The 115,343-nt window shown below is 70.3% G+C and carries 95 protein-coding genes, 4 tRNA genes and 2 pseudogenes (1 of these 101 running past the window's edge); 62 read left to right on the top strand and 39 right to left on the bottom strand.

Going from position 1 to position 115,343, the window contains the following annotated elements; genetic code table 11:
- Both ACFQU4_RS26145 and ACFQU4_RS26140 read right to left on the bottom strand, forming a co-directional pair.
- On the bottom strand, nt 1–876 hold the 5' portion of the coding sequence (locus ACFQU4_RS26145) for an ABC transporter permease (RefSeq protein ID WP_377497657.1). The gene continues 150 nt to the left of window position 1, outside the view; only the first 876 of its 1,026 coding nucleotides appear in the window; the start codon lies at nt 874–876; the stop codon falls past the left edge of the window.
- Nucleotides 877–901: 25 nt separating this feature from the next.
- A complete protein-coding gene (locus ACFQU4_RS26140) occupies nt 902–2,587 on the bottom strand; it encodes an extracellular solute-binding protein (RefSeq protein ID WP_377497655.1) in 1,686 nt (561 codons plus the stop codon).
- A gap of 297 nt (nt 2,588–2,884) precedes the next feature.
- Between ACFQU4_RS26140 and ACFQU4_RS26135 the strand changes: the two genes are divergently transcribed.
- Complete coding sequence (locus ACFQU4_RS26135) at nt 2,885–3,925, top strand: LacI family DNA-binding transcriptional regulator (RefSeq protein ID WP_377497653.1); 1,041 nt, start codon at nt 2,885–2,887, stop codon at nt 3,923–3,925.
- Between the two features lie 18 nt (nt 3,926–3,943).
- Here the strand turns inward: ACFQU4_RS26135 and ACFQU4_RS26130 are convergent, their stop codons facing one another.
- Nucleotides 3,944–4,378 carry a MarR family winged helix-turn-helix transcriptional regulator gene (locus ACFQU4_RS26130; protein WP_377497651.1) on the bottom strand — a complete coding sequence of 145 codons (435 nt, stop codon included), beginning with the start codon at nt 4,376–4,378 and terminating at the stop codon, nt 3,944–3,946.
- A gap of 90 nt (nt 4,379–4,468) precedes the next feature.
- On the opposite strand from ACFQU4_RS26130, the gene ACFQU4_RS26125 reads away from it, so the two are divergent.
- Nucleotides 4,469–5,146 (top strand): maleylpyruvate isomerase family mycothiol-dependent enzyme, encoded by a 678-nt coding sequence (locus ACFQU4_RS26125; RefSeq protein ID WP_377497649.1) that lies wholly within the window; start codon nt 4,469–4,471, stop codon nt 5,144–5,146.
- 8 nt (nt 5,147–5,154) lie between these two features.
- Here the strand turns inward: ACFQU4_RS26125 and ACFQU4_RS26120 are convergent, their stop codons facing one another.
- Nucleotides 5,155–7,437, bottom strand: a complete 2,283-nt coding sequence (locus ACFQU4_RS26120) for an ATP-binding cassette domain-containing protein (RefSeq protein ID WP_377497647.1) — start codon at nt 7,435–7,437, stop codon at nt 5,155–5,157.
- Nucleotides 7,438–7,656: 219 nt separating this feature from the next.
- On the opposite strand from ACFQU4_RS26120, the gene ACFQU4_RS26115 reads away from it, so the two are divergent.
- The 6 genes from ACFQU4_RS26115 (at nt 7,657) to dxs (ending at nt 16,978) form a co-directional block, all read left to right on the top strand.
- Entirely contained in the window at nt 7,657–9,003 is a 1,347-nt protein-coding gene (locus tag ACFQU4_RS26115; protein ID WP_377497645.1) for an MFS transporter, read from the top strand.
- 113 nt (nt 9,004–9,116) lie between these two features.
- On the top strand, nt 9,117–9,554 hold the full coding sequence (locus ACFQU4_RS26110) for a MarR family winged helix-turn-helix transcriptional regulator (RefSeq protein ID WP_377497643.1): 438 nt from the start codon (nt 9,117–9,119) through the stop codon (nt 9,552–9,554).
- 34 nt (nt 9,555–9,588) lie between these two features.
- Complete coding sequence (locus tag ACFQU4_RS26105) at nt 9,589–13,440, top strand: ABC transporter ATP-binding protein (protein ID WP_377497641.1); 3,852 nt, start codon at nt 9,589–9,591, stop codon at nt 13,438–13,440.
- Between the two features lie 196 nt (nt 13,441–13,636).
- On the top strand, nt 13,637–14,554 hold the full coding sequence (locus tag ACFQU4_RS26100; protein ID WP_377497639.1) for a heme A synthase: 918 nt from the start codon (nt 13,637–13,639) through the stop codon (nt 14,552–14,554).
- 38 nt (nt 14,555–14,592) lie between these two features.
- Entirely contained in the window at nt 14,593–14,973 is a 381-nt protein-coding gene (locus tag ACFQU4_RS26095) for a hypothetical protein (protein WP_377497637.1), read from the top strand.
- A gap of 73 nt (nt 14,974–15,046) precedes the next feature.
- Nucleotides 15,047–16,978, top strand: coding sequence for a 1-deoxy-D-xylulose-5-phosphate synthase (dxs, locus tag ACFQU4_RS26090; protein WP_377497635.1), 1,932 nt, complete (start codon nt 15,047–15,049; stop codon nt 16,976–16,978).
- Nucleotides 16,979–17,092: 114 nt separating this feature from the next.
- Here dxs and ACFQU4_RS26085 read toward each other — a convergent pair whose 3' ends face one another.
- The 3 genes from ACFQU4_RS26085 to ACFQU4_RS26075 all read right to left on the bottom strand — a co-directional run bounded on the left by ACFQU4_RS26085 (nt 17,093) and on the right by ACFQU4_RS26075 (nt 21,456).
- The gene (locus ACFQU4_RS26085) at nt 17,093–19,222 is read right to left on the bottom strand and encodes a 3-hydroxyacyl-CoA dehydrogenase NAD-binding domain-containing protein (protein WP_377497633.1); all 2,130 of its coding nucleotides are present in this window, start codon (nt 19,220–19,222) and stop codon (nt 17,093–17,095) included.
- Nucleotides 19,219–20,424, bottom strand: a complete 1,206-nt coding sequence (locus ACFQU4_RS26080) for a thiolase family protein (protein ID WP_377497631.1) — start codon at nt 20,422–20,424, stop codon at nt 19,219–19,221. The genes ACFQU4_RS26085 and ACFQU4_RS26080 overlap by 4 nt, the downstream gene beginning before the upstream one ends.
- A 75-nt stretch (nt 20,425–20,499) precedes the next feature.
- Nucleotides 20,500–21,456, bottom strand: coding sequence for a helix-turn-helix transcriptional regulator (locus ACFQU4_RS26075; protein WP_377497629.1), 957 nt, complete (start codon nt 21,454–21,456; stop codon nt 20,500–20,502).
- A gap of 84 nt (nt 21,457–21,540) precedes the next feature.
- On the opposite strand from ACFQU4_RS26075, the gene ACFQU4_RS26070 reads away from it, so the two are divergent.
- Nucleotides 21,541–22,371 (top strand): NAD(P)H-binding protein, encoded by an 831-nt coding sequence (locus tag ACFQU4_RS26070; RefSeq protein WP_377497627.1) that lies wholly within the window; start codon nt 21,541–21,543, stop codon nt 22,369–22,371.
- Nucleotides 22,372–22,407: 36 nt separating this feature from the next.
- Here ACFQU4_RS26070 and ACFQU4_RS26065 read toward each other — a convergent pair whose 3' ends face one another.
- Together ACFQU4_RS26065 and ACFQU4_RS26060 are read right to left on the bottom strand one after the other, a co-directional pair.
- The gene (locus ACFQU4_RS26065) at nt 22,408–23,691 is read right to left on the bottom strand and encodes an HRDC domain-containing protein (protein WP_377497625.1); all 1,284 of its coding nucleotides are present in this window, start codon (nt 23,689–23,691) and stop codon (nt 22,408–22,410) included.
- Nucleotides 23,688–24,299, bottom strand: coding sequence for a DUF3000 domain-containing protein (locus ACFQU4_RS26060; RefSeq protein WP_377497623.1), 612 nt, complete (start codon nt 24,297–24,299; stop codon nt 23,688–23,690). The genes ACFQU4_RS26065 and ACFQU4_RS26060 overlap by 4 nt, the downstream gene beginning before the upstream one ends.
- 107 nt (nt 24,300–24,406) lie before the next feature.
- Here ACFQU4_RS26060 and hemE point away from each other — a divergent pair, with 107 nt between their 5' ends.
- From hemE to ACFQU4_RS26030, 6 genes are read left to right on the top strand one after another with little or no spacing between them, the layout of a single operon-like run.
- Nucleotides 24,407–25,471, top strand: coding sequence for a uroporphyrinogen decarboxylase (hemE, locus tag ACFQU4_RS26055; protein ID WP_377497621.1), 1,065 nt, complete (start codon nt 24,407–24,409; stop codon nt 25,469–25,471).
- A 28-nt stretch (nt 25,472–25,499) separates the two neighbouring features.
- Entirely contained in the window at nt 25,500–26,936 is a 1,437-nt protein-coding gene (hemG, locus tag ACFQU4_RS26050; RefSeq protein WP_377497619.1) for a protoporphyrinogen oxidase, read from the top strand.
- On the top strand, nt 26,933–27,601 hold the full coding sequence (gene hemQ / locus ACFQU4_RS26045; protein WP_377497617.1) for a hydrogen peroxide-dependent heme synthase: 669 nt from the start codon (nt 26,933–26,935) through the stop codon (nt 27,599–27,601). Before hemG ends, hemQ begins: the two co-directional genes overlap by 4 nt.
- Before the next feature lie 7 nt (nt 27,602–27,608).
- A complete protein-coding gene (locus tag ACFQU4_RS26040) occupies nt 27,609–28,991 on the top strand; it encodes a cobyrinate a,c-diamide synthase (protein ID WP_377497615.1) in 1,383 nt (460 codons plus the stop codon).
- 42 nt (nt 28,992–29,033) lie between these two features.
- Nucleotides 29,034–29,564 carry a PH domain-containing protein gene (locus ACFQU4_RS26035; protein ID WP_377497613.1) on the top strand — a complete coding sequence of 177 codons (531 nt, stop codon included), beginning with the start codon at nt 29,034–29,036 and terminating at the stop codon, nt 29,562–29,564.
- Entirely contained in the window at nt 29,561–31,072 is a 1,512-nt protein-coding gene (locus tag ACFQU4_RS26030) for a PH domain-containing protein (RefSeq protein ID WP_377497611.1), read from the top strand. Before ACFQU4_RS26035 ends, ACFQU4_RS26030 begins: the two co-directional genes overlap by 4 nt.
- On the opposite strand, the gene ACFQU4_RS26025 is transcribed toward ACFQU4_RS26030, so the two are convergent.
- Genes ACFQU4_RS26025 through msrB form a run of 4 tightly spaced genes read right to left on the bottom strand, consistent with a single transcriptional unit; the run spans nt 31,062 to nt 33,701 of the window.
- The gene (locus ACFQU4_RS26025) at nt 31,062–31,544 is read right to left on the bottom strand and encodes a 2,4'-dihydroxyacetophenone dioxygenase family protein (protein WP_377497609.1); all 483 of its coding nucleotides are present in this window, start codon (nt 31,542–31,544) and stop codon (nt 31,062–31,064) included. The genes ACFQU4_RS26030 and ACFQU4_RS26025 overlap by 11 nt on opposite strands.
- A 13-nt stretch (nt 31,545–31,557) precedes the next feature.
- Complete coding sequence (locus ACFQU4_RS26020; RefSeq protein WP_377497607.1) at nt 31,558–32,295, bottom strand: SDR family NAD(P)-dependent oxidoreductase; 738 nt, start codon at nt 32,293–32,295, stop codon at nt 31,558–31,560.
- A gap of 3 nt (nt 32,296–32,298) precedes the next feature.
- Nucleotides 32,299–33,243 (bottom strand): TolB family protein, encoded by a 945-nt coding sequence (locus ACFQU4_RS26015; protein WP_377497605.1) that lies wholly within the window; start codon nt 33,241–33,243, stop codon nt 32,299–32,301.
- 23 nt (nt 33,244–33,266) lie between these two features.
- Complete coding sequence (gene msrB, locus ACFQU4_RS26010) at nt 33,267–33,701, bottom strand: peptide-methionine (R)-S-oxide reductase MsrB (protein WP_377497603.1); 435 nt, start codon at nt 33,699–33,701, stop codon at nt 33,267–33,269.
- 118 nt (nt 33,702–33,819) lie between these two features.
- Between msrB and ACFQU4_RS26005 the strand changes: the two genes are divergently transcribed.
- From ACFQU4_RS26005 to ACFQU4_RS25995, 3 genes are all read left to right on the top strand, one after another.
- The gene (locus ACFQU4_RS26005; protein ID WP_377497958.1) at nt 33,820–34,722 is read left to right on the top strand and encodes a phosphotransferase family protein; all 903 of its coding nucleotides are present in this window, start codon (nt 33,820–33,822) and stop codon (nt 34,720–34,722) included.
- A gap of 363 nt (nt 34,723–35,085) precedes the next feature.
- Nucleotides 35,086–36,171: a DNA polymerase domain-containing protein gene (locus ACFQU4_RS26000; RefSeq protein WP_377497601.1), complete on the top strand. Its 1,086-nt coding sequence runs from the start codon at nt 35,086–35,088 to the stop codon at nt 36,169–36,171.
- A gap of 164 nt (nt 36,172–36,335) precedes the next feature.
- Nucleotides 36,336–36,743 carry a VOC family protein gene (locus ACFQU4_RS25995; RefSeq protein WP_377497598.1) on the top strand — a complete coding sequence of 136 codons (408 nt, stop codon included), beginning with the start codon at nt 36,336–36,338 and terminating at the stop codon, nt 36,741–36,743.
- Here ACFQU4_RS25995 and ACFQU4_RS25990 read toward each other — a convergent pair.
- Nucleotides 36,728–37,489: a dihydrofolate reductase family protein gene (locus ACFQU4_RS25990; RefSeq protein WP_377497596.1), complete on the bottom strand. Its 762-nt coding sequence runs from the start codon at nt 37,487–37,489 to the stop codon at nt 36,728–36,730. The two genes, ACFQU4_RS25995 and ACFQU4_RS25990, sit on opposite strands and share 16 nt — an antisense overlap.
- Nucleotides 37,490–37,544: 55 nt before the next feature.
- On the opposite strand from ACFQU4_RS25990, the gene ACFQU4_RS25985 reads away from it, so the two are divergent.
- On the top strand, nt 37,545–38,453 hold the full coding sequence (locus tag ACFQU4_RS25985) for a PPK2 family polyphosphate kinase (RefSeq protein WP_377497594.1): 909 nt from the start codon (nt 37,545–37,547) through the stop codon (nt 38,451–38,453).
- Between the two features lie 12 nt (nt 38,454–38,465).
- Here ACFQU4_RS25985 and ACFQU4_RS25980 read toward each other — a convergent pair whose 3' ends face one another.
- The 10 genes from ACFQU4_RS25980 to ACFQU4_RS25935 all read right to left on the bottom strand — a co-directional run bounded on the left by ACFQU4_RS25980 (nt 38,466) and on the right by ACFQU4_RS25935 (nt 46,454).
- On the bottom strand, nt 38,466–38,861 hold the full coding sequence (locus ACFQU4_RS25980) for a type II toxin-antitoxin system VapC family toxin (RefSeq protein ID WP_377497592.1): 396 nt from the start codon (nt 38,859–38,861) through the stop codon (nt 38,466–38,468).
- Entirely contained in the window at nt 38,858–39,127 is a 270-nt protein-coding gene (locus tag ACFQU4_RS25975) for a hypothetical protein (protein WP_377497590.1), read from the bottom strand. Before ACFQU4_RS25975 ends, ACFQU4_RS25980 begins: the two co-directional genes overlap by 4 nt.
- A gap of 47 nt (nt 39,128–39,174) precedes the next feature.
- Nucleotides 39,175–39,960, bottom strand: coding sequence for a sirohydrochlorin chelatase (locus tag ACFQU4_RS25970; protein WP_377497587.1), 786 nt, complete (start codon nt 39,958–39,960; stop codon nt 39,175–39,177).
- Nucleotides 39,957–41,381 carry a sulfate adenylyltransferase subunit 1 gene (locus tag ACFQU4_RS25965; RefSeq protein WP_377497585.1) on the bottom strand — a complete coding sequence of 475 codons (1,425 nt, stop codon included), beginning with the start codon at nt 41,379–41,381 and terminating at the stop codon, nt 39,957–39,959. The genes ACFQU4_RS25970 and ACFQU4_RS25965 overlap by 4 nt, the downstream gene beginning before the upstream one ends.
- Nucleotides 41,381–42,289, bottom strand: coding sequence for a sulfate adenylyltransferase subunit CysD (cysD, locus tag ACFQU4_RS25960; protein ID WP_377497583.1), 909 nt, complete (start codon nt 42,287–42,289; stop codon nt 41,381–41,383). Before cysD ends, ACFQU4_RS25965 begins: the two co-directional genes overlap by 1 nt.
- Nucleotides 42,286–42,909 (bottom strand): adenylyl-sulfate kinase, encoded by a 624-nt coding sequence (gene cysC, locus ACFQU4_RS25955; RefSeq protein ID WP_377497581.1) that lies wholly within the window; start codon nt 42,907–42,909, stop codon nt 42,286–42,288. The genes cysD and cysC overlap by 4 nt, the downstream gene beginning before the upstream one ends.
- Complete coding sequence (locus tag ACFQU4_RS25950) at nt 42,906–43,604, bottom strand: phosphoadenylyl-sulfate reductase (protein WP_377497579.1); 699 nt, start codon at nt 43,602–43,604, stop codon at nt 42,906–42,908. Before ACFQU4_RS25950 ends, cysC begins: the two co-directional genes overlap by 4 nt.
- On the bottom strand, nt 43,601–43,774 hold the full coding sequence (locus ACFQU4_RS25945; RefSeq protein ID WP_377497577.1) for a hypothetical protein: 174 nt from the start codon (nt 43,772–43,774) through the stop codon (nt 43,601–43,603). The genes ACFQU4_RS25950 and ACFQU4_RS25945 overlap by 4 nt, the downstream gene beginning before the upstream one ends.
- On the bottom strand, nt 43,771–45,504 hold the full coding sequence (locus tag ACFQU4_RS25940; protein ID WP_377497575.1) for a nitrite/sulfite reductase: 1,734 nt from the start codon (nt 45,502–45,504) through the stop codon (nt 43,771–43,773). The genes ACFQU4_RS25945 and ACFQU4_RS25940 overlap by 4 nt, the downstream gene beginning before the upstream one ends.
- A 392-nt stretch (nt 45,505–45,896) precedes the next feature.
- On the bottom strand, nt 45,897–46,454 hold the full coding sequence (locus tag ACFQU4_RS25935; protein WP_377497573.1) for a chloramphenicol phosphotransferase CPT family protein: 558 nt from the start codon (nt 46,452–46,454) through the stop codon (nt 45,897–45,899).
- A 133-nt stretch (nt 46,455–46,587) separates the two neighbouring features.
- On the opposite strand from ACFQU4_RS25935, the gene ACFQU4_RS25930 reads away from it, so the two are divergent.
- Nucleotides 46,588–48,573 carry a serine/threonine-protein kinase gene (locus ACFQU4_RS25930; protein ID WP_377497571.1) on the top strand — a complete coding sequence of 662 codons (1,986 nt, stop codon included), beginning with the start codon at nt 46,588–46,590 and terminating at the stop codon, nt 48,571–48,573.
- On the opposite strand, the gene ACFQU4_RS25925 is transcribed toward ACFQU4_RS25930, so the two are convergent.
- The 3 genes from ACFQU4_RS25925 to ACFQU4_RS25915 all read right to left on the bottom strand — a co-directional run bounded on the left by ACFQU4_RS25925 (nt 48,557) and on the right by ACFQU4_RS25915 (nt 57,331).
- Complete coding sequence (locus ACFQU4_RS25925) at nt 48,557–53,020, bottom strand: FtsK/SpoIIIE domain-containing protein (RefSeq protein WP_377497569.1); 4,464 nt, start codon at nt 53,018–53,020, stop codon at nt 48,557–48,559. The genes ACFQU4_RS25930 and ACFQU4_RS25925 overlap by 17 nt on opposite strands.
- 64 nt (nt 53,021–53,084) lie before the next feature.
- Nucleotides 53,085–54,362 (bottom strand): ABC transporter substrate-binding protein, encoded by a 1,278-nt coding sequence (locus ACFQU4_RS25920; protein ID WP_377497567.1) that lies wholly within the window; start codon nt 54,360–54,362, stop codon nt 53,085–53,087.
- Complete coding sequence (locus ACFQU4_RS25915) at nt 54,359–57,331, bottom strand: hypothetical protein (protein WP_377497565.1); 2,973 nt, start codon at nt 57,329–57,331, stop codon at nt 54,359–54,361. Before ACFQU4_RS25915 ends, ACFQU4_RS25920 begins: the two co-directional genes overlap by 4 nt.
- Nucleotides 57,332–57,613: 282 nt before the next feature.
- Here ACFQU4_RS25915 and ACFQU4_RS25910 point away from each other — a divergent pair, with 282 nt between their 5' ends.
- From ACFQU4_RS25910 to aceB, 15 genes are all read left to right on the top strand, one after another.
- On the top strand, nt 57,614–57,928 hold the full coding sequence (locus ACFQU4_RS25910; RefSeq protein ID WP_377497563.1) for a pyrophosphorylase: 315 nt from the start codon (nt 57,614–57,616) through the stop codon (nt 57,926–57,928).
- A 164-nt stretch (nt 57,929–58,092) separates the two neighbouring features.
- A complete protein-coding gene (locus tag ACFQU4_RS25905) occupies nt 58,093–63,507 on the top strand; it encodes a DUF6531 domain-containing protein (RefSeq protein WP_377497561.1) in 5,415 nt (1,804 codons plus the stop codon).
- 87 nt (nt 63,508–63,594) lie between these two features.
- Complete coding sequence (locus ACFQU4_RS25900; protein WP_377497559.1) at nt 63,595–64,317, top strand: hypothetical protein; 723 nt, start codon at nt 63,595–63,597, stop codon at nt 64,315–64,317.
- A 216-nt stretch (nt 64,318–64,533) separates the two neighbouring features.
- Entirely contained in the window at nt 64,534–64,815 is a 282-nt protein-coding gene (locus tag ACFQU4_RS25895) for a pyrophosphorylase (protein ID WP_377497556.1), read from the top strand.
- Nucleotides 64,816–64,886: 71 nt separating this feature from the next.
- On the top strand, nt 64,887–70,289 hold the full coding sequence (locus tag ACFQU4_RS25890; RefSeq protein WP_377497554.1) for a DUF6531 domain-containing protein: 5,403 nt from the start codon (nt 64,887–64,889) through the stop codon (nt 70,287–70,289).
- Nucleotides 70,286–70,804 carry a hypothetical protein gene (locus tag ACFQU4_RS25885; RefSeq protein WP_377497552.1) on the top strand — a complete coding sequence of 173 codons (519 nt, stop codon included), beginning with the start codon at nt 70,286–70,288 and terminating at the stop codon, nt 70,802–70,804. The genes ACFQU4_RS25890 and ACFQU4_RS25885 overlap by 4 nt, the downstream gene beginning before the upstream one ends.
- Nucleotides 70,804–71,352 (top strand): hypothetical protein, encoded by a 549-nt coding sequence (locus ACFQU4_RS25880; protein WP_377497550.1) that lies wholly within the window; start codon nt 70,804–70,806, stop codon nt 71,350–71,352. Before ACFQU4_RS25885 ends, ACFQU4_RS25880 begins: the two co-directional genes overlap by 1 nt.
- 110 nt (nt 71,353–71,462) lie before the next feature.
- Nucleotides 71,463–71,744 (top strand): pyrophosphorylase, encoded by a 282-nt coding sequence (locus tag ACFQU4_RS25875; protein WP_377497548.1) that lies wholly within the window; start codon nt 71,463–71,465, stop codon nt 71,742–71,744.
- Nucleotides 71,745–71,867: 123 nt separating this feature from the next.
- The gene (locus tag ACFQU4_RS25870) at nt 71,868–77,624 is read left to right on the top strand and encodes a polymorphic toxin-type HINT domain-containing protein (protein ID WP_377497546.1); all 5,757 of its coding nucleotides are present in this window, start codon (nt 71,868–71,870) and stop codon (nt 77,622–77,624) included.
- Nucleotides 77,625–77,731: 107 nt separating this feature from the next.
- On the top strand, nt 77,732–77,992 hold the full coding sequence (locus ACFQU4_RS25865) for a hypothetical protein (RefSeq protein WP_377497544.1): 261 nt from the start codon (nt 77,732–77,734) through the stop codon (nt 77,990–77,992).
- Complete coding sequence (locus ACFQU4_RS25860; RefSeq protein WP_377497542.1) at nt 77,967–78,236, top strand: hypothetical protein; 270 nt, start codon at nt 77,967–77,969, stop codon at nt 78,234–78,236. The genes ACFQU4_RS25865 and ACFQU4_RS25860 overlap by 26 nt, the downstream gene beginning before the upstream one ends.
- A 144-nt stretch (nt 78,237–78,380) precedes the next feature.
- Entirely contained in the window at nt 78,381–80,336 is a 1,956-nt protein-coding gene (locus tag ACFQU4_RS25855; protein WP_377497540.1) for a hypothetical protein, read from the top strand.
- Nucleotides 80,337–80,419: 83 nt separating this feature from the next.
- A complete protein-coding gene (locus ACFQU4_RS25850) occupies nt 80,420–81,181 on the top strand; it encodes an IclR family transcriptional regulator (protein ID WP_377497538.1) in 762 nt (253 codons plus the stop codon).
- Nucleotides 81,182–81,302: 121 nt separating this feature from the next.
- On the top strand, nt 81,303–82,685 hold the full coding sequence (locus tag ACFQU4_RS25845) for an NAD-dependent malic enzyme (RefSeq protein ID WP_377497536.1): 1,383 nt from the start codon (nt 81,303–81,305) through the stop codon (nt 82,683–82,685).
- Nucleotides 82,686–82,713: 28 nt separating this feature from the next.
- Nucleotides 82,714–84,312 carry a malate synthase A gene (gene aceB, locus ACFQU4_RS25840; RefSeq protein WP_377497534.1) on the top strand — a complete coding sequence of 533 codons (1,599 nt, stop codon included), beginning with the start codon at nt 82,714–82,716 and terminating at the stop codon, nt 84,310–84,312.
- Nucleotides 84,313–84,396: 84 nt separating this feature from the next.
- Here the strand turns inward: aceB and ACFQU4_RS25835 are convergent, their stop codons facing one another.
- A complete protein-coding gene (locus ACFQU4_RS25835; RefSeq protein ID WP_377497532.1) occupies nt 84,397–85,149 on the bottom strand; it encodes an SDR family oxidoreductase in 753 nt (250 codons plus the stop codon).
- A gap of 134 nt (nt 85,150–85,283) precedes the next feature.
- Between ACFQU4_RS25835 and ACFQU4_RS25830 the strand changes: the two genes are divergently transcribed.
- The 3 genes from ACFQU4_RS25830 (at nt 85,284) to ACFQU4_RS25820 (ending at nt 92,066) form a co-directional block, all read left to right on the top strand.
- Nucleotides 85,284–91,100, top strand: coding sequence for a polymorphic toxin-type HINT domain-containing protein (locus ACFQU4_RS25830; protein ID WP_377497530.1), 5,817 nt, complete (start codon nt 85,284–85,286; stop codon nt 91,098–91,100).
- Nucleotides 91,097–91,501 (top strand): hypothetical protein, encoded by a 405-nt coding sequence (locus ACFQU4_RS25825; protein WP_377497528.1) that lies wholly within the window; start codon nt 91,097–91,099, stop codon nt 91,499–91,501. Before ACFQU4_RS25830 ends, ACFQU4_RS25825 begins: the two co-directional genes overlap by 4 nt.
- Nucleotides 91,502–91,592: 91 nt before the next feature.
- The gene (locus ACFQU4_RS25820) at nt 91,593–92,066 is read left to right on the top strand and encodes a hypothetical protein (RefSeq protein WP_377497965.1); all 474 of its coding nucleotides are present in this window, start codon (nt 91,593–91,595) and stop codon (nt 92,064–92,066) included.
- Between the two features lie 146 nt (nt 92,067–92,212).
- On the opposite strand, the pseudogene ACFQU4_RS25815 reads toward ACFQU4_RS25820, so the two are convergent.
- A pseudogene (locus tag ACFQU4_RS25815) lies at nt 92,213–92,329 on the bottom strand (hypothetical protein); the annotation flags it as partial.
- Nucleotides 92,330–92,410: 81 nt separating this feature from the next.
- On the opposite strand from ACFQU4_RS25815, the gene ACFQU4_RS25810 reads away from it, so the two are divergent.
- Genes ACFQU4_RS25810 through ACFQU4_RS25795 form a run of 4 tightly spaced genes read left to right on the top strand, consistent with a single transcriptional unit; the run spans nt 92,411 to nt 95,571 of the window.
- Entirely contained in the window at nt 92,411–92,881 is a 471-nt protein-coding gene (locus ACFQU4_RS25810) for a nucleoside deaminase (protein ID WP_377497526.1), read from the top strand.
- Nucleotides 92,882–92,908: 27 nt separating this feature from the next.
- Nucleotides 92,909–93,622 carry a type 1 glutamine amidotransferase gene (locus tag ACFQU4_RS25805; RefSeq protein ID WP_377497524.1) on the top strand — a complete coding sequence of 238 codons (714 nt, stop codon included), beginning with the start codon at nt 92,909–92,911 and terminating at the stop codon, nt 93,620–93,622.
- 54 nt (nt 93,623–93,676) lie between these two features.
- Nucleotides 93,677–94,663, top strand: coding sequence for a phosphotransferase (locus tag ACFQU4_RS25800; protein WP_377497521.1), 987 nt, complete (start codon nt 93,677–93,679; stop codon nt 94,661–94,663).
- Nucleotides 94,664–94,665: 2 nt separating this feature from the next.
- The gene (locus tag ACFQU4_RS25795) at nt 94,666–95,571 is read left to right on the top strand and encodes a GNAT family N-acetyltransferase (protein ID WP_377497518.1); all 906 of its coding nucleotides are present in this window, start codon (nt 94,666–94,668) and stop codon (nt 95,569–95,571) included.
- On the opposite strand, the gene ACFQU4_RS25790 is transcribed toward ACFQU4_RS25795, so the two are convergent.
- Nucleotides 95,568–95,747, bottom strand: coding sequence for a hypothetical protein (locus ACFQU4_RS25790; RefSeq protein ID WP_377497516.1), 180 nt, complete (start codon nt 95,745–95,747; stop codon nt 95,568–95,570). The genes ACFQU4_RS25795 and ACFQU4_RS25790 overlap by 4 nt on opposite strands.
- 21 nt (nt 95,748–95,768) lie before the next feature.
- Nucleotides 95,769–96,593 (bottom strand): sigma-70 family RNA polymerase sigma factor, encoded by an 825-nt coding sequence (locus ACFQU4_RS25785; protein WP_377497514.1) that lies wholly within the window; start codon nt 96,591–96,593, stop codon nt 95,769–95,771.
- Between the two features lie 202 nt (nt 96,594–96,795).
- Between ACFQU4_RS25785 and ACFQU4_RS25780 the strand changes: the two genes are divergently transcribed.
- From ACFQU4_RS25780 to ACFQU4_RS25760, 5 genes are all read left to right on the top strand, one after another.
- Nucleotides 96,796–97,122, top strand: a complete 327-nt coding sequence (locus ACFQU4_RS25780; RefSeq protein WP_377497512.1) for a plasmid stabilization protein — start codon at nt 96,796–96,798, stop codon at nt 97,120–97,122.
- A 76-nt stretch (nt 97,123–97,198) separates the two neighbouring features.
- A complete protein-coding gene (locus ACFQU4_RS25775) occupies nt 97,199–97,678 on the top strand; it encodes a DUF6328 family protein (protein ID WP_377497510.1) in 480 nt (159 codons plus the stop codon).
- Nucleotides 97,679–97,746: 68 nt separating this feature from the next.
- Nucleotides 97,747–97,950, top strand: coding sequence for a hypothetical protein (locus tag ACFQU4_RS25770; protein ID WP_377497508.1), 204 nt, complete (start codon nt 97,747–97,749; stop codon nt 97,948–97,950).
- A gap of 7 nt (nt 97,951–97,957) precedes the next feature.
- Nucleotides 97,958–98,602, top strand: coding sequence for an alpha/beta fold hydrolase (locus tag ACFQU4_RS25765; protein WP_377497506.1), 645 nt, complete (start codon nt 97,958–97,960; stop codon nt 98,600–98,602).
- A complete protein-coding gene (locus ACFQU4_RS25760) occupies nt 98,599–99,981 on the top strand; it encodes a hypothetical protein (protein ID WP_377497504.1) in 1,383 nt (460 codons plus the stop codon). The genes ACFQU4_RS25765 and ACFQU4_RS25760 overlap by 4 nt, the downstream gene beginning before the upstream one ends.
- Here ACFQU4_RS25760 and ACFQU4_RS25755 read toward each other — a convergent pair.
- Complete coding sequence (locus tag ACFQU4_RS25755; RefSeq protein WP_377497502.1) at nt 99,914–100,456, bottom strand: hypothetical protein; 543 nt, start codon at nt 100,454–100,456, stop codon at nt 99,914–99,916. The genes ACFQU4_RS25760 and ACFQU4_RS25755 overlap by 68 nt on opposite strands.
- 163 nt (nt 100,457–100,619) lie before the next feature.
- Between ACFQU4_RS25755 and ACFQU4_RS25750 the strand changes: the two genes are divergently transcribed.
- The 9 genes from ACFQU4_RS25750 (at nt 100,620) to ACFQU4_RS25710 (ending at nt 107,830) form a co-directional block, all read left to right on the top strand.
- Nucleotides 100,620–101,099 (top strand): fluoride efflux transporter FluC, encoded by a 480-nt coding sequence (locus tag ACFQU4_RS25750; RefSeq protein WP_377497500.1) that lies wholly within the window; start codon nt 100,620–100,622, stop codon nt 101,097–101,099.
- On the top strand, nt 101,096–101,479 hold the full coding sequence (crcB, locus tag ACFQU4_RS25745) for a fluoride efflux transporter CrcB (protein WP_377497498.1): 384 nt from the start codon (nt 101,096–101,098) through the stop codon (nt 101,477–101,479). The genes ACFQU4_RS25750 and crcB overlap by 4 nt, the downstream gene beginning before the upstream one ends.
- Before the next feature lie 139 nt (nt 101,480–101,618).
- On the top strand, nt 101,619–101,978 hold the full coding sequence (locus ACFQU4_RS25740; RefSeq protein ID WP_377497496.1) for an SPW repeat protein: 360 nt from the start codon (nt 101,619–101,621) through the stop codon (nt 101,976–101,978).
- Between the two features lie 99 nt (nt 101,979–102,077).
- Nucleotides 102,078–102,641: a TetR/AcrR family transcriptional regulator gene (locus ACFQU4_RS25735; protein ID WP_377497494.1), complete on the top strand. Its 564-nt coding sequence runs from the start codon at nt 102,078–102,080 to the stop codon at nt 102,639–102,641.
- 21 nt (nt 102,642–102,662) lie between these two features.
- Nucleotides 102,663–103,259 (top strand): dihydrofolate reductase family protein, encoded by a 597-nt coding sequence (locus ACFQU4_RS25730; protein ID WP_377497492.1) that lies wholly within the window; start codon nt 102,663–102,665, stop codon nt 103,257–103,259.
- Nucleotides 103,260–103,365: 106 nt separating this feature from the next.
- A complete protein-coding gene (locus ACFQU4_RS25725) occupies nt 103,366–104,532 on the top strand; it encodes an ABC transporter substrate-binding protein (protein WP_377497489.1) in 1,167 nt (388 codons plus the stop codon).
- 10 nt (nt 104,533–104,542) lie between these two features.
- Entirely contained in the window at nt 104,543–105,418 is an 876-nt protein-coding gene (locus ACFQU4_RS25720) for a branched-chain amino acid ABC transporter permease (RefSeq protein WP_377497487.1), read from the top strand.
- An 8-nt stretch (nt 105,419–105,426) separates the two neighbouring features.
- Entirely contained in the window at nt 105,427–107,109 is a 1,683-nt protein-coding gene (locus ACFQU4_RS25715) for an ATP-binding cassette domain-containing protein (protein ID WP_377497485.1), read from the top strand.
- The gene (locus tag ACFQU4_RS25710) at nt 107,102–107,830 is read left to right on the top strand and encodes an ABC transporter ATP-binding protein (RefSeq protein WP_377497956.1); all 729 of its coding nucleotides are present in this window, start codon (nt 107,102–107,104) and stop codon (nt 107,828–107,830) included. Before ACFQU4_RS25715 ends, ACFQU4_RS25710 begins: the two co-directional genes overlap by 8 nt.
- 1 nt (nt 107,831) lies before the next feature.
- Here the strand turns inward: ACFQU4_RS25710 and ACFQU4_RS25705 are convergent, their stop codons facing one another.
- The 3 genes from ACFQU4_RS25705 to ACFQU4_RS25695 form a co-directional block, all read right to left on the bottom strand.
- Entirely contained in the window at nt 107,832–108,680 is an 849-nt protein-coding gene (locus ACFQU4_RS25705; RefSeq protein ID WP_377497483.1) for a class I SAM-dependent methyltransferase, read from the bottom strand.
- 15 nt (nt 108,681–108,695) lie between these two features.
- A complete protein-coding gene (locus ACFQU4_RS25700) occupies nt 108,696–109,373 on the bottom strand; it encodes a Type 1 glutamine amidotransferase-like domain-containing protein (RefSeq protein ID WP_377497481.1) in 678 nt (225 codons plus the stop codon).
- Nucleotides 109,374–109,556: 183 nt separating this feature from the next.
- Nucleotides 109,557–109,628, bottom strand: a tRNA-Val gene (locus ACFQU4_RS25695).
- A 164-nt stretch (nt 109,629–109,792) separates the two neighbouring features.
- Between ACFQU4_RS25695 and ACFQU4_RS25690 the strand changes: the two genes are divergently transcribed.
- Entirely contained in the window at nt 109,793–110,701 is a 909-nt protein-coding gene (locus ACFQU4_RS25690; protein ID WP_377497479.1) for a DMT family transporter, read from the top strand.
- Here the strand turns inward: ACFQU4_RS25690 and ACFQU4_RS25685 are convergent.
- Nucleotides 110,698–111,564 carry an aminotransferase class IV gene (locus tag ACFQU4_RS25685; RefSeq protein WP_377497477.1) on the bottom strand — a complete coding sequence of 289 codons (867 nt, stop codon included), beginning with the start codon at nt 111,562–111,564 and terminating at the stop codon, nt 110,698–110,700. The two genes, ACFQU4_RS25690 and ACFQU4_RS25685, sit on opposite strands and share 4 nt — an antisense overlap.
- A 105-nt stretch (nt 111,565–111,669) precedes the next feature.
- Between ACFQU4_RS25685 and ACFQU4_RS25680 the strand changes: the two genes are divergently transcribed.
- The 4 genes from ACFQU4_RS25680 (at nt 111,670) to ACFQU4_RS25665 (ending at nt 112,571) form a co-directional block, all read left to right on the top strand.
- A tRNA-Gly gene (locus tag ACFQU4_RS25680) sits at nt 111,670–111,741 on the top strand.
- 45 nt (nt 111,742–111,786) lie between these two features.
- Nucleotides 111,787–111,857 (top strand) — tRNA-Cys (locus ACFQU4_RS25675).
- Nucleotide 111,858: 1 nt separating this feature from the next.
- Nucleotides 111,859–111,930 (top strand) — tRNA-Val (locus tag ACFQU4_RS25670).
- A gap of 356 nt (nt 111,931–112,286) precedes the next feature.
- The gene (locus ACFQU4_RS25665) at nt 112,287–112,571 is read left to right on the top strand and encodes an RtcB family protein (protein ID WP_377497475.1); all 285 of its coding nucleotides are present in this window, start codon (nt 112,287–112,289) and stop codon (nt 112,569–112,571) included.
- Between the two features lie 230 nt (nt 112,572–112,801).
- On the opposite strand, the gene ACFQU4_RS25660 is transcribed toward ACFQU4_RS25665, so the two are convergent.
- Both ACFQU4_RS25660 and ACFQU4_RS25655 read right to left on the bottom strand, forming a co-directional pair.
- Entirely contained in the window at nt 112,802–113,353 is a 552-nt protein-coding gene (locus tag ACFQU4_RS25660) for a hypothetical protein (protein ID WP_377497473.1), read from the bottom strand.
- A 274-nt stretch (nt 113,354–113,627) separates the two neighbouring features.
- Entirely contained in the window at nt 113,628–113,873 is a 246-nt protein-coding gene (locus ACFQU4_RS25655) for a type II toxin-antitoxin system Phd/YefM family antitoxin (protein WP_377497471.1), read from the bottom strand.
- 463 nt (nt 113,874–114,336) lie between these two features.
- Here ACFQU4_RS25655 and ACFQU4_RS25650 point away from each other — a divergent pair, with 463 nt between their 5' ends.
- Nucleotides 114,337–114,978, top strand: a complete 642-nt coding sequence (locus tag ACFQU4_RS25650) for a hypothetical protein (protein WP_377497469.1) — start codon at nt 114,337–114,339, stop codon at nt 114,976–114,978.
- Nucleotides 114,979–115,205: 227 nt separating this feature from the next.
- Here the strand turns inward: ACFQU4_RS25650 and ACFQU4_RS25645 are convergent.
- Nucleotides 115,206–115,343: pseudogene (locus tag ACFQU4_RS25645) on the bottom strand (IS110 family transposase); the annotation flags it as partial.

Genomic DNA, 115,343 nt, shown 5'->3' with positions numbered 1-115,343 from the left:
GACGTCCGCCGTCGAGTACGTCAACGGGTTGTAGAGCAACAGCACCTTCTCGAACCCGACGTTGAGGAAGGTCCCGATGTTCAAGATCAACAGCGTGATCATCACCGGACGCAGGCCGGGCAGCGTCACGTGCCAGGTCTGCCGGAGCCGGCCGGCGCCGTCGATCTTGGCCGCCTCGTAGAGCGCCTCGTCGATCGAGGTCAGCGCGGCGAGATAGAGGATGGTGCCCCAGCCGAGCGTCTGCCACAGTTCGGAGCCGACATAGATCGTCCGGAACCACTCGGGCCGCTGGATGAACGCGACCTGGTCGCCGCCGAACGCCCCGATCACCTGGTTGACGGTGCCCTGCAACGACAACAGCTGCAGGACCATGCCGGCCACGATCACGATCGAGAGGAAGTGCGGCAGATAGGTGATCGACTGGATCACCTTCTTGAACGCCTTCTTCCTGACCTCGTTGAGCATCAGGGCCAGCACGATCGGCAGCGGGAAGCAGATGATCAAGGTCGTGCCGCCCAGAATCGCGGTGTTCGCAAACACCTTCCAGAACGACGGGTCCCCGATGAACATCTCGATGTAGCGCAGTCCCACCCACTGCTCGCCGAAGATGCTGCCGCCGGGCCGGAAGCGGCGGAAGGCGATCACGTTGCCGAGCATCGGCCCGTACTTGAAGATCAGGAAGAAGATCAACGGCAGCAGGGCCAGTGCGTACAGCTGCCAGTCGCGGCGTACCGCCTGCCGCCAGCTTCGCCGCCGGCGCCCGGTGGTCGCCGGGGGCCCGAGCAGCTCCGGTCCGGATCCGGTTCCGGCCGGACGGTCGGCCAGCGCCTCGCCCGGCCCGGACCCGGGCCCGGTTTCTGTTCGTGTGGTCACCATGGCTCGCCCCGTGTCCGCCGGCGGCTCAGCCGTTCTGCTCGACGAAACGCTTCCGCGCCCCGTTGAGCAGTTCGACGTAGTTCGGCAGGCCCTGGGCCTCCAGCTCCGCGACGTAGGCGTCCCACTCCTCGAGGTCGCGCTCGCCGAGGATGAACTTGAGCGTGTTGGTGTCGACGGTGTCCTTGAGCGGGGTCGCCATCAGCGAGGCCTGTTCGAGTTCGGTCTCGTTCAGCGGAGCCGGCGGGTACGGATCCCGCGGCTTGCGCGAGGTCAGGACGGAGTCGAGGTAGTCGACGAAGGCCGGCGCGTTGTACGACTCCTTGAGCGCCCGCGACTCGGTCGAATCCGCGAACACGTTGTTCGACCAGCCGAGATCCTTCTGCAGGTCGGTCTTGGCCTTGGTGTTGAGGTTGTAGCCGTCGAGCGAATACTCGGGCTTCAACGTGATCTTGCCGTCGGCGGCCTTGGTGTACGTCTCGCCCTCGACGCCCCAGCGCAGCAGCTCCCGCGCCTGCGGGTTGTAGTAGAGCCAGTCGAGGAACTGGAGCGTGGCCAGGAAGTACTCGGAGTCCTTCAGCTCGGAGTTGATCATGAAGCCGTTCCAGAAGTTGCGCGGTTCGACGACCTGACCGGCCGGCCCGCCGGGTGGCGCGATCTGCAGCACTTCGAACCGGCCCTTGCCGAGGGTCTCCTCCAGGGCCTGCGCGAACTCGATCGCGGTGCCGGCCGAGCCGGACGCCGCGAAGACCGTCTCGTTGGCGAACTTCTCCACCACGCTCCCGCCGCCGCTGCCGTCGTTCGACGCGGTCAGCGACTCGGTGTCGACCAGCCCGTCCGCCACCAGGCCGCGGAAGTACTCCACCAGCTGCCGGTACTCCGGCGCCGCCGCCGTGTACTTCAGGCCGCCCGCACCGTCGTCGACCATGCCGTCGCCGAACCCCCAGCCGGCCCGGGTGCCCCAGGCGTGGGAGGCGTAGTTGAGCAGCGACTGGGCCTCGAACCCGTCGGCGAGGGGCTTCGAGTCGGGGTACTTCTGCTTGATCTTCAGGAGCGCGGCCCGCATGTCGTCCCAGGTCTGCGGCACCCCGGCGCCGACCGCGTCGAAGACGTCCTTGCGGATGATCAAGGTGAAGACCGGGACCGACACCTCCTGCAGGCCGGGCAGCATGTAGGACTTGCCGTCGGACTGCTTGAGCCTGTCGATCATGCCCGACAGGTCCCATTCCTTGACGTACTTGGCGAAGTTGGGCAGGTGCTGGACGTAATCGCTCATCGGCAGGATCGCTCCGGAGGAGACGAAGGACTCCTCGTCGCCGGTGTACACCAGCGGGATCACGCTCGGCGCGTCACCGGCGCTGATCAACAGGCTCCGCTTCTCCGTCGCGTCGCTGAACGGGATGTGGGTGAGTTCCAGCTTGACCCCGGTGCGCTTCTCGAGCTCGGTGAAGAAGGTCCACGAGTCCTTGACCGGCACCTCGGGCCAGTCGGTCCACAGGACCGACAGGGTGAACGGCTCGGTCGCCTTGAACGGCGTGTCCGCGGCGAACCCCTCCATCGCCCCCTTGGACTTGCTCGCGAGATCGTCCTCGGGGCTTCCGGTGTCCTCGGTGCTGCAGCCGGCCGCGAGCGCGAGGCCCGCCGCCGCGACCGAGTATCCGAGGACCTGACGGCGGCTGGCCCGCAGCGGCCGCAATCCGAACGCGTCTGACATGGCTCTCCTCATTGAGATGGATGGCTTTCGCCGATCAGTGAGCGGCAAAGGAAAGTTTCGGTGAAGAAGCGATACTTTCATCGAGATTAGGAGTCGTCCTCGACCAGTGTCAAGGTCGTGGCGGCGCCTCAGAGATCTCAATTTGAGGCGCATAGCCGCAGCCGTTCGACTCCAGGTAGGTCAACGAAAGTTTCGGGCCGGGATCGGGGGATCGACTGGAACTCCTCGAAAGTTTCGGTACGATCCCGGAGGGCGGACCAGCCCGCGAGCGAAGCATCCGGAATGTCGAGGAGGACCATGGCCGGCAAGCGCCCCCGCATCACCATCGCCACCATCGCGGACCAGGCAGGCGTGTCGATCCCGACCGTGTCGAAGGTGCTCAACGGGCGGGGCGATGTCGCGCCGGCGACCCGGGAACTCGTCGAGGCGCAGTTGCGCGAGTCGGGCTACCAGCGCCGCCGCGCCGCGGCACCGAGTCCGGTGCCGATGATCGATCTGGTCTTCCACGACCTCGGCAACCCGTGGGCCGTCGAGGTGATCCGCGGCGTCGAGGAGGCCGCACGGGACGCGAACGTCGAGGTCGTCCTGTCCGAGTGCGGGGCCAGTCGGCGGCCGCGCCAGGAATGGATCAACTCCGTGCTGATCCGCCGGCCGGCGGGCGTGATCATGGTTTTCTCCGACCTCGCCCCGGACCAGCGGGCACAGCTCGATGCCCGCCAGATCCCTTATGTGGTGGTGGATCCGATCGGCGAGGAGGACGAGTCGGTCGCGTCGATCGGCTCGAACAACTGGAGCGGCGGCCGAGCGGCCACCCGGCACCTGATCGAGTTGGGGCACCGCCGGATCGGCGCCATCAGCGGGCCGACCGACACGATCTGTGCCCGGGCCCGGATGGACGGGTACGTCGACGCGCTGCGTCGGGCCGGGCTGCCCGATGCGCCGGAACTGGTCCGGGTCGGCGACTTCAGCGTCGAGGGCGGCTACCGGTGCGCGCGCGACCTGCTGGCGCTGCGGGACCGTCCGACGGCGATCTTCGCCGGCAGCGATATGCAGGCCCTCGGGGTGCTCCGGGCGGCCCGGGAGCTCGGCTGGGACGTGCCGCGGGACCTGTCGGTCGTCGGGTACGACGACCTCCCGTTGGCGTCCTGGGTCTGGCCCCAGCTGACCACCGTCGCGCAGCCGCTGCTCGAGATGGCCGGCCAGGCCACCCGGCTGGTGCTCGCGATGGCGCGCGGCGAACAGCCGTCCGTCCGCAAGATGGACCTGGCGGTCCGGCTGGTCGAGCGGGAGAGCACGGCGGCCTGGGTCGAACCGGCGCCGGTCGAGGGACGGTCCTGAGCCGGGTGCTCGTGATGATCACTGGTACGGATCGACGATCGGGCGGAGCTCGGCCAGCGTCGCCTTGAGCTGAGCCATCCGGCGGGAGCCGAGGTGCCGGGTCCATTCGGCGTCGATCTCGGCCTCGACCCGGCGGGCGATCGCCACCACCTTGCGGCCCTTGCGGGAGATCCGGACCAGCCGGGCCCGGGCGTCGGACGGGTCGACCACCCGCTCGACGTACCCTGCGGCCTCGAGCCGATCCACCAGCGCGGTCGCGGTCTGCTTGGCGACCTGCGCCTGCTCGGCCAGCTCGCTGAGCCTGGTCCCGTGGGGTCCGATCCGCGCTGCGATGCGGCCCTGCGCCACGGTCAGGTCGGAATAGCCGGCCGCCTGCACCGCTTCGATGACCCGGGTCTCGACGGCGCGGGAGGCCACGAACATCAAGACTCCGACGTGCGGTTGATCAACCACGTTCGCCCCTTGTGATAGTCCCACGATCGAACTAAATTAGTCCCATTATCGTACTAGTTGCTGCGGTCCGGGTGGGAGTGGGTGACGGTCGTGGACGAGAAGGACGAGCTGTGGGCGATGATCGACGCGCAGCGGGAGGTGACCGCGACGCTGCTCGATCAGCTGACCGAAAAGGAGTGGTCGCGGCCGTCGCTGTGCGCCGGCTGGACGGTACGCGATGTCGCCGCGCATCTGACCCTGCAGCAGGTCGGCTTCGGTGAACTGGTCGGGAGCCTGATCCGGCACCCCGGAGTTCTCGGCGGGATGAACCACATGATCAACGGCATCGCCCGGATCAAGGCTGCGGCCGAACCGACAGGCAGCTTGATCAGGGAGATCCGGGGGATGATCGGATCACGCCGCCACAACGTGGGCGTCACGGCAGAGGAGACCTTGATCGACATCGCCGTGCACGGTCAGGACATCGCCGTACCGCTGGACCGCGAGCTGGACCTGCCACCGGCGACCGCCGCCCGGGCCGCCTCACGGGCCTGGTCCTACGGTGCCCGCGGCAAGGCGGCGGTCTTTGCCAGGATTCCAGTCTCCGGCTACCGCCTGGTGGCGACGGACACCGAGTGGGAGCGCGGCGACGGCCCGGAGATCCGCGGACCGATCGCCGCCCTGCTGCTCCTGATCACCGGGCGCCGGGCCGGACTCACCCGGCTGGTCGGCCCCGGCGCCGACCGGCTCCGGGCCGCCACCGGCGGACCGTCGCGACTGGCCAACTGAAGCTGGGCCTACCGGGCGGCGGCCCCGACATAGTCGGCGAGGTGCTGCCCGGTGAGCGTGGATCGGTCGACGATCAGTTCGGCCGGCGTGCCCTCGAAGACGACGCTGCCGCCGTCGTGGCCGGCACCGGGACCAAGATCGATGATCCAGTCGGCGTGCGCCATCACGGCCTGGTGGTGTTCGATCACGATCACCGACTTGCCGTCGTCGACCAGCCGGTCCAGCAGCCCCAGGAGCTGCTCGACGTCGGCCAGGTGCAGGCCGGTGGTGGGCTCGTCCAGGACATAGGTGCCGCCCTTCTCGGCCATCCGGATCGCCAGCTTGAGCCGCTGCCGTTCGCCGCCGGACAGGGTGGTCAGCGGCTGGCCGAGGGTCAGGTAGCCGAGCCCGACGTCGGACATCCGGGACAGGATGGCGTGCGCGGCCCGCGTCTTCGCCTCGCCCGCGGCGAAGAACACGTCCGCGTCCGCGACCGACATCGCCAGCACCTCGCTGATGTTCTTCCCACCCAGCTGGTACTCCAGCACCTCGGCCTGGAACCTCTTGCCGCCGCACTCCTCACAGATCGTCGCGACCCCGGCCATGATCGCCAGGTCGGTGTAGATCACGCCGTTGCCGTTGCAGTTCGGACAGGCACCCGACGAATTCGCGGAGAACAGGCCGGGCTTGACTCCGTTGGCCTTGGCGAACGCGGCCCGGATCGGGTCCAGCAGGCCGGTGTAGGTGGCCGGGTTGCTCCGCCGCGAACCGCGGATCGCCGTCTGGTCGACCGACACCACCCCCGCGTTCTTCGGGATCGAGCCGTGGATCAGGGAGCTCTTGCCGGAGCCCGCGACGCCGGTGACCACCACCAGGACACCGAGCGGGATGTCGACGTCGACGTTGCGCAGGTTGTGCCGGTCGGCGCCGCGGATCGGCAGCGTCCCGGTCGGCTTCCGGGTGGTCTCCTTGAGCCGGGCCCGGTCGTCCAGGTGCCTCCCGGTGAGGGTGTCGCTGGCGCGCAGCGCGTCGACCGTACCCTCGAAGCAGATCGTGCCGCCCGACCCGCCGGCGCCCGGACCAAGATCAACGACATGGTCGGCGATCCGGATCGTCTCCGGCTTGTGCTCGACGACGAGGACCGTGTTTCCCTTGTCCCGCAGGCGAAGCAGCAGATCGTTCATCCGCTGGATGTCGTGCGGGTGCAGCCCGATGGTCGGCTCGTCGAAGATGTACGAGACGTCGGTCAGGCTGGAACCGAGGTGCCTGATCATCTTCGTCCGCTGCGCCTCACCGCCGGACAACGAGCCGGACGGCCGGTCCAGGCTGAGGTAGCCGAGCCCGATCTCGACGAACGAGTCGAGGGTCTGCTGCAGGGTCTTGAGCAGGGGAGCGACGGCGGGATCGGCCAGCTTGCGGACCCACTGGGCCAGATCGCTGATCTGCATCGCGCACGCCTCGGCGATGTTGATCCCGTCGATCCGGGACTCGAGTGCGGCCTGGTTGAGCCGGGTGCCGTGGCACTCCGGGCAGGCGGCGAACGTGACCGCTCGCTCGACGAACGTGCGCAGGTGCGGTTGCAGCGCGTCCTTGTCCTTCTGCAGGAACGACTTCCGCACCCGGGGGACCAGGCCCTCGTAGGTGAGGTTCATGTCGCCGACCTTGACCTTGCACTGGTCCTTGTGGAGGAAGTCGGCCAGCTCCTGCTCCGTGTAGTCGCGGATCGGCTTGTCCGGATCGAGGAACCCGGACTCGGTGTAGATCCGCACCTGCCAGCCGTCGACGTTGTAACCGGGGATGGTCAGCGCACCCTCGCGTAGCGACTTGGTCCGGTCGAACAGCTCGTCCAGGTCGATCTCCGTCGCCCTACCCAGGCCTTCGCAGCGCGGGCAGGCGCCCGCCGGGAGGTTGAAGCTGTAGTGGAAGGACGGGCCCGCGCTCGGCCGGCCGAGCCGGCTGAAGACGATCCGCAGCATCGCGTTCGCGTCGGTCGCGGTGCCGACGGTCGACCGGGAGTTGGCACCCATCCGCTCCTGGTCGACGATGATCGCCGTCGTCAGGCCCTCCATCAGATCGGTGTCGGGCCGGTCCAGGCTCGGCATGAAGCCCTGGACGAAGGTGCTGTAGGTCTCGTTGATCAAGCGCTGCGACTCGGCCGCGATGGTGCCGAAGACGAGCGAGCTCTTGCCGGAACCGGACACGCCGGTGAACACGGTCAGCCGTCGCTTGGGGATGGCGACCGAGACGTCCTTGAGGTTGTTCTCGCGGGCGCCGTGGACGTGGATCAGGTCATGGGAATCCGCCGGATGCATGGAGCAGACCGTAGCCGCGACCACCGACAATTCCGGTTCCAGGCGGGCGTGCCGCCGGCCGCCGGCGGCGTGTCGTCGGGCTTCCGGAAAATCCAAGCCGACTGTCGGAGGGTCGGGGTAGGTTCGGGCTCGCATCGGGAACCGCTGCGCTTCCTTGACCTTGACCACACTTGAAGTTCTACGGTGCCATTCCGCACCGATTCTTTTGACGAGGAGACCATGACCGAGACCGAGGTCGTCGCCGTTCCGGCCAACTGGCGACGCAACCTTGCCCTCTTCCTGTCCGGCCAGACCGTTTCCCTGTTCGGCTCGATGATCGTGCAGTACGTCGTGATGTGGTACGTCACGCTGGAGACCCAGTCCGGGATCGCCGTCGCGCTCTACGCGGTGGCGGCCTTCGCGCCGCAGGGGATCGTGTCGATCTTCGGCGGGGTGCTCGCGGACCGGATGAACCGGAAGGTGCTGGCCATGTCGGCCGACATCGGGATCGCCGCGTCGACCCTGGTGCTGGCGTTGCTGATGATGAACGGGGTCACCGACCTGTGGATCATCCTGCTGGCCGTCGGCGTCCGCTCGTTCGGCGCCGGCGTGCAGACGCCGACCGTCCAGGCGATGATCCCGCAGCTCGTCCCCGGTGATCAGCTGATGCGGGTGAACGGGATGTTCCAGACCATCCAGTCGGTCATGTCCTTGCTCGCCCCGGCCGTGGCCGGGGCGATCTACGCGTTCGCCGGGATCGTGCCGGTGTTCTTCCTCGACGTGGTGACCGCGGTGATCGGCGTCGTGCTGCTCGGCCTGGTGACGGTGCCGACGCTGGCCCGGGTGACCGAGTCGACGACGACGTACCGGCAGGATCTGGTGGAGGGGATGCGCTACATCGTCGGCCATCGGATCGTCCGCTGGTTGCTCGGGGTGTTCGCGATCTTGTTTCTGCTCACCGTCGCGCCGTCGTTCCTGACCCCGCTGATGGTGGCGCGCAGCTTCGGCGACGAGAAGTGGATGCTGGCGGTGCTGGAGATCGTCTTCAGCGTCGGCATGATGCTGGGCGGCGTCCTGGTGTCGACGATCCTGGCCAAGAAGAACCCGATGCGGTTGATCTTGATCGCGACGTACGGGTTCGCGCTGTTCACCATCCTGCAGGGGCTGGCGCCGAACCTCTGGGTGTTCTACGGCTTCATGTTCGCGTTCGGGCTGATGGTGCCGCCGTTCTCGTCACCGTTCATGACCCTGTTCCAGCGCACCGTCGAGCCGGAGAAGCACGGCCGCGTGTTCAGCTACGTCGGGATCGTGATGGCACTCGCGACACCGATCGGGATGGTGGCCTTCGGGCCGCTGGCCGACGTGATCAGTGTGCAGCTGCTGCTGATCATCGCGGGCACCCTGACCATGATCGTGATCACCATCGCGATCATGCTCCCGTCCGGCCGGGCAGCGCTCTCCGCCGCCCGGGAATCGAACCCCGACGAGGATTCCGGCGCTCCCGCGGACCCGGATCCGTCCGCCTCCGATCCGTCCCGCTCCGATTCCGATACGCCGGAGCCGGAGACCCCCGCGACAGTTCGCTGACCGGCCTGCCGTCCGGCGTCCGCGGCCGGCGGCTCCAATTTCCTGCCCACTTCGTGGACCCACCAGAACAGTTAGTTCAGCAGATTAACTATAATGTGGCTCCGGGAGGTGCCATGGGGAAGCGGCAGAGCCGGCGTGACGCGGTGCGGACACTGCTCCGGGCCGGGCGGATGTTGGACCGGGTGAACACCGGCCTGACGCCACCGCAGTACCGGCTGCTTTCGCTGCTCGCCGACGGCACCGAACGCTCGACGGCGCTGGCGCAGCGCCTGACGGTGTCCAAACCGGCGATCAGCGCCGCGGTCGAGTCCTTGACCGCGGCCGGGTTCGTCCGGCGGCGCAGCGACGAGTCGGACCGGCGGATCACCTGGCTGGAGATCACGACGGACGGCGAGACGGCGCTGGCCGTGGCCGACGACGCACTGGTGCGGCGCCTGGACGAGGTCCTCGAAGGGCTGGACGACGCCTCGGCGGTGTTGACCGCGTTGGCAGCCCTGGACGAGGCGATGGAGAAAAATCGGGAGGAACGACGGCGTGCTCGACAGGCGTGAACAACCCAACTCGGAGCCGAATCCACCGCAGGACGTGACCACGGGCGAGGCACCGCCGGGTTGGATCAAGCGGCTCGCCCGCTACTGCCTCCGGCATCCGGTGTTGTTCACGGTCGCCTTCGGCGGTGCCCTGGTCGGCATGGCCGCGAACGCGATCTCGCCGCTGATCGTGCGCGAGGTCGTCGACGACGTGATCTTGACCCAGGCGCAGCCGATGCTGCCGTGGATCATCGCGTTGATCGCCGTCGGTCTGGCCAACTTCGGCGCCGGTTTCATGCGGCGATTCCTCGGTGGCCGGCTCTCGATCGACGTCCAACATGATCTTCGCCGCGAAGTGTTCGCCTCGCTGGAACGGATGGACGGCCGCAGCCAGGACGAACTGCCGCCGGGCCAGATCGTCAGCCGGTCAATCTCCGATCTCAACCTGGTCCAGGGCCTGCTCGGCATGATGCCGGTCATGATCAGCAACGTGCTGCTGTTCATCGGCTCGGTGATCATCATGTTCACCCTGTCGGCGCCACTGACCCTGGTCGCCCTGTTGGTCGGGCCGGCGCTGTGGTGGATCGCGATCCGCGGCCGGCGCACCCTCTTCCCGGCGAACTGGGACGCCCAGCAACGAGTCGGCGAGGTCGCCGGCGTGGTCGAGTCGGCGGTCACCGGGGTCCGGGTGGTCAAGGGCTTCGGCCAGGAGGAACAGGAACTCTCCCGGCTCGACGACACCGCGCAGGGTCTGTTCGGCTCCAGGACCCGCACCATCAAGCTGAACAGCTTCTACAACCCGCTGATGCAGGCGATCCCGGCACTGGGCCAGGTCGGCATCCTCGGCGTCGGTGGCTGGATGGCGCTGCACCAGCAGATCACCCTCGGCACCTTCCTCGCGTTCTCCACCTACCTCGCCTCGATGGTGGCCCCGGTCCGGATGCTGTCCGGCCTACTGACCATCGGGCAGCAGGCGAAGGCCGGGGTGCTGCGGGTCTTCGAGGTGATCGACGCGAAGCCGGACATCGTCGACGCGCCGGACGCGACGACCCTGCCGGACCGCCCTCTCGACGTGACCTTCGACCGGGTCAGCTTCGGCTACACCGAGGACCAGCCGGTGCTCGACGAGGTCAGCTTCACCGTGCAGCCGGGGGAGACGCTGGCCCTGGTCGGCACCGCCGGTTCGGGCAAGTCGACCGTGTCCCTGCTACTGCCGCGCTTCTACGAGGTCGGCAGCGGTGCGGTCCGGATCGGTGGCCAGGACATCCGCGACGTCACGCTGGAGTCGCTGCGCGGCTCGATCGGGATGGTCTTCGAGGACAGCTTCCTGTTCTCCACCACGGTCCGGGAGAACCTGGCGTACGGGCGCCCGGACGCGACCCAGGACGAGATCGAGGCGGCCGCCCGGGCCGCCGAGGCGCACGACTTCATCATGCAGTTGCCCAAGGGCTACGACACCGTCGTCGGCGAACAGGGCCTCACCCTGTCCGGCGGCCAGCGGCAGCGCGTCGCGCTCGCCCGGGCGCTGCTGACCGACCCGCAGGTGCTGTTGCTGGACGATGCGACGTCGGCGATCGACGCCCGGATCGAGGCCGAGATTCACACGACGCTCCGGCGGGTGATGGCCGGCCGGACCACCCTTCTGGTCGCGCACCGGCGCAGCACCCTCGATCTGGCCGACCGGATCGGGGTGCTGGACCGCGGCCGGCTGGTCGACATCGGCACCCACGAGGAACTCGAGCGCCGCTGCCCGCTCTACACGATCCTGCTCACCGGCCCGGAGGACCTGGACCGGCTCGACGAGGACGAGGTGAACGCCGAGGTCGAGGGGCGGGCACCGGCCGCGGCGGAGCCGGAACCCGAACCGGAACCGCAGGTGGACGGCATCACCCCGTCGGCCTGGCGCGAGCCCGACCTGACCCCGGAGGAACAGGCGCTGGAGCGCGCCTACGGCCTGGTCGAACGCAGCGGCGGCGCGATGGCCGGCGGCGGAGCTCCCGGCGGGATGGGGATGCGGGCCGGCGGCGGCGGTCGCGGCATGGGTCCGATGGGCTCGATGGTGGCCGCGTTGCCACCCTCGCCGGAACTGCTGGAGCAGGTGGCGAAGTTGCCGCCGGTCACCGACCGGCCCGAGGTCGATCCACGCCACTACCGGCAGCCCGATCCGGCGTTCCGGTTCGTCCGGTTGCTGCGGGTGTTCCGGGCGCCGCTGCTGATCGGCCTGATCCTGGTCGCGGCGGACGCCGTGGCTCAGTTGATCTTGCCGGCCGCGGTCCGGCTGGGCGTCGACCAGGGCGTCACCGAGGACCGCGGCGACGTGATCATCATCGCCGCCGTGCTCGCCTTCGTCGTCACCGTCGGTGACTGGCTGGTCCAGCGGGCCCAGATCCAGGTGACCGGTAAGAACGGCGAACGGATCCTCTACCTGCTGCGGATGAAGCTGTTCGCGCACCTGCAGCGGCTCGGGCTCGACTTCTACGAGCGCGAGATGGGTGGCCGGATCATGACCCGGATGACCACCGACGTCGACGCGCTCTCCACCTTCGTGCAGACCGGGCTCGCGACGGCCGTCGTCAGCCTGTTGTCCTTCTTCGGCGTGCTGGTGGCGATCATCGTGATCAACCCGTCGCTGGCCCTGGTCGTGCTGGCCGTCCTGCCGTTGGTGATCATCGCGACGTTGATCTTCCGGGCCAGGTCGTCGAAGGCGTACCAGATCTCGCGGGAGCGGATCAGCATCGTCAACGCCGACCTGCAGGAGAACGTGGCCGGCGTCCGGGTGGCCCAGGCCTTCCGGCGCGAGGCGCGCAACGCGGACACGTTCGGGAAGCTCTCCGAGAGCTACCGGGTCGCCCGGGTGCGCAGTCAGCGCTACATCGCCACCTTCTTCCCGTTCATCGCGTTCGTGTCCGACCTGGCCACGGCCCTGGTGCTGCTGTTCGGGGCCGGGCAGGTGCACAGCGGCGCCCTGACCGCCGGCGGTCTGATCGCCTTCATGCTGTACGTGACGATGTTCTTCTCGCCCGTCCAGCAGCTGTCCCAGGTCTTCGACGGCTACCAGCAGGCGGCCGTCGGCCTGCGCCGGATCTCCGAACTGCTCCGCACCCAACCGTCGACGCCCGAACCGGCGGACCCGGTCCCGGTGCCGAAGCGGATCGCCGGCGAACTGGAGTTCGACGACGTCGTGTTCAGCTACGGCGGCGCCGACGAGCCGGCCCTGCGCGGGATCTCGTTCCGGGTGCCGTCCGGGCAGCGGGTCGCCGTGGTGGGGGAGACCGGTGCCGGCAAGTCGACCGTGATGAAGCTGCTGGCCCGCTTCTACGATCCCGGCGACGGGTCCGTCCGGGTCGACGACGTCGATCTGCGGTCCTACGACCTGGCCGGCTACCGGCATCGGCTCGGCTACGTCCCGCAGGAGGCCTACCTCTTCTCCGGGACCATCGCCGACGCGATCCGGTACGGCCGCCCCACCGCGACTCCGGCCGAGATCGAGTCGGCCGCTCGAGCGGTCGGCGCGCACGACATGATCCGGGAGCTACGGCACGGCTATCACCACCAGGTCGGTGACCGGGGCCGCAACCTCAGCGCGGGGCAGCGGCAGCTGATCGCCCTGGCCCGGGCCGAGTGCGTGCAGCCGGATCTGTTGCTGCTCGACGAGGCCACGGCGGCGCTCGACCTGGCCAGCGAGGCCGCGGTGACCCGGGCAGCGGACCGGCTGGCGCAGCGGCGGACCACGGTCGTGATCGCACACCGGCTGACCACGGCGGCCCGCGCCGACCGGGTGCTGGTGCTCGATCACGGCAAGGTGGTCGAGGACGGCACGCATGCCGAGCTGTTGGAAGCCGACGGCACCTATCGCCGGCTCTGGCAGGCGTTCGCCGGCGACCTGGTGGACACTCCGTCCCGCTGATCCGGCACGGAGCCGGACCGGTCGCCGGCTGGTCGCCGGACCCGGCGGTGCAGCACCGGTGGGTGCCCGGAAGGCAGCTCGGTCGCACGCCCGTCAGGCAGCCTTGGCCGCGTGCCGGAACGCTGGGCCGCGCCGGGTATCGTGCCGTTGGCACAACACCTGCGAGGCCGCGTTCTGCACTCGCGAAGGGAGATCGGTGAGCGACCAATCTGCGACCCTGTCCGGACCCTGGGCGGGGTTGGTTCGGCGATGGCGGGCCGTGACCGCGCCCGAGGTGCTGCCAAGGTGGGCGGTCGCCGCCCTGGTGGCCAACATCGGGATCGTGCTCACCGGCGGCCTGGTGCGGCTGACCGACTCCGGGCTCGGCTGCCCGACCTGGCCGCGGTGCACCGCCGACTCGTACGTGCCGCATCCCGCCCTCGGCATGCACGGCGTGATCGAGTTCGGCAACCGCCTGCTCACCTTCGTGCTGGCCGCGGTCATGATCATGACGTTCCTCACGGCACTCCGGGTCGCCGACCGGAACGCCCGGCCGCGGGTCTGGCTGATCGCGTTCCTGCTCGGCCTCGGCATCCCGGCCCAGGGCGTGGTCGGCGGGTTCACCGTGCTGAGCCAGCTGAACCCGTTCGTGGTGGCGTTCCACTTCCTGGTGTCGATGGCGTTGATCGCGCTGAGCGTGCTGCTCGTGCACCGCGCCTTCGGCATCACCGGCACCGCCGTCGGCTCGGTCGCCAGCCGCGCGGTGGTGATCGCCACCTTCGTGGTGGTCTGGATCGCCCTGTGGCTGGGCACCGTGGTCACGGGCTCCGGGCCGCACTCGGGCGACATCAACGCGAAGCGGACCGGCTTCGACCCGACCGTCGTCACGCACCTGCACGCGGGCGCCGTCTATCTGCTGGTCGCGCTGACCGTCCTCGGCGTCGTCTGGTTCCGCAGCCGCGCAGTGCTGATGCTGCTGGCCGCCGAACTGTTCCAGGGCCTGGTGGGCGTGATCCAGTTCAACACCGGGCTGCCGATCCTGCTGGTGCTGCTGCACCTCGTCGGGGCCGCCCTGACCGTGGCCGCGGCCACCCACTACCTGCTGAGTCACCGGAGCCCCGTCGCCTCGGAATGAGCATTGCGATTCGAACACGTGTTCGATAGTATCGGTTCATGGCAGGGGATGGAAGTAGGTATGTGCCGCCGGGCTGGCCGCCGATGGTCAGGCCGCCGGGAGCCGTCGACTGGGAGATGACCGCGTCCGCGTTTCTGCTCGACTGCTGCCCGCCGGACTTCCGGCTCTACCCGGTGCTGCGCCGGCATCCGGTCGTGCTGGCGCGGTTCGCGGCCAGGTCGCTGGAAGGTCAGGCCAAGGCGGTCGAGACCGGGGTGGCGGAGGTGCGGACCGAGCTGGGCCGGTTCGTTGCGCCGGAGGTGGTCGAGCAGGCGATCGAGGCCTGGCAGCGGTTCGGTGCGCTGCTGCCGCGGACCCGGCGAGCGGTCGACCTGGTCGAGCGGGCCCTCCGCGGAGAGGAGTTCGTGCCGACGTTGTGATGATGCCGACAGTCCGGGGGAGCCTGGGCCGAGAGCCGGGTTCGGCGCTTGGTGAGGTCGTAAACTCGGGGCCATGCCATCCGCATCTGTCCCGGCCAACTCGCCGCTGCTCGCGACGATCCGGCGCCCGAGCGACCTGCGGTCGTTGAGTCAGGATCAGCTCCGGCAGTTGAGCTCGGAGATCAGGTCCTTCCTGATCGAAGAGGTGAGCCGGACCGGCGGGCACCTGGGGCCGAACCTCGGGGTGGTGGAGCTCACGCTGGCGGCCCACCGGGCGTTCGATTCGCCGGCCGAGCCGATCGTCTTCGACACCGGCCACCAGGGGTACGTGCACAAGATCGTGACCGGGCGTGCGGACCGGTTTCACACCCTCAAGCAGCGGGGCGGGTTGTCGGGCTACCCGAGCCGGGCCGAGTCCGAGCACGACTGGGTGGAGAACTCGCACGCGTCCACCTCGCTGTCGTACGCGGCGGGGCTGGCGAAGGCGAAGCTGGTCCGCGGCGAGCGCGGTTCCGTGCTCGCGGTGATCGGGGACGGCGCTCTCACCGGAGGCATGGCCTGGGAGGCGCTGAACAACATCGCTGCCGACGACAAGCTGCCGTTGGTGATCTTGGTCAACGACAACGGCCGGTCCTACACGCCGACCGTGGGCGGGCTCGCGGTGCACCTGGCCGGGCTGCGCACCAACCCGCGCTACGAGCAGATCCTCGAGGTGATCCGGCGCAACCTGGTCCGGGTGCCGGGCGTGGGCGGCGCGGCGTACGACCTGTTGCACGGGATCAAGATCGGGTTGAAGGACGTGCTGGCTCCGCAGGGCATGTTCTCCGACCTGGGGCTGAAGTACGTCGGCCCGATCGACGGCCACGACGTGGCGGCGGTGGAGACGGCGCTGCAGCAGGCCAAGCAGTTCGGCGGACCGGTGTTGGTGCACTGCCTGACCCAGAAGGGGCGCGGATTCCCGGCTGCGGAGAACAACGAGGAGGACCAGTTCCACCAGGTCGGCAAGATCGACTCGACCACCGGTGAGCCGCTCTCGACCGGCGGGCCGGACAGCTGGACCGACGTGTTCTCCCGGGAGATCGTGAAGCTGGCCGCGACGGACCAGCGGATCGTCGGGATCACGGCGGCGATGCTGTATCCGACGGGCTTGCACCGGTTCGCGAAGGCGTTCCCGGACCGGGTGTTCGACGTCGGGATCGCCGAGCAGCACGCGGTGACCTCGGCGGCCGGATTGGCGATGGGCGGGCTGCACCCGGTGTTCGCGGTCTACTCGACGTTCCTGAACCGTGCCTTCGACCAGGTGCTGCTGGACGTGGCGCTGCACCGGTGCGGGGTGACCTTCGTGCTCGACCGGTCCGGCGTCACCGGCACCGACGGCCCGAGCCACAACGGCATGTGGGACATGTCGATCCTGCAGGTCGTTCCGGGCCTGCAGTTGGCGGCGCCGCGGGACGCGACCCGGCTCCGCGAGGCGCTGGAGCATGCCGTGACGGTGGATGACGCGCCGACGGTGATCAGGTACTCGAAGGAGAAGGTCCCGGCGGACCTGCCGGCGGTCGACCAGGTCGACGGCGTCGACATCCTGCGGCGCACCGAGTCACCGCGCGTCCTGATCCTCGGGTACGGAGACTTCGCCGGCCTGGCCCTCAAGGCCGCCGACCTGCTGGCGGCCCAGGGCATCGGCGTGACCGTGGCCGACCCGGTCTGGGCCCTGCCGGTCAATCCGGCCCTGATCGACCTAGCCCGTGATCATGAACTGGTGATCACGGTCGAGGACAACGGCGTGGTCGGCGGCTGTGGCTCCCGGCTGGCCCAGGAACTGCGCCAGCGCGAGGTGTACACGCCGCTGCGCGAGTTCGGCGTCGAGCAGCGCTTCCTCGATCACGGCAGCCGGGCCGAGGTGCTCGAGGAGGTCGGCCTGACCCCGCAGCGGATCGCCCGCTTCGCCGTCGAGGCCATCGCCCGGGCCGACCAGAACGCGGCGCAGCCCAGCAACATCCATTGACCTCACCCTGCACCGACCTCACTCTGCACCGACCTCGCGGAAACGACAGACCCGAGCGGCCGTTCGGCCGCTCGGGTCTCGTCGTGTCCGGGGATCGCCTCCTGGGGCGATCGCCTACTGGGGCAGGCTTGCCGCTCCCGCCGGCAGCAGCCGGCGCCCGAGCACCTTCTCGCTGATCCCTTCCCGGTCCAGGTAGGGGACGACGCCGCCGAGATGGAACGGCCAGCCGGCCCCGAGGATCAGGCAGAGGTCGATGTCCATCGGTGCGGCGACGACCTGCTCGGAGAGCATCAGCCCGATCTCCTCGGCCAGCGCGGCCAGCACCCGCTCCCGGAGTTGATCTTCGGTGCTCGGCCGGTCGCCGACGGTGAACAGGGCCCGGGTCGTCTCCGCGACGTACGGCTTCCCGTCGGCGGTCCAGTCGTAGACGCCCGGCCGCTTGGCGGCGACCAGCGCGCGCAGGTTCTCCGAGACCGGGAACCGGTCGCCGAAACGATCATGGAGCGACTGGTTCACGTGCAGGACGACGGCCGGCCCGACCAGCTGGGCCAGCACGAACGGTGACATCGGCAGCCCGAGCGGGCGCAGCGCCCGATCGGCGACCTCGAGCGGCGTCCCCTCGTCCACGGCGGCGTCGATCACCGACATCAGCCGCAGCAGCAGCCGGTTGACCACGAAGGCGGTCTCGTCGGCGACCAGGACCGCGTTCTTCTTCAGTGTCTTCGCGACCGCGAGCGCGGTGGCCAGGGTGGCGTCGTCAGTCTTCTCGGCCTTGGCGACCTCGAGCAGCGGCAGGACGGCGACCGGGTTGAAGAAGTGGAAGCCGACCACCCGCTCGGGATGAGCAAGGTCGGCGGCCATCTCGGAGACCGACAGCGACGAGGTGTTGGTGGCCAGCAGGCAGGTCTCGGAGACGTGCTGCTCAAGCTCGCCGAACACCTGCTTCTTGACCTCGAGCTCTTCGAAGACCGCCTCGATCACGAAGTCGCAGTCGGCGAAGTCGGACCGCTCGGTGGTGCCGGTGATCAAGGCCTTGAGCCGGTTCGTCTCGTCCGGCGACAGTCGGCCGCGGCCGGCCAGCTTGTCGATCTCCGCGGTGACGTAGCCGAGCCCGCGGTCCACCCGCTCCTGGTCGAGGTCCGTGATCACCACCGGGACCTGGAGCCGGCGCAGGAACAGCAGCGCCAGCTGGCTCGCCATCAGCCCGGCACCGACGATGCCGACCTTGGTGACCGGCCGGGCCAGTTCCTTGTCGGGCGCGCCGGCCGGCTTCTTGGCCCGCTTCTGGACCAGGTCGAAGGCGTACAGGCTGGACCGCAGCTCCTCGCTCATGATCAGATCGGCCAGCGCCTCGTTCTCGGCCGTGTAGGCGGCCTCGCGGTCGGCGGTCTTGGCCGCGGCGATCAACTCCAGGGCACGGTACGGAGCCGGCGCCGCACCCGAGGTCTTCAGGTCGGCGATCGCCTTGCCGCGCGCGACGGCGGCGTCCCAGGCCTCGCCGCGGTCCGGCTCCGGCCGGTCCACGGTGATCGTCCCGGCCACCACCTGACCGGCCCAGTCCAGCGACCGCTCGAGGAAGTCGGCGCCCTCGAAGATCGCGTCGGCGATGCCGAGCTGGAACGCCTGCGGGCCCTTGAGCATCCGGTTCTGGTTCAGCGCGTTCTCGATGATCACCGTGACGGCGCGGTCGGCGCCGATCAGGTTCGGCAGCAGGTAGGCGCCGCCCCAGCCGGGCAACAGGCCGAGGAAGCACTCGGGCAGCGCGATCGCCGGCGCGGCCGCCGACACGGTGCGGTACTGGCAGTGCAGCGGCAGTTCCAGCCCGCCGCCGAGGGCGAGCCCGTTGATCAGGCCGAAGGTCGGCACCTTCGAGGTGTGCAGCTTGTCGTAGACCGCGTGACCGATCTCGGCGATCGCCACCGCCTGATCCCGGTTCGCCAGGGCACCGAGCTGGGACAGGTCGGCGCCGGCGGCCAGGATGAACGGCTTGCCGGTGACCGCGATCGCGGCGACGTCGTCACGGGCGAGCGCGGCATCGATGGCGGCGTTGAGTTCGCCGAGGCTGCGCGGTCCGAGCGTGTTCGGCCGGGTGTGATCACGACCGTTGTCGAGCGTGATCAACACGCCCGTCCGGCCGGCGTGCGGGAGCACGAAATCGCGGCTGTACGCGTGGGTGACGACCTCGCCCTCGGTCAGCGCCGACGCCGTCTCGATCAGTTCGTTGAGCCGTTCCGGGGTGGTCACTGTCCGGCCTCCTGGGCGCTGTGGTTCGGGTTCTCCCAGATCACGGTGCCGCCCATGCCGAGGCCGACACACATGGTGGTGATCCCGTACCGGATCTCGGGATGATCATGGAACGTGCGGGCGAGCTGGGTCATCAGGCGCACCCCGGAACTGGCCAGCGGGTGGCCGAAGGCGATCGCGCCGCCGTACGGGTTCACCCGCGGATCGTCGTCGTCGATCCCGAAATGATCAAGGAAGGCGAGCACCTGGACGGCGAAGGCCTCGTTGATCTCGAACGCCCCGATGTCGGAGATGGACAACCCGGAGGAACGCAGTGCCTTCTCGGTGGCGGGCACCGGTCCGACGCCCATCACCTCGGGATCGACCCCGGCGAACCCGTACGAGACCAGGCGCATCGCGACCGGCAGGCCGAGCTCGGAGGCGACCTCCTCGGCGGCGACCAGGCAGGCAGTGGCGCCGTCGTTGAGGCCAGCGGCGTTGCCGGCGGTGACCCGGCCGTGCGGCCGGAACGGCGTCTTCAGCGCGGCCAGGCCCTCCAGCGTGGTGTCCGGGCGGGGCGGCTCGTCGGCGGTGGCCAGGCCCCAGCCGAGTTCGCTGCTGCGCGCCGCGACCGGGACCAGCATCGGCTGGATCACCCCGTCGGCGTACGCCTTCGCGGCCCGCTGCTGGCTGGCCACGGCGAACGCATCGGCCCGCTGCTTGGTGATCCCCGGGAAACGATCATGGAGGTTCTCCGCCGTCGAGCCCATGATCAACGCGGACGGGTCGACCAGCTTCTCCGCGACGATCCGCGGGTTCGGGTCGATACCGGAGCCCATCGGGTGGTGGCCCATGTGCTCGACGCCGCCGGCGATTGCGACGTCGTAGGCGCCGAAGGCGATCCCGGAGGACACCGTCGTCACCGCGGTCATCGCGCCGGCGCACATCCGGTCGATCGCGAAGCCGGGCACCGACCGGGGCAGCCCGGCGAGCAGGGCGGCGGTGCGGCCGATGGTGAGACCCTGGTCACCGGTCTGGGTCGTGGCCGCGATCGCCACGTCGTCGATCCGGTCGGCCGGGAGTTCCGGGTGCCGGCGCATGAGTTCGCGGATGCAGTTGATCACCAGGTCGTCGGCACGCGTCTCGGCGTACATCGACCCGGCCTTACCGAAGGGGGTACGGACGCCGTCGACGAAGACGACCTCGCGGAGAGAACGGGGCATGGGCCTATATTACTCACGAGTAACAACGGCCTGGCAAGCATCTCCGACGACGGGTCGTCCGGGTCGACGACGGCTTCAGGGTTTCACGGTAGCGTCGAGCAGTCGATGCCCCATCGCGCGGACGTACTCCGCGAACTCGGGCGGCTCCTCGACCCGGAACGGCACCCCGATCAGCCCGATGCTGATCGCCGCGAGTTCGTACGAGTCGGAGGCGGTCCGGAACCGGCAGTGCCGGTCGTCGATCGCCGTGACCTCGCCCCATTCGGGCCGCAGCCAATCGACCACCTCGGCGGCCGGCACCTCGAGCGTCACGGTGACCTGGACCCTTCGGGCCCGTTCGCCGAACACCCGGTCCAGATAGGCGGCCGCGTCGCCGTCCGGATCCGGTCGGGGCCGGAACCGCGGGCCGCCGGGTGTCCGCAGCCGGATCCGGTCCAGCCGGAACGTGCGCCAGTCCGCCCGGTCGGTGTCGTACCCCACGAGATACCAGCGGCGATGGTGCACCAGCCGCTGTGGATCGACGTGGCGCAGCGCGGTCACGCCCTCGCCGGTCGTGTAGTCGAACCGCAGTCCCTCGTGGTCCCGGCAGGCGTTGGCGATCGCGGTGATCATCGCTGGATCGATTCGTGAGTCGGCCCGCCGGACCGTCGCGGTGCTGTCCCGGATCGCGGCGGCCCTGGTCCGCAGCCGGGGCGGCAGGATCCGCTCCAGCTTCGTCAGCGCCCGGACGGAACTCTCCTCGATCCCGGTCACCGAGCCGTCGGCGACGCCGACCAGGCCGAGGGTGATCGCCACCGCCTCGTCGTCGTCCAGCAGCAGCGGCGGCAGCACGGCCCCGGCCCCGAGCCGGTAGCCGCCGCCGACCCCCGAGACCGCGTCCACCGGATAGCCGAGGTCCCGCAGTCGCTCGACGTCGGTACGGACGGTGCGGGTGGTCACGCCGAGTCGTTCCGCCAGCTCGGGCCCACTCCAGGTACGGGCGGCCTCGAGCAGTCCGAGCAGGGTCAGCAGCCGGGCCGAGGTCGACGTCATGAATCCGGAATCCGATTCCTATCGCGGAAGAAAACGTTCCGCGATCGATCCTAGGCTCGACGGACACCCGACGAAAGGATTCCGATGACGATTCTCGTGGCCGGAGCGACCGGGACCGTCGGCCGCAGCCTGGTCCGTGCCCTGGTGAACCGCGGCCAGCAGGTCCGGGCGCTGACCCGAGCCCCGGCGACCGCCGACCTGCCGCCCGGCGTGGAACCGGTCGCCGGCGACCTGGCCGACCCGACCACGCTGGCCGACGCCCTCGACGGCGTGACCGCCGTACACCTGATCGGCTTCGACGGTCCGCGCGGCGCCGGCGGTGGTGCTGCGCTGGACACCGGACCGGAGCTGCTCCGGCTGGCCGAGCGGGCCGGCGTGGCCCGGGTGACCCTGTTGCAGAACGGCCATTCCGGTCCGATGGAGGACGCGGTCCAGACCGGCCCGCTGCCGTGGACGGTCATCGCGCCGGTCGGCTTCATGGCCAACGCCCGGCAGTGGGCGCCGGCCGTCCGGGCCGGGGAGCCGATCCGCGAGGCGTTCGGCGAGACCGCGAGCGCGCTCATCCACGAGGACGACATCGCCGACGTTGCGGCGGTCGCGTTGGTCGAGGACGGGCATGCCGCGCAGACGTACGTGCTCAGCGGGCCGGAGGCGCTGACGGTGCCCGATCAGGTCCGGCAGCTGGGCGAGGCGCTGGGCCGCACCGTCGGGTACGTCGAGCTGACGGAAGAGGAGGCGATCGCGGACTGGCGCGGCCAGGGATTCGACCAGGAGTCGATCGACTTCTTCCTGGAGATGGGCCGGACCACACCGTGGATCGGCCGGACGCCGCTGCCCACGGTCGAGCGGGTCACCGGGCGGCCGGCGCGGACGTTCGGGCAGTGGGCCCGGGAGCACGCGCCCGAGTTCGCCTGATCAGGGTTCGGCTGATCAGAATTCGGCTGAGCCGGGTCAGGGCTCCAGCAGGGGAGTGATCAACGGCACGGTCAGCTCCCGCTGCCAGGCCCGGGCGCCGTTGCCGGCCAGCGCGGCGTCGACGGCCTCCTCGGTGATCAGCTCGGGCGGGCGCCAGGCCAGCCGGCGGACGTACTCGGGAGTGAGCAGGTTCTCGGCCGGCAGTTCGAGGGCGGTCGCGCGCTTGCCCAGCGCCTCGCGGACCCTGGCCAGCCGCTTCGCCGCGACCGGATCCCGGCTCGCCCACAGCCGGGCCTGCGGCGGCCCGTCGGAGGTGATGTGCATCGGCGGCAGGTCGGCTTCGGAGAGCGCCAGCGCCTCGGCGATGGCGTCGGACCAGTCCGCCTCGTACTGCCGGGCGACCCGGCGCCGGAACCCGCCGATCCCGCGGAAGGAACGCGGCGTCAGGGACTGGTCGCCGGCGGCCTCGGCGATGGAGAGGTCGGTGAGCACCTTGCCCGGCGCCCGGTCCAGGTCGGCCGCGATCGCGTCCCGGGCCTGCCAGAGCGCCCGGACGACGGCCAGTCCGCGACGGCTGCGGACCTTGTGGATCCCGGAGGTACGGCGCCAGGGATCGGGCCGGGCCTCCGCCGGCACCGACGCACCGGCGATCAGCGCATCGAACTCCTGCCGGGCCCACTCGCTCTTGCCCGCGTCCTCCAGCTGCTCGGCCAGCCGGTCCCGCAGCCCAACCAGCAGCTCGACGTCCAGCGCCGCGTAGGTGACCCAGTCGGCGGGCAGCGGCCGGGTCGACCAGTCCGCCGCCGAGTGCTCCTTGAGTAGCCGGATCGAGAACAGTTCCTCCAGCATGGTGCCGAGGGCGACCCGCGGATAGCCGAGCAGTCGACCGGCCAGCTCGGTGTCGAACAGCTGCCGCGGCAGCATCCGGACTTCGTTCAGGCAGGGCAGGTCCTGGCTGGCGGCGTGGATGACCCACTCGGCGTCGGTGATCGCGTCGGCGACCGGCGAGAGGTCGGCCGGGTCACCGAACGGAATCGGGTCGATCAGCCAGGTGCCGGAACCCTCGCGGCGAAGCTGGATCAGGTAGGCCCGCTGGCTGTAGCGGAAGCCGTTGGCCCGTTCCGCATCGACGGCCACCGGTCCCGTTCCGGCTCGCAGCGCCTCGATCGCGGCCTCGAGCCGGTCCGGCGTCGCGACGATCGGTGGGGCACCCTCCGCAGGGCGGGTGAGTACGGTGACGTCGGGCGAGTCCGTCGGATCGCCGTCCTGGTCCGATACAGGTCGGGCCGGGCCGGCTGCGCCGGGTGTCGTGGTCGTCACCGTCTCCGTAAGGGTCGATTCTGCGGCTTGCGCCGGGACGGGATCGGCACCACACCGGCGGGCAAGGGCGGCAGCCCCGCCGTCGTACAGAGTAGTTCACTCCACGCAGCCAGATGTCTGGACAGGCCTGCGCCGTCGTCCAGCTGCGGCGTCCAGGAGGCGCGGATCTCGACCTCGGCGCGGGCCGGCTCGTCCTCCATCCCGCCGAACGACTCGCTGTGCACCGAGGTGACCGTGCCGCTCGGGGCGCCGAACTCCGCCTGATGCGCCTGCAGGGCGTCGATCAGCCAGGACCAGCCGACCTTGGCCAGCAGTGGATCGGTGACCATCTCCGGGTCGACGTCGGCCCGGGCGAAGGTGACGCAGCGGAACGTGCCGTCCCAGGCCGGATTGCCGGCCGGGTCGTGCAGCAGCACCAGCCGGCCGCTGCCGACCTCCTCACCACCGCTCAGCACATCGGCCGTGATCGCCACCGCGAACGGTGCGATACGCTGCGGGGCACCGATCTCGGTGACGACGAGTTCCGGGCGCCACGAAGCCGCTCTGAGGTCCTGCACCGCGCGGCCGAAAGGGGCCGGCAACGAGGCGGGTTCCGTCTTTGCTCCCACGGGTGTGACCCTATGTCAGCGCACCCCTGTGTTCGGTTTTCGACGCGCCGTAAGGTCGGCCCGGACGCGGTCGCAAGCGGTCTTCGGGGGCGTGACAAGATGCCAGCGTGTCCCCGACGGAATCCGAATTCCTGGCGGCGTGCCGCCGGCGGCAGACCGGCGTACCGGTCTGGTTCATGCGGCAGGCCGGTCGAGCGTTGCCCGAGTACCACAAGGCCCGGGCGGGCATCGGCATGCTGGAGAGCTGCGAGCGGCCTGACCTGGTCACCGAGATCACCCTGCAACCGGTGCGGCGGTACGGGGTCGACGCCGCCGTCTATTACTCGGACATCATGGTGCCGCTGCGGGCGATCGGGATCGACCTGGAGATCGTCAGCGGCACCGGACCGGTGATCGCCGAGCCGATCCGGAGCCGGGCCGACCTGGACCGGCTGCGGCCGCTCGAGCCTGGCGACATCTCGTACGTCACCGAGGCGGTCACCCAGTTGGTCGGCGAACTCGGCCGCACCCCGCTGATCGGCTTCGCCGGCGCCCCGTTCACCATGGCCAGCTACCTGATCGAGGGCGGGCCGAGCAAGGACTACGCCAAGACCAAGTCGCTGATGGTCGCCGAGCCGGCGTTGTGGGACGTGCTGTGCACCCGGCTGGCCGACCTGTCGGCGATGTTCCTCCGGGTCCAGATCGAGGCGGGCGCGTCGGTGGTCCAGCTGTTCGACTCCTGGGCCGGCAGTCTGTCCGCCGCCGACTACGAGCGTTCGGTGCTGCCGCACTCGGCGCGGGTGTTTGCTCAGCTGGCCGAGTTCGACGTGCCGCGGATCCACTTCGGCGTCGGGACCGGTGAGCTGCTCCGCCTGTTCGGCGCGGCCGGCGCCGATGTCGTCGGGGTGGACTGGCGGCTGCCGCTGGCCGAGGCGAGCCGACGGCTGGGGCCGGACTATGCGGTGCAGGGCAACCTGGACCCCGCGCTGCTGTCGGCGCCCTGGCCGGTGCTCGCCGACCGGGTGCGCTCGGTGATCACCTCCGGTGCCGCCGCGCCGGGTCACATCTTCAACCTCGGGCACGGCGTTCCGCCGACCGCGGACCCGGACGTGCTGGCCCGGATCGTCGACCTGGTCCACGGCGAGGGCCCCGCGCTGCGGGCCACCGCGCCGGCCCTGGCCGGCGCGAACTGATCATGTTGTGGCGAATCGATCACGGGGCATGACGGACCGGGTCGTGGTCGTCGGCGGCGGTGTCGCCGGGCTGACGGCCGCCCGGACACTGGCCCGGGCCGGTCGCCAGGTGCTGGTCCTGGAGGCCTCGCCGCGGCTGGGCGGCAAGATCATCTCCGTGACGCCGGGCGGAGTGCCGCTGGACGGCGGCCCGGAGTCGTTGCTGGCCCGGCGCCCGGAGGCGGTCCGGTTGGTCGAGGAACTGGGCCTGCCGATCGTCCACCCGACCGGCGCCTCCTCGAAGTTGTTGATCAAGGGACGGCTGCATCCGCTGCCGCGGCAGGCGATGGGGATCCCGGCCGACCTCGACGAGCTGACCGAGCTGCTGGACCCTGATGATCTTGACCGGGCGCGCCGGGAACCGGACCTGCCCGCACCGGCACTGTCCGGCGACCTCGGGATCGGGGAGTACGTCGACGCCCGGTTCGGTCCGGCGGTGACCGACCGGCTGTTGGAGCCGATGCTCGGCGGGGTGTACGCGGGCCGGGCCCGGGAGCTGTCCTTCGAGGCGGTGAACCGTGCCCTGTACGAGCGGGCTCGCGGCGGCGGGTCGCTGTTGGACCATGCCGCGGACCTGGTCGCGGCCGGCCGTAACGGTGCCGGCGGTCCGGTGTTCGCGGGCCTGCCCGGCGGCGTCTCCCGGCTGTTGCCGGCGCTGGCCGATGATCTTGAGCAGTACGGGGTCGAGGTGCGGACCGGCGTGACCGTACGCGAGCTGGAACGGGCCGGCGCCGGCTATCGGCTCACCCTCGGGGCGGCCACCAGCAGCCCGCTGACCGTTCCGGGCCGCACGGCCCGGGAGACCGTCGAGGCGGATTCCGTCGTGCTCGCGGTGCCCGCCGCGCCGCTGAGCCGGCTGCTCGGCGACCTGGCCGGGCCGGTGGTCGAAGAGGTCGCCCGGGTGCCGTACGCCTCGATGGCGGTGGTCACCCTCGTGGTCCGCGGCTTCACCGGCGACGGGTCGGGTGCGCTGGTGCCGCCGGGGGAGTTGCCGACGATCAAGGCCTTCACCCACTCGTCCGTCAAGTGGGGCTGGGTGGCGGACGCGGCCCGCGCGGCCTGGGGCCCGGACGTCGCCGTGATCCGGGCCAGCGTCGGCCGGATCGGCGAGGAGGGCCTGCTGCAGTTGGACGACGAACGGCTGGTCACCCGGACGTTCGCCGAGGCGCGGGACCGGGTGCCGGGCTGGCCGGGCACGGAGTTGATCACGCACGCGGTGGCCCGGTTCGGCGGCGGGCTGCCGCAGTACCTGGTCGGGCACGTCGACCTGGTCCGGCGGTTGCGGGAGGCGGTCGGTGCGCACCCGGGGCTGGCCGTGTGCGGTGCGTTGCTGGACGGCGTCGGCATCGCTGCCTGCATCGGCAGCGGGCTGACCGCCGCGGAAACGATCATGAACGATCGATCATCGACAGGGACGAGGGCATGAAGGCACGGGAGATCAACGACACGATCCGCTACACGATGTGGTCGGTGTTCCGCCGGCCGAGCGAACCGGTGGGGCCGGCGCGGGCCGTCGACGTCGAGCAACAGGTGGCCGCGGCCGTCGGCGACCGGGATCTCGAGATCCGCGGCTGGTACGACGTCGCCGGGCTGCGCGCCGACGCCGACCTGATGGTGTGGTGGCACGCGCCGGAGATCGAGACCGTCCAGGACGCGTACCACGCGCTGCGCCGGTCGGACCTGGGCCTGGTCCCGGTCTGGTCCCAGGTGGCGCTGCACCGTCCGGCCGAGTTCAACAAGGGGCACGTGCCGGCGTTCATGTCCGGTGAGGACCCGAAGTCGTACCTCTGCGTCTATCCGTTCGTCCGTTCCTACGACTGGTACGTGCTGCCGGACGAGGAGCGCCGGGCGATGCTCGTCGAGCACGGCCAACAGGCCCGCGGCTACCCGGACGTACGGGCCAACACCGTGGCCGCGTTCGCGCTCGGCGACTACGAGTGGATCCTGGCCTTCGAGGCCGACGAGCTGCACCGGATCGTCGATCTGATGCGGGACCTGCGCAAGTCGAAGGCCCGGCTGCACGTCCGCGAGGAGATCCCCTTCTTCACCGGCCGGCGGCGTGAGCTGACCGAGATCGTCTCCGCCTGGTGAGTTGATCATGAACCCGCCGGCGGCCGGAGTGCTGGTCGCGGGCAGTCACAGCGGCGCGGGCAAGACCACGGTCACCGCGGTACTGCTCGCCGCGGCGCGCCGGCGTGGACTGGACGTCCGGCCGTTCAAGCTCGGGCCGGACTTCATCGACCCCGGCTACCACGCCGCGGCGACCGGCCGGGAGTCGATCAACCTGGACCGCTGGATGATGGGCGAGGCCGGGATCAAGACGGCGTACCAGCGCTGGGCCGACGGCGGCGAGCTCGCCGTGATCGAGGCGATGGGAGCGCTGTACGACGGCGAGGACGGCTCCGGCCGGGGCAGCGCGGCCGAACTGGCCAAGCTGCTCGGGGTACCGGTGATCATCGTCCTCGACGTCTGGGGGATGACCAGGACCACCGCGGCGGTCCTGGACGGCCTGATCGGCTTCGACGCCGAGCTGCCGGTGGCCGGCTGGATCCTGAACCGGGTCGGCAGCGCGGGCCACGCGAAGATGATCATGGACGCGCTGCCGGACCGGCTGCGGGACGGAGTGCTCGGCTGGATCCGGCACGACGATGATCTTGGGGTGCCGGAACGCCATCTCGGGCTGGTCACGACGGCGGAGCTGGCCGTACCGGCGGAGCGCCGGGAACGTGCGTTGATCAACGCCGCCGAGCACCTGGACCTTGATCGACTGATCGGCGACCGGCCGCTCTCCAGCGGGGGACCGGCGGCTCCGCACGAGCCTACGTCGAAGGGATCGGGCGGCGGGCTGCGGCTGGCCGTGGCCTGGGACGACGCGTTCTGCTTCCGGTACCCCGAGAACCTGCGGTTGCTCCGCGAGGCCGGGTTCGAGCCGGTGCCGTTCCGGCCGACCGTGGACCCCGCGCTGCCGCCGGACGTCGCGGTGATCTACCTCTGCGGTGGCTATCCGGAGAGCTTCGCGGCCCAGCTGGCCGGCAACACCTCACTGGCGGCGGAGCTCCGGGACCGGGCCGCTGCCGGGACACCGATCCTGGCCGAGTGCGGCGGACTGATCTACCTGGCCCGCACGCTGACCGACTTCGACGGCCGGACGTACCCGATGTGCGGAGTGCTGCCGCTGGACGTGATCATGGACCGGGACCACCTCGCGATCAGGTACGTCGAGGCACGGACGCTGCACCCGTCGCCGCTGGGGCCGGCCGGCACCACGGTCCGCGGCCAGGAGTTCCACCAGTCCCGGATCCTGGCAAGCGACCTGGAACCGAACCTGTTCGAGACGGTGACCAGCGCCGGGGGCACCGGCCGGGACGGCTACCTCCGGGACAACGTGCTGGCCTGCTACAGCCATCTTTACCTCGGCTCGAATCCCGCCATCGCCGAGGCGTTGGCGAGCGCGGCCCGCGGCGTGCGCCGGCCCGGCTGACCGGTCGGTCGGCGGCCCCGGCCGCGACGGTAACCTCGGCGCATGGCTGATCTGCGGGAGCCCTCAACGACAACCGAAGGTCCACGCCCACCGCGGGAGGCGGTCGATCCGCGCTGCCGCCAGTGGTGGCTGACCCAGTGGCTGGTCGCGATCGTGATCATCGTCGTGCCGCTGGTGGTGCTGGGGGTCCTGATCCCGCCCGCCCGGCTGTGGCTGCTGCTGCCCGCGGTGATCATCGCGGTCGCCGGTCTGGTGGCGGCGCTGCTGCAGCCGCGGCTGAGCTATCGCATCCACCGCTGGGAGGTGACCGACGACGCCGTCTACTCGCGGACCGGCTGGCTGTGGCAGGAGTGGCGGGCGGCGCCGCTGTCCCGGGTCCAGACGGTCGACCTGGTGCGTGGTCCGCTGCAGCAGCGGTTCGGCCTGGCGACGGTCACGGTCACCACGGCGTCGGCGAAGGGCGCGGTCAAGCTCGAGGCGCTCGACGCCGACCAAGCCGACGAACTGGTCCAGCGGCTGACCGTGCTCACCGAGGCCGGGTCCGAGGGGCGAACCGACCGGGACGCGACGTGACCGGCGCTGCGGCGGAGCCGGAGTGGCAGCGGCTGCACCCGCTGACCACGATCGCCGGCACAGTGCTGACCGCCGGCGTCCTGATCGGGGCGGCGGTACCGATCGCGATCGGCATGCTGCTGGGCGGCGTGGCACCTGGCTGGGTCGCGCTCTGGGTCGGCGGCGGCATCGTCGTGCTGACCGCGGCGGCCACGGTGATCGAATTCCTCCGGGTCCGGGCCAGCCGGTACCGGATCGGCGCCGACCGGCTGGAGCTGCGGTTCAGTCTGATCGGCTCGAGCGTGCGGTCGCTGCCGCTGCGCCGGATCCGTACCGTCGACATCACCGCCGATCTCGTGCAACGGCGGCTCGGGCTGGCCTCGGTCCGCTTCGGCACCGGTGATCAGAGCGGCAGCCAGTACCGGTTGATCACGGTCGCGCGGGAGACCGCGGAGCAGTTGCGGTCCGCCGTCCTCGGCGAGTCCGCCGGCCACGCCGGGCGGGACCAGACCGGCCGGCTGGCGACCTTCGACCCGGCCTGGATCCGCTACGCACCGGTCAGTCTGGGCACCCCGCTGATCGGCGTCGGCGCCTTCGGCGCGGCGATCCAGGTGGCCGACTGGTTCGGCGCGGTGCCCGTGGTTTGGCGTGCCGTCTCGGGTCTGCTGGCGGCGATCCCGCTGCCGGTGCAGATCTTGATCTTGCTCGCGGTCGCGCTGGTGATCGGCGTGATCGGCTCGATGGCGATCTTCGTCGAGTCCTGGTGGGGCTACCGGCTCGACCGCGACCCGGACGGAACGCTGCACGTGCAGCGCGGCCTGCTGGTCCGCCGATCGAGCTCGTTCCAGGGCGAACGGATCCGCGGCGTCACGCTGGCCGAGCCACTCGGCTACCGCCGGACCGGGGCGGCCATGCTCCGGGTCGTCGCGGTCGGCGCGGACACCTCGCAGCAGGACGAGTCGAAGCACAAGGAAAGCACCGTCGTCGTCCCGCCGTCACCGCGGTCGGTGGCCGTCGCCGCGGGCGAGGCGATCACCGGCACGGCGTTCCCCGATCAGCTGACGACGCATCCACCGGCCGCGGCCCACCGCCGGTACCGCTGGTCGGTGTTGATCTTCGTCGTCGTCCTGGCGCTGCTGGCCGTACCGGCTGCCCTGCTGTCGGCCGAACTGTGGTGGCTGGTCGGCGGCGCGGCCGTGGTCGGGGCGCCGGTGACCTGGTTCCTGGCGCGCGACTCCGCGGCCGGACTGGGGCACCTGATCACCGCCGACCAGGTGATCCTGCGCAGCGGCTCGGTGTTCCGGGACACCCACGTCCTGTCCCGGAAGGGCTTGCTGGGCTGGAATCTCACCCGCTCACCCGCCCAGCGCAGGCTGCGGCTGGCCACGCTGGTCGCGACCTCGGCCGGAAGTCCCGGCCAGTTCCGGTTGCCCGACGTGGCGCCGGAGCAGGCGGCCGAACTGCAGCGCACCGCCGGCCCGGTCTGGGATCGGCTGTGGGTCGAGAGCGAGCAGCCGGCTAGCGGATGAACTGGTCGACGAAGTCGGCGCCGAGTCCGACCTTCGCGTAGTGCGCGCGGCAGAGTTCGATCTTGGTCCAGACGTCCTCGTAGCCGGTCTGCCGGCCCTCGGCGTCGACGTAGATCATCGCGCCGGTGACGTTGAAGAACGTGATCATCTCCGTGCAGTCCTCCGGTACGGCGAGGGTGTGGATCTCACCCGGCGGCTCGTACACGAAATGGCCCTCACGGGCGACCCAGTCGTGCTCGTGGTAGTGCCAGGTGCCCTTGATCACGTACCCGAAGACGGCGGCCGGATGGCGGTGCCGGGACACGATCCCGGACCGGGTCACCTTGAGCAGGTTGCACCACTGGCCGAGCACGGTGTTCAGCATCAGCGGGCGGAAGAACACGTTGGATTCCTGCTCGACCCAGAGCCGGTCGTCGTCCGGGATCGCCGGGATCGCGATGTCGCGCAGATATTGGTTGACGTTGCCTTCCATCGGTCCTCCTTGATCAGGCGACGGAGTAGCCGCCGTCGACGGGCAGTACGGCGCCGGTGATGAACCCGGCGGCCGGCGAGGCGAGGAACGTGACGACCTGCGCCACGTCCCGGGGCGTGCCCCAGCGGGCCTGCGGAGTGCGGTCGAGGATCCGCCGCTCGGCCTCCGGGTCCTGCCGGATCGCCGCCGTCATCTCGGTCCGGATCCAGCCGGGCGCGACGGCGTTCACCCGGACCCCGTCGGTCGCGTACCGGACGGCGAGCGCCTTGGTCAGTTGCGCCACGCCGCCCTTGCTCGCGGTGTAGCCGGGCACCAGCGGGCCGCCGAAGTAGCTCCACATGGACGCCACGTTGACGATGCTGCCGCCGGACGCGGCGAGCAGGGGATGGGCGGCGACGCAGCCGCGCATGGTCCCGGTCAGGTTGACCTCGAGCACCTGGGCGAAGACCTCGGGCCGGTACTCGTCGAGCCTCTTGATCATGCCGGCGGCGTTCACCAGGACGTCCAGCCGGTCCTGTCCGGTGATCAACGTCTCCAGGTCGCCCGGCCGGGTCAGATCAAGATCGACTTCGGTGATCCCGGTGGCGCCCGGCGCCGGATCTGCGGCGGGCAGTCCAGCCGCGACCACCCTGGCGCCGGCTCTGGCGAACTCCTCGGCGACCGCGCCGCCGATCCCGCCGGTGCCGCCGACCACGAGCACGTTCCGGTCCCGGAACAGCTCGGGTCGGAAGGTCTCCTCGGCCGCCGGCACGGGTCAGCCGTCCCGGCGCGGGCCGTCCAGCACTGTCACGGTCCGGGTCGTCGGGTCGTCCTCGAGCGGATAGCTGACGAACGCGAAGCGGTCCCCGGTGGGTGCCCAGCTGTTCACGTTGATCGTGCCCTGCCCGCCGTACAGCGAGAGGTCCATGATCGGAACGGTCCAGTCGCCGGAGCGGACGACGCGCAGCTCGACCGGATGGTCGGCCGGATGGCCCTGGGTGCCGCGCGGGAAGCTCAGGTAGCAGGCAAGATCACCGCGGGGCGCGAGGTGCGGGAACCAGTCCACCCGGTCGCTGGCCAGCAGGCGTTCGAAGCCGCTGCCGTCGGTCCGGATCCGGGCCAGCTGGGCGTGCCCCGGGTCCTCGGTGAACGACTCGGAGTTGATCAGGATCCAGTCGCCGTCCGGCGCGTACTCCGGGCCGTCGCAATGCCCGTCGCCGACATCGATCAGCCGCCGCTCGCCGCCCGCCACCGGCAGCACGGCCAGCCGCCCCGGAACGCCGAACTGTCCGCGCGGCAGTTCCACGTACGCAAGCTCGGAGCCGTCCGGGCTGACGCCGTGCAGGTAGTGGGCCGTGTCCGGATCGTCGGTGATCTTGGTCGCCCGGCCGCCGGCCAGCGGTGCCCGGTAGATCTGTCCGTCGTTGGCCGAGAGCAGGATCGTCGCGCCGTCCGGATGCGGAACATGATCATTGTTGATCGGCGGCAGCCCCTCGAACGGGATCGGGCTCAGCTCACCGGACCCGATGTCGACCGACCAGAGCAGCCCGTCACCGTTCACGACCAACCGGTCGTCGGCGAGCCAGTTCGGCGCCTCGATCAGCAGGTCGGTGTATTCGGCGACGCGCTCCGCCAGGCCCGCTGCCGGTTCGGCGATCCAGAGTTCGGCACGCTGGCCGGGTCGAAGGGTCCGGCCCCGGTGAACCTGATCTTGAGTCACGCGCACCAGGATGTCATGCCCGCTCAGTCGGTGCCGTCGGGCTCCAGGGTGAGGCTGACCGAGTTGATGCAGTAGCGCTGGTCGGTGGGCGTGTTGTAGCCCTCGCCCTCGAACACGTGGCCGAGATGGGAATCGCAGGCCGCGCAGCGCACCTCGACCCGCCGCATCCCGAAGGAGTCGTCCTCGATGTAGCGGACCCGTTCCTCGGCCAGCGGCGCGAAGAAGGAGGGCCAGCCGCAGTGCGACTCGAACTTGGTGTTGCTGCGGAACAGTTCGGCGTCACAGGCTCGGCAGCGGTAGACGCCGGCCGTCTTGGTGTCGGTGTATTCGCCGGTGAACGCCCGCTCGGTGCCGGCTTCGCGGAGCACGTGATATTCGGCGGGGGAGAGCTGGGCCTTCCACTCGGCCTCCGACTTGATCACCTTGCCGACCGTGCTCGCTGGTCCGGATTCCGTCATGTCGCCCTCCTCGCACTCGTGGCTGTCGCACCCGCTCAACCGCGGCCTGCTCCAGGGTATTCCGGCCGTTAACCGGTGGCGTGCGGCGGTCCGGTTTGGCAGCGTGGCCGGGGTGCCGATGCCGTACGACCAGAAGACGCCGGGTGCGCAGCGGGCGCGCGACCTGATCCGGCGGGCGCTCGGCGCCGAGCCGGTCCGGGTCTGGCCGACCGACAGCCCGGACGCGAAGTTCGCCGAGCTTCCCGACGGCCGCCGGGTCGTGGTCAAGTGGCCGGAGTGGCGCAACGACGAGGAATCGATCCGCGCGGAAGCCTGGGCGCACCGGCGTTGCCGCGAGGCCGGCCTCCGGGTGCCCCACCTGGTCGCGACCTCGACCGAGCCGACCTGCCTGATCACCGAGGTGCTGCCGGGCGAGACGCTGGCCGACCGGGACCCGGGGGACCCGGCCCACCGGGCCGGCTGGGCCGCCGCGGGTGCGGAACTGCGCCGGCTGCACGAGATCCGGCTGCCGGGCTTCGGCCCGCTGCGGCTGCGGGACGGTACGGGCCGGGGCGGCTCGGTCGCCTGGTGCCCGTACGTGGAGGACGCCCGGGACCACGGCGTCGCCTGGCTGGTCGACCGCGGCTTCCTGGCCCGCTCGGCCGGAGACCGGTTGGTCGGTGTCCTCGACCGGGCCGTCCCACAGCTGGCCGAGCTGACCGACGGCCGCCTGCTGCACAGCGACCTGTCGGGCGGTCACGTCCTCGTCGACGGCGGCCGGTTCCGCGGGATCATCGACCTCGGCCAGGCCCAGGTCGGCGACCCGCGCTGGGACTTCGCCCGGGTCCTGCTGTGGGACGGTGACCCGGCGCTGGACGCCCTCCTCGACGGCTACGGCCGGGACGTCCTCACGGCCGAGGACCGGCACACCCTGCTGCCCCTCTACCTGTTCGCCTACTGCTGTCACCACGCGGTCGGTCATCCGAGCGACGACTACATCGCCCTGCTGCTCGACCGCTCCCGCTGGCAAGAGCTGCACTGAGGACGGGGAAGATCCGGCCGCGTGTTCGCGGCCGCAATCTCCCCACTCAGCCCCAGGCCAGAAACAGTCCGCCGGCACTGACGATCCCGATGATCGGGTACGCGAGCACGCCGACTACGGCACGGGCGGCCGGACCCCGCTCAGCGAATCTGGAGCGTTCGGGTACGGGTGCGGCACCTGGTGGTGCGGGGGACGCTGGGGCGCCGGGGGACCGACCGGGTTCGGCGGTGGCGGTCGGTTCTCCATCGCGCCAGTTCAATGGATCGCCGCGGCCTCGTCCAGTCCGGACCGGGCGCGTCGCGCCTCCCGTACCGCCTGGTCCGGGTCCGGGCCACTGACGGTGCTGCCTCCTATGCTGTGGCCATGGCCACGCCTGCGACGGAGTTGAGCATCGGTGATCGTACGGTCCGGGTGTCGAGCCCGGACAAGATCTACTTCCCCGAGGTCGGGCTGACCAAGCTCGATGTGGTCAACTACGTGGTCGCGGTCGGCCCCGGGTTCCTGCCCGCGTTGCAGGACCGGCCGGTGACGATGGAGCGGTGGCCGGGCGGGTACAGCCCGGACGCGAAGCTGAGCACCCGGGAGAGCCGGTTCGGCGAGGCGTTCTACCAGAAGCGGGCGCCGGCGAAGGGCATGCCGGACTGGGTGGAGACGGCGGTGATCACCTTCCCGTCCGGCCGGACCGCGACCCAGGTCTGTGTCACCGAACTGGCCACGATCGTCTGGATGGCCCAGCTGGGCACGCTGCGCTGGCACCCGTGGGCGGTCAGCCGGGCCGACACCGAGAAGGTGGACCAGCTGCGGATCGACCTCGACCCGCAGCCAGGCACCGACTTCGCCGACGCGGCGGTCGCTGCGGCCGAGCTGCGGTCCGTGCTCGCCGACGCCGGGCTGACCGGGTTCTGCAAGACCAGCGGCGGCCGCGGCGTGCACGTGTTCGTGCCGATCCGGCCGGACCACGGCTTCATCGAGGCCCGGCACGCGGTGATCGCGATCGGCCGCGAGCTGGCCCGCCGGATGCCGGAGCAGGTCACCGTCGACTGGTGGAAGGAGGAGCGCGGGCAGCGGATCTTCGTCGACTTCAACCAGATGGCGCGGGACCGGACCATCGCGTCGGCGTACTCGATCCGGCCGATGCCGACCGCGCAAATCTCCGCCCCGCTGACCTGGGAGGAACTGCCCGACGCGGCCCCCGAGGACTTCACCGTGTCCACCATGCTGACCCGGTTCGCCGAGCGTGGCGACGTCTGGGAACCCTTCTACGCAACGGATCCGGCCGGCATCGACACCGCCCTGGAGTGGTACGAGCGGGACGAGCGTGATCATGGTCTGGGCGAGCTGCCGTACCCGCCGGACTATCCGAAGATGCCTGGCGAACCGCCGCGGGTGCAGCCGAGCAAGAAGGTCTCCGGGCACTGGGACGAAGAGGGCAACCGGATCGAGAAGTAATTCTCTCGCCCGGCCGGCCGGGCCCGGCTAGAGTGACCCGGAACGTCACGCGGAGCGGAAGGAGGTGCGCCAGTCATGATCACCATCACCGTGCGCAGCCTCGCCGCTTCCTTACCCTGCTGACGATCGGCGGCGGGTTGCGCTCCTGAATCCAGGAGATTCGCATGTCAGTCAAGATCAGAACGATCACGTTCGACGCCGGTCCGGACCACTTTGCCGTCGGCAGGTTCTGGGCCGAACTGCTCGGGTACGGCGACGAACCCGGCAACCCGAACCATCCGGACGACCCGGCGACCCTGATCGTCGGTCCGGACGGTGGCCCGGCGATGCTCTTCCAGCCCGTACCGGAATCGAAGACCGTCAAGAACCGGGTCCACCTCGATCTCGAACCCGAGCACGAGACCCGGGACGAACTGGTCCAGCGGGCCCTCGGGCTCGGCGCGACCCAGGTCGCCGATCACCGGAGGCCCGACGGAAGCGGCTTCGTGCAGCTGGCCGACCCGGCCGGCAACGAGTTCTGCGTCGAGCGGTCGGCTGCCGAGAAGGGCGCGTCGGATCAGCCGGCGACGTAGCTGAGGAACAGCGTCTGGTCGTCGGCGAGCAGGACCTTGTCGGGCCGGAACCCTTGTGCGGGGGCGATCCAGTCCCCGTGCACGGTCCGCGGGGCCTCGCCGCCGACGACCGTCGGCGCCAGCGTGATCGCCAGCTCGTCGACCAGGCCGGCCGCGATCAGCCCGTGGTGCAGCCGCGGGCCGCCCTCGCAGAGGATCCGGCCCGTCCCTTGGCCGGCGAGCCGGTCGACCAGCTCCGCGAGCCGTACCGCACCGTGGCCGAGCTGCCACACGTCGATCCCGGCCTGCCGGAACGGAGCGACCCTCGCCGCGTCATGATCATCGGTGGTCGCGATGATCACCGGCCCGCTCGCCGCGCCGTCCGCCCGGGCGATCACCGGGTCGAGGTCGAGGGTCGCGGTGACGATCACCAGCGTCGGGAACGCCGCCAGCCCGCGGCGTTCCCGGACCTCGCGCTGCCAGGGAGCAAGATCGGCGGCCCGGTAGCCCTCCACCCGGGCGGTGCCGGCGCCGACCAAGATCACGTCGGCCAGGGCGCGTTGCAGGGCGAACAGCTGATGATCACTCTCGGTGTTGATGCTGCCGGAGCGTCCGTCCGGTCCGTAGATCGAACCGTCCAGGGTGGTGACGAAGTTGGTCCGCAGCCAGCGACCCTGTGGCCCGACCGGATGGACGTAGAGCTGTTCCAGCTCCGGTCCGGTGAGGGACTTCGGCGGTCGGCCGGACTCGTCGTACAGGAGGCGCACGCCGCCATCCTTTCACCCGCCCCCGCGACGACCGTGGATCGGGCAGAATGCCCGCATGGCGAAGAGCAAAGGCTCCACGAAGAAGGCCGCGCAGCCCGCGGGTCCGGTCACGCTGCGGGACGGGGAGCGCCTCGCCGACCTGCTCCGGGTGCCGGCCGGTGAGGTCGACCTGGCCGGCTTCGATCCGCGGGCGACGCCGGGATTCGGCGGCGGCAAGGCCGACGCGCCGGCCGAGATCGCCGCGCTGAGCCCGGAGCTGAGCGACCTCCAGGAGCGGTTGTTCGCCGCGGGCCGGACGGAGCCGGAGCGGGCCCGCCGGGTCCTGCTGGTGCTGCAGGGCATGGACACCTCGGGCAAGGGCGGCGTCCTGCGGCACGTGATCGGACAGCTCGACCCGCAGGGGACCTCGATCAAGGCGTTCAAGGCGCCCACCGAGGAGGAGCTGGCGCACCACTTCCTGTGGCGGATCGAGCGGGAGCTGCCGGTGCCGGGCATGATCGGGATCTTCGACCGTTCGCAGTACGAGGACGTCCTGATCGGCCGGGTGAACCAGCTCGTCGCCGAGGACGTGATCACGACCCGCTACGACGAGATCAACGCGTGGGAGGCGGACCTGGTGCAGACCGGGACCGTCGTGATCAAGTGCTTCCTGCAGATCTCCAAGGACGAGCAGAAGGCCCGGCTCTCCGAGCGGCTGACCGACCCGGCGAAGTACTGGAAGTACAACCCGGGCGACCTCGACTCCCGCGCCAAGTGGGATGCCTACACGGACGCGTACGCCGCCGTGCTGACCCGCTGCAATCCCGAGACCGCCCCCTGGTACGTGATCCCGGCCGACCGGAAGTGGTACCGCAACTGGGCGATCACCCGGCTGCTCACCGAACACCTGCGCGACCTCGACCTGGGCTGGCCGGCCGCCGAGTTCGACGTCGAGGAGGAGCAGCGCCGGCTCGCCGAGAGCTGACCAGCACAACGATCAGGGCACCGAGAGCGGGTAGGTCCGCAGTCCGAGTGCCTCCGCCTGCTCGCCCAGCCGCTGGTCGAACGTGGCGATCATGCCCGCGACGTGTTCGGCGGCGAGCAGCACACAGCAATCCGGCATCTTCAGGCCGGTGGCGACCCGCAGCCCGGCCAGGCGCAGCGGCGAGTCGTGCCCGAGTTCGACGGTGCCCACCGGAAGCTGTCCCAACCGGTTCATGATCATCTCGGCCCGGCCGGCCCGGGCCGGGCCGACCAGCACCTCGGCGAGCGTGATCGGGCTGGTGACCAGCACCTCCTCGGCGACCTCGGTCAAGAGCGAGACCGCGCGCTCGTGGTGGCCGTCGCCCTGATCCAGGTAGCCGATCAGGACGCTGGCATCGAGCACGATCACTCGGGCCAGTCCTCGCGCAGCCGATCCAGCTCGTCCGGTTCGTACAACCCGGTGCCCGACCCCGCGTTGGCGCGGATCAGGGACCGACGCTGCTCGATCGCCTTCCGGCCCTCGTCATCCAGCGTCTCCCGGCCGGTCTGGACGAGGCGGAGGAGGAGCCGTGCCGGGCTGGCGGCATCGTCCGGCCAACGGTCGCGGGCTGTCGCGAGGGCGGCCGCGAGTTCGTCGGTCTCGGTGACCATGATCCGGTGTCGCGCGGTGGGCATGACCTCAAGTGTAACACCAGAGGCTCAGTGCTACACCGAGCCAGAATTCAGGCGCCGACCACGGAGAGGTGACGGACCGGCGTCTCGACGACGTCCAGGTCGATCAGGTCCATCGCCGCCACCACGTAGCGGCCCAGGATGATCTCGGCGACCTCGGGCGCGGCACCGATCGGCGCCGCGACGGCGACCGCACGGGCGGACTGGGCCAGGGCGGCCTGCCGGCGGAAGCCCTCGTCGGCGGTCAGGAACCAGCTGCCGACGGCGATGTGCCGGCGTCCCTGGGCTCGCAGCGAGCGGATCGCGTCGGCGACCGAGGGGCCGGAGCCGCCGGTCGCGACGAGGCAGGGGAGCCGGTGCCGGGTGGACCACTGCCGGGCCCGGCGGGCGATCAGGGCGTTGCTGCGGACGTCGGTGGTCGGTTCGGTGGACAGCACCAGGCCGTCCAGCTGGTCGGCGCGGCGGCTGCGCAGGGCATCCCGGAGCCGCTGGTCGACCACGGCGAGCAGTTGCGCCTCCGGACCGACCGGTGCGGCCGCGATCACCCGGAGGCCCGGGTGGGCGGCGCGGATCTGCGCGATCAGGGCCGCCGTCTCGGGCTGCCGCGGGTGCGCGTCGGCCAGGTGCAGCGGAACCACGACGACCTCGGTCACGCCACGCTTGGCGAGCTTCCCGGCGACCTGCAGGCAACGCGGGTAACCCTCGTCCAGGAACGCCACGGCCACGTCGAGTTCCGGACGCAGCGCATGCATCATCGCGCGCAGCTCGTGGCTGACTCCGGCCACCCGGGGATCAGCGCCCCCGGTGCCGAGCAGGATCAGGGAAGGTGCGGTCATGATCGTCCCCTTTCGGGATCGCTACTGCTGGTCGGCGCCGCCGGAGCGGTGCCTGGGTTGGGTCGGTCATCGACCCGGGCGGCTGCGAGCGAGGACGGGCCGGCCATGCCGGCTCCGAGCGTCCAGCCGTCGGCCTCGTCAACGAGGATGAAGGCTCCGGTGGAGCGGTGTTCCCGGTAGTTGTCGATCGGCAGCGGCGAGGCCAGCTTCAGCCGGAGCCGGCCGATGTCGTTGAGGCCGAGCCGGTCCGCGGACACCCAGGTCGGCCGGGTCCCGTCGCCGAGGTCCAGGTCGAGCGCGCCGTCGATGCCGGCCACGATCGCCTTGCTGATCGCCGTACCGTGCTGGACCAGCAGCCGGGCGCCGACGGTCAGAGGCCGCTCGGCGAGCCAGCACACGGTCCCGGTCACCTCGCGGGCCGGAGCCGGCGGCGCATCGGTCGCGGCCACCAGGTCGCCGCGGGACAGGTCGATGTCGGCGTCCAGCCGGATGATCACCGACTGGCCGGCGGCCGCTTCGACGAGCGGGCCGTCCGGGGTGTCGATGCCGACCACGGTGGCGTGGCTGCCGCGCGGCAGCACCACCACCTCCTCGCCGGTACGGATCCGGCCGGCTTCGATCTTGCCCGCGTAGCCGCGATAGTCGCCGTCGACGGCCGGCGTGCTGGCCGCCCAGGGTGCCCGCGGCGCGTGCTGCGGCCGGATCACCTGCTGCACCGGGAACCGGAACTCGGCGCCGACCGCGGTCGGGGTGTCGTCGACCGCCTCGAGGAAGCCGAGCACCGTCGGGCCGTCGTACCACGGGGTCTTGGTGGACCGGGTGACGACGTTGTCGCCCTCCAGCGCCGAGACCGGGATGCAGTGCGTCTCGCCGACGCCGAGCGCCCGGGCGAGCACCGCGAAGTCGGTGGCGATCTTGTTGAAGATCGCCTCGTCGTAGCCGACCAAGTCGATCTTGTTCACGACCAGCAGCACATGCGGTACGCGGAGCAGGGAGGCGACGGCCAGGTGCCGGCGGGTCTGCTCGACCACCCCGGCGCGGGCGTCCACCAGCACGATGATCACGTCGGCGGTGGAGGAGCCGGTCACCGTGTTCCGGGTGTACTGCACGTGGCCGGGGCAGTCGGCCAGGATGAACTTCCGGGCCGGCGTGGTGAAGTAGCGGTACGCCACGTCGATGGTGATGCCCTGCTCCCGCTCGGCCCGCAGGCCGTCGGTCAGCAGAGCGAGGTCGGCCCGTTCCAGCCCGCGCCGCTTGCTCACCTTCTCGACATGATCAAGAGTGTCGCTGAGCACCGAGTTGGTGTCGTAGAGCAGCCGGCCGACCAGGGTCGACTTGCCGTCGTCCACCGAGCCGGCGGTGGCCAGCCGGAGCAGGGTACGGCCGCCGGGCGCGATCGGCTTCGTCAAAGGCGCGGTCATCAGAAGTACCCCTCCCGCTTGCGATCTTCCATGGCCGCCTCGCTGAGCCGGTCGTCGGCGCGGGTGGCGCCACGTTCAGTGATCGTGCTGAGCCCGACCTCGGTGATCACGTCGGCGACGGTGGTCGCGTCGGACAGCACCGCGGCGGTGCAGGACATGTCGCCGACGGTGCGGTAGCGCACCGACTTCAACTCGACCGTCTCGCCGTCGAGGGCGGGCGTGACCCGGGTGACGGCGACCCACATGCCGTCCCGGCTGATCACCTCGCGCTCGTGGGCGTAGTAGATCGACGGCAAGTTGATCTTCTCCGCCGCGATGTAGTCCCAGACGTCCAGCTCGGTCCAGTTCGACAGCGGGAACACCCGGACGTGCTCACCGGGCAGGTGCCGGCCGTTGTAGAGCGACCACAGCTCGGGCCGCTGGTTGCGCGGATCCCACTGTCCGAAGGAATCCCGCAGGCTGAACACCCGCTCCTTGGCCCGGGCCCGCTCCTCGTCGCGGCGGCCGCCGCCGAACACGGCGTCGTGCTTGCCGTCGGTGATCGCGTCCAGCAGCGGCACCGTCTGCAACGGGTTGCGGGTGCCATCCGGGCGCTCGGTCAGCCGGCCGTCGTCGATGTAGTCCTGCACCGAGGCCACCTTGAGCCGCGCGCCGTAGAAGGCGGCCGACTCGTCGCGGAAGGTGATCACCTCGTCGAAGTTGTGCCCGGTGTCGACGTGCAGCACCTCGAACGGCACCGGCGCCGGCCAGAACGCCTTCGCGGCCAGGTGCAGCATCACCACCGAGTCCTTGCCGCCGGAGAACAGCAGCACCGGGTTGGCGAACGTCGCCGCCACCTCCCGGAAGATGTGGATCGACTCCGACTCCAGTGCCTGCAGCTCGGTCAGTGGACGGACGGCCTGGCTCATCGCGGTTCCTCCCCGGTGTCGCGGACGGTGGTCGACGCCACCAGCTCCCGGACCGAACGGACCGAGGCAGCAAGATCAACTTCGGCGGTGTCGATCACCAGTTCGGCATCCGTCGGTGCCTGGTACGGGTCGTCCAGCCCGGTCAGGCCGGTCAGCTCGCCCCGCCGCGCCTTGGCGTAGAGCCCCTTGACGTCCCGGGACTCAGCGACGGCGAGGGAGGTGGCCACGTAGACCTCGGCGTACCGGACCTCGTGTTGATCATGGTCGGCCCGGACCGCCGCACGGGTCTCGGCGTACGGTGCGATCACCGGGACCAGCACGACCACGCCGTGCCCGGCCAGCAGCCGCGCCACGTACCCGATCCTGGTCACGTTGAGATCCCGGTCGGCCTTGCTGAAGCCCAGCTCCGAGGACAGGTACGGCCGCACCTCGTCGCCGTCCAGCACCTGCACCCGGGTCCCGTCGGCCGAGAGGTCGGCGGCCACCGCGTGCGCGATGGTCGACTTGCCGGCCGACGGCAGCCCGGTCAGCCAGATCGTGGCCCCGGCCCGTACCGACGACTCGGCCCGTACCGACGACTCGACGGGGGAGTCGGTGCGCTGTTCCAGATTCGTGGTCACAGGTGGATCCCGCATTCCGTCTTGGCGAGACCGGCCCAGCGGCCGGCCCGGGGGTCGTCGGCCGAGGCTCGCTGGGTGCACGGCGCGCAGCCGATCGACGTGTAGCCGTCGTCCAGCAGGGGATTCACCAGCAGCCCGTTCTCCTCGATGTAGGACGCCACCTCGTCGTCGGTCCAGCGTGCGATCGGGGCCAGCCGGACCAGCTTGCGCCGGTGGTCCCAGGACACGATCGGCGTGTTGGCCCGGGCGGGGGAGTCGGCCCGGCGGATCCCGCTGGCCCACGCCGCGTACCCCTGCAGGGCCTCGTCCAGCGGAGCCACCTTGCGCAGCGCGCAGCACTGGTCCGGGTTCCGGCCGAACAGGTCCTTGCCGTGCTCGGCGTCCTGCTCGGCCACCGTCTGCTTCGGAGTGATCGTGATCAGATTCACGTTGTGTACGGTAGCGACGGCGTCCCGCGTCCCGATGGTTTCGGCGAAGTGGTAGCCCGTGTCGAGGAAGATCACGTCGATCCCCGGCACCACCTGCTCGGCGAGGTGGATCAGCACCGTGTCCGCCATCGACGACGTCAGCACCAGCTTGCTGCCGAATTGATCATGACCCCAGCGCAGCACGTCCAGCGCGTCGGCCTCGGCAAGATCACGATTGGCCGCGGCGACCTGCTCGCGCAGCGCGCGCTCGTCCACGTCGGTGATCATGATCGGCTCGCGCTCTGCTCGGCCGGGCGCAGCCCGAGGAACTTGATCGAGAACGCCCGCCAGCAACTGCGGCACTCCCACGCCCCGCCCTCGATCGGGAAGAGCGTCTCCTCGGCGCAATAGGGGCAGTACATGACCGCCTGCCGGGTGGCCGTGGTTCCCTCACTCATGACAGCAGGCTCTCGTCGGCCCGGCCGGCCCACTGGGCGAACCGCTCGTCGGGCTGCCGATCGGCCAGGTAGGCCTTGGCGACCCGCTCGATGTAGTCCGGCAGCTCGGTCGCGGTGACCTTGTGGCCGCGCAGCTTGCGGCCGAAGCCGGCGTCCAGGCCGAGCCCGCCGCCGAGGTGAACCTGGTAGCCCTCCACCTGGCTGCCGTCCGGGCCGGGCACCAGCTGACCCTTCAGACCGATGTCGGCGGTCTGGATCCGGGCGCACGAATTGGGGCAGCCGTTCAGGTGGACCGTGATCGGGTTGTCCATCGAGCCGAGCCGGGCCTCCAGCTCCGACACCACCCGGGCCGCCTGGGCCTTGGTCTCGACGATGGCCAGCTTGCAGAACTCGATCCCGGTGCAGGCGATCACCGACCGGCGCCAGCTGGTCGGGTCGGCCGAAAGATCGAGTTCCTTGGCCGCGGCGATCAGCGAATCGATCTTGTCCTCGGCCACGTCGAGCACCAGCAGCTTCTGCATCGGCGTCGTCCGGATCCGGTACGAGCCGTGGGCCTCGGCGATCTCGGCCAGCCGGACCAGCGACTGGCCGCCGGTGCGGCCGGCGATGGCGGAGAAGCCGACGAAGTAGTTGCCGTCCTTCTGCCGGTTGATCCCGACATGATCACCGGGCGCGGTCGGCGTCTCCGGTGCCGGCCCGTCGATCAGCTTGCGGTGCAGGTATTCGTCCTCCAGCACCTGGCGGAACTTCTCGGCGCCCCAGTCGGCGACCAGGAACTTGATCCGGGCCCGGCTGCGCAGCCGGCGGTAGCCGTAATCACGGAACACGGCGACCACGCCGGCCCACGCCTCGGCGACCTCGTCGACCGGGATCCAGGCGCCGAGGCGCTGGGTGAACATCGGGTTGGTGGAGAGGCCGCCGCCGACCCAGAGGTCGAAGCCCGGGCCGTGCTCGGGGTGCACCACGCCGACGAACGCGACGTCGTTGATCTCCGGCACCACGTCCTGGGACGGGTGGCCGGTCAGCGCGGTCTTGAACTTGCGCGGCAGGTTGGCGTACTCGGGATCGCCGACGTAGCGGTCCGCAATCTCCCGGATCGCCGGGGTCGGGTCGATGATCTCGTCGGCGGCGATGCCGGCCACCGGCGAACCGAGGATCACCCGCGGGCAGTCGCCGCAGGCCTCGGTGCTGCTCAGCCCTACCGCCTCGAGGCGGCGCCAGATCTCCGGCACGTCCTCGATCCGGATCCAGTGCAGCTGGATGTTCTGCCGGTCGGTCACGTCGGCGGTGTCACGGGCGAACTCGACCGAGATCTGCCCGATCACCCGGAGCTGCTCGGTGGTCAGCGCGCCGCCGTCGACCCGGACCCGCAGCATGAAGTACTCGTCGTCCAGCTCATGCGGCTCCAACGTCGCGGTCTTGCCGCCGTCGATGCCGGGCTTGCGCTGGGTGTACAGCCCGAACCAGCGGAACCGGCCGCGCAGGTCGCCCGGGTCGATGCTGGCGAAGCCGCGGTGCGCGTAGATGTTCTCGATCCGCGCCCGGACGTGCAGCGGGTTGTCGTCCTTCTTGGCCTGCTCGTTGGCGTTCAGGGGCTCGCGGTAGCCGAGTGCCCACTGGCCCTCGCCCTTCTTGCGCTTGGCCGGACGCACGGTCTTGCCCGGGGTACGGGCGGGTCGTCCACTCTCCGAGCGGCGGGCGTCGGGTGCGGGTCGATCGACGGTCGTCATTCGCTGTCCTCGGTCGGGGTCGTCATCCGGACTGACTGCGGGTTCGGGCCCGCAGGGGTGATCGGCACGAGTGGCTGACTCACTCGCAGCGAGGCCGGGCATGCCCGCACAGCAGCGGCCGGGTCGCGCGGTCAGCGACGATGGCAGGAAGGCGGACAGATCATCGACTCGGTTCGTCCATAATCGACGAACCGGCGCTCCGTGAGGCCGAGCGAGGCAGGCTCGCCGGTCAACCGGCGGTAGCTTCGCTGAGTCGGGCGCATGGCTCAACGATCCGTCAGCCCTCCGGAATCCACCAAACAGTTTCTCAATATCCGGTACGGATGCCTGCAATGTGAGACGACACCTCGAATTGACGATCCGAGCGACCTCGTGTCCACATAGTTGAACACTCAAGCCTGGGCGCGCAGCCGGCTGAACGCGTTCGGCTCGCCCATCCCGGGTACGGCGGCGAGGATCTCGGCGGCGCAGTCGGCGGGGGACCGTCGCGTGGTGTCGACGGTGAGGTCGTCGTCGCCGTGGGCGTGGACCAGGTCCAGCTGGGCCGCCGCCGTGCCGGGCTGCCGGTCGCCGCGGGCACGTTCTCGGCGGGCCAGCTCGTCCGGGGCGCAGCGCACGCCGACCAGGAGCACCGGGAACGGCCGGAACAGCTCGAGGCAGTCGGCCAGCCGCCACGGTTCGCTGAGTACGTGGTCCATGATCACGTCGTTGCCGGCGGCGGCCATCCCGGCCACCACCCGGTGGAAGCCGGCCCGGGTCCGGCGCAGCGTTTCGGCCAGGCCCGGCTGGTCCAGGGCCCGCGTCTGGGCCTTGGCCCGCATCGCGTTGAGGTCGTCCACGGCCAGCCGGAACGCCGGTGTCGGCCAGCGCCTGAGCAGCTCCTCGGCGATGCTGGACTTGCCGGACGAGGACGTACCGTTCAGCAGCACGATCCGGCCCGTGTCGGTCATGGCCAGAGTCTGCCGGACCGGCTCCGCCACGCCGATCCGGGGCGACGGGGTTCCGCGCGGGGAGTTGCCCGGTGCGATGGCATGATGGCTGTCGTTGTCGCGACGAGAGGCAAGGGACGGGGAATCGACCGAGATGCAGTTCAGCGAGGCCCTGGGCGCTTCCTACCGTCTCGGTGACCGCATCGGCACCGGCGCGGCCGGCGAGGTCTGGCGAGCGACCGACACCCGTACCGGCGAGACGGTGGCAGCCAAGCTGCTCCGGCCGGAACACGCCGCCGACCTCGCAGTGGTCGAACGGTTCATCCGGGAACGGTCATTGCTGACCGGCCTGCGGCACCCCAACATCGTCGCCGTCCGGGATCTCGTGGTGGAGGGCGACCGGCTCGCCATCGTCATGGACTACCTCGAGGGCGGCTCGCTGCGGGACCTGCTGGCCGACCAGCGGACGCTGGCGCCGACGGTCGCCGTCCACTTCGCCGCGGCGGTGCTGGACGGCCTGGCCGCGGCGCACCAGCGGCAGATCCTGCACCGCGACGTGAAGCCCGACAACGTGCTGCTGGAGGGTGACTGGCGGAGCAGCCGTCCGGACGGGGTGAAGGTCACCGACTTCGGCATCGCCGAGATGATCTCGGAGCAGCCGCGGACCGGCAGCGGCGGGCTGCTCGGCACCCCGGAGTACATGGCGCCCGAGTTGATCAGCACCGGCGAGGCCGGGCCGCCGGCCGACGTGTACGGCGCCGGCATCCTCTTCTACGAGCTGCTGGCCGGGCGGACGCCGTACGCCGGGCCGGGCACCGACTTCACCATCGCCCAGCGGCACGTCACGGCGAAGCTGCCGGCGCTGAAGCTGCCGGCCGAGCTGTGGCGGCTGGTGCGCAGCCTGCTCGACAAGGACCCCCGTTCGCGGCCGACCGCCGCCGAGGCCGCGGCGACCCTGCGCCGGCTCAGCGGTTCGGTGTACGTGGTGCCGCCGCTGGCCCTGGTGCCGCTGCCGCAGACGTTCGAGCGGGCGGACCGGCCGGCGACCGCGGTCCGCGGCGTCACCGAGCCGACCCCCGACGAGCTGGTCCCGCCCCAGGTCAGCCGGAACAACTCCGGGCCGGCGCCGGACCTCGGCACGCCCGGCCAGGCGACCATGCACCGCCCCCTGCCGCAGCGCCCGATCACGCCGGCCGAGCCGGAACGCTCGGCCGAACCCGAGCCGCACCGGCCCTGGTGGAAGACGCCGCGGGTGATCATCATGGCCGCGGGCGCGCTGGTCATCCTGATCGGCGCCGGGGTCGCCGCGATCCTGCTCACCCGGCCCCAGGTCGCGGCGCCGCCGCCGGCCTCGTCGGCGCCGCCGCCACCGGCGATGCAGACCAGCCAGCAGGACCCGCCGACGCCGACCGGGCTCGGGGTCAGCCGCCGGGCCGAGTACGACCCGGCCACCGCGACGATCCGGCTCACGATCACGTACAGCGCCCAGAACGCGGCGCTGCGCGGCCCCTTCCTCGAGGTGCTGCCGGGCCTGGACCCGAAGGCCGCCTGCCCGACCGTGAGCTGGACCGGGACGAAGCAGGAGCAGAACCTGCCCAGCGTCAGCGGGATCAGCCAGCGCTGCGGCTGGAGCGTCGACGGCGTGACGATCCCGGCCCAGGGCACCAAGGAGGTTTCGGTCGCGGTACGTCAGCCGATCGCGGACTCGACCCAGCTGCAGACCTGGTTGGAGACCGCCGCGGAGACCACCGCGGCCGCGGTCCAGGACGACGAGGTGACCGGCACCGCCTACCCGGTGCAGCGACTCCGTGACATCCAGCTGAACGTTCCAGACCGTACGGTCAGCCAGCAGACCCTGCCGATCACCCTGGTCCCAGTCTGGCCCAGTGGCACCGACTCGGTGAACCCGCTCTACAAGAGCCCGTCGGTCGGTGAGCCGTCCGCGATGCTGGTCGCGATCGCCGGCGGCGAGAAGGGGATCCGGTTCAGCGACGGCTGCTCCGGCGCGGTCTCGGTGTCCTCCGACGGCCTCACCGTGACGGCGCTGTCGCAGACCCCGGAATGCACGATCAACGCCAAGGTCGGCAACTTCTCCGACCTGCAGAGCGCACCGTTCGCGATCGTCACCCGAGGCGGCTGAGCCGCACCGGAGACTCCGGCTCGGCCGGCGACGGGCTGGCCGCCTGGACCAGCGCCATCCCGCCCGCGACACAGGCGTAGCCGCGGCCCGCCGTCATCGCCACCGGCGCCCGGCGGGGCAGCGTGACGCCGAGCAGCTCGCCGTCGTAGTCGACGTTCGGCTGCAGCAGCACACCGCACCGGGACTTCCGGACCGTCTTGGTCCAGTGGCTGTACAGGCTGCGCAGGTCGTCCGACCGACCGGCCGCGAAGATGCGCAGGTCCGGCGACGCGGCGTCGAGCAGCCCGCTGATCGCCTGATCGGAGTCGTCGAACCGTTCCGCGTCGTCGATCAGGACGGCGAGCGGGCCGTCGTGCATCCGGGCGGCGGCCAGCAGCGGGGCCAGCTCGTCGGCGCCGGAAGCGGACCGGTCCAGCAGCGGCGATCCGAGCAGCGGCGACCGGCGGTCGCCGACGCCCCAGACCTGGATCCGCGGGCCCGGGTGATCGGCGGTCCGGAGCACCTCGGCGATGGACAGCAGCAGCGTGGACTTGCCGGACCGGGCTGGGCCGGTGACCATCAGGTGCTCGCCCTCGTACAGCTCGAGCAGCTGCGGTTCCAGGTCGACCTCGCGGATCCCGACCGGGATCAGCCACGGCTCGGCGCCGATGGTAGCGCGGGCACCCAGCTCGGCGACCGACACGTGGTCCGGCAGCACGCCGACCACGTCCTGCTTGCGCTGGCTGCCGCTCCACTTGGCCGCGATCTGGGCGACGGCGTCGTCGAGGCCGCAGCCCGGGGTGGCCACGTGGGTCTGCAGCCGGGTCTCGCCCAGGACGCAGCGCCCGGCAACCGCGGCCGGCGCCTCGTGGGGCTTGACCCCGGCGGCGGAGTAGTCGTACTGGTCGGCGAGGCGGAACAGCCACTTCTGGGTGGTCACCTCGTCGATCGCCGGCGGGACCGACTTGGCCCGGGTGGTCGACGCGGCGAAGAACAGGCCCAGGTCCGGCCCGTCGGCGTACGCGCGGTAGAGGCTGTCCAGCAGCGCGATGCCCTCGAAGTCCTGGAACTCCTCGCGCAGCGCGGCCAGGCCGTCGATCAGCACGACGGTACGACGACCGTTGGCGCCATCGGCCTTGCGGCGGTCGAGCTCGGTCCGCAGATAGCGCAGGAACCGGACCTGCTGCTCCCGTGCGCCGCTGCCGGACCCGACGTAGCCGACCGTGTGCGGCAGGGCGGTCAGCGGCCGCAGGTCGCCCGAACCCATGTCGAGCACCAGCAGGTCGAGCTCCTCGGGCGCGATCGAGTCGGCCAGGGTCAGCGCGAGGGTGGACAAGGTGGTGCTGGTGCCGCTGCCCGGGATCCCCATCAACAGCAGGTTGCCGCGCGCGATGTCCCAGCCGGCCGGGATCTGCCGCTGCCGGTCCGGGTCGTCGGAGATCGCAAAGGTGGCTCGCAGGTGCTCGTCGACGCCGCCGACCACTGGCAGCGGGGGAGCGTCCGGGTCGCGGTCGTCGTCCTCGGCCTGGAACCCGGCGAGCTCGACACGTTCGCCGAGCGGCTCCGGCCAGACCGGCCGAGGCGGCGCGATGCCGGCCACATTCGCGGCCTCGACGATCGCGTCGATCATCAGGTCGAGGTCGGCCGGGGCGTCGTCCGAGGTCTGCGGCCGGGGCCCGACCTCGACCCGGCCGAAGTGGACCGGGTGGGCGTCGATCCGGGTCGTCGACTGCTGCTCGGACTGGCCGGTGACCAGGGCCGTCTGGACCGGGGTGATGTCGTCCTGGCCGAGCTTCACGTACGCACGACCCTGCTGGCGGCGGCTGATCGCGGCGGCGTCGGCGACCCCGATCACGTTCGAGGAGTCCTCCCGGCTCTGTACCCGCAGCGCCACCCGGAGGTTGGTGTTGGCCAGGATGTCGTCGTTGACGACGCCGGCCGGACGCTGCGTCGCCAGGATCATGTGCACGCCGAGGGTACGGCCGACGGCGCCGACGCTGACCAGCGACGACAGCACGTCCGGGAACTCCTTGGCGAGCATGGCGAACTCGTCGACCACCAGCAGCAGCCGGGGCATCGGCTCGCTCGGGTTTGTCGCCAGATACGTGTCCAGGTTGTCCACGCCCTCGCCGGCCGCGGCGAACTTGCGCTGCCGGTACTGCATCTCGGCCTCGAGCGCCCGCAGCGCCCGGTTGGCCAGTTGCTCGTCCAGGTTGCTGATCGTGCCGATCGTGTGCGGCAGCCGTTCGCAGGTCTTGAACGCGGCGCCGCCCTTGAAGTCGATCAGGATGAAGGTCAGCTTCGTCGGGTCGTTGCGGGCCGCCAGCCCGGCCACCAGCGAGCGCAGGAACTCGCTCTTGCCGGAGCCGGTGGTGCCGCCGACCAGGCCGTGCGGGCCGTCCCGGACCAGGTCCAGCGAGAAGGCGCCGCCCTCGCCGATGCCGACCGGCGTGGAGACGCCGGTCGGAGCGGACCAGGCCTGCCGGATCGCCTCGGCCGAGATCTCCTCGAAGTCCAGCAGCGGCGGCAGCCGGACCAGCGACGGCAGCGCCGCGCCGGGGACGACCAGGTCGGGGTCGTCGAACCGGGCCAGGTCCATTGCGGCCCGCCGGGCGGTGTCCAGGCTGAACCCGGCCAGCACCACGTCGTCGACCTGCTTCAGGTCGCCCGGCCGGGTGACCGTGCCGGCGGCGTCGGCAGCGACCCGGATCACCACCGTGCAGGCCGCCGGAAGTTGATCTTCCGACGACGCGACGACAATGCCGGAGACCTGGGTCTCCGGCCGCTTGTTGGCGGCGGGCTGGACGCCGCGGCCGTGGCCGAGCAAGGTGCGGGCCGGGGCGTTGCGCCCCTCCGTCAGGACATCGGAGTCGAGCACCAGCAGTACGGCGCGGGTCGGATGATCATGAATGCCGTCGCGGAGGGCGCGGAGCAGTTCGTCGCTGCGGGACCGGTTGTCGGACAGCCAGCGCTCGCCGGCGCCGCCGCCGTGCCGGCGCAGATGCGGCAGCCAGGAGGTCCAGCCCCATTCCTCGTCCCGGCCCTGGTCGCAGAACACGCCCACGGTGACGTCGGCCGGCCCGCTCTGCGTCGAGGCCTGCGCGACCAGGCTGCGGGCCACGGCCAGGGCGCCGGCCCGCTCGCCGACGATCCCGACCACGCCGGCATCGGACAGGTCGACCTCGACCGCGCCGGCCGGCAGCCGACTCTCCTTCATGGCGTCCTTGATCTTCTCGTCAAGGCGGCCGCCGGACCGGTTCTCGATCGGCGGGGTCCAGGGCACGTCGCCGACTCCGGCGTGCAGGTGCAGGAAGTCCTCGGCCGCCGGCCGGCGTTCCCACAGCGTCATGGTGGGAATCGCGGCCCGGCGGATGATCGTCGCCGGGTCCGGCGTCTCCTGGTACGACCTCCGGCCGCCCTCCGCCGCGGCCTCACGAAGCTCGCCGCGGAACGTCTCGATCGCCTCGTCGAACCGCTCCTCCTCGGCCTTGAGGTTCTTCGACCGGCGGTGCTTGCCCTCGATCCAGGTGCCGATGCCGAGCACCGGACTGAGCGCCGACAACAGCGCGAACCTGGGGTCGCCGATCACCAGCACCATCGCGCCGGCCAGCACCAGCGGCGCCAGGATCATCGCGATGCTGAACCGGCTCGCGTCCGGTACGTCCTTGCGGGTCGGCGGCTGGACCGGCTCGGGTTCACCGATCCGGCCGGGCCGCGGCGGCCGGTTGAACGGGGCCGTCCCGGCCGGGGTCAGGTTGTGCAGCGAACCGGGCTTCGGGGCCGGGGTCTCGGCCAGTTGCTTGCGGACCAGGATCGTCACGCCGCCGGCGGTGATCACGGCCTGCTCGGTGATCAGCACGCCTTCCGGCTGCGGTTCGACGGGCTGCTCCCGCCGGGTCTTGCGGCGGATCAGGTCGGCGGCCCGCTGGCGCCGGTTCGGCTTCTCCGCGTCGTCCGCGTCCTCGTCCTCGCCGTCCGGGTCGTCGTCCTCGTCGTCGTCCTCGGCCCGGCCGATCGTGCGGCCGTCGACCAGCGTGCCGTTGGTGGAGCCGGCGTCGCGGATCCGTACCCCGTCGCCCTCGAGGGTCACGGTGGCGTGTTCCCAGGAGGTGCTGGCCGACTCGACGGACAGGTCCGCGTGCGGGGACCGGCCGATCACCAGCGGGCGGTTCGCCGGGATGGCGACCACCCGACCGGCGTCCAGGCCGCCGGACAGGGTCGCGGTCCAGCCCGAGAGCGGCTCCGGCCGCTGCAGCGGGGCGCGCGAGACCGTACTGCCTTCGAGCAGCATCAGGTCGGACAGCAGGGTGTCGGCCGGGTAGGCGGTCTCGTCGACGCAGAGCGTCGTGTCGTCGCTGATCCGCTGCCCGCAGGTCTCTGCGACCAGGTCGGCGAGTGTCGCCGAGTGGGTACTGCGGCTCACCTCGATCTCGTGCGGAGAGCCGTCGAGGTCGATCAGCAGACGCAACGCCGTTCCCTTTCCGAAGCCGTGGACAACCCCCGTTTCACTCTAGTGCCGTGAGTCTCACCGGTCAGGGGGCGAAGAACCAGATCAACCGAGGCGCGTCCGCGGCCGGGCGCAGTCCCAGGTCCTGGCCGGCGGAACGGAGTGCGACCACCGAGTCCTTGGTGAGCGCTGCGCTGCGGGAGAAGTCCAGGGCTGGGCCGGCCAGTCCGTTGCTGTGGTCGAGCCGGAGCGAGGGGATGGCGCCCATCGGGTCGCCGTCCTCCCGGGCCGCCGTCGCCGCCGCCGCGTACGTCAGCGCGACGACCGCGTCATGGCTGCGGGCGTCCGCCGCGGCGGCCACCTTGATGAACGGCTGGTCGCCGAGCAGCGTCTTCTGCTCCGGGTCGGCCGCTCGCAACCGGATCGCGGAGAGGAAGGCCGACATCGCCTTGCCGGTCTCGTCGGAGGCCAGCGCGGCCGGGTCGTCGGAGTCCGTACCGACGGTGCCGAGGCTGGTCGACAGGCTGCCGCCGGCCTTGACCAGCGCGGCGGTGAAGGCGGGGCTGGTCGCGTCGGGGGAGAGGAAGATCGGCAGCGTCACGTCGGCCCCCTGCAGGGCCTGGACCACCGTGGCCTGCTGCGCGGCCGGGCCGGAGATCAGGACGGAGTCGATCTTCTTCTTGCCCTCGGTGCGTTCGACCACCTCGGTGACCAGGTTCTTGATGTCCTCGCCCGGCTTGAAGTGGACCTTGCCGGACACCTTGACCGATTCGGGGCTGCCGCCGCCGACGTCGATCAGCAGGGTCTGCTTCAGCTTGTTCGCGGTGAGCGTCTGCTGCAGCGCTTCGCCGATGGCCGAGTCCATCGGGCCGGTGGACCAGACCAGCTTGCCGAGCACCTCCGGGTCCGTTTCGTACGGCAGCAGCAGGGGCAGCTTGGCCTGCTGGGCGGCCTTGACCGCGCCACGCAGGTGGGTGCCCTGGCTGGCCGAGACGATCCCGCTGACGCCCTCGTCCTTGAGCTGCTCGACGGCGCGCTGGGCGCCTTCGGTCGAGCCCTTGTCGTCGACCGTGACCAGCTTGACGTTGATGCCGCCCATCGACAGCCGCTGCGCCGCCACCTGGGCGCCCTCGGCCGCGTACTTCTGCTCCGAGCCCTCGCCGGGCTTCGACGACAGCGTCACCACGACGCCGAGCTTCACCTCGGCCGGGGCGCCGGGGACCGTGATCGCGACCGGCTGCGCGACGGCCGGCTCGGTCTTCGGGGCGGCCGCCTGGGTCCGCCACCAGACGAACCCGCCGGCCCCGCCGCCGAGGACCAGGATGACGACGGCCCCGAGGATGATCCAGCGCTTCTTGCTCACTGAGCCCCGATTCGGAAGGTGTACACGGTCTGGCTCTCCGCGCCCTCCGGCACCTCGAGCTGGAAGGCGGGCAGTTCGGCGCCGGCGCGCAGTGCGGCCTGCAGCTGGGCCTGCTGGAGCAGGATGCCGTTGATGTCCTGGCCGCGGACGTTGGCGTACGCCTCGGTCTGGCCGGACGCCAGTGCCAGCTGGTAGTCGGCGGTGCCGACCCGGGCCGCACTGGTGGTCATCGAGCCGAGCAGGCCGGAGCCGTTGACCTTGCGGTCGCCGAGGTCGAGCAGCACCTTCTTCAGACTGGCCTGGAGCAGGACGAAGGACGCGTCCATGTCCCGGGTCGACGACGACACCCCGCGGGCGAGGTCACTGAGCGACTCGTCCACCTGTTCCGCGGCAGCCGCAGCGGCCCGCTTCTCCGACTCGCGCAGCTCGCGGCGCTGGCCCTCGACGATCCGGGCACCGTTCCGGTTCAGCGACTCGGACGCGTTGGACAGCCCGGCGGCCGACTCCTCGAACATCTTGCCGACGGCTTCGCTGTCGATCTCGGCCTGCGCGCTGATCTTGCGGATGGCCGGCTCGAGCGCCTCGGCGAGTTCCTTCTTCGCCGTCTCCGAGGCGTTCTTGAACCCGGCCCGGATCTTGCCCGGCAGTTCCAGCTGGTGCTTGTACAGATCCTCCATCGGCTTCTTCATCGCCGAGTACGAAGCGGTGAACTTCGCGATCTCGCCGTCCTCACCGGACAGCTCCTCGATCGCCTTCTCCAGTTCGTCCAGCTCCGGCAGCTCGGTGTCGATCGTGACGTCGTCCGGCCGCTGGTCGCGGATCTTGTTGATGGCGGTCTGCGCGTCGTTGATCCGGCTGTTTGCTGCGGTCAGCTGGGCCCGGGTCGACTCGAGGGCGGCGTACAGGCTGTCGTCGCGGTCCTCGTCGGTCAGGTCGGCGACCTTCTGCCAGGTCGCGGCCTGCTCCAGGGTCCGCTCGAGCAGGGATCCCTTGTCGTTGAAGGGCGGCGGCGGATCCAGTTCCTCGGGCTCCTCCGGCGGGGTCTCCGGGTCGCCGTCGTCCTCGGGCGTGCACCCGAGCGGGACCAGGTAGCTCCGCATCCGCTCGATGTCGCGTTCGCTCGCGCCGTCGCGCGGGAACAGGCCGCCCTGATCGCCCATCTCGCAGGCGTGCTCGGCCGCGGCCAGGATCTGCGCCTCCATCGAGTCGCCCCGCTCGGGATTCTCTCGATCCTCGCTGCGCAGTTCGGCGACCGACTTCTCGGCGTCGTCGTGAATCGTGGCCAAGCCCTCGTCGAGGGTGTCCAGACCCTCCGATGCCTTGGCCAGTTCGGCGGTCAGGTGCTCCAGTTGTTGATAGAGGTCGGCGAGTTGCTGGTCGGTGCCCGCGAGGTCCTTCTCCAACTCCTCCTCGACGTCTTTGAGCCGCTGCTCGGCCGCCTTCTGCCAGGCGTCGGCCGCGCGAGACACCTCGTGGGCCGCGGCGCCGACGCCCTCGACCTCGGGGCCGAGCTCGTCGTACTCCTTCTTCGCCGTGGTCACGATCTCGGGCTGCAGCTTGCCGATCAGGCGCTCGCCGTCGTCGACCAGCTGCTTCATGATCGCGGCGAAGGTCTGCTCGGCGGCCCAGATCGAACACGTGGTGGACTTGTCGTTCTTGCAGAGTTCGGCGTTCGGCTTGGCCGGGCCGACGGAGCGGAGCAGCACCTGCTGGGCCTCGGCCTTGCAGTTCTTGCTCGCGGTCGCGTAGCCCTCCAGCTGCGCGGACACCTGGACCAGGTTCCCGTAAACACTGCCGACGGCCTGCGGGGAGCCGACCACGGTCGAGCAGCCCTTGCCGCTGACCCGCGGCGCGGGCGGATCGCCCGAGGTGTCGCCGAGCAGCTTGTCCATCGCGTCGACGGTCTGGCCCAGCTCCTGCAACACGGCGGACTGGGCGCCGGCGACGGTGCCCTTGATGTCGGAGTTCAGTTGGGTCAGCTGGCCGTCCAGCGCCTTCATCGAGGTGGCGACGCCCTTCGTACTCTCCTGTAGTTCCTTGACCGAACGGGAGCCGAGGGTCTTGGAGGTGGAGTCGAGGTTCTTGCGCACCTTGGAGATGTCCGTGCTGGCCCGGGTCAGGACCTGGTTCACGTCGGTGATCACCTGGATGGTCCGCTGCTCCAGCGCCAGCTGGGACGTCGGGCTCGTGTTGAACGCCGACTCCAGCACCCGGCTCACCGAGGGATCGGTGACCAGTCCGGCCTGGACCGACATGTCGATGGTCGGCACCTTGAAGTCCTTGGCGTCGGCGACCAGGGTCAGCGTCGCGTTCGCGCCCATCTGCGGGGAGGCGAGCAGCGCGGCCCACTGGACCACGGCATCGCCGTTCTCGGACCGGCTGAGCACGCCGTTGGTGGCGGCCGTCGCGCTGGAACCGGACGCCGTGATCACGTCGGTCGGAGCGATGCCGGCCAGCGCCGTCGAGGCGACCACGGTCAGCGGTGCGCCGACCAGGGCGGGCTGGGTCCGTGACGTACCGGCGACGTCGTAGGTGAGGTTCTCCGGCTGCATGGTCAGGTTCTGCACCGTGATGTCGATCTCGATCCGGCCGTTGTGGCCGGCCAGGTCGTTCAGGTCGGTGCCGGTCCGGTCCGCGGTCCGGTACGCCGTCGTGACGCGGACCGGGAGCTTGTCGGCGACCTCCTTCGGCGAGTACTTCACGGTCTCGGTGGTGGCATCGCCGGCGTTCTCCCGTACCGAAACCGTGGTGGCTTCGATGTCGGTCATCGTGCTGTCCGGGGCCATCTTCACGGCCACCGACTGCAGGATCCGCTGCGGCGGCAGGTCAGGTCCTTGGTTCGGGTTGGTACAACCGGCGAGGAGCAGCAGCAGCGCCAAACCGGCGGCTACGGGGCCCCGCGCGGAAGCGAGGGGGAGGCGGGTGTCGGACCTGCCGAGACGGGTCCGGCCGGGCCTGGTGAACGTCATCAGTTCCTTCGTCAGTCGGTGGTCAGGCGGCTGGATGATGCGATCTCGAACGCCCCAGGCGTCGTCATGCTGCGGCAGCGTATCGCAGTCGCGCGTCACGTCGACGGGCACGCCACGCCCGTTCTTTCCTTCGTGAACGGCAGAAGAACAGTCGGTGGCGAGAAGCTCCGGCCGACCCTGGCGGCCTTAAGTTGATCTTGGTTCCAGTCGGGCCGTACGGGCGGGCGGCAGGCCTGCACGTCCGCCCCCGAGCTTGCTGAACCATCACCCAACAGCTAACCGGTGATCGGGCCGGTGTCAAAGGAGGAGGGGCGAATGAGCCGCGTTCTGTCCACGGAAGAAGCGAAGTCCGCGATCCGGCAGATTCAGGCGATCGTGACCGGTGGTCTGACGGATCAGATCTCGCAGTTGGACACGCAGGGTCAGAAGTTGTCGCAGCCGGACATCTGGGACGGGCCGTTGGCGGCGACGTTCCGGAGCTCGACCTGGCCGGAGACGAAGGCTGCGTTGGACAAGGCGAAGCAGGAACTGGATGACCTGCGGGGTCAGCTGGAGAAGATCTCCACCAACATCTTCTCGGCCGGCGGCGGCAGCTGACCTGCTCCTGATCAATACGAGGTACGCGATTCAGGCACGGACGAGTCGCCGCGGCGGTCGGTCGCGGCGACTCGCTGCCTGACGCCAGTCATTCAGTCTTCGGTACGGAGAGCGGGGTTCGGTGCCCCGGCTCTTCTCAGCTGCGTCTCTGGAAGGTTGCGGAAGTGGTAGACATCTCGGATCTGGGCGCCATCGATGAGAAAGTGCCCTTCGACAACGATGTGGCGGACGCCCTGATCGCCGCGTTCGACGGCGCAGCGACGACGATCGAGGATCAGGCGGGGACGCGGTCGACCGCCGTGACGGACGCCAAGGACGATTTCAAGGGCCACTTCTCCGAACTCTTCTCCGGCAATGCCTCGGTGGCGGCCGCTGACGCCACCGAACTGGTCGCCCGGTTGCGCGAGGTCGCGACCGGTGCGCGCACCCTCAAGACCGAGGCCGAGAAGGAGCAGCAGCGCCGGGACAAGGCGCGGCAGTGGAAGCAGGAGCAGGACGACCGGAACGTGTTCGAGGAGTTCGGCGACTGGGTCAGCGGCGGCGAGGACCCGCCGGTCGGCCCGGCAGCGGATCCGGTGTCGATCACGGCCTCGGCGCCGCAGAACGGGACCCGGCAGACGCCGGCACCGGGCACCGGGCCCAGCGGCGGCAGCTCCACCACCACCTCGGCCCGACCGTCCAACCTGCGCAAGTTCGTCACCGGCTGCCAACCGCTGAACACCGCCCTGGAAGGAAAGCCGGCCGGCCTGCGCGGCCATCTGACGAGCTTCGCCAGCTCCTGCCAGTGGGGCCGGCTGGAGGCCGAAGGGGTGGTGACCGGCTTCGAGAAGTGGCTGACCGCCAACGGCGAGGACGTGCGCTGGGTGACGACGGTCGCGAACGCCTTCCAGGCCGCCGGCGGCGAGGGCAACATCACGTACCTCCTGAACAGCACCCTGTCCGCGGTGCTCGCGGCAGCCGGCGTCGCCGAGACCAGGCAGGACCTGACCATCGTTGCCGCGCAGGCGCACGGGCACCCGCCGACCACCGGCTATGCCGATGACCCGGTGAACACCGCCACCGGCAACTTCGTGGAGACCGAGCTGGACCTCGGCTTCCCGGGTGCCGCAGCGAACCTCGCGTTCACCCGGACCTACAACGCGATCGCCGACCAGAGCGGCGCCTTCGGGCCCGGCTGGTCGTCGCCGATCGATGTGCGGCTGGACCTGACCGACGAGGGCGCGGCGCTGGTGCTGTCCGACGGCCGGAATGTGCTGTTCCCGCGGTTCGGCGACGGCTGGGACCGGGCGCCGGGGGAGTCGCTCTGGCTGGACCGGAGCCGCACGGCCGACGGCACCGTGCTGATCGTGTCGGACAACGACGGTCTGCGCCGCACCTTCACGCCGGGCGGGCTGTGGCTCTCCGACAGCCGCGGCCCCGGCACCACGATCGCCGCGGAACGGGACGGCGACGGCCGGCTGGTCCGGCTGGCCCACGAACGCGGCCGGTGGATCGAGCTGGGTTGGGCCGGGTCCCGGGTCGCCGAGGTCCGGGCCTCCGACGGCCGCCGGGTCACCTATGAGTACGACGACGCGGGCTGGCTGGTCGCCGCGACGGGACCGTTGGGCACCCGGAGCTACCGCTGGAACGAGGCCGGCCTGATCGAGGCGGTCGTCGGCGCTGCCGGTGAGGTCGAGGTCGAGAACACGTACGACGAGCGGCGGCGGGTCACCAGCCAGCGGTCGCCGTTCGGCCGGCAGACCCGCTACGCCTATCTGTCCGGCCGGCTCACCGTCGTGTCCGACCCGGACGGGGAACGTTCGAACACCTGGATCGCCGATCAGCGCGGCCGGTTGGTCGGCGTCGTGGACACCGAGGGCCGGCGGCAGTCGATGAGCTACGACGGCTTCGGCAATCTTGTCTCGGCGACCGAGCGGAACGGTGCGACGACCACGCACGGTTATGACGAGCGCGGCCGCCGGGTGCGGACCCGGACGGCGACCGGAGCGGACCTGACCTTCGGTTACGACGACGCCGACCGCGTCACCACCGTGATCACCGAGGCCGGCGCAGTGACCGAGTACGGCTACACCGGCACCGACCGCAACCCCTCGGTGATCATGGATCCCGAGGGCGGCCGCACCGAGCTCAGCTGGGACGGCACGCTGCTGCTCCAGGTGACCGACCCGGTCGGGGTCCGGCTCCGGTTCGAGTACGACGAGCAGGGCGACCTGATCACCGTGATCGACGCCGCCGGCCACCGGGCCCGGCTCGAGCGCGACACGACCGGCCGGGTGACCGCCGCGATCAGCCCGTCCGGCGCCCGCACCAGCTACCACTACGACGCGGCCGGCCTGCTGGTCTCCCGGCGCGACCCGAACGGGGCCGTGCACCGCTACGAGCACTCGGCCGGCGGCCGGCTGACCGCGATGATCGACCCGCTCGGCGGCCGGACCGAACTCGAGTACGGACCGCACGGCGAGGTCGCGAAGGCGGTCGACCCGCTCGGCCGCGCCGCGACGCGGACCTTCGACGACCTCGGCAACGTGGCCGCCGTCGAGCTGCCGGACGGCAGTAGCTGGCGGTTCGTCCACGACGCACTGTCCCGGCTGCGGGAGACCGTCGACCCGGCGGGCGGCAGCTGGCGGCGCGAGTACGACGCTAACGGCGAACTGCGGTCGTTCACCGACCCCACCGGACTGCTCCGGGAACTGCCGGCGGACCGGACCGGTCGCAGCGCCACCATGATCGAGGGCGACGGTACGACGATCGCCCGGTTCGACCCGCTCGGTCGCCAGGTCGGGACCGAGGAGCCCGACGGCGCTTCCGAGTTGATCACCCACGACCGGTGCGGACGCCCGGTGGAACTGGTCGACGGCGAAGGCGGGCTGACCCTGCTCCGCCGCGATCCGGCCGGCCGGGTGGTGGAGCGGGTCGCACCGTCGGGCGCGACCACCCGGTACGCGTACGACGACTGCGGCCGGCTGGCCGCGGTGACCGATCCGACCGGTGGCCGGGTGGAGCTGGAGTACGACGCCGACGGCCGGGTGGTGCGCGAGGTCTCGTCGACCGGTGAGGTCTCCTGGTTCGAGTACGACGCGATGGGCTGGGTGGTGGCCCGGTTCGTACCGGGCGCAAGACTCACCCGGTACGGCTACGACCTGATGGGCCGGCTGGTCCGGCAGACCGATTCCTGGCACGGCCGGCGCCGGTTCCGCTACGACGCCGCCGGGCAGCTGGTGGAGGCTGTCAACGGGGCCGGCGGGGTGACCCGCTACGACTACGACGGCCTGGGCCGGCTGATCATGATCACCGACCCGCTGGGCGGGGTGACCCGGCGGTCCTATGACGCGATGTCCCGGCTGACCGCCGAGACCGATCCGCTGGGCCGCACCACGTCGGCCGAGTACGACGCCGCCGGCCGGCTGCTGGCCCGGACCGATCCGTGCGGCCGGCGTACCGCATGGTCGTTCCAGGCCGGCGAGGTGTCGTCGCTGCAGGTCGACGGCCGGCTGGTCGCCGAGATCACCCGCGACCTGCGGAACCGGAGCGTCCGGATCGCCGATCGGTCCGACCCGGACCAGCCCACCGAGCACGAACTGACCTGGAACGGTCGGCGGCAGCTGACCTCCCGCCGGCGCGGCGACGATCGCGTCGAGTGGACGTACGACAGCGACGGCCGGCGCACCTCCCGGACCGGCCCGGACGGCCGGCGGACCGACTTCACCTACGACGACAACGGCCGGCTGACGGCGGTGGATCACCCGCTGCTCGGCCGGGCGACCTTCGGCTACGACGGTTCGGGCCGGCTGGTCCGGTCCGGCGCCGGCGACCTGATCCAGTCCTGGACCCACACGGACGGCTTCGTGGTCGAACACACGGTGACCGGCCCCGACGGTTCCACCCAGACCTGGCTGGAGCGCGACGAGTGGGGCCGGATCGCCTCGATCACGGCCGGCTCGGGCCGGCGCACGTTCGGCTACGACGGGTCCGGCCAGCTGGTCGAGGAGCGGGCCGCCGACGGCACCGTCTCGACCTGGCAGTTCGACCGGGCCGGACGACTCGCGGCCGAGGCCGTCGCGGGCAGCCGCCGGGACTACGCCTACGACGCCGCGGGCCAGCTGACCTCGGCGAGCACCGGCGAGACCAGGGTCGGCTACCGCTACGACGAGGCCGGACGGCGGGTCCGCGCCGAAGGGTCCGACGGCCGGATCCGGGAGTTCGGCTGGTCCGAGATCGGCGGGCTGTCCTCGATCATCGATCGCGACGCTGCCGGCGGGACCCGGACGACCCGGCTCTCGGTCGACGCGCTCGGCGAACTGGCACGCGTGGACGGCGCCGCAACCTGGTGGGACACCGCGATGGGCCACGCGCCCGGCCTGATCCAGGCGGGGGACACCCCGGTGCTGCACACGGGCGGCGGCCTGACCGGTGTCGGTGACGCCTGGCATGCGCCGGGCTGGCGTACCGCGCGGGCGGCCTCGCCGGATCCCTGGGCGGTCGATCCGGTCGCGCAGCTCAGCGGCGGGATGTCGGTCGGCGCAACCGGGGAACTGCTGGTCGGCGGGCTGGAATGGATGGGGGCACGGGCCTACGACCCGGCCACCCGGGCCTTCCTCTCGGTCGACCAGCTGGAGCCGGTGCCCGGTTCGGGCTGGGCCGGGAATCCGTACGCCTTCGCGGGGAACGACCCGCTGCACGCGCTCGACCCGGCCGGCCTGAGCCCCGTCACCGACGAGGAACTGAAGGCGTACGCGGCCTCCAACGACGGTGCGGCCAACGCGGTCGGTGAGTGGGTCGGCGACAACTGGGAGTACCTGGCCGGCGGCGCGATGGTGATCGCGGGCGGTGTGATGATGGCGACCGGGGTCGGCGGTCCGGTCGGCATGGCGCTGATCAGCGCGGGCGCGGACACGATCATCCAGAAGGCGACGACCGGGTCCGTGAACTGGGGCCAGGTCGCGGTCTCGGGCGTGATCGGCGGCGTGGGCGGTGGCCTGGCGGGTCTGGCCGCCAAGGCGAGCAAGGGCAGTCTTGCCGCCTTGCGAACCCGGCTCGGCGTCTACGGCACCATCGGCGCGGCGAGCAGCGAGGCGACGTACCTCACCCAGAACTGGAACAACCTGTCCTGGCGCGGCGCGCTCGGGGCCGGCGCCGGCGGCTTCGTGGCCGGCATGTTCTCCGGCGCCCGTGGGCCGGGTGGCGGATCCTTGGCCACCGCGGTCGGACAGAACGCCAAGTCGCTCGCGGCCAGGGGATTCACCGCCGGGCTCGGCTTCGTCGGCGGGTTCTCGGGTTCCGTCACCAACAACGTCGTCGCCGGGAATCCGATCAACTGGCGAGCCGCGTTGGTCTCCGGGGGCATCTCGGCCGGAACCTCCCAGATTCCGAAGGTCGTCAACGCGCCCAGCGGAACGTCGAGTACGTTGCCTCAGGTGTCCCAGTACGGCCCTCGATTCAACAACCTGGCGAGCTTCGGCGACCGGGGCACCCTCGCGCTGCACGCGGGCGCGGTCCAGAGCGGCACCCAGAGCTATCTCGCGAACATCGGTGTCGGGCCCTTGCTGGAGGGCACCCAGTATCAGTTCTTCGGTCTCTGAGTGAGCACCACCGGTCCTACCCGAAGGCGCCGCCCCCCGAAGTTCCGGCGGCTGCGTCCGTTGGACCTGTGGTTGCTCCTGATTCCGGTGGCCATGGGCATCGCCCTGCCGGTGTTCTGGCAGGTCCGGCCCGGTTTCATCGTCCTGGTGATCCTGCTCGCGCCCGCACTGGGCTTCGGGGCGGTCCAGCTGCCGACGCCCGCCCGGGACGTGCTGATGTGGGTCGTCGGCTTCGGCGGTGCCCTTCCCTGGGGACTGGTGCATCCGACGCTCGCGGTGAGTTGGCTGGTGCTGTTCCCGTGCGGATTCGCGCTGGGCGGGCACTTCAGGGCGATCCGGTCCGGCGTACCCAAGCCCGGCAGCGTCCCTGTCGTGCCGGCCTCGGACCGGATGGTGTGCGATCCGGGCGAGGACGAAGTGGTGGTGATCGAGCCGTCGGTTGCCGCGGTCTTCGCCGCGATCGACGCCCTGGACGGGATCGATCGGACCGTGATCAGCCTGTTCCGCGGCCCGGCCCGGCTGGACCTGGCCGGCCGGCCCGACGGGCCGATGCTGGTGTACCACTGCGTCGATCAGACAGCCGCCCGTCCGGAGTGGAGCCACCTGACGACGCCCGGTGCGCCGGACGTCGAAGTCACCATCCAGCTCGCCGTCCTGGGCCACTTCCCGCTCTGGCGGACCACCACCCTGGAACCGGCCCGCCGAGCCGCAGCCGAGTTCCTCGACTCCGGACGCCGTGCGCCCGGCCTCTCCTGGCGCACCGACCCTGACGTGGCCGATCTGCGGCCCCCGGGACTGTCCGAGGACTAGCCTCCCCGGCCGAACTCCGGCCTCAGTCCCGCAACCGGTTCGACCCGATTCCGGCCCCCGACTTGCACAAGTCGGGGGCCGAACTTGTCGCATCCTGACCCCGCCACTGTTAACTTTTGGCGAACAGTTCGTGAATCCGTAATGAGGGCTGCGGCAGTCGCCGGTGCCCCCTCGGATCTCGACAGCCGTGGTGTCTCGCGTCAAGGAGGAAGAACGATGAGTCGTGTTCTGTCTACCGAGGAAGCCAAGTCGGCGATCCGGCAGATTCAGGCGATCGTGACCGGTGGTCTGACGGATCAGATCTCGCAGTTGGACACGCAGGGTCAGAAGTTGTCGCAGCCGGACATCTGGGACGGTCCGTTGGCGGCGACGTTCCGGAGCTCGACCTGGCCGGAGACGAAGGCCGCGCTGGACAAGGCGAAGCAGGAACTGGATGACCTGCGGGGTCAGCTGGAGAAGATCTCCACCAACATCTTCTCGGCCGGCGGCGGGAGCTGACCTCGGGCCTGCCTTCGGGCAGGTCCCAGCGGTAGGTCGGTTCTCAGCGGCGTCATCGGGAGGTTGCGGTAGTGGTTGACATCTCGGATCTCGGAGCGATCGATACGGATGTTCCGTTCGACAACGGTACGGCGGACGATCTGATCGCGGCGTTCGACAACGCGGCGACGGCGGTCGACGACCAGGCGTCCTCCCGGGCGTCGTACGTGACGACCGGGTCGAACGACTTCAAGGGTCACTTCTCCGAGCTGTTCACGAGCAACGCGGCGGTGGCGTCGGCGGACGCCACCGAGCTGGCCAGCCGGCTCCGCGAGGTCGCGACGGCCGCGCGCAACCTCAAGGAGGAGGCGCGCAAGGAACAGGAACGCCGCAAGACCGCGCGGGAGTGGAAGCAGCGGCAGGACGACCGGAACGTGTTCGAGGAGTTCGGCGACTGGGTCACCGGTGGCGAGGACCCGCCGGTCGGCCCGCCGGCGGACGAACCGACGATCGCGACGTCGGCGCCGCAGAACGGGAACCGGGAGACGCCGCCGCCGGGCAGCGGCGGCGGCAGTGGCGGTACGTCCTCGGCCCGCCCGTCCAACCTGCGCCAGTTCGCGTCCGGCTCGGCGACGCTGAACGAGGCGCTGCAGAACAAGCCCGGCTCGCTGCGCACCCACCTGACGAACTTCGCCTCGAAGTGCCGTTGGGGCACGCTGAGCGCGGACGGGGTGCCGACCGGCTTCGACAAGTGGCTGACCGCCAACGGCGAGGACGTCCGCTGGGCGAACACGATCGCCGACGCCTTCAAGGCCGCCGGTGGCGAGGGCAACGTCTCCACCCTGTCGAACAGTGCGCTGGCCTCGGCCCTGCAGGCGAAGGGGATCGCGGCGACCCGGCAGGACCTGACGATCGATCCGCCGCAGGCCTACGGGCATCCGCCGACCACCGGCTACTCCGACGACCCGGTGAACACCGCCACCGGCAACTTCGTCGAGACCGAGCTCGATCTCGGGTTCGCCGGCGCGGCCGCAAGCCTGGCGTTCACCAGGACGTACAACGCGATCGACGGCGCGGTCGGCCCGTTCGGGCCGGGCTGGTCGTCGATCGTGGATCAGCGGCTGGAACTCGCCGACGACGGCGCCCGGCTGGTGCTGCCGGACGGCCGGCAGGTGCTCTTCCCGCGCCAGGGCGACGGCTGGGACCGGGCCCCGGGCGAGGCCCTGTGGCTGGACCGGGTCGAGGGCGAGTCCGGCGCCATGCTCGTGGTGACCGGCAACAACGGCACCCGGTGGACGTTCAGCACGGGCGGCCAGTGGTACGCCAGCAGCCGCGGCGCCGGGACCGGGATCGTGGCCGAGCGCGACGACGCCGGGAAGCTGGTCCGGCTGATGCACGAGCGCGGCCGGTGGATCGAGATCGGCTGGGCGGACGGCCGGATCGGCGAGGTCACGGCCTCAGACGGTCGCCGGATGGCGTACGCGTACGACGACGCGGGACAGCTGGTCTCGGCCACGGGACCGAACGGGACGCGGACGTACAGCTGGAACGAGGCCGGCCTGCTCACGGCGGTGACCGGTGCCGACGGCGTGGTCGAGGTCGAGAACACGTACGACGAGCGACGTCGGGTGGCCAGCCAGCTGTCGCCGTACGGCCGGCGGACCCGCTACGCCTACCTGCCGGGGCGGACCACTGCGGTCTCGGATCTCGACGGCGGCCGTTCGAACACCTGGATCGCCGACCAGCGCGGCCGGTTGGTCGGTGTGGTCGACACCGAGGGCCGGCGGCAGTCGATGAGCTACGACGGCTTCGGCAACCTGGTCTCGGCGACCGAGCGGAACGGTGCCACGACCACGCACGGCTACGACGAGCGCGGCCGCAAGGTCCGGACCCGTACGGCATCGGGCGCGGATCTCACCTTCGGCTATGACGACGCCGACCGGGTCACCACGGTGGTCACCGAGTCCGGCGCGGTCACCGAATACGACTACGCGGGCGACGGCCGGAACCCGTCGACGATGAACGATGCCGAGGGCGGCCGGACCGAACTGCGCTGGGAAGGCGGCCTGCTGCGGCAGATCACCGACCCGACCGGAGTGCGGGTCAACTTCGGGTACGACGACCACGGCGACCTGCTGACGGTGACGAACGCCGCGGGCAACGAGGCCAGGCTGGAGCGTGACGCGGCTGGCCGGGTGACCGTCGCGATCAGCCCGTCCGGCGCCCGCACCAGCTACCACTACGACGCGGCCGGCCTGCTGCTTTCGCGGCGGGAGCCGAACGGCGCGACCTGGCGCTACGAATACACGCCCGGTGGGAAGCCGACCGCGGTGATCGATCCGTACGGCGCCCGGACCGAGCTGGAATACGGCCCGCACGGCCAGGTGACGAAGACGATCGATGCGCTCGGCCGCGCCGTGACCCGGACCTTCGACGACCTGGGCCAGGTGTCCGGCGTCGAGCTGCCGGACGGCGCCGGCTGGCGCTTCGTCCACGACGCGATGTCCCGGCTCCGCGAGACGATCGACCCGACCGGCGGCAGCTGGCGTCGCGAGTACGACGCCAACGGCGACCTGGTCGCGGTCACCGACCCGACCGGGGTCCGGCGCGAGGCGTCGACCGATCCGGCCGGGCAGTCCGCGACGCTGACCGAGGCGGACGGCACCTTCGGGCTGCGGGCCGACCAGCTGGGCCGCCCGATCGCCGCCGAGAAGGCGGACGGATCGGCCGAGTTGATCAGTTACGACCGCTGCGGCCGGCCGGTGGAACTCGTCGACGGCGAGGGACAGCTCACCCTGCTCCGCCGCGACGCAGCCGGCCGGGTCACCGAACGCGTCGCCCCGTCCGGCGCGACGACCCGCTACACGCACGACCGCTGCGGCCGGCTGGCCGCGGTGACCGACCCACTCGGCGGGCGCACCGAGCTCGAGTACGACGCCGACGGCCGGGTGGTCCGCCGGGTGTCGCCGACCGGCGAGGTCTCCTGGGCCGAGTACAACGCGATGGGCTGGCTGGTCGCGCAGTTCGTGCCCGGCCGCGGCCTGGCCCGGTTCGCCCACGACCTGGTCGGCCGGGTGATCCGGACCACCGATTCCTGGTACGGCCGCCGCCGGTTCCGCTACGACGCGGCCGGGCAGCTGATCGAGACCGTGAACGGCAACGGGGGCGTCACCCGCTACGACTACGACGCCCGCGGCCGCGCGGTCACGATCACCGATCCGCTCGGCGGCGTCACCCGCCGCGAGTACGACGCGATGAACCGGGTGATCGCCGAGACCGACCCGCTCGGCCGCACCACCACCGGCGAGTACGACGCCGCCGGCCGCCGGATCTCCCAGACCGACCCGAGCGGGCACCGGATCGAGTGGACCTACGACGCCGCCGGCCGGGACGCGAACCTGCTGGTCGACGGCCGGCTGATCTCCGCGATCACCCGCGACCTGCGGAACCGGCGGGTCAAGATCGCCGACCATTCCGATCCGGACCGGCCGATCGAGCACGAACTCGGCTGGAACCGGCGCCAGCAGCTGGTCCTCCGGCGCCGCGGCGAGAACCGGCTCGAGTGGACGTACGACAGCGACGCCCGCCGGGCCACGATGACCGGGCCGGACGGCCGGCAGACCCGGTACGAGCGCGACGGCGGCGGCCGCGTGATCGCGGTCGACCACCCGCTGCTGGGGCGGGCGACCTTCTCCTACGACGGGTCCGGACGACTGGTCCGCGCCGGCGCCGGCGACCTGATCCAGACCTGGCGCCGCACCGACGGCTTCGTCGTCGAGCACACCCTGACCCGGCCGGACGGCTCAGAGCGCACCGCGATCGAGCGGGACGAATGGGGCCGGATCGTCGCCGTCGAGGGCGGCACCGGCCGGCGCCGGTTCGGCTACGACGAGGCCGCCCAGCTGATCGAGGAACGGGTCGGCGACGGTGCGGTGTCGACCTGGCAGTACGACCGGTCCGGCCGGCTGACCGCGGAGGCGATCGGCGGCACCCGGCGGGACTACAGCTACGACACCGCCGGCCAGCTGACCTCGACCGTCACCGGCGGGGTGCGGGTGCGCTACGCGTACGACCGTTCCGGGCGGCGGACCCGGGCCGAGGCGTCCGACGGCCGGGTCCGCGAACTCGGCTGGTCCGACACCGGCTGGCTGTCCACGATCACCGACCGCGACGGCGACGAAACGAAGACGACCCGGCTCGGCGTCGACGCGCTCGGCGAACTGAGCCGGGTGGATGACGCCGAGACCTGGTGGGACACGGCGACCGGCTACGCGGCCGGCCTGATCCAGGCGGGAGAGACGCCGGTCGTGCACACGCCCGGCGGCCTGACCGGCATCGGCCAGGACTGGGAAGCGCCCGGCTGGCGTACCGCCCGGACGGCCGGCGCCGATCCCTGGACGGCGGGCACCCCCGCGGCCGGGACCGACGGGTTCGCGATCGGCGCGGCCGGCGAGATGAAGATCGCCGGCCTGGAATGGCTGCACGCCCGGGCCTACGATCCGGCGACCCGCGGCTTCCTGTCCGTCGACCCGCAGGACCCGACCCCCGGGGCGGGCTGGTCCGCGAATCCGTACTCCTATGCCGGGAACGATCCGCTGCACGCCCTCGACCCGGCCGGCCGGCAGCCGGTCACCGACGAGGAACTGAAGGCGTACGCCGCCTCCAACGACGGCGCCGCAGCCGCGGTCGGCGATTGGGTCGGCGACAACTGGGAGTACCTGGCCGGCGGGGCGATGGTGATCGCCGGCGGTGTGCTGATGGCGACCGGCGTCGGCGGCCCGGCCGGGATGATGTTGATCAGTGCCGGCGCGGACACGATCATCCAGAAGGCGACCACGGGCTCGGTGAACTGGGGCCAGGTCGCGATCTCCGGTGCGTTCGGGGCCTGGGGCGGTGCCGGCGCCGCGGCGAAACTCGGGGCCCGGACGCTGCTACAGAAGACCGTCGTCGGCGGAATGATCTCCGGTACGGCGAGCGGCGCCACCGGTGGTGCATACAGCTATCTCACCGGCCCGGGACCGCACACGGTCAGCGGCTTCATGAAGACGACCGCGCTCAGCGCCGGCGTCGGTGGTGTGACCGGCGGCGCGGCCGGAGGCTTCGGCCACGGCGCGAACGCGCTCGGGCAGCGGCTGCTGCCGCGAACCGCCGTGCCGACACCGCCGCCGACGTTGGCCGACGAGGCCCGCGGGTTGATGGGCAACCCCGGCGACACCGTGGTGCTCGGCCGGCTGGACGACACGGCGGTGGCGGCGGACTGGGAGGATCACGTCGTACTGCAGACCGACAACTGGTCGCCGGAGTTGAACGACGAGTTCATCAACGCCACCATCGATTACCAGCGGCCGGTGTATCTGGCCAGCCCGATCGAGGGGAACATGATCCAGACCCAGGGCCCGTACGCGGGGCAGCCGACGATCTTCCAGCGGGAGCTGGAGATGCTCAACGACGCCGGCTACACGATGGACGGCGACTACATGTATCCACCGCGATGACCGCTGTGGCTTCGCTGCTGGACAGCTGGAGCGAGGATCGTTCGAACCTCTGGCGATCCGACGTCGAGGCATCGCTGGGCGCCGACTCCGAGGCCTGGCTCGCCGCCGTCAGCGCCGGAGCGTTGAACCAGGACCGCTGGTGGCTGGTCCTGTCCTGGGTCGAGCACGCGGCCTCGGCTATCGCCGCGACGGGCCGGCCGGAGCTGGTCGAACTCTCCGCCTTCGCGCTGTCGTTGCTGGAGAACGGCCCGGTCGACGGACGCGAGGCGATGCTCGTCGGCGGCCTGGTCCGGCGCGCCGCCAAGCACGCCGGACTGGACTTCCTGCCCCTGGTCGCCGGCGGCTGCGCCCGCGCCGGGGCTCGTGGCGAACAGTGCCTGCGCTGGCTGTCGAAGGCGACGGACCGGCTGCCGCCGACCCACCGCGAGGTCGGCGAGGGCCGGACGTTCCGGTTCGAGCGCAAGCCGAAGACGTTCGACGAACAAGCCTTCATCCGTCGCCTCAAGGGCGAGTGATGAGCGACCGCGGCGGCGCCGGTCCGACCGACCAGCCCGAGACCAAGCCCTGGCCCAAACCGGTCCGCTACACCCTGCTGATCCTGCTCATCTCGCTGGTCGGGGTCGGCGCCGTCTACCTGCTCTATTCGCGCGGGATCCTGCCGATCGCCGGCCCGTTCGTGGCCATGTTCCTCGGCCCGCTGTTCGTCTGGCTGGGCCTGCTCTGGCGGCGGCGCCGGCTGGTTCGGCGCTCCCGCGACCTGGTACCCGACCTGCAGCGGCTCGAGGCGCAGCTCGACCAGGAGCGACAACTGCCGGCGACGGCCCGGTCCAGCGCGGCGTCGGACGTGGCGCTCGAGCAGGCCGCCGAGATCGTACGGCTCTCCGGGCAGCGGCTGGCCTGGGGCCAGGAACTCACGGCCGCCGAAGCTCTCGTCGAGCTCGCTGACCATACCGGCGCGCAGTGGCAGCCCGGCGCCCCGTTGACCGTCGAACTGCGGCGGATCGCCGACCGGGCCCGTCCGCTGATCACCCTCGGCCGCAAGGATCGTGATCCCGGCCACTGAGCGATCACGGCTCGCGCAACTGACCCAGCGTCGTGGTTAAGGTTGCCTCAACGATGTAGGGGCGATTGTCAATCTTGCTGGCTGCGGCCGGCGCCAAGGAGGAGTTGCGGATGACTCGGGTTCTCTCGACCGAGGAAGCGAAGTCGGCGATTCGGCAGATTCAGGCGATTGTGACCGGTGGTCTGACGGATCAGATTTCGCAGCTGGATACGCAGGGTCAGAAGTTGTCGCAGCCGGACATCTGGGACGGGCCGTTGGCGGCGACGTTCCGGAGCTCGACGTGGCCGGAGACGAAGGCTGCGTTGGACAAGGCGAAGCAGGAGTTGGACGACCTGCGTGGACAGCTGGAGAAGATCTCGACGAACATCTTCTCCGCGGGCGGCGGCAGCTGACCCGAGTCGGTCACTTTCTGCGGTTCGGGCCGCCGCGATCTTTCGATCGCGGCGGCCCTTTGTTTCGAATGCGGGTGCGGGGTTGCGCGGTCGGGCGCGGACGAAGGGGTTGAGGTCGCTGTGGTGGACATCGACAAGCTGAAGGGCATGCCGGATGTCACGTACGACTTCGGGGTGTCGAGTGAGGTGAAGTCGGCGTTCCGTACGGCGGCGAACACGCTGTCCGGACAGCGAGGTGATCGGTCGACGTGGCGGAGCACCGGGGCAGAGCAGTTCGACGGCCGGTTCTCGGAGATCTTCAAGACCAACGGCACCACTCAGCTCGGCGATCTCGATGAGGTGGTGACCGCGTTGCGGGCGGTCGCCACCAAGCTCGAGGACGTCGAGGAGGCGGCGCGGGAGGAGAACCAGCGCCGCAAGACCGCCCGGGAGTGGGCCCAGCGGCAGGCGGACCGATCCGGGTTCGAGAAGGGCTGGGACGACTTCTGGGGGACCGGCGAGGATCCGCCGGACGTCAACATCAAGGAGACCGGCCCCGCGCAGCATGTCAGCGCGCCCTCCTCGACGCCCCGCGAGACCCCGGCGCCCGGCAGCGGCGGCGAAGGCGGGGGAGGTACGTCCTCGGCGAAGCCGTCCAACCTGCGCTCCTTCGCCACCAGCACCGACGGCGGCGACGACGCGTTCGACGGGACCGCGACGAACCTCGAAGGCAAGTGCACCGATTTCGCGACCTCCTGCTCCTGGGCGACCCTCGACGCGTCCGGCCCGATCAAGGGCCTCAAGGACTGGCTGCGGCTGAACGGCGAGGATTCGAAGTGGGCGACCACCGTGGCCGACGCCTTTGCTCGGGCCGGTGGCGAGGGCAACGTGTCGACGTTGTCGAACTCGACGATCGAGGCGGCGCTGCGGGCGGCGAATGTTGCGGTGAACCGGCAGGACATCGTCGTGGATCCGCCGACCGCGTACGGTTCCCCGCCGACCACCGGGTATTCCGACGATCCGGTCAACACGGCGACCGGCAACTTCATCGAGAACGAAAATGATCTTGCCTTCACCGGGGCGACCGGCGAGCTCGGCCTGACCCGTACCTACAACTCACTGAACCGGAAGATCGGTGCATTCGGGCTGGGTTGGTCGTCGTGGACCGAAGCAGGGCTGACCCTGACCGACGAGGCGGCGCGGCTCCGGCTTTCCGACGGCCGGGAGGTCGTGTTCCCGCGGCTCGGTGAAGGTTGGGACCGGGCGAACGGCGAGAACCTGTGGCTGGCGCGAGCCGAGGCCGGCTACACGGTGACGAACTCGGGCGGGCTCCGCTGGGACCTCGGCCGGGACGGCCGCCTGCTGGCGACCGCGAACGGTCCGGGCACCAAGATCACGTACGGCTATGACGCCGACGCCCGCATGATCACGATGACCCACGAGTTCGGCCGCTCGGTCGAACTCCGCTGGGACAACGATCGGCTCACCGGTGCGACCGCGTCCGACGGGCGCCAGGTCAACTACCGCTACGACGACCGCGGGCGGTTGGTCACGGCGGAGCCGCCGGCCGGGACGCGCACCTACCGGTGGAACGACGCCGACCTGGTCGACGCAGTGATCGACCCCGACGGGGTCGTCGAGGCCGAGAACACCTACGACGAACGCGGCCGGGTGCTCACCCAGCGGTCTCCGTTCGGCCGCACCACCCGCTTCGTCTACCTCCCCGGCGGTGTCACCGAGGTCTCCGACACCGACGGCACCCGCGCCAACACCTGGATCGCCGACGGCAAGGGCCGCCTGATCGGCGTGATCGACGCCGATGATCATCGCCAGTCGACCAGCTACGACCGGTACGGCAACCCGGTCATGATCACCGACCGCAGCGGTGCCACGGTGATCAACGGCTACGACGACCGCGGCCGCCTGATCCATCGCGAGACCCCGACCGGGGCCAAGATCGACTGGGACCACGATGATCAGGACCGCCCGGTCACGATCACCCTGCACAACGGCACGGTGGACAACGGTGGGGGCACCGCGATCACCCGCTACCGCTACGAAGGCGACGAGCGGAACCCGTCCGAGGTGATCGACGCCGAGGGCGGGCTCACCCGGATGCGGTGGGACCGCGGCCTGCTCAAGGAGATCATCGACCCCGAAGGCGTACGCCTCCGCTTCGATCATGATCAGCACGGCGAACTGATCGCCGCCACCGACGCCGACGACAACACGGCCCGGCTGGAACGCGATGATCTTGGTCGGGTGATCGCCGCCATCACCCCGCTCGGCCACCAGACCACCTACCGCTACCACGCCACCGGTCCGCTCGAATCACGCCGCGATCCGGACGGCGCGATCTGGCGCTACGAACACACCACCGGCGGCCGCCTCTCCGCGATCATCGACCCCACCGGCGGCCGCACCGAGATTGAGCACGGTGATCACGGCGAAGAGTCGCGGACGGTCGACCCGCTGGGCCGCGCCTACGCGACGGACTACGACGAGCTGGGCAATGTCATTCGGGTCACCCTTCCCGACGGTGCCGAATGGGGCTTCGCCCACGATGCCATGTCGCGCCTCGTCGAGACCACCGACGCCGCCGGTGGCCGCTGGCGGGCCGGCTACGACGGCAACGGACACCTGACCGAGACCTTCGATCCGACCGGCGTCCGCCAGTCGGTGCAGCGCGACCGGGCGGGCCGCGCCGTACTCACCGCAGACCGGCTGACCGAAGTCCGTTCCGACTACGACGTGCTGGGCCGCAGGGTCTCCGAGACGGGCCCCGACGGGACGACGCAGCACTACCGGTACGACCGGTGCGGCCGGCTGATCGGGTACACCGACGCCACCGGCGCGGTCACCCGGATCCGGCGGGACCGCGCAGGCCGTCCGGTAGCAGCCACCCACCCGATGGGCAGCATCTACCGCTACGAATACGACGCCTGCGGCCGCCGCATCGCGACCATCGACACGGACGGCTCCCGGTACGGGTTCGGCTACGACGCTGACGGTCGCCTGATCCGAGAGGACTGGCCGACCGGCGAACAGGCCTGGATCAGTTACGACCCGACGGGCCGGCCGCTCCGGCGCTTCGAGCCCGGCTCGGGCGTCAGCACGTACAGGTACGACGCGTTGGGCCGCGTGGTCCGTACCACCGACGGCTGGCACGGCACGCGCCACTACCGCCACGACGCCACCGGCCAGCTGATCTCAGTCCAGAACGCGGCCGGTGGCGTGACCCGGTTCGAGTACGACGCCAACGGCCGCTGCGTCGCCACGATCGACCCGTTGAGCGGCCGCACCGAACGGACCTTCGACGCGGTGGGCCGGATCGTGGCCGAGACCGATCCGCTGGGGCGCACGGCACGCTACGAGTACGACCTCGCCGGGCGACAGACCAAGCGCGTCGACCCGTCCGGGACGAGTCTGACCTGGCGGTTCGACGACACCGGGCGACAGGTCGAGTCGTTCGCCGACGGCGTCCGGCTGTCCCGGATCGAACGTGACTTCGCCGCCCGGACGCTGCGCTTGTTCGAGCCGGGACGGGACGGCGACGAAGTCGTCAACGAGCTGGCGTACGACCCGGAGGGCCGGCTGGTCCGTCGGCTGCGCGGCGGCGTCGGGATGGCCTGGTCCTACGACGGCGACGGCCGTCGGATCTCCTTCACCGGCGTGCACGGTGATCAGACCCGGTACGAGTACGACGCAGCCGGCCGGGTCTGCGCCGTCGAGACTCCGGAACTGGGCCGGGCCGTGATCGATCGGGATGCGATCGGTCGGATCTGTTCGATCACCGCACCCGGCCTGTATGCGGCCTGGACCTGGGCCGGCGGCGCGGTCACCCGGCTCGAGGTGTCCCGCGACGGCCGGACGCAATTCACCGAGATCGAACGCGACGACGCCGGCCGGGTCACCGCCGAAACCACCGACGGGGTGCGGATCTCGTACGGCTTCGACCCGACCGGCCAATTGGTGGAGGCCCGCCGCAGCGACGGCTCCGTCACCGAGTACGGCTACGACGCCGGCGGCCGGTTGACCCGCGAGACCACCGACGGTCGCAGTATCCGGTATCGCTATGACGCCGCCGGGCAACTCCTCGAACGGGAGGGCTCGGACGGCACGACCAGCTACACCTATGACGGCGCGGGCCGGCGATCCGCCGAGGCCGGGCCGAGCGGCGAACGACGGTTCGGCTGGGACCCGCGCGGGTTCCTGGCCTCCATCACGACGATCACGCACGCCGACGACAAGATCACCGCCCGCACCCAGCAACTCCGGGTCGACGGCCTCGGTGAACTCGCCGCCATCGACGACGAGCCGGTCGCCTGGGACACCGCCAACCCGGTCCCGACGCTGGCCCAGGTCGGTGACCTGTCGATCACCGGCTACGGACCGCTCGTCGCGCTGCTGCCGGACCTGACCGACCGAACCGCGAGCGAGTGGATCACACCGGACTGGCGCCCCCGTTCCACCGGCGCCGATCCGTGGGGCGTCGCCGCAGGCTCGGCTCGCACCGAACTGCCCTCCGGGGTGCAGGTCGGTGGGCAGGGCAGCCTGCTGGTCGACGGGATGGAATGGATGCAGGCCCGGGTCTACGATTCCGGCACCCGCGGCTTCCTGTCCACCGACCCGCTCGATCCGGTGTTGGGCACCGGCTGGGCCGGGAATCCGTACTCGTTCGCCGGCAACGACCCGCTCAACCAGTCCGACCCCTGGGGCCTCAAACCCGTTACCGACAAGGAGCTCCAGGCCTATCGCGACTCCAACAACGGCGCCCTCGCCGCGGCCTGGAACGCGACCACGAACTGGGTGGCCAACAACTGGGAGTACATCGCCGCCGGCGCCATGATCGTCGCCGGTGTGGCCTTGATGGCGACCGGAGTCGGCGGCCCGATCGGGCTGGCCCTGGCCGGCGGCGCCCTGTCGATGGGAATGTCGGTCGCGCAGCAGAAGGCGACCAAGGGATCGGTGGACTGGGGCCAGGCCGGCCTCGAAGGCGTCATGGGCATGGTCCCGATCCCCGGTGCCGGTGCCGCCAGCGCGCTGGTCAAGTCCGGCGCGAAGGCGGTGGGACGCACCGCGGTCGGTAACAGTGTGAAGACCTTCGGCCGGAACGCGCTCGGCAGCGTGCGGCAGTACGGCGACAACGCGCTGGCCAAGCTCACCGGCACCGCGAAGGGTGGGTGCTTCGTGGCGGGCACCCAGGTTCTGCTGGCCGATGGCGCGTCGAAACCGATCGAGGAGATCATCGTCGGCGACGAGGTCGTTGCGGCCGACCCGGCGACCGGCGCGGCCCACCTGCGGCGGGTCGTCGAAACCTTCGTCCACGAAGAGGTCGAGACCTTCCTGGTGCAGACCTCAGCGGGATCGGTCACCTCAACGGCTGAGCATCCGTTCTACGTGGAGGGCAGAGGGTGGGTTCCAGTCGCTGAACTCCACCCGGGTGACGTTCTGATCGACTCGAACGGCCAGGCGGTCGAGCTGATCGAGGTCGTCGGAACGGGCGAAACCGCGACCGTCTACAACTTCCACGTCGACGAACTGCACAACTATCATGTCCAGACCGGCAACCGATGGGTCCGGGTCCATAACGACTGCACGCCGTTCGCCATGGGTATCGAGGATCACTTGGACGATTTCGCACGCCAGCACGGGGCGACGACCTGGAAGCAACTCGACGACAAGTTGAATTGGCAGCAGGGCGTGTACGCCAAGCTGAGCGACCCGGACCAGCGCGTGCTCTTCAACCTCGACGGAGTCGATGTCTGGCCTGGTGTCATGCGAGCAGCCTCCGGGCGCGGCGGGGCCACAGATTGGGAACTCATGCAACTGAAGCAGGGCACCTTCCCGAATGTCGAGTTCTGGCAGAACGGCGCCCGAGTCGAAAGCCCGTTCTCATGATCGCGAACTTTCCGGACCGGCGATTCCAACTGTGGGAATACCGGCCTGGCCACGGGTCGCTCCTGATCCGGAGCCCGCGCGGCCCGGAGCAGGAGACCAACGTCGACGTGATCTTCGTCGGCGTCGAGTTCGTCGCCCTGCCTCGCTGGTTGCACGGATTGGACCTGCGCCTGGGCACCGCCGACGAGGCGCAGGTCGTGGCAGCACAGTTCGGGAGGCCGGTGAACGGAACGCTGTACGTGGTTTCCTCCGGCGCATCGACCTACTACGTCGAAGCGCTCGAGGCCACGACCGACGAGAACACGAACGATCTCTTCAGCAGCCCCTTCGATCTCGGTCGCGATGCCCCGGATCATCCTGCCGAGTGACGGCCGGTACGACTGGCTGACGGAGTCGAAGGGTTACCTTCACGACGTCGACGTCGAGCTCGACGACGGCAGCATCGTCAAGATCAACTTCTATGACCCGGCGCGGCTGGCTCAAGACGTCGAAGCCGAGCTACGCCGTGGAACGGCCGGGCTGTCGTGGAAGCGGTTGATCGTCGTCGAGTCGGTGACCCTGGCAGCGATGCAGTCCGCCGTCGACGCGGTGGCGCCCGAGTTCTTCGACTGACCGGGATGTCGTGATTTCCCTTCGCATCGGCCGCCAAGGGCGGCGGCGGTTGCCACGCGGAAACGGCCCGTCAGCAGAGAGATCGCGACATGCCCTCGGGGTGAGCGACCACGCACCGCTGTGACGTACCCCTATCCTGGCGCGGTGCATCGATGGAGCGAGCGTGGCGGGTACGACTGGCAGCTGATCGAGCCGACCGAGCCGTCGCCGGAGGTCGTGCTGGGCGCGACGCTGGCGTACGGGATGTTGGACGAGTCCGTCGCCGACTACGGGACGCTGCAGACGGTCGCCGGAGCGATCCGGGCCGAGCTCGGGCGGCCCATCGAGCTGCCCGAGGGCGGGGTCTCGGTGCCGGAGGGGCTGGTGGAGATCAGCCAGGACACCCTGACCTTCGCGGTACGGGGACGGCCGGAGGCCGTGGTCTCGACCTGGCGCCGGGTGGCCGGCTACTTCAGCGGCACCGTCCCGGCCGACAGCGCGGACCCGCACCCGGTCGACACGTTCGGCTGGACCAGGGACGCCGCCCTGCGCGCCGGCATGAGTTCGTTCGTGCTGTCCCTGCTCGACCTGCCGGCGATCGAGGTGGCGCCGGACAAGGTCGAGGAGTTGCGGCGGCACCTCGACCCGGCCCAGGGCACGGTGCGCTGCGCGTTCTTCACCAACGACGAGTCCTTGATCGCGGTCGACGCGTTCGCCGCGCCGGCCGTCGACCCGCGGCGGCAGTCGACGCCGGCACCCGGGCGGGCCCGCGGGGCGGCGACGCCGGGCAGCCTGGCGGCGCCGCTCGGCCCGGTGCAGTTCACCGCGGTCGTACCCCGGACCCGGGCGGGACTGGCGGCCGGTCTGGCCCTGCGGACCCATTTCGCGGCGGCTCTGTCGGCGGCCGGTGGCGGCGATCCCGGTACCGGGTGCGCGGTGCACGAATTCGGTGCCGACCGCTGGATCACGATCGTCTGCGACGGCGTACCGGCGCCGCAGCACCGGGACCGCGCGATCGCCCGCACCCTGGCCACGCCGATCGCCGACGCGCGGCTGGCCGCGGTGATCACCGAGCTCGAGTCACTGTCCGACAGCCAATGGGCCCGGAACCGCCGGGTCCTGGGACTGCCGGAGGACCTCGAGCCGCTCACCGTGCCCGCTGTCCGGCATGCGCTCGGCGCCGCCCTGAACACGGTGCACGTGACGAGCCTGCTCGGCGAGTCCGACCGCAGCGTCTCCGTCCTGCCCGGCTACCCGGAGCTGATGGCCGACCTGCCCGCCGAACGTGGCGAGAAGTTCAACGCCTGGCTGGCCCAGTCACCGATGGGCGGTGCGACCGCCGGCAGTGCCAGGCTCGGCGCCCGGACCCTGCTGGTCGAGTCCCCGGGCGAGGCCCTGGGTGACCCGGCGGAGCGCGAGATCGTCGACCTCGATGCCGCCGCGGTGATCATCGAGTACAGCGCGACCAACCTGGTGATCTTCGACGACCGACTGCGCGGGGTGGATGTCGACACGGGCCGGTTGCGGCGCGGGCCGAAGCTCCGCGAGCAGCTGGACCGTCGGCTGGCCGACGTGCCCCGGCTCAAGATCATCGACCAGGCCAAGCCCGCCGCCGAGTCACCCCAGGTGCGCTCCACCAAGCGCCGGTACGTCATCGGAGCGATCATCGCGGCCGTCGCGGTCGGCGCCGTGTTCACCGGCGCGATCGTGCAGAACGCGACCCGGGCCAAGCCGGTCACGGAGCGGGTCGCCGAAGGGCAGACGGTCGAGCTCGCCGGCGGCACCACGCTCACGGCCCGGAGCATCGAGGCCCGGGCCGACGGCCGCGACCTGATGGTCAACGCCACCGTACGGATCTGTGCCGGTGGCGACATCAGTGCCCGCGGCACGGATCCGGCCGTGCAGCGCGCCGTCGGCCCGGCCAACTTCGGCCTCTCCTCCCAGGACGGCATGACCGGCGAACGCACCGACGGCGGCGGCCCGCAGCTCGCCGCCACGACCCTGCCCGAGGGCCAGTGCCTCGACGGCGAGCTCGCGTACCGGATCCGGGACACCGGCAGCCCGCTGAGCTTCGCCTACCGCAACCCGTTCGGCGACGACGTCGTCTGGTACGACCAGTAACCACCCGGGATTCTGCATCGCGAAATTCGGCGGCTCACTTTCTGTAGGGTGAGTGCCACTTCACCGAGGCAATGGGAGGTCGGGTGCCGGAGGAAACGGTGCGCGCACGCGGCGGCGTGCAGTCCGTCGAGCGCGTCTTCGAGCTGCTGGAACTGATGGCCGAGGCCGGCGGCGAGATCTCGCTGAGCGACCTGTCGGCCCGGGCCGGCCTCCCGATGCCGACGATCCATCGGCTGCTGCGCACCTGTGTCACGCTCGGCTACGCCCGCCAGCTCCCGTCCCGGCGGTACGCCCTCGGCGCGCGGCTGATCCCGCTCGGCGAACTGGCCGGCCAACAGCTCGGCCGGGTGGCCCAGCCGGAACTGGTCCGGGTGGTGGCCGACCTGGGCGAGACGGCGAACATGGCCCTGCTCGACGGGGACCAGGTGGTCTACGTCGCGCAGCAGCCGTCGCCGCACTCGATGCGCATGTTCACCGAGATCGGCCGCCGGGTGAGCCTGCACGACACCGGGGTCGGAAAGGCGATCCTGGCCGGATTCGGCGACGACGCCGTACGCCGGATCGTGCAGCGGGCCGGACTGCCGACGCCGACGGCCAAGAGCCATGGCACGGTGCAGTCCCTGCTGACGGATCTCGACCAGATCCGTGAACGTGGCTACGCGATCGACGACGAGGAGCAGGAGGTCGGGGTCCGCTGTTACGCGGTCGCCGTGCCGGGCTCGCCGTCGCCGATGGCGATCTCGGTCTCCGGCCCGCTGGCGCGGGTCGACGAGGACTTCGGCCGGCGCGCCGTACCGGTGTTGCGCCGAGCCGCGGCGGCGATCGCCGCCGAACTGGCGCCCTGACCGGCGCCGACCCCTTTCCCAGGCACTGGCGATCCCGAGGCCCGGGCTGTCCCAACGCATCGCGTTGTAATTCCGCAAAGCAGAAGTTAACATCCGTAATGTCGAAGTTCGAGGAGGAATCTTGAACAGCCCCAGCCCCGGCTACTCGATCACCCTGCGGGTCGAGGTCACCGCCACGGCCGGCTCGACCACCGAACTGGCCTCGGCCGTCGCCGAGACCGGCGCCCCGGTGACCGCGCTGGACATCGTCGAGTCCAGCCACGAGAAGATCGTGGTCGACGTCACCTGCAACACCGTCGACGACGGGCACGCCCAGCGCATCGCCGAAGCGCTCAACGCCCGGCCGGACACCCACGTCCGCAAGGTCAGCGACCGCACGTTCCTGCTGCACCTCGGCGGCAAGCTCTCCGTCGAGCCGAAGGTCCCGCTGAAGAACCGGGACGACCTGTCCCGCGCCTACACGCCCGGCGTCGCCCGGGTCTGCCTGGCCATCGCCGCCAACCCCGAGGATGCCCGCCGGCTCACGATCAAGCGCAACACGGTCGCCGTGGTCACCGACGGCACCGCCGTGCTCGGCCTGGGCGACATCGGTCCGGCCGCGGCGCTGCCGGTGATGGAGGGCAAGGCTGCCCTGTTCAAGCAGTTCGCCGGCGTCGACGCCTGGCCGGTCTGCCTGGACACCACCGACACCGAGGAGATCATCTCCATCGTCAAGGCGATGGCTCCGGTGTACGGCGGGATCAACCTGGAGGACATCGCCGCCCCGCGCTGCTTCGAGATCGAGCGCCGGCTCCGCGCCGAGTTGGACATCCCGGTCTTCCACGATGATCAACACGGCACCGCGATCGTCGTACTGGCCGCCTTGATCAACTCGCTCCGGGTGGTCGGTAAGAAGATCACCGACGTCAAGATCGTGATCTCCGGAGTGGGTGCCGCCGGGCACGCGATCATCCAGTTGCTGCAGGCCCAGGGCGCCTCGCACATCGTCGGCTGTTCCCGGACCGGAGCGATCCATCGCGGCGGTACGTACACGGACGAACACCGCCAGTGGATCGCCGAGAACACCAACCCGGACGGCGTTTCCGGCAGTCTGCACGACGCGCTGGTCGGGGCCGATGTGTTCATCGGCGTGTCCGGCCCGAACATCCTCGGCGCCGAACACGTGGCGACCATGGCTGATCGCTCGATCGTGCTGGCGCTGGCCAACCCGGACCCGGAGATCCCGCCGACCGAGGCCGCCAAGCATGCCGCCGTCGTCGCCACCGGGCGCAGCGACTTCCCGAACCAGATCAACAACGTGCTGGCGTTCCCGGGCCTGTTCCGTGGCCTGCTCGACGCCGCCGCGCACAACATCACCACCCCGATGCTGGTGGCCGCCGCCGAGGCGATCGCCGACTGTGTCTCGCCGGACGAACTCAACCCCAGCTACATCGTGCCGAGCGTGTTCGACAGCCGGGTCGCCCCGGCCGTCGCGGCCGCAGTGGCGGGTACGGCCGGCAGCTGACCCGTAAGTCCGACAGGAGGAACGAGAGATGACCATCACGGTGACCGACCGCCGTCCGATCGACCGAGCCGAGGAGATCCTGACCGACGAGGCGCTGGCCTTCGTCGAACGGTTGCACCAACGGTTCGCGGGGCGACGGGACGAACTGCTCGGGGCGCGGGCGACGCGCCGGGCAGCGGCCGCCGAGACGGGCCGGCTCGACTTCCTCCCCGAGACCGCCGAGGTACGGACCGCGGACTGGCAGGTCGCGCCCGCACCGCCGGCTTTGCAGGATCGCCGGGTCGAGATGACCGGCCCGGCGACCCCGGCCAAGATGGCGATCAACGCCCTCAACTCGGGCGCCAAGGTCTGGCTGGCCGACCTGGAGGACGCCAGCTGCCCGACCTGGCCGAACGTGATCGACGCGCTGCTCAACCTGTCCGACGCGGCCGCCGGAACGCTGTCGTACACGCAGCCGGACGGGAAGACGTACGCCCTGCGGACCGACGCGCCGCTCGCCGTGGTCGTGATGCGGCCGCGCGGTTGGCACCTGGACGAGGCGCACGTCGAGGTGGACGGGCGGACCGGGATCGGCGCGCTGGTCGACTTCGGGCTGCACGTGTTCCATCTGGCCCGGCCGCTGCTGGACGGCGGCCGCGGACCGTACTACTACCTGCCCAAAATGGAGAGCCACCTCGAGGCCCGGCTGTGGAACGACGTCTTCACCTTCGCCGAGGCCGAACTCGGACTTGATCATGGAACGATCCGGGCCACGGTGCTGATCGAGACGATCCCGGCCGCGTTCGAGATGGACGAGATCCTGTACGAACTCCGCGATCATGCCTCCGGGCTGAACGCGGGCCGCTGGGACTACCTGTTCAGCATCATCAAGTACTTCCGCGACGCCGGGCCGGAGTTCGTCCTGGTCGACCGGGGTGACATCACGATGACCGCGCCCTTCATGAGGGCGTACACCGAACTGCTGGTCCAGACCTGCCACAAGCGGGGCGCGTTCGCGATGGGCGGCATGGCCGCGTTCATCCCGAGCCGCAAGGACCCGTCGATCAACGCCGCCGCGCTGGAGAAGGTGCGGGCCGACAAGACCCGGGAGGCCGGCAACGGCTTCGACGGCTCCTGGGTGGCGCACCCGGACCTGGTCGAGGTGTGCCGCGAGGTGTTCGACGGCGTGCTGGGGGAGCGGCCGAACCAGATCGACCGGCAGCGCCCCGAGGTCGCGGTGACCCCCGCGCAGCTGCTCGACGTCGCGTCGGCCGACGGCTCCAACACCGAGACCGGCCTGCGGAACAACCTCGAGGTGGCCGTCGCCTACACGGCCGCCTGGCTGGCCGGCAGCGGCGCGGTCGCGATCCACAACCTGATGGAGGACGCGGCGACCGCCGAGATCTCCCGGTCCCAGGTCTGGCAGTTGATCAACAACGCGGCCCGGCTGTCCGATTCCGGCGAGACCGTGACCCGGGAACTGGTGGCCCGGCTGCTGGACGAGGAGACCGAGAAGCTGCGCGGCCAGGTGGACGCCGAACTGTTCGAGCGCTACTACGTACCGGCCAAGAAGTTGATCAGCGACCTGTGCCTGGCCGACGACTTCGTCGACTTCCTCACCCAGCCCGCGTACGACCAGCTGACCTGAGCCACAACGTCCCCTGAGCTTGTCGAAGGGCAAGGCAGATGTGGCTTGGCCCTTCGACAGGCTCAGGGCGAGTGGGTTCGGTGATCATCCCCGCCCGACGAACGGCATGCCGGCGGCGGTGATCACCAGCGAGTTGATCGTCGCCTCCGGCGGCAGCTCCGCCATTGCGAGCACGACCCGGCCGACCTCCGTCACGTCGAAGGTCGGTTCGGGGCGGAGCTCACCGTCGGCCTGCAGGGTGCCCTGAGCCATCCGGCCGGTCATCGCGGTGGCCGCGTTGCCGATGTCGATCTGGCCGCAACTGATCCGGTACGGCCGGCCGTCCAGCTCGATCGACTTCGTCAGTCCGGTGATCGCGTGCTTGGTCGCGGTGTAGGCGACCGACCGTGGCCTCGGTGTGTGGGCGGAGATCGAGCCGTTGTTGATGATCTTGCCGCCGCCCGGCCGCTGCTCCTTCATGATCGACACCGCGGCCGCGGCGCAGAGCATCACACCGGTGAGATTGACCGCGACGCAGGCGTTCCAGTCGTCCACCGAGATCTCGTCCACGCCACCCGCCGGCCCGAACCAGCCCGCGTTGTTGAACAGGACGTCGACCCGGCCGAACTCGGACCGGATCCGGTCGAACCCCGCGGTCACGGCGGCCGGGTCGGTGACGTCCATCGGCACCACCAGGCCGCGGTCATGATCACCGATCGTCTCCGCCAGCGGTTCCGGTCGCCGGCCACAGGCGGCGACGCGATAGCCGGCGCCCAAGAACGCGTGCGCCACCGCCCGGCCGATCCCGCTCCCAGCCCCGGTGATCACTGCGACCTTCGATCCCGTTTCAGCACTCACGCGGCACATCCTCGCACCCCGGTCCCGGCCTGTGATCGACCCCACAGGTGGGTACGGGATCCGATCCGTTCACCCGACCGTCAACTGGGGTTGGATGTGGATCTACGTGCGGGTAAGGGGTTGAGGCAGCTGTGGTGGACATCGACAAACTGAAGGGCACGCCGGATGTCACGTACGACTTCGGGGTCTCGAGTGAGGTGAAGTCGGCGTTCCGGGCGGTGGCGAACACACTGTCGGGTCAGCGGGGCGATCGTTCGACCTGGCGCTCCACCGGCCTGGAGCAGTTCGACGGGCATTTTTCTGAAATCTTCAAGACCAACGGCACCACCCAGCTCGGCGACCTCGACGAAGTGGTCACGGCCTTGCGGGCGGTCGCGACCAAGCTCGAGGACGTGGAGCAGGCGGCGCGGGAGGAGAATCAGCGCCGCAAGACGGCTCGGGAGTGGGCCCAGCGGCAGGCGGACCGTTCGGGCTTTGAGAAGGGTTGGGACGACTTCTGGGGTACGGGCGAGGATCCGCCGGACGTCAACATCAAGGAGACCGGACCGGCCCAGCACGTGAGCGCCCCCGCGTCCAAGCCGCGCGAGACGCCGGCTCCGGGCAGCGGCGGTGGCGGTGGCGGGACGTCGTCGGCGAAGCCGTCGAACCTGCGGTCGTTCGCCACCAGCACGGATGGCGGTGACGGGGCGTTCGATGGGAAGGCGACGAGCCTCGAGGGCAAGTGCACCGAGTTCGCGACCGCCTGTTCGTGGGCGACGCTCGACGCCACGGGCCCGATCCAGGGCCTCAAGGACTGGCTGCGGCTGAACGGTGAGGATGCGAAGTGGGCCACTACGGTGGCCGACGCGTTCGCCCGGGCTGGTGGCGAGGGCAACGTCTCGACGCTGTCGAACTCCACCATCGAGGCCGCGCTGCGGGCGGCGAACGTGGCAGTGAACCGACAGGACATCGTGGTCGACCCGCCGACGGCCTACGGCTCGCCGCCCACGACGGGCTACTCCGATGACCCGGTGAACACGGCGACCGGCAACTTCATCGAGAACGAATGCGATCTCACCTTCCCTGGTGCGACGGCGGAACTGGGCCTGACCCGTACCTACAACTCGCTGAACCAGAAGCTCGGCGCGTTCGGCCGCGGCTGGTCCTCCTGGGCCGAGGCCGGGCTCACGCTGACCGACGAGGCCGCCCGGCTGCGGCTGTCCGATGGCCGCGAGGTCGTCTTCCCACGCCTGGGCGACAGCTGGGACCGGGCCACCGGCGAGAACCTGTGGCTCGCCCGCGAGGAGTCCCGCTACGTGGTGACCAACTCGGCCGGCCTGCGCTGGGACCTCCGCGCCGACGGACGCCTCCTCACGACCAGCACCGGCCCCGGGACCAAGATCACCTACTGGTACGACGACGAGGGCCGACTCGTCTCGCTGGCCCATGAGTTCGGCCGCTCCCTGGATCTGACCTGGGACGATACGACCGGCCGGATCACCGGTGCCACCGCCTCCGACGGCCGGACCGTGAGCTATCACTACGACGACCGTGGCCGGCTGGTCGCGGCCGAGACCCCGGCCGGCACCCGCACGTACCGCTGGAACGACGCCGACCTGATCGACGCCGTCACCGACCCCGACGGCGTCGTCGAGGCGGAGAACACGTACGACGCCCTGGGCCGGGTCACCACCCAGCGGTCGGCCTTCGGCCGGACCAGCCGCTTCGTCTACCTGCCCGGTGGCGTCACCGAGGTGTCCGATGCCGACGGCACGCGTGCCAACACCTGGATCGCCGACGGCAAGGGCCGGCTGATCGGCGTGATCGACGCCGATGATCATCGCCAGTCCACCAGCTACGACCGGTACGGCAACCCGGTCATGATCACCGAACGCAACGGTGCCGTGACCGTCAACGCCTACGACGAGCGCGGCCGGCGGATCGAGCAGTCCATGCCGTCCGGGGCTCGCGCCCGCTGGACGTACGACGAAGCCGACCGGCCGGTCACCGTCGTCGTGACGAACCAGGATGATCAAGGAAACACGATCGAGGCGGTCACCCGCTACAGCTACCACGGCGATTCCCGCGACCCCAGCCAGGTCGTCGACCCCGAAGGCGGGATCACCGTCATGGAGTGGTCCGGCGGGCTGCTGAAGAAGATCGTCGACCCGGTCGGGGTGACGCTCCACTTCGAACATGACGAGCACGGCGACCTGATCGCCAGCACGGATGCCGAGGGCAACACGGCGCGCTTGGTCCGTGATGATCTTGGTCGGATCACCGCCGCGATCACTCCGCTGGGGCACCGGAGGACCTACCGTTACGACAGTGCCGGGGCCCTGGAGTCCCGTCAGGATCCGGACGGCGCAATCTGGCGCTACGAGACCTCGCCCGGCGGACGGGTCACTGCCAGGATCGATCCGCTCGGCGGCCGGACCGAGATCGAGTACGGCGACCACGGTGAACGGTCCCGGATCGTTGATCCGCTGGGCCAGGCCGTCACCGAGAGCTACGACGACCTCGGCAACCAGACCCGGACCGAACTGCCCGACGGCAGCAGCTGGGAGTTCGGCTACGACGCGATGTCGCGGCCGATCTCACGGACGGACGCCTCCGGCGCCCGTTGGCAGCTGGATTACGACGTACAAGGGTTCCTGGCCCGGACGGTCGACCCGACCGGAGTCGAGCACGCCGTGCAGCGGGACCTGGAGGGCCGGCCGACCAAGCTCAGCGACCGCCTGTGGCAGACGACCACCGATTACGACGCGTTGGGCCGGACGGTCGCCGAGACGGGGCCGGACGGAGCCACCACGCGCTACCGCTACAACCGCTGCGGCCAGCTGGTCGAGCACACCGACCCGAACGGGGCGACCACCGCGATCCAGCGGGACGCTGCCGGCAGGCCGGTGGCGATCACCCACCCGATGGGCACCACGTACCGCTATGAGTACGACCGGTGCGGACGCCGCAACGCCACGATCGACACCGACGGCTCCCGCTACCAGTTCGAGTACGACGCCGACGGTCGGCTGGTCCGGGAACACTGGCCGACCGGCGAACAGGCCTGGATCAGGTACGACGCCTGCGGCCGGGTCGTGGAGCGCTATGCACCGGGCAAGGGAACCTCGGGCTTCGGCTACGACAAGGCCGGCCGCGTGATCCGGTTGACCGACGGCTGGTACGGCCGCCGACGGATGCGCTACGACGCGGCCGGGCAACTGGTCGGCGTCACCAACGCCTCCGGCGGCCAGACTGGTTACGAGTACGACGAGACCGGACGCTGCGTTGCGGTGGTGGATCCGCTGGGCGGCCGCACCGAGCGTCGCTACGACGCGCTCGGCCGGATCATCGCGGAAACCGATCCGCTCGGCCGGACGACCCGCTACGGCTATGACGCGGCCGGGCGACCGACCCGCCGGGTCGACCCGACCGGCGTCGAACTCACCTGGAGCTACGACGACACGGGCCGGTTGACCGAGTCCCACGCGGGGGACCGGCTGCTGTCCCGCCTCGAGTACGACCTCGCCGGTCGTACGATCCGGGTCCGTGAGGATGACACGGTCACCGAACTGGTCTGGGACGAGAACAAGCGGCTGATCCGGCGCGCCCGACACCGGGCGGACCATCCGTCCGGCGGAGTCGCCCTGTCCTGGGCCTACGACGGCGACGGGCGACGGACCTCGTTCACCCGCAGCGACGGCTCGCAGACACATTACGAGTACGACCGAGCCGGCCGGGTCGCCGCGGTGACCGAGCCAGGCCTGGGCCGGGCCGTGATCGACCGCGACGCGATCGGCAGGATCGTGGCCATGGCTGCGCCCGGGCTGCACGCGACCTGGGTGTGGGACGGCGGAGGGATCGTCCGGCATCAGGTCACTCGACAGGGGGTCACCGAGACCGTCGAGATCGAACGCGACGCGGCGGGACGGGTGATCGCCCAGGCCAGCAACGGCGTGCGGACGGACTATCACTACGACTCCACCGGGCAGCTCGCGCAAGCGCGCCGCGGCGATGGCTCGGTGACCGGCTATACCTATGATTCCGCCGGCCGGATGATCAAGGAGACCACCGACGGCGCAGTCATCGAGTACGTCTACGACGTGGCCGGCCAGCTGCGTTCTCGCCGTACGCCCGACGGCGTCACCGAGTACGGCTATGACGCCGCCGGCCGTAGGACTCGCGAGCACGGACCGGACGGCGAGCGGCGGTTCGGCTGGGACCCGCGAGGGTTCCTGGCCAGGATCACGACGATCAGCCGGGCCGGCGACAAGATCACAGCCCGATCCCACGACCTGCCGACGGACCAGGAGCCCGCTGAGGTCCGGACGAGCCATGACTTCCGGGTCGACGCGCTCGGCGAACTCGCCGCGCTGGACGGTCAGCAGGTCGCCTGGGACTCGGCCGGACTCCTGCCGATGCTCGCCCAGATCGGCGACGTGTCGATTTCCAGCTACGGACCGCTGACCGCGTTGCTTCCCGACCCCGCCGGCGGCGACGACGGCCGCGGCGAATGGGTGATGCCGGACTGGCGACCTCGGTCCACCGGTACTGACCCCTGGGGTGTGACGCCGGGCGCCGGACGTCCCGAAATGCCGTCCGGGGTGGCCGTGGGTGGCCAGGGCAACCTACTGGTCGACGGCCGCGAATGGATGCAGGCTCGCGTCTACGACCCCGGTACCCGCGGTTTCCTCTCGACGGATCCGCTGGATCCCGTGCTGGGTAGCGGCTGGGCCGGGAACCCGTACTCCTTTGCCGGGAATGACCCGCTGAACCAGTCCGATCCGTGGGGTCTCAGTCCCGTGACGGACGAGGAACTGCAGGCCTACCGCGACTCCAACAACGGCGCTCTCGCCGCGGCCTGGAACGCGACCACGAACTGGGTGGCGAACAACTGGGAGTACATCGCCGCCGGTGCCATGATCGTGGCCGGCGTGGCGCTGATGGCGACGGGTGTCGGCGGTCCGGTCGGCCTGGCGCTGGCCGGCGGCGCCTTGTCCATGGGTATGTCGGTCGCGCAGCAGAAGGCGACCAAGGGTTCGGTGGACTGGGGTCAGGCCGGCCTCGACGGCGTCATGGGCATGGTGCCGGTTCCGGGCGCCGCGTTGCTGAAGTCCGGAGCGAGCGCCCTGGGACGAACCGCCTTGGCGAACGGCGTCAAGACCGTCGGGAGGAACGCCCTGAGCGGGGCCAAGCGTTTCGGCAGCAACGCTCTGTCGAAGCTCACCGGAACGGCCAAGAGCGGCTGCTTCGTTGCGGGGACCCAGGTGCTGATGGCGGATGGCAGCTCGAAGGCGATCGAGGACGTCCGGGTCGGAGACGAAGTCACCGCCGCCGACCCCGACACGGGTAGGACGTACTCGAAGAAGGTCGTGGACACCTACGTCCACGAGGATGTCGAGACATTCCGCGTGGAGACCTCGAGCGGTGAGGTGACCTCGACGGCCGAGCACCCCTTCTACGTTCGCGGGAAGGGCTGGGTCCCGGTGCGCGAGTTGCAGCCAGGTGACGTCCTGGTGGACTCCGACGAGAATGCCGTCGAGCTGGTCAGGGCCATCGCGACCGGGGAATTCCACACCGTCTACAACTTCAACGTCGAGGATCTTCACAACTACCATGTCAGGACCGGCACAGATTGGGTTCGAGTTCACAACGAGTGCGTTCCGAAGTACGTCTATCGAGGCGGATCCGCCACCGATGACGCGCTGACCCCGAAACCCAAGGACGTCGACGGACTCTCGACCTTCGACACGCCCCAGCGGGCTGCGCCCCACGGCGGAAAGGTTCAGAAAATCGATACTGACAAGCTGGAGGATCTGGACGCCGTTCCCAACGGCACAGGCCACGTGTCACTCATTCCGAAGAATCGTGACGAGTTGGGACCCTGGATGGAATCCAGAGGTTCGGGTACTCCACATCCACTCACGCAGGAGATCCAGGGCGCCATCGTCGATACATTCAAGGTGTCGAAATGACGGAGTTGTTCTGGGACGACGAACGGGTCCTCATCGACGATGCCGTGGCAAGCATCCAGCGGGAGTTGGCGACGACCGATCCTGGCCTCAGTTGGCGCACCGGCTACGTCACACCCCAGCCGGTGTTCCCGTTCCGTGCCTACGCGTCGATTGCACTGGACGACCGCGACGACGACATCGACAGCATCGACTTCTCGATCGACTGCAAGCTGGAGAACGGTCGGCTCCGCATCACCAGTGACATCTGCTACTCGGACGGTCAATTCATCGCGGAGGGACCCGTCGCCCATGAACCGGAAGGGATTGATCGAGCAGCCTGGGTTCACGAACGGATTGAGGATGCGCTGGGCTTCTTCCGCGCAAATCTGGGTCGGGTGCGCCAGGCGCTGAGAGCCGAGTGATGCGACGCCTGGACGCGATCGAACACCTACTCCAGGTACCAAGCGATGACGCCTGAGCGGTTGCGTCTGACTCTGGGGTTGGCTCATCGGCTTGGGGGCTCCGCCGGAGCTCAGCCCCGAGGAGTTCCTGAAGCGATTCGGGGAGTCCGACGGGCCGGCCTTGGCCCGGCGGCTCCTCGCCGACGCGGTCGAACATGAGGACGCCGACGATCTGGAGGGCGCCCTGCGGGTGGTCTACACGTTCGGCGTGACGCCCGACATGCTCGATCCGCTCAAGCGGGCGGCAACCGGCGAGTGGCACCAGCGGCACGAGGATGTCGTCTTCCGGCTCCAGGATCTCGGCGATCCGGGAGCGGTCGACGTGTTGTGGGAACTGACCGAACGCGTTCCGGGCTACCTTGACGAACCCGAGGCCACCACCTTGAGCAACAACGCGACCTGGGCCCTGTTCAAGATCGGCGGGCACGCCGCGCGCGACGCGCTCGAGCGGGTTCGGGACTCAAACGCCGAAGAGGATCGTCGCGACCTGGCCGACGATCTGCTGGAGAGAATGCAAGAGGACTGAGCGGTCTCAGCCGGACGGGTCGGCTCCGATCGTCGCGGCGATCGGAGCCGACAACGGGTAGGGCAGTTCCGACGGCAGCCGGTCCGGGGTGGCTTGATCCACGCCATCCGGCGGAGCTTGACCGGCGGCACGAAGGTCTGCGCTGCCACGGCGGGCTCGGCGATCGCCGTCGAGTAGGCCTGATACGCGTTGATCGTCTGGGCGTCGACGAGGCGCGAATCTGGGTCGGGTGCGCCAGGCCCCGAGAACCACCGGGTGATCATGGCGAGGGGCGAGAACCGCTCGAGTGCCTCGCGGCGGCGTTGTCGGCACGGTCGCCGCGCGGCCTCTGGTAGACAGTGCCGGTGAGCAGTGAGGTGACGTATCTGGAGCGGGCGATCGAGCTCGCCGTACGCAGCGTCGCCGACGGCGGGGGACCGTTCGGCGCGGTGATCGTGCGCAACGGAGAGGTGATCGCGACCGGGCAGAACCGGGTCACGAAGGATCACGACCCGAGTGCGCACGCGGAGGTAGTGGCCATCCGCGAGGCCTGCCGACTGCTCGGTACGCATTCGCTGCGGGGCTGCGTCCTGTACGCCTCCTGCGAGCCGTGTCCGATGTGCCTGACCACCTCGCTCTGGGCCCGGCTGGACGAGATCGTCTACGCCGCCGACCGGTACGCCGCGGCCCGCAGCGGGTTCGACGACCTCGCCTTCTACGAACTGCTCGGCCGGGACCGGCGTACCTGGCCGACGCTGATCCGGCACCAGGAACTGCCCGCCGCGGAGGAGCCCTTCGCCGCCTGGAACGAGCTGGATGACAAGATCGACTACTGACCGTCCCCCCTACGCCTAGGGAGCACCATGGCTGAGCCGGCCCGGCCGCGCGTCCTCGTCGTCCAGAATGCCCGCCAGGGAGGCCTCGGGCGGTTCACCGACTGGTGGCAGGAGTCGGGTCTCGCGCTCGACGTCGTGCACGCCTACGACGGCGACCCGATCCCGGACCTCGATGATCACGATGGGCTGGTGCTCCTCGGCGGCGGCCTGATGCCGGACGACGACGCGGCGGCGCCCTGGCTGGCCCGAGAGCGCGACGTCGCCACGAAAGCCTTGCAGAGTGGGATTCCGCAGCTCGGCATCTGCCTCGGCGGCCAATTGCTCGCCCACGTGGCTGGCGGCAGCGTCCGTCCCGAACACGGGCAGCCCGAGGCCGGCAGCACCGTGCTCACCCGACGCCCCGAGGCGGCGCGGGACGCGCTGTTCGGCGACCTGGAGCCGACGTTCCGGGCCATCGAGCACCACGTCGACCAGATCACCGAGCTGCCCCCGGACGCGGTCTGGCTGGCCAGCAGCGAGCGCTGCCCGTACCAGGCCTTCCGGGTCGGTGAGCACTCCTGGGGCGTCCAGTTCCACCCGGAGGTCGACCTGGACCGGATCCGGGCCTGGAACCCCGACAACCTGATCAATCAGGGCTTCGATCCGGAGCAGGTGATCAAGGAGGCGGCCGCCTGGGAGCCGACCAGCGTCGAGGTCTGGCGAGGGTTCGCGGACCGGTTCGCCCGGGTCGTCCGGAGTTGATCAAGGTCCGATAACCGGTGGCCGGGTCGCCCCGTTGATCGGTACGGTCTCGGCATGCGCGACCGACCGGACGGCCTCGACGACACCGACCTGACCCGACTGCTCGGCGAGGGCTGGCGGATCCGCGTGTCGATCATGGACTACGCGCCGGTCGGCTTCGGCGACTACCACTGGATCGCGAGCGGCGACGATGGCCGCCGCTGGTTCGTCACGGCCGCCGATCTTGATCACAAGACTCTGCTCGGGCCGGACCCCGCCGTCGGCCTGGAACAGGCCCTGGCCACCGCGCTCGCGTTGTCCGGCCGGCCCGGACTGGAGTTCGTGACGGCGCCCGTGCCCGCGGTCGACGGACGGGTCACTCGGGCCTGCGGCGACCGCTACGCGGTCAGCGTCTTTCCCTGGCTGGACGCCGAAGTCGGTACGTTCGACCGGCCGCGGGACCGGGCCGAGCGGGCGGCCGTCATCGACCTGCTGGCGTGCCTGCACCAGGCCCGGCCGCCGGCGGGCACGCCCGTGCAGCCGATCGCCCTGACCCAGCGCCGGTCGCTGCTCGACGCGCTGGCCGACGATCCGGAGCCGTGGCCGGAGGCCGGGCCCTACAGCCGCCCGGCTCGGCAGTTGATCATGGATCATCGGGACGCCCTGCTGGCGCGGCTGGCCGAGTTCGACGCGATCGCGGCCACGCTGCCGACCTCGCCCGATGATCTTGTGCTGACCCACGGCGAACCGCATCCGGGCAATCTGCTCCGCGGCCCGGGCGGCCTGCACCTGATCGACTGGGACACCGTCGGGCTCGCCGTACCGGAACGCGACCTGGCCGGCTGCGGTCCCACTGACGAGGACCTCGACCGCTATGCGGCCGCGACCGGCCATCCGGTCGACCGACGGGTGATCCGCGGCTACCACCTGCGCTGGGACCTGGAGGAAACCGGCCTCTACGCCGACGAGTTCCGCCGGCCGCACCGGGACAGCCCGGACAAGCAGACCGCCTGGGACGGCCTGGCCGAGTCGATCGCGCACCTCGCCGTACCGCAGAGTTGATCATGGTCCAGCTGACCGCACCCGGCGACCCGAACCCGGCCGCCGAACTCGCCGCGCTGCGCGCCAGGCACGCTGCGGAGCTCGACCCGTATTCGACCTTGGAGCGACTGCCGACCGAAGCCGAACTCGCCGAAGCACTCGCGGCGGGCCGGCCCGCCGCACTGGCCAGGACCGCCGCCGGCACCACGATCGGGTACGGGATCGTCCGCGGCTGGACCGAGACCGACGGCACCGAACTCCGGCTGCTCGACGTCTGGGCCGCACCAGGTACAAACCGGACCGCCGTAGAAGCGGACCTGTTCCGGTCCCTCGAAACAGCGGTCCTCGAGGCGGCGGGTTCGCCCGCTCCCGTCTTCGGCGCCAACTCCCGGGCCGACCAGCAGGACCGGCTGGACCTGCTGACCAGGCTTGGCTTCCGCTCCGTGTTCGCCATGGTCGAACTGGAACTCGCCGACCGGCCCGCGGCGACCCCAAGGCCCGACGGAGTGCTCTTGCGGGCGGCGGACGCGGCGGACGCCGCCCTGGTCGGCGGGCTATTGGGCCGGATCTGGGCCGGCCGGCCGTACTTCACCGCACCGGATCCGGACGACGTCGGACGATGGCTCCGGGAATCCGCCCCGGACCTCTATCTGATCGCCGAGGACGCGTCCGGACCGATCGGCTTGGCGGCCGGCATTGCCGACGGCCCACGAGCGGTCGTCGACGACCTCGGAGTCGTACCGGCCGCTCGTGGCCGCGGGGTAGGCGCCGCCCTCCTGGAGGAACTCTTGGACCGGCTGGCAGGGCGCGGCGCGGCACCGGTCCGGCTGCACACCGAGGCGCACGACCCGACCGGTGCTCTCCGGCTGTACCGGCGGGCCGGCTTCCGTGAGGTCGCCCGGCACCACCGGCTTCGCAAGCCCGGCTAGTGCTTCTCCTCGACCACGGCCTCCTCCTTCGCGGCGTCAAGGTTGCGTTTCGCCGGGCGGTGCTGCGCCGTTTCCGGCGTGGAGCCCGGCGGCATCTCGAACACCCGCCGGCCTTCTTCCTCCGGCTGTTCGGTGCCCGGCTCGCGGTCGGGCGTGGACGGTGTTTCCGGCATCATGCGAACTCCTCACCTCGGTGATCAGGCGGCCAGCGGCTCCGGTCGGCGATCGGGATCGATCTGGTCCCGGATCACCCCCAGAATCCGCCGCAACGACCGCGAGATCTGCATCTGGCTGACCCCGAGTTCGTCGGCGATCTGTTGCTGGGTTCGCTGTTCGGCGAACCTCAACTCGATGATCCGAAGATCGTCCGGCGGCAGGCTGGCGCACGCCTCGCGCAGGGTCCGGAGCCACTCGACCCGGTCGTAGCCTGAATCGAGGGCGCCGATGCGACTGCCGAGATCGGACGGCGCATCCTGACGGGTGGCCGGCGCGTCCAGCGAGACCGGCGCAAAACAGGCCCCGGCCGCGGCGGCCTCGGCGACCTGCTCGACCGGCTCGCCGAGCCGGCCGGCCAGCTGCCGGAGCGACGGCGTGGCCCCGGTCTCCTGACTCAGCGTGTTCCAGGTGTCGGTGAGCTCGTGCTGGAGCTCCTGGATCCGGCGGGGCGGCCGGACGACCCAGCCGTGGTCCCGGAAGTACCGCTTGAGGCAGCCCCGGATCGTACTGACGGCGAACGGGACGAAATCGCCGCGTTCGGGATCGGCGCGGTCGACGGCCTGGACCAGCGCCAGCCGGGCGACCTGATCAAGGTCCGCGGGATCCAGCCCGCGGCCGTGGTAGCGACGGGCCAGCGCGTCGGCCAGGTCCAGATGCAGCAGGACCACCTGCTGCCGATAGCGCTGTCGTTCGGCCGGATCGGCCGTTCTGGCGGCACGGAGAAGCTCAGTGGTCTCGTCCGTGCGGTCTTCGGTGGAGGCCGAAACGATGGTCGGCCTCGATATCTGGGCGGGACGGGTGGTCATCGGAATGATTCCTTCACCAGCGTCACGAGATGGCCGGTGGCTCGACCAGATCTCCAGGCAAGCACCGGCGACGTCCCGGCGCAAGCCCCGCCGAACATCTGGACAAGATCGTTCACGATCCGGACATGATCAAGAACGTTTGAACCGGTACGGGCCGGGTACCTGCCGGATCACGCACGCTCACCACGAGGAGGGGAGTCCGATGCCCCAGGAAGCCTGGAGCGACAAGCGGGAACGGCAGTACGAGCACATCAAGAAGGGCCTGCGGGAACAGGGCCGCGGCGAGGACACGGCCGAGGAGATCGCGGCCCGTACCGTGAACAAGGAACGGGCCCGGGGCGGCGAGTCCGAGACCGCCAGCCGGACCTCGACGGACGACGTCTCGTCCGGACATCGCGGCGGAAAGCGCTCGCACAGCGGGAGCAAGGGCCGGACCCGGGATCAGCTCTACAACGAGGCCCGGCAGCGCGGCGTCAAGGGCAGGTCGACCATGACCAAGGACGAACTGGCCCGAGCCGTCGGCCGCTGAGGTGCACGCCGTGGCAGGATCTTCTCCGATCACCGCGGTACGAAGCGGCGCGGCCCAGAGCGGAGGAGACCCGGCCATGGACGAAACGGTGTCGGAGCCGGGAACCGATGGTCGCGGCGAGACCGAGAACCAGCGGATGGACCGGAACTGGAACGAACTGCTGCAGGAACTGCGGGTGACCCAGACCGGAACCCAGATCTTGTTCGGATTCCTGCTGGCGGTCGCGTTCCAGCCGCAGTTCGGCCGGCTGGACCAGTTCCAGTTGACCGTCTATCTGATCTTGGTGATTCTGGCCGCACTGACCACCGCGCTGGCCCTCGCCCCGGTCAGCCTGCACCGCGGACTGTTCCGCCGCGGGCTCAAGGCGGAAGTGGTCGGCATGGGCCACCTACTGGTCGTGCTCGCCTTGGTCGGGGTCGGCCTGACCCTGTCCGGAACCACGTTGTTGATCTTCGACGTCACGGTGGGCCGGCCGCAGTCCTGGATCGCCGGCGGCATCATGCTGATCCTGGCGGTCGGCATCGGAGTGCTGCCGCGCGCGCTCGCCCGGCGCTGACAGCCCGTTTGGGCCGGGCCGACGTCGGGTACCGACCGGGCGACAGCCCGAGCCGGAAGGAGGCCCGCATGACGACGGCAACGCGAGACGGATTCGGGCTCGGCTACCGGATCAGGTGGTGGATCGAGTACGGACTGCTGCACGTCCTGGGCCCGGCCCAGCTCGACGAGCGTCGGGATCCGCGGGCGAGGATGCGCCGGGATTACGCCCGCCGCAAGGCGGAACACGAACGACGGCAACGGAACTCGACCGACCGCCCGAATGCGGAGTGAGCGGGCCGTGGCGGGTTCCGTGATGATCATGCCCGGCCTCGCCGTGCGCGGGTACGCCCTCGACACGGCGGCCACGCTGGCGGGCGCCGGGCATCCCACCCGCCTGCTGGATCCGGTGACCTGGCGTTCGGTACCGGACCGGCTCACCGACTACGGCACCCGCGTCGCGGCCGAACTGGACCGCGACGGCGAGGACGTCGACCTGCTGGTCGGCCTCTCGATCGGCACCCAGGCGGCGGCCGTCGCGGCGGCAGCGACCCGCCGGGTGCGTCGGCTGCTGCTGATCAGCCCGACCGTCGACCCGGCGCTGCGCAGCCGCCGGCGGCTGTTCGGCAAATTCCTGTCCGGCGGTGAGCCGCGGGGTCCCGGCCTCGCCGAGCAGATCGCCGACTGGTCCCGCGCCGGCCCGGCCCGGATCGCGCACGGCTTCGACTCGTCGATCCCGCTCAAGCTGGAAGACCTGCTGCCGAGGATCGAGGTACCGACCATGATCGTCCACAGCGAGCACGACTCGCTCGGATCGCACGGCTACGCGGCCGCCCTGGCCGCCGACCACGGCGCGGAACTCCTGATCGTGCCGGGAGCCGGGCACTCCTGGCCGGCCGGCGACTCCGCCGCCTTCCTCCGGCTGGTGACGGAGCTGCTCCGATGAGCGACCTGGCACCGGACCGCAGCGCCGCCTCGTTCGACTCGGCGACCGCTCTGCAGGCCGCGCTCATCGCGGCTCTGAACGGCAGCGGCTTCGCCCACCTCGGCCAGCCCGCGCCGGCGGCCCGCGCCATCCGGGTGGCGGCCCGGCTCCCGTGGCCACTGCTGCGCCAGCTCTACAGCCGGCTCGGCGCCAGCGAGGGAGTCCGGCCCGATGATCTTGGCCGGGTCGACCTGGCCGGTGTCGCGGGGTGGCTGGGGGGGCGGTTGCCTCGGCGGCGGATGCCGGCGGTCATGATCGGATCCAGCAACGGTGCGCTCACGCAGCTGGCTGCGGCGCTGCAGGTGCCCTGGCTGCCCGGCACCGTCCTGGTTCCGGTCCGCCGGACCGGCGATCCGGACCGGCCGGACGACGCGCTCCGCTTCGGAGCACGGTTCGGTCCCGCACTGCTGGAACGGAATCCGGACATCGTGCTGCACCAGATGCATGATCAGGTTCAGGACGAGCTGATGGTCGCCGAGATGGCGTACTTCCGGGTGAAGTGGCAGCGGCTGCCGGAGGCGTACGCCCGCTACCTGACCGAGAACCTCGCCCCGGGTGCGCCGGTGATCATGATCGAGGACGGCTCGGAATGGCCGGTCACCCAGGTGGGGGAGCGGCACCTGTTCCAGGCCGGCGCCCAGGGCGGTCTCGACCCGGCCGGCTACCTGAGCCGGCGGCACACCCCGCGGCCGGACACCGTCGCGGCCGAGGCCGAGTGGGGCGCCGCACCGGCCCTGACCGATGCGGCGGCGGCCTGGTGCGCCGACCATGATCATCCGCTGGTCCGGATCCGCTACCCAGGCCCGCAGACGCCGGCGCACGCCGTCGCCACGATCTTCCGGGACTGGTACCGGCAGCGCGGCGAGCCCGCCGACCGGCTGGTGGTGCCCAGCTTCGTCATCGGCGATCCATGGCGCATGATCAACAGCGGCTCGGTGCCGTACTGGGCGTTCTTCTCGGTCCGGAGCGCCCTGGCCGCACTCGATGATCATCTGGGCCGGACAGATCCGTACCGGGAGGTGGCGGTGTTGCCGTTCCAGCACGGCGTCTGGTCGGCCGGGATCGCCACTCCGGAGGACTGGGTCCGGGTCGGCCGCGCGCACGGCACCGAGGTGACCTTCCCCGGCCTGCGCCACGAGGCCTTCCCGCACGACATCGGCTATCTCGCCCGCTACGGCGACGCCCTACGCCGGCTGCCGCCCGCGTCCGCACCGTGGCGTCCGCTGCCGGTCCGGCAGGCGCTGGCCGGCCTGCGCGACGACCCGGCGATGATCATTCAGCAGCCGCGCCGCCCGGCGGCAGATCGACCGGCGTCAGCAACCACCGGAAGCCGTACTTGACCGGCGACGACCAGTCCACGCTGTCCGGCCCGAAGTACTCCGCGACCAGGGCCTGCAGCCGCTCGGCGAACTCCGCGGCCCGTTCGGGCCGGAGCCGGGCGCCGTGCTCGGCACTGGCCCAGCGCGCCTCGGCGTCGAACATGCCGAACTCGAGATCGACCAGGGCCTGCCGATAGTCCTGAACCGATGCTCCGGGCAGTTCGGTGACCGGTCCGTCCGCGGTTGACCCGTGCTTGCCGACGGCCCGGGAGCCGGCGTCGCTACGGAGCCAGCCGTCCGGGCCCCGCTCGGCCAGCCCGATCCCGGCCAGTGCGTTGAGGTAGCGGGCGATTCGGGTGTCCGTCACCCCGAGGTCCTCGGCGAGATCGTCCAGGGTCCGGGGTCGGTCGAGGCCACCGAGGACGGCCTGGACCAGGCCGGAGCCGACCCAATCCGGACGGGACGCGGCGGCTTCGTCCGCGGGATGCGAGTCCATGGCGACGAGGGTAACGGCGGACGGTGTGGCAGACTGACCGTCGCGCTCGATCCTGCGGCGGGCGCCCAGTGGTGGGGCTCGCTGGACCGAACCGCGACGGTGTCGTCGACAACAGTCCCTATCTCGTGGCCGAGGAATCGGCCTGCCCGGAGATAGGAGCACCATGCACGAATTCGATCAGGATCAGGCGGCCGAGCCCGTCGACCCCGACCTCGGCCCGACCCCTCCGCCCGTGCTCTCGGTCGCCTTGGTCGCCCTCGGTGGCACCCTCGGGACCGCGGCCCGGGCGCTGATCGCGGCTGTGGTGCCGCACGCTGCCGGGATCCCGGTCGGCATCCTGGCGATCAATCTCGCCGGCGCCTACCTGCTCGGGCTGCTGCTCGGCGTGTTGCACCGGCTGGGGCCCGACGTCGGCCGGCGGCGGGCGGTGCGGCTGCTCTGTGGGACCGGGGTGCTGGGCGGCTTCACCACCTATAGCGCGCTGGCCACCGACGGGGGATTGTTGATCATGAGTGGTGACGTCCTGCCGGCCCTCGGCTACGCCGTGATCACCGTGCTGGCCGGTGCCCTGTGCAGCTGGGCCGGGTTGGCCAGCGGCGGCCTGGTCCGGGTGCCGGATCCGGACCCGGGGGAGTCCCGGTGACGCCCGGTCTGCTGCTCCTGGTCGCCCTCGCCGGCGGTGCGGGATCCGCCCTGCGCTACCTGGTCGACACCGCGATCCAGGCCAGGATCGACGGGCCGGGGTCGTACCCGGTGGGCACCACCGTGATCAACCTGACCGGGTCGCTGCTGCTCGGGCTGCTCACCGGGTACGCCGCCGCCCATGCCCCGGGCGCGCCCTGGCTGACCGTCGCGGGGACCGGTCTGCTCGGCGGCTACACCACCTTCAGCACGGCCAGCGTGGAGACCGTACGGCTGCTGCACCGGCGGCGGTACGGGGCCGCCTTGCTGAACGGTTTCGGCCTGCTGGTCGGCTGCCTGCTGGCGGCCTGCGCCGGCTTGATCATCGGCCACAGCGTCTAGCCATCGCCGAGCCCCCATGAGAGCTCGAGTTCCGTACCTCACAACATCTTGACCGGGCGGTCAATCAAGGATCTACACTGGGAGTGAAAGTGATCCGCCGGAGGTCGACGGATCTCCTCATCAGAAGGAGAGATCTCCCATGCGCAAGTGGAATCGATGGCAGGATTGGGCGGCCCTGGTGATCGGGGTCTACGCCTTCCTCTCGCCGATCTGGACACAGACCACGACCATGGCCACCACGGCCATGATCATCCTCGGGGTGCTGTTGGCGGCCAATGCCCTGTGGTCGCTGGCCATGCCGGGCGCCATCGCCTCGGAGTACGTGCACGCCGGGCTCGGACTGTTGATGTTCGTGTCCCCGTGGGTGCTCGGCTTCGCCGGGGTGACCGGAATGGCCTGGACGGCCTGGATCCTCGGCGTGCTCGCCCTGGCCACCGGGATCTGGGCGATCCCGTACAGCACCAGGGCCCACCACGACCGGACAGTGCCGCAGACCTGATCCGGGGCACCGAGCGGGAAAGGAGCAGGGTCGACTTGCGGGCCGGAACCCCCGGCCCGCAAGATCATTCCTACGAACCTGTCGCGGGAGGAGCCCAGCATGGAACCGGACCGGAACGGTGCCCGGGAACGCATCCTCGACGCGGCCGAGGAACTGTTCGCGGGCGGCGGCTTCGACGCGACGCCGACCGCCAAGATCGCCGGCGAGGCGGGCATCCCGAAGGGCCTGCTGTTCTACTACTTCCCGAAGAAGATCGACATCCTGACCACCCTGTTCGCCGAACGGATGCCGACGCAGCCGCTCTGCGACGCGGCCGAGGTGGCCCGGCCCGGTGACGTGGCCGGCTCCCTGCGGCGGCTGGCCGCGCGGCTCGACCTGGGCCGGCACGAGTCGGTGCTGCTGCGGACCGTGCTGATGCGGGAGATCGACACCCACCCGGAGATCCGGGGCCAGCTGCGCGGGCTCACCGACGGACTGATCCGGCTCACCGAGGCTGTCCTGGATGCCGCGGCTCCTGCTGCGCTGGCCGCGCGGCGGCGCCGGGACGCGGCCCGGACCTTCGTCTCGGTGATGCTGTTCGACGCGAACCACCGGCGGTTCGACGGCGGCCAGCCCGACCTCGCCCCGGCCGCGCGGGTCGTCGCGGCGAGCCTGACCGACTGAGCCGGCCGCTATCCTGCCCGGATGGCGAGCATCGTGGTGATCAACTTCATGTCGCTGGACGGGGTCGTCCAGGCTCCGCTGCGGGCCGACGAGGACACCGACGGCGGCTTCGCCCATGGCGGCTGGACCGATCCCTATCAGGACGAGACGGTCGGCGCGTTCATGGGCGGCGCGACGGCTCGGGCGGCCGGCCTGCTGCTCGGCCGGCGGACGTACGAGAACTTCGTCACCGACTGGATGCAGCCGGACGCGACGGATCCGGCGATCGTCGCGATGAACCGGATGCCGAAGTATCTGGTGTCGCGCACCCTGACGGATCCCGTGTGGCACAACACGATCCGGCTCGGGCCGGACCTGCCGGCGGAGGTGCGCCGGCTGCGTGCCGAGGCGGACGGGGAGATCGTGGTCTTCGGCAGCACCGAGCTGGTCCGGGCGCTGCACCGCGACGATCTGGTGGACGAGTACCGGCTGTTGATCTTCCCGGTGCTGCTCGGCGGCGGCAAGCGGATGTTCGACGAGGGCGCCGGCCTGGCGCGGTTCGAGCTTGCCGACAGCGTGATCAGCGACTCGGGCGTGACGATCAACTGCTACCGACGGGACCGATCCGACTCCCGGTGATGTGGGCATTCTCGTTGCCTATGACCTGGACCGGGGCCGGTTGTTGCCGCGCCCCGGGCGGTGGCCCATACTCAGACGGATCGTTCACCTGGACCGGAGGAGTTCCATGCGCAGCCGACTGACCGTCCTTGCCGCCACGGCGGCCGCGGCCCTCGTACTCGCCTCGTGCGGGACGACCGGGCAGACCGGTGGAGGCGGGAAGCTCACCGGCGAGGGCACCGGCGACAGCTGCACCATTGAGGGCCCGGTGAAGATCGGTGCCGCACTCAGCCTGACCGGCGGCGCCGCCAGCTACGGAGCCTCGCAGCAGAAGGGCCTCGAGCTCGCGGCCGAGCACCTGAAGCAGAAGGGCGGCGTCAATTACGAGCTCGCCGTCGAGGACGACGCGACCGATCCTCGGCAGGGGATCACGGTCTTCGAGAAGTTGATCGAGGACCAGGCCAGCGTGATCATCGGCCCGACGCTGTCCAACGGGGCGTTCCAGGCGCAGCCGATCGCGCAGGAGGAGAAGGTGCCGGTGCTGGCGATCTCCAACACGGCCGAGGGGATCACCGCGCAGGGCGACTACATCTTCCGCGACTCGCTGACCGAGGGTCAGGTGATTCCGCAGACGGTCACCACGGCTAAGGAGAAGTACGGGCTGAAGCGCGTGGTCGTGATGTACAGCAACGACGATGCGTTCACCGAGTCCGGCTACAAGGTGTTCGCCAGCTCGCTGGAGAAGGACGGCGTCGAGATCGCTGACACCCTGACGTTCTCCAAGGCGGACACGGACTTCCGGGCGCTGCTGACCGAGGCGAAGGGGCTCAACCCCGACGCGATCGTGGTGTCCGGCCTGATCGAGGCGGCCGTTCCGCTGGTCACCCAGGCCCGGGAACTTGGCCTCGAGGTGCCGATCATCGGCGGCAACGGCTTCAACAACCCGGCGCTGATGAAGCAGGCCGGCGAGGCCGCCGAGGGCGTCGTGGTCGGCGCGGCCTGGAACTCGGCGTCCGACAACCCGGAGAACACCGCGTTCCTGGAGGCCTACCAGGCCAAGAACCAGGCAGCCCCGGACCAGTTCGCCGCCCAGGCGTACGCCGGGATGATGATCATCGACGCCGCCGTACGGTCGGCCTGCAACGGGGAGCGGGACGCGATCAAGGCCGGCTTCGGCACGATCGACGACCTGCCCACCGTGCTCGGCGAGGTCACGCTGAACGATCAGCGCGACGTCGAGCACGAGGCCGTGGTGCAGGTCGTCAAGGGTGGCAAGTTCACCGTGCTCGAGTGACGCGCCGGCCATGCAGCAACTCCTCAACGGCCTGTTCATCGGCTCGATCTATGCGCTGTTCGCGATCGGGTTCACCCTGGTCTTCGGGATCCTGGACCGGCTGAACCTGGCCCACCCCGCGGTCTTCGCGGCGTCGGCGTTCGTCGGCATCGAATTGGTCGAACGCGGCGGGCTGTCGATCTGGCTGGCGTTGCCGCTGGTGTTCGTGATCGGCGGCATCCTCGGGTTGATCATCGAACGGGTGGCGTTCCGGCCGCTGAAGGACAGACCAGACGCCCACTTCGCCGGGCTGATCTCCTCGATCGCCCTGTCCGGCGTCTTCATCGCCCTGCTGCAGGCCAGGTACGGGCCGGACACCCGGCGCTTCCCGGCCGGGTCGTTCCCGGACACCCGGTTCGAGATCCTCGGTGCGCAGGTCACCCTGGTCCAGGTGGTGATCACCGCCGTCTCCGTACTGCTGATGGTCGGGTTGACCTGGCTGGTCTCCCGGTCCCGGCTGGGTCGGGGCATGCGGGCGGTCGCCGAGAATCCCACCGCGGCCCGGGTGCTCGGTCTCAACGTGGACCGGATCACCGCGATCACATTTGCGATCTCCTCGGCGCTCGGTGCCGTGGCCGGCGTGCTGTTCGCGATGAACGTCAACAGTGCGCAGCTCACCATGGGTACCGCGATCGAGCTGAAGGGACTGGCGGTGATCATCGTCGGCGGCATGGGCTCGCTGCCCGGCGCCCTGATCGGCGGGTTGATCCTCGGCCTGACCGAGGTCTTCGCGGTGCAGTACATCGGCTCGTCCTGGCGGGACCTGATCGCCTTCGGTCTGCTGTTCGTGATCTTGCTGGTACGGCCGCAGGGGCTGTTCGGCAAGCGTCGCGCCCGCGAGGTCTGACCGGCGCGATGATCACCGACTCGACACTGGTCTTCATCGCCCTCGGGGCGATCTTCGCGTTCTCGTTCTATGCGGTGCTGGTGGCCGGCCAGCTGTCCCTCGGGCAGGCCGGATTCGCCTCCCTGGCAGCGTTCACCGCGGCCGCGCTGACTCCGGACCCGGACCAGATCGGCGACCTGCCGGCGCTGCTGATCGCGATCGTGATCGGGATGGCTGTCGGGTCCGCGGCGGCGTTGTTGCTCGGCCTGCCGACCATGCACCTGCGTGGGGTGTTCCTGGCGATCGCCACCCTCGGGTTCGCCGAGGCGGTCCGGATCCTGATCTTGAACCAGTCCTGGACCGGCGGTGCGAACGGCATGAACGTGCCGAAGATCCTCACCCCGGGAATCGCCTGGGTGATCCTGATCGTGGTCGCCTACTGGTTCTGGCGGATGGCCCCGTCGCGGTACGGCCGCGCCCTGGTCGCGATCCGCGAGGACGAACTGGCGGCGCGGGCGATGGGCGTCGACGTCGGCCGGCACCGGCTGTCCGCCTTCGTCACCGCCGGTGCGGTGGCCGGCCTCTACGGCGTGCTGTGGGCCTTCTTCGTCCGGCTGATCGCCCCGGAGGACTTCAACTTCGCCGCCGCGATCGACGGCCTGGTCACCGCGGTGGTCGGCGGCTCGACCCTGTTCGTCGGACCGTTGCTGGGCAGCGGCTTCCAGACCCTGCTGCCGGAGGTGCAGCGCTGGCTCGGCATCGAGGCCGGCTGGATCCGGCCGTTCCTGTCCGGCCTGTTGCTGCTGGCGGTGATCATCTTCCTGCCCGGCGGCCTGGCCAGCCTGATCCCGCGCCGGGTCCGGATGCCGGCCGCGGCGGGGGAGGGCGATCCCGGCTTCGTCGGCCGGCGGCATCCCGAACGCGGTGACACAGTCGCGCAACTGACCGGCGTCGCCAAGGAGTACGGCGGCGTGCACGCGGTCCGCGGTGTCGACCTGGAACTGCACAGCGGCGACGTGCTCGGCCTGATCGGCCCGAACGGCGCCGGCAAGACCACCCTGGTGAATCTGATCACCGGGCTGGTGCCGCCGTCCAGCGGAACGATCACCGTGCTCGGGGTGGACGTCGCCCGAACTCCGGTGCACCGGGTGGCCGCGGCCGGCGTGAGCCGCACCTTCCAGCACTCCAAGCTCTTCGGGCGGATGACGGCGTTGGAGAACGTGCTGGTCGGCGCCCACCAGGTGACCCGGCCGACCTTCCTGCGCCGGCTGTTCTGGCTGCCCTCGGCGCGGCGGGACGAGCGGCGCGCACTGCTGCACGCGGCGTCCTGTCTGAACCGGGTCGGCCTGGCGGAGCAGGGGACGACCCGGGCGGCCGCGCTGTCGTACGGGGACCAGCGGCGACTCGAGATCGCCCGCGCGCTGGCCTCGGACCCGACCCTGTTGATCTTGGACGAGCCGGCTGCCGGGATGAACCACGTCGAGGCGGACGCGCTGTCGGAGTTGATCACCGCCCTGGCCTCGGACGGGCTGACCATCCTGTTGATCGAGCACAACGTGGGCATGGTGCTGCGGACCTGCGACCGGATCGTCGTCCTCAACTTCGGCGAGGTGCTGGCGACCGGAACCCCGGCGGAGGTCTCCGGCAACGCCGAGGTGGTCGAGGCCTACCTGGGCCGGCGAGACTCGGACGGGACGGATGATCATGGCTGACCTGATCCTCGAGGTCCGCGAGCTCACGGTCGGCTACGGCCGGGTCGAGGCCGTCCGGAACGTGTCCTTCAGCGTCGAGGAAGGCTCCCTGGTGACGCTGGTCGGGGCCAACGGTGCCGGCAAGTCGTCGATCATCAACGCGGTGTCCGGAGTGCTCCGGCCGCGGTCTGGCAAGATCAACTTCGCCGGCCGTGACATCACCAGGACGCCCGCGCACCGGCTGGTCGGCAGTGGCCTGGTCCAGGTGCCGGAGGGCCGGCAGATCCTGGCCACGTTGACCGTCGAGGAGAACCTGCAGCTGGGCGGCTGGCATCGAGGCCGTACGGCAGCGTCGTCGATCGGCGAGATGTACGGCCGGTTCCCGGTGCTGGCCGAGCGTCGGACGCTGCCCGCCGGAACCCTGTCCGGCGGCGAGCAGCAGATGCTGACCATCGCGCGGGCGCTGGTGGCCCGGCCGAAGCTGCTGTTGATGGACGAGCCGTCGATGGGCCTGGCGCCCAAGATCGTCGACGAGGTGTTCGACGTGATCCACGAGATCCGCGCCTCCGGCACCACCGTGCTGCTGGTCGAACAGAACGCCCGTCGCGCGCTGCGTGCGGCCGACCACGGGTATGTGCTGGCCTCGGGCGAGATCGTCGCCGAGGGGCCCGCCGTCGACCTGCTCGCGGACGACGCGGTGGTCCAGGCCTATCTGGGGATCGAGCGCCCGAACCTGGAGTGACTCAGCAGGTCACGACGTCAGGGTCGGCGACCGCGGTGACGACGTACCACTCCGCCGGCCGGCGCTGGGCGGGCTCGACGCGTTGGGCGGCGAGCTCCAGGGCCTGCCGTTGCTGCTCGTACGGGAGGCCGGGGCAGATGTTGTCGGCGAAGATCGGCACCTCGAGCCAGGCCCGGGTCAGGTCGGGCGGATCGTCGTAGGCGACGGTCTCGGCCGCCTGCTGCCGGAAGCCGGCCCCAGCGAGCTCGTCCCGGATCCCGTCCGGGCTGAACGGCTTCCGGCGGCGCGGCGCCGGCTGCGGCCGATAGCCGAACTCCTCGATCGCCACCTTCCGCATCAGGCGGGCCAGACTGGCGGTCTCGGGCGGCAACTCGGGCGGTTCCTGGCCGGGGACGCGGACGAACTGGGATCCGACGTTGAAGACAAACCGGCCGCCCGGCCGCAGCACCCGGCGTACCGCGGCGAAGGTCGCCGGCAACTCGGTCTGCCAGATCGCCGAGTTGCAGACGACCGCGTCCACAAGCGGTGCGGATTCGCCCCGGCACCGGTCCACCTCCTCGGCGGGGGACTGGATCCAGGTCACCCGCGGGTCGGCCGTCTCGGCCCGGGCGGCGTCGAGCATCGCCGGTGATCCGTCGACCGACCAGACCTCGGCCCGCTCCGGTAGCCGGGACAGCAGGACCCGCGTCGTGACTCCCGTACCGCAGCAGAGATCGAGCACTCCGTCGGCCTCGGTCACCTCGGCCCGTTCGACGACGTCGCGGCTCGTGTCCGCGTACATCGGGAAGCGCCGGGTGAACGCCGCGTAGGCCTCGGCGTTGGACACCTCGTTCCAGCGACTTGCTCTCATGGGATCACTCCTTGATCACGAGACCGGGTCTGCTCGGGGAAGCAGCCGCTGCCCCTCCTCGGTGACGAGCAGGACGTCTCCGTCCCGAAGCAAGATCAGCTTCCGGCCGGCGGCGCGGAGGTCGTTCGCCACGGCCGTGAGCACCTCCGACTCGGGATGCTCGGGGGAGTCGAGGTGCGGCACGACCGTCCCGTCGATGACGCCCAGCCCCTCCGTGATCGGCTCGGCTCCCGGCGCGACCTGGAGCAGATCGGCGATCGGATCACACTCCTCGAGCCCGGCCAGCGACCCACCCAGCACGCACACTCCCGCGCTGTAGCCGCCGACCACGTACCGGTCCGCCGCGAGCCCCTCGATCAGCACCCGCTCAAGCCCCGATTCCGCCAGCCGCTGGCGAAGCACGAAGACATTCCCGCCCCGCATCCACACCACACCAGCACTGTCCAAGGCCACCCGCAGCGCGTCCCCTCGCCCGTGGAAGTCACGCAGATCCACCTCAAACGGCTCGAGCCCAACCTCCCGCAGCAAAGCCAGTTCTTCGGCAACCCGCGATGCTCTGAGCACGGCTGGCAGGTGATCGATCGCGTTGGCGATGACGGCCGTACGCCGGCGGCCACCGGCGAGCTTGATCAAGACCGAGGAATGATCACCGACCCGAAACGACGACAGGTAAAGGCGCACACCCAGCAGCATCGCAGAGCCTCAGCCGGGTCTTGGTCGATTTCACGATTGCAGCCCAGGGACGCAACAACGCAGGAACCCAACCATCCAGGAACGCAGGGGGTTTGGGGGACTCGGTCCCCCAATTGAATCAACCGAACCGACCCAGCGAAGTAGCCCGACAGGGCAGCGAGCAGGGGTCGGCAGAGGTTCGGGTGGGCGATACTGGGTTCGAACCAGTGACCCCTTCGGTGTGAACGAAGTGCGCTACCACTGCGCCAATCGCCCGTTGCGCCCGAATCCAGCGGGTGGATTCCGGTCAACGCGGTGATCAGGATAGCGCATCGATCCCGGGAACGACGACTCGGTTGCTTGGTGCCACGCGGCGTCCCGGCGGAAATGCGGGCCGCTTTGTCGGAGGCCGGTGTTAGCGTCGGCCGGGTGATGCTGCGATGACGCGGCGCGGCTGGATCCTGTTCGCTGCGCTCAGCCTGTTCTGGGGGATTCCGTACCTGTTCATCCGGGTCGCGGTGGCCGAGATCGATCCGCTGCTGCTCGCGTTCGGGCGGACGTTCCTCGGCGCGCTGCTGTTGCTGCCGTTCGCCCTACGACAGGGGGCGCTGCGGCCATTGCTGAAGCACTGGCGCTGGATCCTGCTGCTCACGGTGGTCGAGATCGTCGTGCCGTGGTTCATGCTCGGCACCGCGGAGACCAGACTGAACAGTTCGACGACCGGGCTGTTCATCGCGGTGGTTCCGCTGATCGCGGCGATCCTGCTCCGTATCCTCGGCCATGATCATTTCGACGCCCGCCGGATCGCCGGGCTGCTGCTCGGATTCGCCGGCGCGGCCGTGCTGGTCGGCCTCGACGTGCACATCGACGACCTGCTCGCCGTCGGTGCGCTGGGGCTGGTGACCATCGGGTACGCGATCGGTCCGATCATCATCAGCCGCAAGCTCGATGGGCTGCCGCCGCTCGGCGTGATCACGGCGTCGCTTTCCCTGGCTGCCTTGGTGTACGCGCCGTTCACGCCATTGGTCTGGCCGGACCGGATGGTGTCCGCGCAGGCGATCGTCTCGGTCGTCGTGCTGGCCGTCGTCTGCACGGCCGGCGCGTTCCTGGTGATGTTCGCGTTGATCAAGGAGGTCGGACCGAGCCGGATGACGTTCATCACCTACATCAACCCGGCGATCGCCATCGTCCTCGGCGCGGTGGTCCTGAGTGAGCCGCTGACGATCGGGCTGGCGATCGGCTTCCCGTTGGTGATCATCGGCTCGATCCTCGGCACCTGGAAATCCAAGCCGCCACCGCCCGAGGCCGCGGTCACCGGGCCGGAGCTGACCGAGGAGCGGGGTTCTTAGGGCTCCAGGTCGGCGGCCGAGCGTTCGGCGAAGATCTGGGCCAGTTCGGCGGACCGGGTGGTCGGATACTCCTGGTCGTCCCAGCGGTGCACGCCCTGGACGTCCCGCAGCGACGATGTGATGAACACCTCATCGGCGGCCCGGGCCTCGGCCTCGGTCAGGTCGGCTTCCCGTACGCCGCACCACTCGATCACCAGGCTACGGGTGATTCCGGCCAGCGGACCGGCCTCCAGGGTCGGTGTCACGAGGTCGTCGCCGAACACGAAGAAGATGTTCGAACCGGTGCCCTCGCAGACGTGACCGGCATTGTTGATCAAGATCGCCTCGGTCCCGCCACGCTCCGCAGCGAAGGCCAGCGCCCGTACGTTCTCGGCATACGAGATCGACTTCACACCGGCCAGCGCGCCCCGTTCGTTGCGGGTCCAGGGAGCGGTGACGATCGCCGTGGTCGGCTCCATCGGCTCGACCGAATCGGCCGCGACAACCAGCGTCGGCGGACCGAACGGGGCCTGCGATCCGAGCGGCCCGCGGCCGCCCGTGTAGGTGATCCTGATCTTGCCGAGCCCGTACGTCCGGTCGGCCAGCACAGCGTCGATCGCCTCCCGTGCCTGGTCATGATCGGGATCGGGCAGGGCGAGCAGGCGGGCGGAGCGGGTCAGTCGGTCCAGATGGCGGCCGACGGTGAACGGCCCGTCGGGCAGCACCTTGAGGGTTTCGAAGACGCCGTCGCCGACCACCAGACCGTGGTCCGCAGCCCCGATCGTCGCCGCAGCCGGGTCGTCGTAGAGGGTCCCGTTGACCCAGATCCGCAGGTCGCCGGAGGCCGCTGCCGTTGCTGAGGGGCCGGCGCTCGTGGTCGTCATGCGGCCACGATAGTGCCCCGGAAACGACACCGGTGGAACCCAGTTGGACTCGCGCCTGCGGCTAGGCTAAAGTTCCTGAACGCACCGCCCCTCCGGGAGCGGCGCGCGGACGTGGCTCAGGGGTAGAGCATCACCTTGCCAAGGTGAGGGTCGCGGGTTCGAATCCCGTCGTCCGCTCGGAGCGGGTCTCGCTGTCAAAGGTGGGGTTTCGCAACGCTCCTCGGTGGAGTGGCCGAGAGGCGAGGCAACGGACTGCAAATCCGTGTACACGGGTTCGAATCCCGTCTCCACCTCGGGCGATTGGCGCAGCGGTAGCGCGCTTCCCTGACACGGAAGAGGTCACTGGTTCGAACCCAGTATCGCCCACCCTAGTAAAACGGCAATTCGCCCCGGACCACAGCAGGCCCGGGGCGAAGAGTCCGACAAATGTCCGACATACAGCCTCTAATCGCTCACCTTGAAGCGCTCATCGAACGCCAACGCTCCGGTCTGAACCACCGGCCGGAGCTGGTGCCGATAGATGACCTCGGTGACCTTGCTGCCGCAAGCGTGACCAACCAACATCGCGATCTTGTCCGCGTCCAGGTTGGACCGTCGAGCAGGCGATCGACTGCCACCACAACGACACCGAACGCGAACGGCACTTCGGCAAGAACGCATAGCTGTCCCGCAAGGGCGCCATCAACGCCGCAGAGGGCGCGTGGGTCCTGATTCCCGGATCGATGGGCACACGCTCGTACGTCGTGCAGGGCAAGGACAAACCGGTCGCCCTGAACAGTGCACCGCACGGCGCCAGCCGGAACTACTCGCGCTCGGCCGCCCGCACGGCGTTCACCCCGGACGACCTGCGGGCCGCGATGGCAGGCATCGAGTACGCCGACACTGCCGCGTCATCGGCCGCGTACAAGGACATCGACCAGGTGATGGCGACGCGGTCGACCTCGTCGAAGTTCGGTACGAGTTGCGGCAGATCGTCAACGTCAAGGGCAACTGACCGAGGGGCATGATCACGCCGGCGATGTCCGAGCGGACGTCGGCGTGATCATGTTCCCGCGCGGCCATGATCACAGCGGTCGGCCGGGCGAACGTCGGAGCAATCATGTATTGACGTCCTCGTCGGCGTACGAACGCGCCCACAGGCGACCCGCTGCAAGTAGCGGCGGGGAAGTGCGCCCGAGACCGTTCGGACCGTTGTGGCGCTCGGGCTTCGCGCTATCTCCTGGCAGGTAACGGGTCGTCACTTCTCTGGATCCGGGGGGCGACTCCCTACGGCTGTGCCGGTCCAACCGAACCTTCCGGATCCCCGGCCGATCGATGGAAGTCGCTCATCTGGCGTGAGTTCCCGGCTGACGAAGTCGATGAACTCCGATCGGCCGGCATGGATCTTGGCCTTCACAGAAGTTGAGCCAGCAGTCTCTGGCTCAACGAGCTGCGATAGCCGAGCCTCCTGACTCCGCATGATGTCGCGGACGGCTTGACCGAACAGGACTTCAACGTCGATTCCCGCTCTCCGGATTGCGAGCATCTTGGCATCAAGGGCGCGCGAGTCCTCGTCTGACCAGTTGTGCCCATAGCGACCAGCGATCCGGTACAAGTCGTCCCAAGCGGCGAGGTAGGCGGACGCCGCGTCGTACCGCGCCTTGAACCGATTCTCGGCCTTCGCGTGCTGCAGATCGGCGCGGTGCTTCCGGTATTCCGCTCGGATGCCGAGCAGCGTCGCGAGCACAGCTGTGGCGCCACCGATAAACGCACCTATGAGCGCCGGCAGTGCATCGGTCAGCGATTCCATGATCAGGACTCAGCCGATCCACCTGTTGACGACTGGTCCTGCCACCCGCAGTCCTCGCATTGCCGGAACCGCACCGAACCCAGCGTCTCCACCGATGTGGTTCGGTCGTGCGGACACACTTCCCAGTCCTGCTCCCACTCTCGGCCGGCGGGCGACTGGTCACTCGTTGCAGGCCCGGCTTGCCGCACGCAATCAGTCCCCAGCGCCTCGGCAGCACGGCGCCGGAGTCGGCCCGGTGAGTCGGCATAGACGGTGACCTGCGACAGTCCGGCCATCAATCGCTCCGGGCGGATCGGTTGATGAACTCGGACAGGTCGACCCGCGGTTCGTCGGCCCGTTCCTTGATCGCGGACACGTCCTCGAGATCCTCGATCGGTACGCGGATCTCCTCCCACCACCGGCCGGCCGACAAGAGCACGGCGGCCGGACGGCCGCGCTTGAGCAGGGTCACCTCCTCGTCGTCGGACATGGCGAAGAGTTCGGGCAGCTTGGCCTTGGCCTCGCTGATCGGAATGATCATCGTCCCTTCTCCTTCCACTTCTGCTTAAGCCGGTCGTACACGGCGCGGCGGTGTGCGACCTCCACGATCCAGATCTGTCGGTCGGCACGAGCGTCATCATTCGGCCAGTCCGATTTCAGGTCTGTCCGAGCGTCTTCGACTGTGCCACCCCTCAGGACGGAATCCACTGTCTGAAGAACACGGGCTTTGAATTGCTGGAGTCGCGCACCGCCCATCGTGGCACGCGGTGGCTGATCCGTCCTGATTCACGACGCGCTAGCTCGGATCTGGGCGGAACTGGCGGAGTTGGCGGAACTGGCGGCGCTCGGTGGCTGGAGCATGGGGGGCACATGCTCCAGCCCTCCTCGCACTCACAGATTCGAACGATTCCCGACTATTGCTGGAAATCGTGCCTAGGATTCCGGGCGTGCCTACTCTCGGTCCGACTACAGATGCGTACGCCGACGGCCTGTTTCTTGATCAGATGGACCAGTTGGCGCGACTCAGCAGCCTCCGGGCCACCGATTACGAGGCCATGCTCACCGCAGCCGTGCTGCGGCAACTCCTCGTCGACGGGAACGCCCTCGCGCTGCTCATCAACCGGCGCTTCAGGATGTCGCTGGTCTTCAATGTGAGCACGCTTCAGGTCAGAGTGGAGTGCGAACCGACAAGCGTTCTCATGCAAGGGCCATGGCTTGACCAGCGGCTCGCTGAACTGCAGTTCGTGTTCACCGACCGATTCGCTCCCGACGCCGCCAAGCAGTTCGACAGCATCGAACGCAGGAAGCTTGCTGGGGTGGCGTTTGAAGGGCGGGACGACTTTCTCGCTCACGCAGTTGCCCATGGCGATGGCCAGCCACGGGAGACTGCCTCGGTGAAGGACCTGATCAAGTTCTATGCAATCCAGATGGGTGCTGTTCACTACGGGCCAAAGGACGATGGTTCTCTCCTTAGCCGCATCGCCGGAAGCGCCGAGCCGTTCCTCCGCCAGACGCTCACGGCGGTTGGCCGGGTGGCCCACCGTGCACTGCTTCCTATGGCTGACGCGATCATCCTCGCGAGCAAGGACCATCCGTTTGGGCTGGTCATACCGAATCCCGCATCTGGCGCGAGTTTGGCCGAGTAGCTGTCCCTCCGGTCCGAAACTGTCCAACATTCGCATCGGACAACCGTGGACGATCCCGGTCACGGACGGTCGTCCGATTCGGTCTCCATGGCAAACCAAACGGGGTTGAAAGTCCCTGACACGGAAGAGGTCACTGGTTCGAACCCAGCATCGCCCACTCCCTCTACCGACCCTGCTCGTCGCCTGGTGGTGGCTTCGCGGGGGGGGGGGTGTCCCTATGTCTTGTGTCAAGCAGCTCGGGCTGTCCGCGGTTGGTAGGGGGTTCCGGTTTTGAGCATGGTGTGGAGGACGTCGCAGCGTCGTCGGGCGAGGCAGATGAGGGCGGCGTTGTGCTTCTTGCCCTCGGCTCGTTTCCGGTCGTAGTA

The sequence above is a fragment of the Microlunatus sp. GCM10028923 genome, assembly GCF_042666975.1.
GTDB lineage: Bacteria > Actinomycetota > Actinomycetes > Propionibacteriales > Propionibacteriaceae > Microlunatus.
The sequence above is the reverse complement of the archived record's forward strand: the minus strand, read 5'-3'. Positions and strand labels throughout refer to the sequence as shown.

Bases quoted from the DNA above. Each gene is read 5' to 3' on its own strand.
- ACFQU4_RS25735 (WP_377497494.1), top strand. From the start codon at position 102,078: ATGGAACCGGACCGGAACGGTGCCCGGGAACGCATCCTCGACGCGGCC.
- ACFQU4_RS26080 (WP_377497631.1), bottom strand. From the start codon at position 20,424: ATGCCCCGTTCTCTCCGCGAGGTCGTCTTCGTCGACGGCGTCCGTACC.
- ACFQU4_RS25770 (WP_377497508.1), top strand. From the start codon at position 97,747: ATGACGACGGCAACGCGAGACGGATTCGGGCTCGGCTACCGGATCAGG.
- ACFQU4_RS25985 (WP_377497594.1), top strand. From the start codon at position 37,545: ATGGCGAAGAGCAAAGGCTCCACGAAGAAGGCCGCGCAGCCCGCGGGT.
- ACFQU4_RS25740 (WP_377497496.1), top strand. From the start codon at position 101,619: ATGCGCAAGTGGAATCGATGGCAGGATTGGGCGGCCCTGGTGATCGGG.
- aceB (WP_377497534.1), top strand. From the start codon at position 82,714: ATGACCATCACGGTGACCGACCGCCGTCCGATCGACCGAGCCGAGGAG.
- ACFQU4_RS25930 (WP_377497571.1), top strand. From the start codon at position 46,588: ATGCAGTTCAGCGAGGCCCTGGGCGCTTCCTACCGTCTCGGTGACCGC.
- ACFQU4_RS25785 (WP_377497514.1), bottom strand. From the start codon at position 96,593: ATGACCACCCGTCCCGCCCAGATATCGAGGCCGACCATCGTTTCGGCC.
- ACFQU4_RS25880 (WP_377497550.1), top strand. From the start codon at position 70,804: ATGAGCGACCGCGGCGGCGCCGGTCCGACCGACCAGCCCGAGACCAAG.
- ACFQU4_RS25860 (WP_377497542.1), top strand. From the start codon at position 77,967: ATGCCCCGGATCATCCTGCCGAGTGACGGCCGGTACGACTGGCTGACG.
- ACFQU4_RS26075 (WP_377497629.1), bottom strand. From the start codon at position 21,456: ATGACGTCGACCTCGGCCCGGCTGCTGACCCTGCTCGGACTGCTCGAG.
- ACFQU4_RS25700 (WP_377497481.1), bottom strand. From the start codon at position 109,373: ATGCTGCTGGGTGTGCGCCTTTACCTGTCGTCGTTTCGGGTCGGTGAT.
- hemQ (WP_377497617.1), top strand. From the start codon at position 26,933: ATGAAGGCACGGGAGATCAACGACACGATCCGCTACACGATGTGGTCG.
- ACFQU4_RS25715 (WP_377497485.1), top strand. From the start codon at position 105,427: ATGATCACCGACTCGACACTGGTCTTCATCGCCCTCGGGGCGATCTTC.
- ACFQU4_RS26120 (WP_377497647.1), bottom strand. From the start codon at position 7,437: ATGCATCCGGCGGATTCCCATGACCTGATCCACGTCCACGGCGCCCGC.
- ACFQU4_RS26025 (WP_377497609.1), bottom strand. From the start codon at position 31,544: ATGGAAGGCAACGTCAACCAATATCTGCGCGACATCGCGATCCCGGCG.
- ACFQU4_RS25915 (WP_377497565.1), bottom strand. From the start codon at position 57,331: ATGACGTTCACCAGGCCCGGCCGGACCCGTCTCGGCAGGTCCGACACC.
- ACFQU4_RS25995 (WP_377497598.1), top strand. From the start codon at position 36,336: ATGTCAGTCAAGATCAGAACGATCACGTTCGACGCCGGTCCGGACCAC.
- ACFQU4_RS26070 (WP_377497627.1), top strand. From the start codon at position 21,541: ATGACGATTCTCGTGGCCGGAGCGACCGGGACCGTCGGCCGCAGCCTG.
- ACFQU4_RS25945 (WP_377497577.1), bottom strand. From the start codon at position 43,774: ATGAGTGAGGGAACCACGGCCACCCGGCAGGCGGTCATGTACTGCCCC.
- ACFQU4_RS26110 (WP_377497643.1), top strand. From the start codon at position 9,117: ATGGGGAAGCGGCAGAGCCGGCGTGACGCGGTGCGGACACTGCTCCGG.
- ACFQU4_RS25800 (WP_377497521.1), top strand. From the start codon at position 93,677: ATGCGCGACCGACCGGACGGCCTCGACGACACCGACCTGACCCGACTG.
- ACFQU4_RS25795 (WP_377497518.1), top strand. From the start codon at position 94,666: ATGGTCCAGCTGACCGCACCCGGCGACCCGAACCCGGCCGCCGAACTC.
- ACFQU4_RS25710 (WP_377497956.1), top strand. From the start codon at position 107,102: ATGGCTGACCTGATCCTCGAGGTCCGCGAGCTCACGGTCGGCTACGGC.
- ACFQU4_RS25950 (WP_377497579.1), bottom strand. From the start codon at position 43,604: ATGATCACCGACGTGGACGAGCGCGCGCTGCGCGAGCAGGTCGCCGCG.
- ACFQU4_RS25685 (WP_377497477.1), bottom strand. From the start codon at position 111,564: ATGACGACCACGAGCGCCGGCCCCTCAGCAACGGCAGCGGCCTCCGGC.
- ACFQU4_RS25970 (WP_377497587.1), bottom strand. From the start codon at position 39,960: ATGACCGCACCTTCCCTGATCCTGCTCGGCACCGGGGGCGCTGATCCC.
- ACFQU4_RS25755 (WP_377497502.1), bottom strand. From the start codon at position 100,456: ATGGACTCGCATCCCGCGGACGAAGCCGCCGCGTCCCGTCCGGATTGG.
- ACFQU4_RS25775 (WP_377497510.1), top strand. From the start codon at position 97,199: ATGGACGAAACGGTGTCGGAGCCGGGAACCGATGGTCGCGGCGAGACC.
- ACFQU4_RS25665 (WP_377497475.1), top strand. From the start codon at position 112,287: ATGGGCACACGCTCGTACGTCGTGCAGGGCAAGGACAAACCGGTCGCC.
- ACFQU4_RS25805 (WP_377497524.1), top strand. From the start codon at position 92,909: ATGGCTGAGCCGGCCCGGCCGCGCGTCCTCGTCGTCCAGAATGCCCGC.
- ACFQU4_RS25730 (WP_377497492.1), top strand. From the start codon at position 102,663: ATGGCGAGCATCGTGGTGATCAACTTCATGTCGCTGGACGGGGTCGTC.
- ACFQU4_RS25780 (WP_377497512.1), top strand. From the start codon at position 96,796: ATGCCCCAGGAAGCCTGGAGCGACAAGCGGGAACGGCAGTACGAGCAC.
- ACFQU4_RS25965 (WP_377497585.1), bottom strand. From the start codon at position 41,381: ATGACCGCGCCTTTGACGAAGCCGATCGCGCCCGGCGGCCGTACCCTG.
- msrB (WP_377497603.1), bottom strand. From the start codon at position 33,701: ATGACGGAATCCGGACCAGCGAGCACGGTCGGCAAGGTGATCAAGTCG.
- ACFQU4_RS25705 (WP_377497483.1), bottom strand. From the start codon at position 108,680: ATGAGAGCAAGTCGCTGGAACGAGGTGTCCAACGCCGAGGCCTACGCG.
- ACFQU4_RS25725 (WP_377497489.1), top strand. From the start codon at position 103,366: ATGCGCAGCCGACTGACCGTCCTTGCCGCCACGGCGGCCGCGGCCCTC.
- ACFQU4_RS26040 (WP_377497615.1), top strand. From the start codon at position 27,609: ATGAACCCGCCGGCGGCCGGAGTGCTGGTCGCGGGCAGTCACAGCGGC.
- ACFQU4_RS25975 (WP_377497590.1), bottom strand. From the start codon at position 39,127: ATGCCCACCGCGCGACACCGGATCATGGTCACCGAGACCGACGAACTC.
- ACFQU4_RS25660 (WP_377497473.1), bottom strand. From the start codon at position 113,353: ATGGAATCGCTGACCGATGCACTGCCGGCGCTCATAGGTGCGTTTATC.
- dxs (WP_377497635.1), top strand. From the start codon at position 15,047: ATGCCATCCGCATCTGTCCCGGCCAACTCGCCGCTGCTCGCGACGATC.
- ACFQU4_RS25885 (WP_377497552.1), top strand. From the start codon at position 70,286: ATGACCGCTGTGGCTTCGCTGCTGGACAGCTGGAGCGAGGATCGTTCG.
- ACFQU4_RS25895 (WP_377497556.1), top strand. From the start codon at position 64,534: ATGAGTCGTGTTCTGTCTACCGAGGAAGCCAAGTCGGCGATCCGGCAG.
- ACFQU4_RS25875 (WP_377497548.1), top strand. From the start codon at position 71,463: ATGACTCGGGTTCTCTCGACCGAGGAAGCGAAGTCGGCGATTCGGCAG.
- ACFQU4_RS25655 (WP_377497471.1), bottom strand. From the start codon at position 113,873: ATGATCATTCCGATCAGCGAGGCCAAGGCCAAGCTGCCCGAACTCTTC.
- ACFQU4_RS25825 (WP_377497528.1), top strand. From the start codon at position 91,097: ATGACGGAGTTGTTCTGGGACGACGAACGGGTCCTCATCGACGATGCC.
- ACFQU4_RS25690 (WP_377497479.1), top strand. From the start codon at position 109,793: ATGACGCGGCGCGGCTGGATCCTGTTCGCTGCGCTCAGCCTGTTCTGG.
- ACFQU4_RS26135 (WP_377497653.1), top strand. From the start codon at position 2,885: ATGGCCGGCAAGCGCCCCCGCATCACCATCGCCACCATCGCGGACCAG.
- ACFQU4_RS25650 (WP_377497469.1), top strand. From the start codon at position 114,337: ATGGACCAGTTGGCGCGACTCAGCAGCCTCCGGGCCACCGATTACGAG.
- ACFQU4_RS25720 (WP_377497487.1), top strand. From the start codon at position 104,543: ATGCAGCAACTCCTCAACGGCCTGTTCATCGGCTCGATCTATGCGCTG.
- ACFQU4_RS25760 (WP_377497504.1), top strand. From the start codon at position 98,599: ATGAGCGACCTGGCACCGGACCGCAGCGCCGCCTCGTTCGACTCGGCG.
- ACFQU4_RS25790 (WP_377497516.1), bottom strand. From the start codon at position 95,747: ATGATGCCGGAAACACCGTCCACGCCCGACCGCGAGCCGGGCACCGAA.
- ACFQU4_RS26115 (WP_377497645.1), top strand. From the start codon at position 7,657: ATGACCGAGACCGAGGTCGTCGCCGTTCCGGCCAACTGGCGACGCAAC.
- ACFQU4_RS26005 (WP_377497958.1), top strand. From the start codon at position 33,820: ATGCCGTACGACCAGAAGACGCCGGGTGCGCAGCGGGCGCGCGACCTG.
- hemG (WP_377497619.1), top strand. From the start codon at position 25,500: ATGACGGACCGGGTCGTGGTCGTCGGCGGCGGTGTCGCCGGGCTGACG.
- cysD (WP_377497583.1), bottom strand. From the start codon at position 42,289: ATGAGCCAGGCCGTCCGTCCACTGACCGAGCTGCAGGCACTGGAGTCG.
- ACFQU4_RS26095 (WP_377497637.1), top strand. From the start codon at position 14,593: ATGGCAGGGGATGGAAGTAGGTATGTGCCGCCGGGCTGGCCGCCGATG.
- ACFQU4_RS26035 (WP_377497613.1), top strand. From the start codon at position 29,034: ATGGCTGATCTGCGGGAGCCCTCAACGACAACCGAAGGTCCACGCCCA.
- ACFQU4_RS25750 (WP_377497500.1), top strand. From the start codon at position 100,620: ATGCACGAATTCGATCAGGATCAGGCGGCCGAGCCCGTCGACCCCGAC.
- ACFQU4_RS25940 (WP_377497575.1), bottom strand. From the start codon at position 45,504: ATGACGACCGTCGATCGACCCGCACCCGACGCCCGCCGCTCGGAGAGT.
- ACFQU4_RS26140 (WP_377497655.1), bottom strand. From the start codon at position 2,587: ATGTCAGACGCGTTCGGATTGCGGCCGCTGCGGGCCAGCCGCCGTCAG.
- ACFQU4_RS26000 (WP_377497601.1), top strand. From the start codon at position 35,086: ATGGCCACGCCTGCGACGGAGTTGAGCATCGGTGATCGTACGGTCCGG.
- ACFQU4_RS25935 (WP_377497573.1), bottom strand. From the start codon at position 46,454: ATGACCGACACGGGCCGGATCGTGCTGCTGAACGGTACGTCCTCGTCC.